Origin of the sequence: Bacillus sp. FSL K6-4563 (genome assembly GCF_038630405.1) — a bacterium.
Classification (GTDB): Bacteria; Bacillota; Bacilli; order Bacillales; family Bacillaceae; genus Bacillus; species Bacillus pumilus.
Genome location: NZ_CP152030.1, coordinates 633,966 through 749,308 on the forward strand (window position 1 = coordinate 633,966; position 115,343 = coordinate 749,308).

77 protein-coding genes, 2 pseudogenes, 2 riboswitches and 1 other annotated feature (2 of these 82 cut by a window edge) are annotated in these 115,343 nt (G+C 42.4%); of the genes and pseudogenes, 57 read left to right on the forward strand and 22 right to left on the reverse strand.

Annotated features, from left to right (window positions below; genetic code table 11):
* Positions 1 to 1,147, reverse strand: partial view of a multicopper oxidase family protein gene (locus MHH54_RS03175; RefSeq protein ID WP_342500664.1) — the 5' portion only. 386 nt of this gene lie to the left of the window's left edge; only the first 1,147 of its 1,533 coding nucleotides appear in the window; it begins with the start codon at positions 1,145 to 1,147; its stop codon lies off the left edge, out of view.
* Positions 1,148 to 1,244: 97 nt separating this feature from the next.
* Positions 1,245 to 2,633: a GABA permease gene (gene gabP / locus MHH54_RS03180; protein ID WP_342500665.1), complete on the reverse strand. Its 1,389-nt coding sequence runs from the start codon at positions 2,631 to 2,633 to the stop codon at positions 1,245 to 1,247.
* Positions 2,634 to 3,115: 482 nt separating this feature from the next.
* Between gabP and MHH54_RS03185 the strand changes: the two genes are divergently transcribed.
* From MHH54_RS03185 to guaA, 5 genes are all read left to right on the forward strand, one after another.
* The gene (locus MHH54_RS03185; RefSeq protein ID WP_111912096.1) at positions 3,116 to 4,015 is read left to right on the forward strand and encodes a cation diffusion facilitator family transporter; all 900 of its coding nucleotides are present in this window, start codon (positions 3,116 to 3,118) and stop codon (positions 4,013 to 4,015) included.
* Positions 4,016 to 4,118: 103 nt separating this feature from the next.
* Positions 4,119 to 5,081 (forward strand): MoxR family ATPase, encoded by a 963-nt coding sequence (locus MHH54_RS03190; RefSeq protein WP_003214081.1) that lies wholly within the window; start codon positions 4,119 to 4,121, stop codon positions 5,079 to 5,081.
* Positions 5,082 to 5,182: 101 nt separating this feature from the next.
* Positions 5,183 to 6,268: a DUF58 domain-containing protein gene (locus tag MHH54_RS03195; protein ID WP_342500666.1), complete on the forward strand. Its 1,086-nt coding sequence runs from the start codon at positions 5,183 to 5,185 to the stop codon at positions 6,266 to 6,268.
* 9 nt (positions 6,269 to 6,277) lie between these two features.
* Positions 6,278 to 8,479: a transglutaminaseTgpA domain-containing protein gene (locus MHH54_RS03200; protein ID WP_342500667.1), complete on the forward strand. Its 2,202-nt coding sequence runs from the start codon at positions 6,278 to 6,280 to the stop codon at positions 8,477 to 8,479.
* 185 nt (positions 8,480 to 8,664) lie between these two features.
* Complete coding sequence (gene guaA, locus MHH54_RS03205) at positions 8,665 to 10,206, forward strand: glutamine-hydrolyzing GMP synthase (protein WP_061418133.1); 1,542 nt, start codon at positions 8,665 to 8,667, stop codon at positions 10,204 to 10,206.
* A gap of 79 nt (positions 10,207 to 10,285) precedes the next feature.
* Here guaA and MHH54_RS03210 read toward each other — a convergent pair whose 3' ends face one another.
* From MHH54_RS03210 to MHH54_RS03225, 4 genes are all read right to left on the reverse strand, one after another.
* A complete protein-coding gene (locus MHH54_RS03210) occupies positions 10,286 to 10,771 on the reverse strand; it encodes a YbaK/EbsC family protein (RefSeq protein WP_044141491.1) in 486 nt (161 codons plus the stop codon).
* An 18-nt stretch (positions 10,772 to 10,789) separates the two neighbouring features.
* Positions 10,790 to 11,869, reverse strand: coding sequence for an AraC family transcriptional regulator (locus MHH54_RS03215; protein ID WP_342500668.1), 1,080 nt, complete (start codon positions 11,867 to 11,869; stop codon positions 10,790 to 10,792).
* Positions 11,870 to 13,531, reverse strand: a complete 1,662-nt coding sequence (locus MHH54_RS03220; protein WP_342500669.1) for a 2-isopropylmalate synthase — start codon at positions 13,529 to 13,531, stop codon at positions 11,870 to 11,872.
* A 55-nt stretch (positions 13,532 to 13,586) separates the two neighbouring features.
* Positions 13,587 to 13,851: a binding site (T-box leader), on the reverse strand.
* A gap of 263 nt (positions 13,852 to 14,114) precedes the next feature.
* Positions 14,115 to 15,002, reverse strand: coding sequence for an AraC family transcriptional regulator (locus MHH54_RS03225; RefSeq protein WP_342500670.1), 888 nt, complete (start codon positions 15,000 to 15,002; stop codon positions 14,115 to 14,117).
* Positions 15,003 to 15,128: 126 nt separating this feature from the next.
* Here MHH54_RS03225 and MHH54_RS03230 point away from each other — a divergent pair.
* From MHH54_RS03230 to MHH54_RS03240, 3 genes and pseudogenes are all read left to right on the forward strand, one after another.
* Positions 15,129 to 15,463 (forward strand): annotated as a pseudogene (locus tag MHH54_RS03230) (GMP synthase (glutamine-hydrolyzing)); the annotation flags it as partial.
* A gap of 62 nt (positions 15,464 to 15,525) precedes the next feature.
* Positions 15,526 to 16,527 carry a hypothetical protein gene (locus MHH54_RS03235; RefSeq protein ID WP_342500671.1) on the forward strand — a complete coding sequence of 334 codons (1,002 nt, stop codon included), beginning with the start codon at positions 15,526 to 15,528 and terminating at the stop codon, positions 16,525 to 16,527.
* Between the two features lie 723 nt (positions 16,528 to 17,250).
* Positions 17,251 to 19,764 (forward strand): ATP-binding protein, encoded by a 2,514-nt coding sequence (locus MHH54_RS03240; RefSeq protein ID WP_342500672.1) that lies wholly within the window; start codon positions 17,251 to 17,253, stop codon positions 19,762 to 19,764.
* 469 nt (positions 19,765 to 20,233) lie between these two features.
* On the opposite strand, the gene MHH54_RS03245 is transcribed toward MHH54_RS03240, so the two are convergent.
* The 6 genes from MHH54_RS03245 to MHH54_RS03270 all read right to left on the reverse strand — a co-directional run bounded on the left by MHH54_RS03245 (position 20,234) and on the right by MHH54_RS03270 (position 22,863).
* A complete protein-coding gene (locus tag MHH54_RS03245; protein ID WP_262982462.1) occupies positions 20,234 to 20,368 on the reverse strand; it encodes a hypothetical protein in 135 nt (44 codons plus the stop codon).
* Positions 20,369 to 20,408: 40 nt separating this feature from the next.
* On the reverse strand, positions 20,409 to 21,125 hold the full coding sequence (locus MHH54_RS03250; protein ID WP_342500673.1) for a CPBP family intramembrane glutamic endopeptidase: 717 nt from the start codon (positions 21,123 to 21,125) through the stop codon (positions 20,409 to 20,411).
* Between the two features lie 95 nt (positions 21,126 to 21,220).
* Positions 21,221 to 21,631, reverse strand: a complete 411-nt coding sequence (locus tag MHH54_RS03255) for a hypothetical protein (protein ID WP_342500674.1) — start codon at positions 21,629 to 21,631, stop codon at positions 21,221 to 21,223.
* Between the two features lie 5 nt (positions 21,632 to 21,636).
* Positions 21,637 to 22,089, reverse strand: coding sequence for a LytTR family DNA-binding domain-containing protein (locus tag MHH54_RS03260; protein WP_065099138.1), 453 nt, complete (start codon positions 22,087 to 22,089; stop codon positions 21,637 to 21,639).
* Positions 22,090 to 22,107: 18 nt separating this feature from the next.
* Entirely contained in the window at positions 22,108 to 22,674 is a 567-nt protein-coding gene (locus MHH54_RS03265) for a GNAT family N-acetyltransferase (protein ID WP_342500675.1), read from the reverse strand.
* 3 nt (positions 22,675 to 22,677) lie between these two features.
* On the reverse strand, positions 22,678 to 22,863 hold the full coding sequence (locus tag MHH54_RS03270; RefSeq protein ID WP_342500676.1) for a Fe3+ hydroxamate ABC transporter substrate-binding protein: 186 nt from the start codon (positions 22,861 to 22,863) through the stop codon (positions 22,678 to 22,680).
* 179 nt (positions 22,864 to 23,042) lie between these two features.
* On the opposite strand from MHH54_RS03270, the gene MHH54_RS03275 reads away from it, so the two are divergent.
* Both MHH54_RS03275 and MHH54_RS03280 read left to right on the forward strand, forming a co-directional pair.
* Positions 23,043 to 23,588 carry a sigma-70 family RNA polymerase sigma factor gene (locus MHH54_RS03275; protein ID WP_044141506.1) on the forward strand — a complete coding sequence of 182 codons (546 nt, stop codon included), beginning with the start codon at positions 23,043 to 23,045 and terminating at the stop codon, positions 23,586 to 23,588.
* Positions 23,557 to 25,002: a DUF4179 domain-containing protein gene (locus tag MHH54_RS03280; RefSeq protein WP_342500677.1), complete on the forward strand. Its 1,446-nt coding sequence runs from the start codon at positions 23,557 to 23,559 to the stop codon at positions 25,000 to 25,002. The genes MHH54_RS03275 and MHH54_RS03280 overlap by 32 nt, the downstream gene beginning before the upstream one ends.
* Positions 25,003 to 25,020: 18 nt before the next feature.
* Here MHH54_RS03280 and MHH54_RS03285 read toward each other — a convergent pair whose 3' ends face one another.
* Positions 25,021 to 26,208: an MFS transporter gene (locus MHH54_RS03285; protein ID WP_342500678.1), complete on the reverse strand. Its 1,188-nt coding sequence runs from the start codon at positions 26,206 to 26,208 to the stop codon at positions 25,021 to 25,023.
* Positions 26,209 to 26,309: 101 nt separating this feature from the next.
* Between MHH54_RS03285 and MHH54_RS03290 the strand changes: the two genes are divergently transcribed.
* The 17 genes from MHH54_RS03290 to purD all read left to right on the forward strand — a co-directional run bounded on the left by MHH54_RS03290 (position 26,310) and on the right by purD (position 44,021).
* Positions 26,310 to 27,206: a LysR family transcriptional regulator gene (locus MHH54_RS03290; RefSeq protein WP_342500679.1), complete on the forward strand. Its 897-nt coding sequence runs from the start codon at positions 26,310 to 26,312 to the stop codon at positions 27,204 to 27,206.
* A 115-nt stretch (positions 27,207 to 27,321) separates the two neighbouring features.
* Positions 27,322 to 27,423, forward strand: a riboswitch (purine riboswitch).
* Between the two features lie 144 nt (positions 27,424 to 27,567).
* Complete coding sequence (locus tag MHH54_RS03295; RefSeq protein ID WP_284907763.1) at positions 27,568 to 28,893, forward strand: NCS2 family permease; 1,326 nt, start codon at positions 27,568 to 27,570, stop codon at positions 28,891 to 28,893.
* A 218-nt stretch (positions 28,894 to 29,111) separates the two neighbouring features.
* Positions 29,112 to 29,912, forward strand: coding sequence for a hypothetical protein (locus MHH54_RS03300; protein WP_342500680.1), 801 nt, complete (start codon positions 29,112 to 29,114; stop codon positions 29,910 to 29,912).
* Positions 29,913 to 30,118: 206 nt separating this feature from the next.
* On the forward strand, positions 30,119 to 30,673 hold the full coding sequence (locus MHH54_RS03305; protein ID WP_024424505.1) for a DUF2179 domain-containing protein: 555 nt from the start codon (positions 30,119 to 30,121) through the stop codon (positions 30,671 to 30,673).
* Positions 30,670 to 30,870: an NETI motif-containing protein gene (locus MHH54_RS03310; protein ID WP_106030004.1), complete on the forward strand. Its 201-nt coding sequence runs from the start codon at positions 30,670 to 30,672 to the stop codon at positions 30,868 to 30,870. Before MHH54_RS03305 ends, MHH54_RS03310 begins: the two co-directional genes overlap by 4 nt.
* A 79-nt stretch (positions 30,871 to 30,949) precedes the next feature.
* Positions 30,950 to 31,050: riboswitch (purine riboswitch) on the forward strand.
* Positions 31,051 to 31,219: 169 nt separating this feature from the next.
* Positions 31,220 to 31,708 (forward strand): 5-(carboxyamino)imidazole ribonucleotide mutase, encoded by a 489-nt coding sequence (purE, locus tag MHH54_RS03315; protein ID WP_050945777.1) that lies wholly within the window; start codon positions 31,220 to 31,222, stop codon positions 31,706 to 31,708.
* Entirely contained in the window at positions 31,701 to 32,843 is a 1,143-nt protein-coding gene (gene purK / locus MHH54_RS03320) for a 5-(carboxyamino)imidazole ribonucleotide synthase (protein WP_342500681.1), read from the forward strand. Before purE ends, purK begins: the two co-directional genes overlap by 8 nt.
* Positions 32,840 to 34,135, forward strand: a complete 1,296-nt coding sequence (gene purB, locus MHH54_RS03325; RefSeq protein WP_340960436.1) for an adenylosuccinate lyase — start codon at positions 32,840 to 32,842, stop codon at positions 34,133 to 34,135. Before purK ends, purB begins: the two co-directional genes overlap by 4 nt.
* A gap of 72 nt (positions 34,136 to 34,207) precedes the next feature.
* Positions 34,208 to 34,930, forward strand: a complete 723-nt coding sequence (gene purC, locus MHH54_RS03330) for a phosphoribosylaminoimidazolesuccinocarboxamide synthase (RefSeq protein WP_003214271.1) — start codon at positions 34,208 to 34,210, stop codon at positions 34,928 to 34,930.
* Positions 34,923 to 35,177, forward strand: coding sequence for a phosphoribosylformylglycinamidine synthase subunit PurS (purS, locus tag MHH54_RS03335; RefSeq protein WP_003214349.1), 255 nt, complete (start codon positions 34,923 to 34,925; stop codon positions 35,175 to 35,177). The genes purC and purS overlap by 8 nt, the downstream gene beginning before the upstream one ends.
* On the forward strand, positions 35,174 to 35,857 hold the full coding sequence (gene purQ, locus MHH54_RS03340; RefSeq protein ID WP_003214213.1) for a phosphoribosylformylglycinamidine synthase subunit PurQ: 684 nt from the start codon (positions 35,174 to 35,176) through the stop codon (positions 35,855 to 35,857). Before purS ends, purQ begins: the two co-directional genes overlap by 4 nt.
* On the forward strand, positions 35,841 to 38,072 hold the full coding sequence (purL, locus tag MHH54_RS03345; protein ID WP_342500682.1) for a phosphoribosylformylglycinamidine synthase subunit PurL: 2,232 nt from the start codon (positions 35,841 to 35,843) through the stop codon (positions 38,070 to 38,072). Before purQ ends, purL begins: the two co-directional genes overlap by 17 nt.
* The gene (gene purF / locus MHH54_RS03350; protein WP_003213939.1) at positions 38,048 to 39,478 is read left to right on the forward strand and encodes an amidophosphoribosyltransferase; all 1,431 of its coding nucleotides are present in this window, start codon (positions 38,048 to 38,050) and stop codon (positions 39,476 to 39,478) included. Before purL ends, purF begins: the two co-directional genes overlap by 25 nt.
* A 95-nt stretch (positions 39,479 to 39,573) precedes the next feature.
* The gene (gene purM / locus MHH54_RS03355) at positions 39,574 to 40,614 is read left to right on the forward strand and encodes a phosphoribosylformylglycinamidine cyclo-ligase (RefSeq protein ID WP_034620207.1); all 1,041 of its coding nucleotides are present in this window, start codon (positions 39,574 to 39,576) and stop codon (positions 40,612 to 40,614) included.
* Entirely contained in the window at positions 40,611 to 41,180 is a 570-nt protein-coding gene (purN, locus tag MHH54_RS03360) for a phosphoribosylglycinamide formyltransferase (protein ID WP_342500683.1), read from the forward strand. The genes purM and purN overlap by 4 nt, the downstream gene beginning before the upstream one ends.
* A 15-nt stretch (positions 41,181 to 41,195) precedes the next feature.
* Positions 41,196 to 42,734, forward strand: a complete 1,539-nt coding sequence (purH, locus tag MHH54_RS03365) for a bifunctional phosphoribosylaminoimidazolecarboxamide formyltransferase/IMP cyclohydrolase (RefSeq protein WP_278178094.1) — start codon at positions 41,196 to 41,198, stop codon at positions 42,732 to 42,734.
* Between the two features lie 12 nt (positions 42,735 to 42,746).
* Entirely contained in the window at positions 42,747 to 44,021 is a 1,275-nt protein-coding gene (gene purD / locus MHH54_RS03370; RefSeq protein WP_342500684.1) for a phosphoribosylamine--glycine ligase, read from the forward strand.
* 97 nt (positions 44,022 to 44,118) lie between these two features.
* On the opposite strand, the gene MHH54_RS03375 is transcribed toward purD, so the two are convergent.
* Positions 44,119 to 45,213, reverse strand: a complete 1,095-nt coding sequence (locus MHH54_RS03375) for a serine hydrolase (RefSeq protein WP_223251392.1) — start codon at positions 45,211 to 45,213, stop codon at positions 44,119 to 44,121.
* A gap of 523 nt (positions 45,214 to 45,736) precedes the next feature.
* On the opposite strand from MHH54_RS03375, the gene ablB reads away from it, so the two are divergent.
* Positions 45,737 to 46,582, forward strand: a complete 846-nt coding sequence (ablB, locus tag MHH54_RS03380) for a putative beta-lysine N-acetyltransferase (protein ID WP_003214347.1) — start codon at positions 45,737 to 45,739, stop codon at positions 46,580 to 46,582.
* Here ablB and MHH54_RS03385 read toward each other — a convergent pair.
* On the reverse strand, positions 46,577 to 48,235 hold the full coding sequence (locus tag MHH54_RS03385) for a PucR family transcriptional regulator (protein WP_106030012.1): 1,659 nt from the start codon (positions 48,233 to 48,235) through the stop codon (positions 46,577 to 46,579). The genes ablB and MHH54_RS03385 overlap by 6 nt on opposite strands.
* Before the next feature lie 190 nt (positions 48,236 to 48,425).
* Here MHH54_RS03385 and MHH54_RS03390 point away from each other — a divergent pair, with 190 nt between their 5' ends.
* From MHH54_RS03390 to MHH54_RS03405, 4 genes are read left to right on the forward strand one after another with little or no spacing between them, the layout of a single operon-like run.
* Positions 48,426 to 49,790, forward strand: coding sequence for an aspartate aminotransferase family protein (locus tag MHH54_RS03390; RefSeq protein ID WP_050945718.1), 1,365 nt, complete (start codon positions 48,426 to 48,428; stop codon positions 49,788 to 49,790).
* Positions 49,791 to 49,802: 12 nt separating this feature from the next.
* Entirely contained in the window at positions 49,803 to 50,489 is a 687-nt protein-coding gene (locus tag MHH54_RS03395; RefSeq protein ID WP_034620204.1) for a CoA transferase subunit A, read from the forward strand.
* A complete protein-coding gene (locus tag MHH54_RS03400) occupies positions 50,465 to 51,130 on the forward strand; it encodes a 3-oxoacid CoA-transferase subunit B (protein WP_003213973.1) in 666 nt (221 codons plus the stop codon). The genes MHH54_RS03395 and MHH54_RS03400 overlap by 25 nt, the downstream gene beginning before the upstream one ends.
* A 14-nt stretch (positions 51,131 to 51,144) precedes the next feature.
* Positions 51,145 to 52,410, forward strand: coding sequence for a peptidase (locus tag MHH54_RS03405; protein WP_106032806.1), 1,266 nt, complete (start codon positions 51,145 to 51,147; stop codon positions 52,408 to 52,410).
* 32 nt (positions 52,411 to 52,442) lie between these two features.
* On the opposite strand, the gene MHH54_RS03410 is transcribed toward MHH54_RS03405, so the two are convergent.
* Positions 52,443 to 52,664, reverse strand: a complete 222-nt coding sequence (locus tag MHH54_RS03410) for a DUF2892 domain-containing protein (protein ID WP_034320223.1) — start codon at positions 52,662 to 52,664, stop codon at positions 52,443 to 52,445.
* Positions 52,665 to 52,788: 124 nt separating this feature from the next.
* Between MHH54_RS03410 and MHH54_RS03415 the strand changes: the two genes are divergently transcribed.
* Both MHH54_RS03415 and MHH54_RS03420 read left to right on the forward strand, forming a co-directional pair.
* The gene (locus MHH54_RS03415) at positions 52,789 to 54,531 is read left to right on the forward strand and encodes an adenine deaminase C-terminal domain-containing protein (RefSeq protein WP_003214450.1); all 1,743 of its coding nucleotides are present in this window, start codon (positions 52,789 to 52,791) and stop codon (positions 54,529 to 54,531) included.
* A gap of 549 nt (positions 54,532 to 55,080) precedes the next feature.
* Positions 55,081 to 55,395: a YerC/YecD family TrpR-related protein gene (locus MHH54_RS03420; protein WP_003214053.1), complete on the forward strand. Its 315-nt coding sequence runs from the start codon at positions 55,081 to 55,083 to the stop codon at positions 55,393 to 55,395.
* 181 nt (positions 55,396 to 55,576) lie between these two features.
* Here MHH54_RS03420 and MHH54_RS03425 read toward each other — a convergent pair.
* Both MHH54_RS03425 and MHH54_RS03430 read right to left on the reverse strand, forming a co-directional pair.
* A pseudogene (locus tag MHH54_RS03425) lies at positions 55,577 to 55,663 on the reverse strand (DUF3916 domain-containing protein); the annotation flags it as partial.
* A gap of 101 nt (positions 55,664 to 55,764) precedes the next feature.
* Positions 55,765 to 57,348, reverse strand: a complete 1,584-nt coding sequence (locus tag MHH54_RS03430; RefSeq protein ID WP_342500685.1) for an FMN-binding glutamate synthase family protein — start codon at positions 57,346 to 57,348, stop codon at positions 55,765 to 55,767.
* A 139-nt stretch (positions 57,349 to 57,487) separates the two neighbouring features.
* Here MHH54_RS03430 and MHH54_RS03435 point away from each other — a divergent pair, with 139 nt between their 5' ends.
* Positions 57,488 to 57,718: a hypothetical protein gene (locus MHH54_RS03435; protein WP_003214314.1), complete on the forward strand. Its 231-nt coding sequence runs from the start codon at positions 57,488 to 57,490 to the stop codon at positions 57,716 to 57,718.
* Here the strand turns inward: MHH54_RS03435 and MHH54_RS03440 are convergent.
* Positions 57,699 to 58,112 carry a DUF2283 domain-containing protein gene (locus MHH54_RS03440; RefSeq protein ID WP_342500686.1) on the reverse strand — a complete coding sequence of 138 codons (414 nt, stop codon included), beginning with the start codon at positions 58,110 to 58,112 and terminating at the stop codon, positions 57,699 to 57,701. The genes MHH54_RS03435 and MHH54_RS03440 overlap by 20 nt on opposite strands.
* 272 nt (positions 58,113 to 58,384) lie before the next feature.
* Here MHH54_RS03440 and MHH54_RS03445 point away from each other — a divergent pair, with 272 nt between their 5' ends.
* The 19 genes from MHH54_RS03445 (at position 58,385) to MHH54_RS03535 (ending at position 107,991) form a co-directional block, all read left to right on the forward strand.
* Complete coding sequence (locus MHH54_RS03445; RefSeq protein ID WP_003214362.1) at positions 58,385 to 59,077, forward strand: heptaprenylglyceryl phosphate synthase; 693 nt, start codon at positions 58,385 to 58,387, stop codon at positions 59,075 to 59,077.
* A 57-nt stretch (positions 59,078 to 59,134) separates the two neighbouring features.
* A complete protein-coding gene (gene pcrA, locus MHH54_RS03450) occupies positions 59,135 to 61,357 on the forward strand; it encodes a DNA helicase PcrA (RefSeq protein WP_342500687.1) in 2,223 nt (740 codons plus the stop codon).
* Positions 61,358 to 61,401: 44 nt separating this feature from the next.
* Positions 61,402 to 63,408, forward strand: coding sequence for an NAD-dependent DNA ligase LigA (gene ligA / locus MHH54_RS03455; protein WP_106032803.1), 2,007 nt, complete (start codon positions 61,402 to 61,404; stop codon positions 63,406 to 63,408).
* 42 nt (positions 63,409 to 63,450) lie between these two features.
* On the forward strand, positions 63,451 to 64,611 hold the full coding sequence (locus MHH54_RS03460) for a CamS family sex pheromone protein (RefSeq protein WP_342500908.1): 1,161 nt from the start codon (positions 63,451 to 63,453) through the stop codon (positions 64,609 to 64,611).
* Between the two features lie 133 nt (positions 64,612 to 64,744).
* Complete coding sequence (locus MHH54_RS03465; RefSeq protein ID WP_034620241.1) at positions 64,745 to 65,944, forward strand: MFS transporter; 1,200 nt, start codon at positions 64,745 to 64,747, stop codon at positions 65,942 to 65,944.
* A 91-nt stretch (positions 65,945 to 66,035) separates the two neighbouring features.
* Positions 66,036 to 70,502, forward strand: a complete 4,467-nt coding sequence (locus MHH54_RS03470) for an amino acid adenylation domain-containing protein (RefSeq protein WP_342500688.1) — start codon at positions 66,036 to 66,038, stop codon at positions 70,500 to 70,502.
* Positions 70,499 to 72,040, forward strand: coding sequence for a serine hydrolase domain-containing protein (locus MHH54_RS03475; RefSeq protein WP_342500689.1), 1,542 nt, complete (start codon positions 70,499 to 70,501; stop codon positions 72,038 to 72,040). The genes MHH54_RS03470 and MHH54_RS03475 overlap by 4 nt, the downstream gene beginning before the upstream one ends.
* Positions 72,003 to 72,983 carry a C39 family peptidase gene (locus MHH54_RS03480; protein WP_034620201.1) on the forward strand — a complete coding sequence of 327 codons (981 nt, stop codon included), beginning with the start codon at positions 72,003 to 72,005 and terminating at the stop codon, positions 72,981 to 72,983. The genes MHH54_RS03475 and MHH54_RS03480 overlap by 38 nt, the downstream gene beginning before the upstream one ends.
* Complete coding sequence (locus MHH54_RS03485; protein WP_003214044.1) at positions 72,980 to 73,690, forward strand: alpha/beta fold hydrolase; 711 nt, start codon at positions 72,980 to 72,982, stop codon at positions 73,688 to 73,690. The genes MHH54_RS03480 and MHH54_RS03485 overlap by 4 nt, the downstream gene beginning before the upstream one ends.
* Entirely contained in the window at positions 73,687 to 74,544 is an 858-nt protein-coding gene (locus tag MHH54_RS03490) for a 3-hydroxyacyl-CoA dehydrogenase family protein (protein WP_003214220.1), read from the forward strand. The genes MHH54_RS03485 and MHH54_RS03490 overlap by 4 nt, the downstream gene beginning before the upstream one ends.
* A 14-nt stretch (positions 74,545 to 74,558) precedes the next feature.
* Complete coding sequence (locus tag MHH54_RS03495) at positions 74,559 to 75,614, forward strand: HAD-IIIC family phosphatase (RefSeq protein ID WP_342500690.1); 1,056 nt, start codon at positions 74,559 to 74,561, stop codon at positions 75,612 to 75,614.
* A 27-nt stretch (positions 75,615 to 75,641) separates the two neighbouring features.
* Positions 75,642 to 75,911: an acyl carrier protein gene (locus MHH54_RS03500; RefSeq protein ID WP_003214412.1), complete on the forward strand. Its 270-nt coding sequence runs from the start codon at positions 75,642 to 75,644 to the stop codon at positions 75,909 to 75,911.
* Complete coding sequence (locus tag MHH54_RS03505) at positions 75,898 to 77,040, forward strand: acyl-CoA dehydrogenase family protein (RefSeq protein ID WP_003214249.1); 1,143 nt, start codon at positions 75,898 to 75,900, stop codon at positions 77,038 to 77,040. The genes MHH54_RS03500 and MHH54_RS03505 overlap by 14 nt, the downstream gene beginning before the upstream one ends.
* A 19-nt stretch (positions 77,041 to 77,059) precedes the next feature.
* On the forward strand, positions 77,060 to 86,149 hold the full coding sequence (locus MHH54_RS03510; protein ID WP_342500691.1) for an amino acid adenylation domain-containing protein: 9,090 nt from the start codon (positions 77,060 to 77,062) through the stop codon (positions 86,147 to 86,149).
* A gap of 20 nt (positions 86,150 to 86,169) precedes the next feature.
* Positions 86,170 to 88,839 (forward strand): non-ribosomal peptide synthetase, encoded by a 2,670-nt coding sequence (locus MHH54_RS03515; protein WP_342500692.1) that lies wholly within the window; start codon positions 86,170 to 86,172, stop codon positions 88,837 to 88,839.
* Positions 88,832 to 93,337, forward strand: a complete 4,506-nt coding sequence (locus MHH54_RS03520) for a type I polyketide synthase (RefSeq protein ID WP_342500693.1) — start codon at positions 88,832 to 88,834, stop codon at positions 93,335 to 93,337. The genes MHH54_RS03515 and MHH54_RS03520 overlap by 8 nt, the downstream gene beginning before the upstream one ends.
* An 18-nt stretch (positions 93,338 to 93,355) precedes the next feature.
* Positions 93,356 to 100,588, forward strand: a complete 7,233-nt coding sequence (locus MHH54_RS03525) for an SDR family NAD(P)-dependent oxidoreductase (RefSeq protein ID WP_342500694.1) — start codon at positions 93,356 to 93,358, stop codon at positions 100,586 to 100,588.
* Positions 100,581 to 106,991, forward strand: coding sequence for an HAD-IIIC family phosphatase (locus MHH54_RS03530; RefSeq protein WP_342500695.1), 6,411 nt, complete (start codon positions 100,581 to 100,583; stop codon positions 106,989 to 106,991). Before MHH54_RS03525 ends, MHH54_RS03530 begins: the two co-directional genes overlap by 8 nt.
* Entirely contained in the window at positions 106,984 to 107,991 is a 1,008-nt protein-coding gene (locus tag MHH54_RS03535; RefSeq protein WP_044141556.1) for a phosphotransferase enzyme family protein, read from the forward strand. The genes MHH54_RS03530 and MHH54_RS03535 overlap by 8 nt, the downstream gene beginning before the upstream one ends.
* Positions 107,992 to 108,033: 42 nt before the next feature.
* On the opposite strand, the gene MHH54_RS03540 is transcribed toward MHH54_RS03535, so the two are convergent.
* The 3 genes from MHH54_RS03540 to putP all read right to left on the reverse strand — a co-directional run bounded on the left by MHH54_RS03540 (position 108,034) and on the right by putP (position 111,891).
* Entirely contained in the window at positions 108,034 to 109,440 is a 1,407-nt protein-coding gene (locus MHH54_RS03540) for an alkaline phosphatase (protein WP_342500696.1), read from the reverse strand.
* Positions 109,441 to 109,553: 113 nt separating this feature from the next.
* Complete coding sequence (locus MHH54_RS03545) at positions 109,554 to 110,252, reverse strand: MgtC/SapB family protein (protein WP_170938431.1); 699 nt, start codon at positions 110,250 to 110,252, stop codon at positions 109,554 to 109,556.
* A 157-nt stretch (positions 110,253 to 110,409) separates the two neighbouring features.
* Positions 110,410 to 111,891, reverse strand: a complete 1,482-nt coding sequence (gene putP / locus MHH54_RS03550; RefSeq protein WP_126741168.1) for a sodium/proline symporter PutP — start codon at positions 111,889 to 111,891, stop codon at positions 110,410 to 110,412.
* A 423-nt stretch (positions 111,892 to 112,314) separates the two neighbouring features.
* Between putP and gatC the strand changes: the two genes are divergently transcribed.
* The 3 genes in view from gatC to gatB are tightly spaced (at most 14 nt apart) and all read left to right on the forward strand, a layout consistent with a single transcriptional unit that may run on beyond the window.
* A complete protein-coding gene (gatC, locus tag MHH54_RS03555; RefSeq protein ID WP_003213898.1) occupies positions 112,315 to 112,605 on the forward strand; it encodes an Asp-tRNA(Asn)/Glu-tRNA(Gln) amidotransferase subunit GatC in 291 nt (96 codons plus the stop codon).
* Between the two features lie 14 nt (positions 112,606 to 112,619).
* Positions 112,620 to 114,077 (forward strand): Asp-tRNA(Asn)/Glu-tRNA(Gln) amidotransferase subunit GatA, encoded by a 1,458-nt coding sequence (gene gatA / locus MHH54_RS03560; RefSeq protein WP_342500697.1) that lies wholly within the window; start codon positions 112,620 to 112,622, stop codon positions 114,075 to 114,077.
* A gap of 13 nt (positions 114,078 to 114,090) precedes the next feature.
* On the forward strand, positions 114,091 to 115,343 hold the 5' portion of the coding sequence (gene gatB, locus MHH54_RS03565; protein WP_003214292.1) for an Asp-tRNA(Asn)/Glu-tRNA(Gln) amidotransferase subunit GatB. The gene runs 178 nt beyond the window's last position; the window shows 1,253 of its 1,431 coding nt (coding positions 1-1,253); the start codon lies at positions 114,091 to 114,093; its stop codon lies off the right edge, out of view.

Consider the following 115,343-nt stretch of genomic DNA (forward strand, 5'->3'; position numbering starts at 1 on the left):
GGCCATATTTATCCTGTGTACCGGTAAGAGTGAGCGTACGCTCTTTATCAGCTCGACAAGGCCGAAGTGGTGGAAGCGGTTTGAAAATAGGCCGTAATGTTTTAGGTGCTCTCCCTTTTAGCGGTCGAGTGACTTTAAATTGCATGATGTTTGCATCTGTTTCAGGATTTACTTCCTGTCCGCAGCCGGCTTTATTTTTAAGGGTGATCGTTTTGTTTTCGTAAGCTGAAAAATCGATGATGACATCAAATCGTTCAGCAGGAGCAATGCTAAAGGATTGATGGTGAACAGGTCTTGGTAAAAAGCCGCCATCAGATCCAATTTGCAAAATCGTCGCATCGTTGTCTAGATGCAGCTCGTAAGTTCTTGTATTGGAAGCATTTAAAATACGAAAACGATATTTTCGCGGCTCTACTTCTAAATACGGCCATACTTTTCCATTGACCAAAATGGTTTCTCCGCAAAAGAAAGGCACGATAGACGGATCTGGTATGTCACTGTCTTCTGGTGTGTTGTTTGGCCTGCTTGGATAAAACAGTGCGCCATCCTCCTGAAACGTACGGTCCATGATCATTAGCGGAATATCATACTCACCCTTCGGTAATTCTAGCGACTTTTCAAACGCATCTGAGATCAAATAAAATCCAGCTAAGCCGGCATACACATTTAATCGTGTCAATGCCATCGCATGATCGTGATACCACAATGTGCAGGCTTGCTGATGATTTGGGTATTCGTACACCTCCCGTTCAAAGAAGGGGCCGGTTGCTTCAAAGTCTCGTGAAAACCAAGCCTCTGGATAGCCATCACTGCTTGCTGGTGTGACGCCACCATGTAAATGAACGACGGTTTTAACTTCTGGTTCATCATGATGGCCTTCGTGAATAGTGTGATCGACCGGTAGAAAATGCTTAAGTGGCAATTTGTTCATCCATTTCACTTTGACTTTTTCATTTCGATTCGCATGAATGGTTGGACCAGGCAAACTGCCATTATAGGTCCATAGCTTGGTTGGGGGCAGATCTCTATGAACTTTTAAAAATACCTCCTCCATAGCGATTTCATAATACGTTTGTTTTGGGTTCTTTTTGACGGGCTTCGCAACTTCTGGAATTGGCAGCTCGTCAACAAATTTTTCTAGGTTCATGTTATCTAATCCTCACTTAAAATCCAATTTGATACAGTATAAGTGCGGACATCAAAATAGGTGAATAAAATAAAAAACCCGCTTTTCAGCGGGAGCATTACGGATGTTTATTTTCAAGCGCTGCATTTGCAGGTACTTTTTTATTCGGTTTAAAGATGAAATAAGCGGCAAGTACACCGAAGGTAATGATACTCGTCAAAATGAGCTGCGGTCTCATTGATTCGATGAACAGCATTGATGCCAAGATGGCGCAAATGACCAAAATGGTAAAATACGTGAGGTATGGGAATAGCCACATTTTGATTTTGAGCTGTTCTGGATTGTCTTTTTCGATTTTACGGCGCATTCTTAATTGTGAAACAGCAATGACCAAGTACACAAGAAGGGCAATCGCGCCGGATGCATTGACTAAGAACAAAAAGATGGTTTCAGGATAAAAGTAGTTCATCATGACGGCGATATAGGAAAAGAAGGTGCCTGCAACTGTAGCCGCTACAGGAACGCCACGTTTGCTGATTTTCATAAAGCGTTTCGGTGCTTCGCCTCTTTCTGCCAATGAATAAAGCATTCTGGACGTTGTGTACAACCCAGAGTTTAAGCAAGATAGAACAGCTGTTAAAACAATGACGTTCATGACTTGAGCTGCTGATGGGACGCCGATGTATTCTAATACCGCAACGAACGGGCTTGTTAAAATACTCGCTGAATTCCACGGAAGCAAGGTCACAACGACAGCGATGGAACCGACATAAAACACGATGATACGCCATACAACAGAGCGGGTAGCTGTTGTCACAGACTTGACCGGGTCTGCTGATTCTCCGGCCGCTATTGCCACAATCTCGGTTCCCATGAAGGAAAAGATGACGACGACAATTCCGAGTAAAACAGAGCTGAATCCATTTGGAAGGAAACCCCCGTTCCCCGTTAAATTGGAAAGACCTACAGTATGATGACCACCAAAACCAAAGATAAATGCAAAACCGATGAGTAGAAAGAGAATGATGCTGACGACTTTTATTAATGAGAACCAATATTCAAATTCGCCAAAAGATTTAACAGAAAAGATATTTGTTAATGTTAAGAGGATAGTGAGGATAAGACTTGTGAGCCAAACAGGTGCATCTCCATACCAATACTGAATAATGGCAGCACCAGCAATGGCTTCGATGGCGATGACAATCACCCAGAAGAACCAATAAAGCCAGCCAATTGTAAAACCGGCCCATGGACCGATGGCATCGCTCGCATACTGTGAGAAGGAACCGCTTGTCGGATAGGCGCATGCCATTTCTCCAAGCATTCTCATAATAAAGATCACGAGAAGTCCGGCAAAAGAATAGGAAAGAATGGATCCAGGTCCTGCAGAATGAATGACAGCGCCGCTACCAACAAATAGCCCTGCGCCAATAACCCCAGCAATGGAGATCATTGAAATATGTCTTGTTTTCAGATTTTTTTGAAGACCGTTTGTCATGTTGGACATGTCTTTACCTCCAAACATTTCTCTTCATAGAGAATTTGTTTTTAGAATATTTTAAATTTTATCATAATGAATTGTCATTCAGCATTGGACAGGTTATCAAACTGACATTTCAAACCTCTTAACATGATGTTAAAAAGTATAAAGGATTTGAGAGATTATGTTCCCTCTTTTTCCGCTGTTCATTCTTAAAAATAGCATAAGATCGGATGGGGAGAAGTTGTGTCTCAAAATAAAATTATTCTGATAATTTACCAGAAAGAGTGATATTGCCAATATGATCATCACAGAGTGAATTGGAAAAAGGTTGATGGGAGTAGGTCTTGAGGTCAATTGACCTTATAAAAATAAGTTTACTTAGGTCAACACATTTCTATGTATCCTATTTTGCTGACACAAGCGAATCATGTTGCTGTAGACCCACACGGGCTTTGCTTTGTAAGATAAATAATAGAAAAGTGATGTGTGAGGAGGCGCGGTTCGACATGGAGCGCTATAACGAATTAAGACAAGGTGAAACAGGTGCTTGGGTCAGCATCATTGCCTATGTGATCTTATCTGCGGTGAAACTTCTAATTGGGTATACGTTTCATTCAGAGGCTCTTTCGGCAGATGGATTGAATAATACGACGGATATTATTGCATCCCTTGCAGTGTTGATTGGGTTGCGTATTTCTCAAAAGCCGCCTGATGAAGATCATCCATACGGTCATTTTAGAGCAGAGAATATTGCGTCTCTTGTGGCGTCCTTTATTATGATGCTTGTTGGACTTCAGGTTCTGCTGAGTGCAGGCCAGTCGCTCTTCTCATCTGAGCATCAAACGCCTGATATGATCGCAGCTTGGACGGCAGCAGGAAGTGCTGTGGTGATGTATGGTGTGTATATTTACAACCGCAATCTGTCCAAACGGATCAATAGCCAAGCTCTTCATGCAGCAGCAGCTGATAATAAATCAGATGCGTATGTGAGTATCGGAACATTTGTAGGGATTATCGCCTCTCAGTTTCAACTGGCATGGATTGATACGCTTGCAGCGTTTGTGATTGGGCTCATTATTTGTAAAACGGCGTGGGAGATTTTTAGAGATGCTTCTCATTCGTTAACGGACGGTTTTCATATAAAAGATATGTCCAAATATAAAGAGACCATTGAAGCAACACCTGGGGTGGGCGATTTGAAAGATATTAAGGCACGGTATCTCGGAAGTACGGTCCATGTGGATGTAGTAGTGGAGGTCGAGCCGCACTTGAACATTGCAGAAAGCCATGATATTGCAGATGAGATCGAACGTAGAATGAAGAAGGAACATGATATTTTACACTCTCATGTTCATATGGAGCCAGCAGGTGAGCCAAAAGAAGAGAAGAAGTCTTATCCATCGTGAGAAGGCTTCTTTTTTTCTACGTGTTGATGTTTTATGCTATTGCGCGTTGTATGGTAAAGTTAGACTATATGAAATTTAACGGAAACGTGATAGGAGGATCAGGATGGCATTTGATGAACCGATGCATTCAGATTTACAAAAAATCGTAGATAACATCAATAAAGTCATGGTTGGGAAGAAAGATATTGCGATATTAAGCCTTGTTGCGATTTTGGCGAAGGGGCATGTGCTACTAGAGGATGTGCCTGGCGTTGGGAAGACGATGATGGTTCGTGCTTTGGCAAAATCCATTGGCTGTGAGTTTAAGCGAATCCAATTCACTCCTGACCTTTTGCCTTCAGATGTGACAGGTGTGTCGATTTATAATAAAAAGACAAATGAATTTGAATTTAGGCAAGGACCCATTATGGGGCAGATTATTTTGGCTGATGAGATCAACCGGACCTCTCCCAAAACACAGTCTGCATTGCTCGAAGCGATGGAGGAAGGCAGTGTTACAGTGGACGGAGAAACAATGCTGCTTGCTGATCCTTTTTTCGTCATGGCTACGCAGAATCCTGTGGAATATGAAGGGACTTATCCGCTGCCAGAAGCACAAATGGACCGGTTTTTATTCAAGCTGCAAATGGGGTATCCGACCATGCTGGAGGAGCTGGAGGTGCTCAACTTGCAGGAAAAGCAGTCCCCGATTGATACGCTCCAAGCAGTCATGACCAAGGATCACATCCATGCGTTGCAGCAAGCGGTTCAGACCATTCATGTGGATGCATCCATTAAAGAATATATTGTGGAAATTGCACAAGCGACGCGGCAGCATCCATCTGTTTATCTAGGTGTGAGTCCAAGGGGATCGATCGCCCTCATGAAAGCGGCTCAGGCGTATGCACTGTTGAATCGGCGCGATTATGTGATTCCTGATGATGTACAGTATTTGGCGTCTTATACATTGCCGCATCGAATGATTTTGACTTCAGAAGCGACGTATGAAGGGAAGAAGGCGGAGACACTGCTGAGACAAATGCTTGAGCAAATTGGCGTGCCAGTTCAAAAGTCGATGACTCAATGAAATTAGGTCATCGTTTCGCTTTTTCATTATGGTTACGGGTGATGATGCTCATCATCCTCACTGCGACAGTCTTTTGTTATGCCATGTTTCAGGGAGGGTTTGTGAGCTGGTTCCTTTTTTATGCATTTTTACCATATACTTTGTATGCTTTGCTGTTTGCGCTCGTTCCGCTGCGCGCTACAGTCAAAAGGACATTACAACAAACCCGCTTGAAGGCGGGAGACGTACTGTCCGTTGACCTTGAAATCAAGCGGACAAATCCATTTCCATACGTTTACGTCTTGATTGAGGATGATCCACCAGACACCTTTCATTTAAAGGAACAAATTGAGATGAAGCAAATGCTGTTTCCTTGGTTTCGGAAAACGTGGCGTTTTTCCTATCAATTGAATGATGTCATGCGCGGGGAACATCATTTGTCAGCAGTTCGAATCAAAACGGGTGATATGTTTGGTTTTGTGGAGAAAGAAGTCATCATTCCGTTAGAAAAAAAGCTGCTTGTTTATCCGAAAATGCTCGATCTTCAGGTGGAGTCTGCTGAGTCATTGAATGAAAATGGAGGCAAAGCGGTTCACTCGTGGTTAAATGAACCGACCCATGTGACAACAGGCGTAAGGGAATATCAGCAAGGAGATCGTTTTGCTTGGGTGGACTGGAAGACGACGGCTAGAAGGGGGCAGCTGATGACGAAGGAATTTGAACAGAATCAAACAAAGGATCTTGTCGTGTTTGCTGATTTTACCGACGAAGCGGTATTTGAGACCGTCGTGTCTATTGCAGCGTCTGTCCTACAATCGGCAGTGAAAAAAGGATTGCCTTCAGGTCTTGTACCTCTAGGAGATCAGCATGCCTTTCGAGTGGATCAAGGAGAACTTCATTTAGAGGACATGCTTTATTATTTAACAAGAGTGCAGCCTCACCCTTCTCGCGTACAAGAGTATAAGGCGTTAGCAGCGAGTGAGTATCAGCATTCTGGAAAATATGTCATCACGGGTCAGCTGCAGGAGGGGCTTGCTGCGAGTCTCTTTGGAAATCGAAACAGAAAGAACATCACTGTTCTTTTAGTGAAGAAAGCCGTGGATCGATTCACGACAAAAGAAAAACAGCTTGTAGACCGGCTTAGGGCATCTGGAATACGCACGACCGTTTTATTTGAAGACCGGCTGTACGAAAGAACTGTGAGGTGACAAACATTTATGCTGCATACGCATCAGCGGCAAAGCCGTTTTGAGTTGTTCATCTATTATGCTGTAGCATTTCTGCTGCTTTGGGAGTGGCTTCGACCGCTTCAAGATTTTACAGAGACGAGTCATACGTCTTATTTCATCATTTTTATAGGGCTTACATGTTTGTTTACATTTTTTCGTTTGAAGTGGTATGTGACGTTTCCTATTTGTACTGGCTTGATTTTGCTCGCCTTATATTTGATCTTTTATCAAGCAGAGCCAAGCTATCCGGCTGCATTATTAGGTGATATTAAAGATAATATCACCTTCATGAGCACAGGCATGTGGAGTGACATGTACCCCTCCTTCCGCACATTATTGTTTTATATTTTGCTATGGCTGCTTGTCTACTTGCTTCATTATTGGGTGGTCTATCAGCAGCGTATCTTTTTCTTTTTACTCATGACGATTGTGTATGTCACGATTCTGGATACGTTTACGCCATATGATGCAACCTTTGCGATCGTTCGTATTATGGTATTTGGTTTTTGTCTGCTTGGGTTGCTGTATTTCGATCGACTGCGTTCGGCTGAAGGCATTCGGGTGACGCAGAAGGCGCGCCTAAAGTGGTTTTTGCCCATGCTGGCGCTCGTTCTTCTGTCAGCGACACTTGGCGCTTCTTTACCAAAGTCTGATCCGAAATGGCCTGATCCTGTCCCATTTTTTAAGGCGGTGACGAATCAAGATGGCTCTGCCGGACAGAATAAGGTGGGATATAGTACAGATGATTCGACGCTTGGCGGACCGTTTAGTGAGGACCGCACACCGGTCTTTAAATGGAGCGGAAAGGAGCCTTCCTACTTTCGTGTCGAAACAAAAAGTATCTACACCGGAAAGGGCTGGGAGGATGCCTCAAATGATACGAAGCCTACGCGGCTAAAAGAGAACAGTGTGCGGAATCGTTGGTTTACCGAGCGTGTAAAAACAGAGGTGCACGAAACGAGAGTCGATATGGAATCAAACTATCGATTTAATCATGCCGTCTATCCGATTGGGACGATCATGCTGATGCCAATGGAAAACATTCCACTGCAAATGATGGGTAAAACGGAGAAAATTGTCCCATCCATTCAAAATCCGCCGAAAAATTTAAGGAACTACCAAGTCACCTTCTTGTCTCCTACATTTATCCTCGAGGATTTGCAGAGAATCAAAGTACCGACAAAGAAGCAGGTCAATCAGGAGGTCGGCCGTGAATACTTGCAGCTTCCTTCCTCATTGCCAGAGCGAGTGAAAACATTGGCAAACAGCTTAACGGAAACGAAGGATAATATGTACGATAAGGCTAAAGCGATTGAGGATTACTTAGGGTCAGCGAAGTTTTCATATGAAACGCAAAATGTCGCTGTGCCTAGTCGTAATGAAGATTATGTGGATCAATTTTTGTTTGATACGATGATCGGCTACTGCGATAATTTTTCATCCTCTATGATTGTGATGCTCCGTTCGATCGGGATTCCGGCGAGATGGGTGAAAGGGTACACGTCAGGTCAATTATATGAAACACAGATGGATGGAAACAATGTGTATGAAGTAACCAATAACAATGCGCATTCATGGGTAGAGGTGTATTTTCCAAACAGAGGCTGGGTGACTTTCGAACCGACAAAAGGATTTACGAACCCAGAGACATTTACGAATGAAGCTGTTTCTAGCGATCAGACAGATGATGATCAAAAGAAAGAAGACCAGTCTAGCTCTGATGCAAGCGAAGATCAGCAGGCAGAACAGCCACAGCAGGAGACAGAGCAGCCGGCAGAACCAAAGAAACAAACAGCGCAAGCGAAGCCTAATATGGTGCATGTTGGTTCAATCCTGGGTTTTGCGGCAGGAGCTATGATCCTTCTAGGATTGATCAGCTGGCTGGTTTATCGATTCAGAGCAAGATGGCTGCCATTCTTTATTGTGAGAAAGGTGAAACGTCTGCCAGAGGAGGAAGCATTCTTCTATGCGTATGCTGCGCTATTAAAGCAGCTGAAGCGCAGGGGAATTGAGAAAAAACCTGGCATGACGCTAAGAGAATTTGCTTCTTTGATCGATGACAAGAATGGAGATCATCACATGTCAGAGCTGACGCAGCTCTATGAGCGGGCACTCTATCGTCGAGAGGATGCGTCGGGGCTTTGGCGGCAATCGGCAAAGTTATGGGAAAATTTAATAAACAGGAGATAGTCTTGACCCCGTACCTTCCTGTTGTTAGAATAGGTGAATATTAAAACCTTCTAAAATACATGAAATTGAAGCGTTCGGATGTGAGTCTGGGCGCTTCAAAAGCGTGATTCACACTGAGAGCAGGTTTTCTCCTCTCATTTTTTCTGTGCGTTTATAAAAACTATATTGGACATAGAGGTGACACCATGACAAATTTAGTAAATGAAATGATTTTGGTTCTAGATTTCGGCAGTCAGTACAATCAGCTGATCACTCGCCGTATTCGTGAATTTGGTGTGTACAGTGAGCTTCATCCGCACACTTTAACTGCTGAAGAAATTAAAGAAATGGCGCCGAAAGGAATCATCCTTTCTGGCGGTCCAAACAGTGTTTATGATGAAGGATCTTTCCGCTGTGACGAAAAGATTTTTGATCTAGGCATTCCGGTTCTAGGCATTTGCTACGGCATGCAGCTGATGACTCACTATTTAGGCGGGAAAGTAGAAGCGGCTAGCCAGCGTGAATATGGGAAAGCAGACATCCATATTAACGGAACACCTGCTTTATTCAAAGACCTTCCAACGGATCAAGTCGTATGGATGAGCCATGGTGACCTCGTTGTTGAAGTACCAGAAGGCTTTACAGTTGATGCAACAAGTGCACATTGTCCAAACTCAGCGATGAGCTTAGCTGAGAAGAATTTCTATGGTGTTCAGTTCCACCCAGAGGTTCGTCACTCTGAGTACGGAAATGACCTATTGAAAAACTTTGTCTTCGGCGTGTGTGACTGCGATGGCAAATGGTCAATGGAGAACTTCATTGAAATCGAAATGCAGAAAATCCGTCAAACAGTAGGCGACAAACAAGTATTGTGCGCACTAAGCGGCGGTGTAGATTCATCTGTTGTGGCTGTATTGATCCACAAAGCAATCGGCGATCAGCTGACATGTATTTTCGTTGACCACGGTCTTCTTCGCAAAGGCGAAGCAGAAGGGGTTATGAAGACATTTAGCGAAGGTTTCAACATGAACGTGATTAAAGTAGATGCAAAAGATCGTTTCTTAAACAAGCTAAAAGGTGTGTCTGATCCTGAGCAAAAACGTAAAATCATCGGTAACGAATTCATCTATGTATTCGATGATGAATCGGACAAGCTAAAAGGAATCGACTACTTAGCACAAGGAACACTTTACACAGATATCATTGAGAGCGGAACAGCAACGGCACAAACAATCAAATCTCACCACAACGTAGGCGGTCTTCCAGAAGACATGCAGTTCGAATTGATTGAGCCTTTGAATACGCTATTCAAGGATGAAGTCCGTGCCCTAGGTTCAGAGCTAGGCATTCCTGACGACATCGTCTGGAGACAGCCTTTCCCAGGTCCAGGACTAGGCATCCGTGTACTAGGTGAAATTTCTGAAGAAAAACTAGAAATCGTCCGTGAATCGGATGCGATTCTACGCGAAGAAATTGCTAACTTCGGCCTTGAGCGCGACATCTGGCAATACTTCACGGTTCTCCCAGACATCCGCAGCGTAGGTGTTATGGGTGACGCAAGAACATACGACTACACAATCGGCATCCGTGCTGTTACTTCGATTGATGGGATGACGAGTGACTGGGCAAGAATCCCTTGGGATGTACTTGAAAAGATCTCAACTCGTATCGTGAATGAAGTGAAGCATGTGAACCGCGTGGTGTATGATATTACGAGTAAGCCGCCTGCTACGATTGAGTGGGAATAGTTGTAATAGAGCTAGAAACCTTTGTGTATCAAGGGTTTTTAGCTCTTTTTTATTTTTAATTGCACTTTTTCCTTTTGTTTTAATGTGTGAATTCATCATTCCATCCCTTACCCACATCAATCCATTGTGAATAACCGGAGTATTTTTCTAATTGTTTGATTGTTAGTTCAATAGCACTGTTACTGCTCCCGCAGGCTGGATAGACTGTCTCAAAACGTTTTAGTGAAATATCTAAATAAACAGAAACGCCATTCTTTATAGCAAAAGGACATACTCCGCCAATTTCATGACCGACCAAGTCAACGACCTCATGAGGAGAAAGCATTTTAGCTTTTGTTTTAAAATATTCCTTGAATTTTTTGTTATCAACTTTTGCATCACCAGAGGTCACAACTAAAATAGCTTGCCCATTCACTAGAAAGGAGAGTGTTTTTGCGATTCTTTCAGGTTCGCAGCCCAATGCAGAAGCAGCCAAGTCTACGGTTGCACTAGATACTGAAAATTCTTGAATTCGAGTATCCATATCATATTGTTTAAAATAATCTTTTACTTTTTTGATTGACATGATGATTTCTCCTTTTTATTAGTATTGATTTGAAGTTTGCTCGACTTTATTATTTAAACGATATTGTTGTGGTGTTAGGTGATACTTTCTCTTAAATAAACGAATGAAATGCTCTACATTTTGATAACCAACGGTTGTCGCAATATGATCTACTTGCAAATTGCTCCCAGTGAGCATTTCACACGCTTTTTCCAATCTTATTTCTTGTCGAATCTCACTAAATGATTTGCCAAGCTTACGAGCTATATATTTTGACAGATAAGATTGTGAAAGGTTAAATTCCTCTGCCATCTCCTGGATTGTTATATGCTCACAACATTGCTGAATATATTGAAGCATTTGAATCATACGTTTATCACTATATTGTTTGACCTGATTTACGTTCATATGACTTGGTTTGAATCTTAATAAGAGGCATAATAATATCTCAAACAAATTATTCATAATCAACTGGTAACTAGGAAACCGATTATAATTTTCTGTAAATAGTTGAAGAGAGCAGTCTAGCAAATTTTTATCCAAGCGACTATGGAAAATAAGAATATTTTTATTTTCTTTTATATACATTGCATTCAAAAAGAACTCTGAAATGACATTATTTCCTTTTAACATTTTAAAAAACACTTTTTGAAAAGTACTTTTACGGATCATGATTTGCATTGCGATTGTATTCTCCATGACAATTGGCTTGTGTATTGTATCAGGTGGAATAAAGGCAATATCTCCTGATTTTAAAGTCATTTTTTTATCTTCCACTTCTAAATACATCTCATTTTCCAGAACATAGATCATCTCAAAGAAATCATGGATAGCCGACAATTGAGGCATAAAACGGCTATACTTTCTCACTTCGATATCATTCTCCTGACCTAACCACATGGTATCCTCTTTTTCAAATTCGTTCTGCCCTTTAAGCAAAAATTCTTCTATATATATTTGCTTATGCATTAAATTGTTTTTATCATAATCCTTCAAAAATAATTGCAATGATTGATTGTCATGCTTTTTCTGTTGGTATTGTTGATAAAAGATTTCTTGCTCGTTATATTCTCTTAAATATTGCATCGCTTCATGTTTTTCAAGTTTATTTTTTTTCATCTACATCCAAACCTCTAGTCTATTTACTGCAACCACCAGGGCTTTCACTGTTGCTTCAATAATATCTTTATCAATTCCAGCACCCCAATGCATTTTTTCTTGATATGAAATACCAATCTGTGCACAGGTTTTTGCTTGAGAATCCTTGCCCAAAGAATTCTGTTCATAGACTTCCAAAACATACTCGAGATGAAAATATGCTTTTAACGCATTACTGATTGCATCTAAACTTCCAGTGCCAGTTCCTTGTATTTCAATTTGTTGATGATCTCTCAGCAAAGTTAAGGTGACTTCCTGCTTCTCTCCTTTATGAAATTGATAATCAAGCAGCTGGAAATGAGGGTGAAAATCAACATACTGCTTTTCAAAAACATGATATATTTCTTCGACAGACAATTCCCTATTTGTCTGATCAGATACTTTCTTCGCTTCATATCCCATGGCTTCATTCATTTTATAAGGAAGTTGAATGCCATAATTTGTTTCTAGTATATAGCCTATGCCGCCTTTTCCAGACTGGCTATTGATTCGAATCACATCCGTTTGATAATTCCTTCCCAAGTCAACTGGATCTACTGGGATATACGGAACGTCCCATTTATCAACATGATTTTCCTTTCTATATTTCATACCTTTAGATATCGCATCTTGATGTGACCCAGAGAATGCGGTGAATACCATCTCGCCAGAATATGGCTGTCTCTCATGAACAGTAATTTTGGTTAGTTTTTCATATTTTTTACGAATAGCTTCTAGGTTATTGAAATTCAATTTTGGATCATAACCTTGTGAATACATATTCATCGCCAAGGTAATCAAGTCTACGTTCCCTGTACGTTCACCGATACCAAATAATGTACCTTCGACTCTTTCTGCGCCAGCTAGCACACCAAATTCTGCATCACTCACCCCAGAGCCACGGTCATTATGAGGATGAACAGATAATGTCACACTGTCTCGGTAAGACAGATTTTTGTGTATATACTCAATCTGACTTGCGAAGATATGAGGCATTGAATATTCAACTGTTGTCGGAATATTGATGATCGCTTTATGATTTGGTGTCGGTTTCCAAATATCTAAAACACTCTTACAAATATCTAAAGCATAATCCACTTCTGTTCCTGGAAAGCTTTCAGGACTATATTGAAAATAAATATCGCTTTCTGTTTTTTCGGCCAGTTCTTTTACTAAAATAGCTCCATCAATTGCAATTTGTTTAATTTCATCTTTTGTTTTCTTAAATACTTGTCTGCGCTGCGCTTCTGAAGTCGAATTATATAAATGAACAATCGCTTTCGGTACCCCCTTAATTGCTTCGAAGGTTCGGCGGATAATATGCTCTCTCGCTTGCGTGATCACCATAATCGTTACATCGTCTGGAATCATATGATGATCAATCAGTGTCCGTAATAGCCTAAACTCCGTATCGGAAGCAGCTGGAAATGCGATTTCAATTTCTTTAAAACCTATCTCTACTAGTAACTGAAACATTTCCAATTTTTCTTCTAAGTTCATAGGAATAGGTAATGCTTGATTTCCATCCCGTAAGTCCACACTGCACCATATAGGAGCACTTTCTAATGTTTCTTTCTTCACCCAATCATAAGTAAGGTTCGGTGGCAAAAAGTATTTCTTTTCGTATTTTTTGTAGTTAAACATCATCGATTCCTCCTGTAATTGGAATATAAAAAAGCCTATCATCTCCAAGATTGAACTTGGAGACGAAAGACTTCTTCTTACGCGGTACCACCCCTGTTTCATGATAACCATATATTATCATGCCCTTATTCGGATACAGATTGTTATATCTTATATCCTTCCCATATAACGGTGGGGTGCCGTCCTTAACTACATCAATACTTTTCATTTCACTAAGGCTACTCTAAGGTGAGTTCCTTGCCTTTTTGTTATTGCTTCTCATCAACCAGCAACTTTCTGAAAACATTTCGGCAAGTACTATTCCTTTTCATCGCATTCTAATTTTTCTGATTTTTTCTATTATACCAAGATGACAAAAAAGAGATAGTGGTAGGGATATCTTTTTCAATTGATTTTTTTTGTCCTATGGGTGCTTATCTTCATTTTAAATTTTATTTTCTTTATTTTACTTCTGTTTTAATGTGGTGTCCTCTTCACCAAATAAAAATCCAAGGCCACAAATAAAGGTGAGTGAATTCATAGCGAACAATAAAATCGCACCAATTTTTTTCATGGCAATCAATCTCCTCTTCACTTCAGTCTGCTAGCCCTCAAAATTTAAATTCACTGGTTCATTCTCTAAATGATCCACAGTATTTTGTTCTGTCACTGGCACACTTTCATCTACAATTTTAAAACTAAGTTCGTCCATCCAAATTTGACCTGGACCTTGTAGTAATATGCCAAACGCAATGACTTCACTTTTTACTGGAACATCTAGTACGACACTAAAATGATTCCATCCATTTGTTCCTGTAATAGGACGGTTCATCATATTGTCAAACGCAAGAACTTCACCTGAAGAATGGTCGATTCTCATCCATAAACCAGCTGAGCCTTTCACATCTTCGCTTTTAACAAAAGCAGAAAATTGAAGCCGTTCTCCGCGGTAACGATCAGACTTAATTTGTTGCATCAATGTTGCGAAACCTCCAGCTTTTTCATCTTTTGATTTTAAATAAGCGGAGTTAGTACCACTGTGTACAATTCTGTTATCCAAACCTGTTTCATAGTCAGAAGGGGTGTCCCCCGTCATAATCCAGCCAGTAGGTGTGTTCTTATTTGCAGCCATATTCTTTTCCTCCTTATCAATTACATTCCTTAGTAATCTCCGATAACGTGCTGGTGACATGTCATATATCTTCTTAAAGGCTCTAGTGAAGGATTCCTGTGAACTAAAACGATACTGCAATGCGATATCAATCGCCCGTTGATCCGTATGAATTAAATCCTTCGCCGCTTGGGTCATTCGACGTTCCCTAATATAATCAACAACTGACTTCTTAATCACTTTTTTGAACATACGGTGAAAGTGAAACCTAGAATAACCAGCGTGTTTCGCTAGAGTTTGAAGCGGTAAATCATCTTTCAGATGCTGTTCAATATAATTTAATGTTTCTTGAATCGTTTTTTCATGTTCTTGATAGGACAACCGTGCACCTCCTTGCCTTACGAGTTTAGTATAGCGGAAATGCTCTTTAGGAAACTTGACTGTTTGTGCTATGTTGCAATATTACCTACCTCAGGTTTTGAGCTGGCCATGCCTAGATTAAGGACAGGTATCCGTGAACTAGGTGAAATTTCTAAAGAAAAACTAGAAATTGTCCGTGAATCGGATGCGATTCTACGTGAAGAAATTGCCAACTTCGGCCTTGAGCGCGACATCGGTCATTACTTCACGGTTCTCCCAGACATCCTAGGTGTTACGGATGACGCAAGAACATATGACTACACAATCGGTATCCGTGCTGTTACTTCGATTGATGGGATGACGAGTGACTTGGCAAGAATCCCTTGGGGGAGCTTGAAAATCTCTCAACTTGTATCGTGAATGAATTGGTGGTGTATGATATTGTGAATAAGCTAGTTATAGGCTTTTTTATTCCGCGCTAATAATGTTCAAACTAAAATGATAATATTAAATTAATGTAAAATAAAAATTAAAGGAGTACAAAATGATTAAATATAAATTTATAGCACATGCTTATGATTTAGAAATTAAGGACACCATGAATAGAGATATTAAAGTTTTTGAGAATTTAAGAATTTCCAATAACTCTAATAAAGTATCTGAAATATTTCATCCTCTATTTAGAGAAGCAATTGGAAGCCTAGAATATGATTGTCTACTATCGGGTCCATATTATTATGCAGAAGGAGAAATAAAAGATGATTCTCTTTTTGATGAAAAATCAGAATGTGAAATTTTAGATAGTTTTATGAAAAATGCTCAACTTGTTAACAGCTTTCTTTGGTTAGTTAAAGATAATAGTGTACGTGTTGAAAAGGGATATATGCAATTGGAAACTGGTAGAGAAGTAAAATTCAGTTCAAATGGAAGAAGTGTAATGTTTTATAACTTGAAAGGTGATAGAGATTCATTACTTTTTAATATAGAAGAATTAAAATTGCCAGAGATGTTTTATAATAAATATTTTGGTCAGACTGTAAATATCTCAGGTTTGAATGATAAGGCTGATTCATTTAAGGAAATTCCAGTTTATGAATCTTCGAGAATCGAAAGAGCTTTATACCTTTTGCAAACTGCTAGAGCACAAAATTATTTGCCAGAAAGAATAGCGATATTTACTTCTTTATTAGAAACTTTAATTTCAACTAGTAACACTGATGTTACACATAAATTAAGAGAACGAATAGCTTGGTTACTGGGAGAGAGTTATGAAGAACGAGAAGATATATTTAATGATATGGGAGTAATTTATGGCATTCGGTCTCAGCATGTTCATAATAGTACAGTCCCTAAGGGTACTAGGACACCAGAAAAACTGATTTTAAATGCAGGGAAATTAGAAAACTATGCAAGGAGAGTATTAGTAAAGGTTTTAATTGAAGAAAAAATTGGTAATTTGTATCAAGAAAATGATAGAGGAAAATATGATGATGAAAGATTAGAAAAGTTCTTTAAAAGTCTTTGTTTAGGAAAAATATATAAATGAAAAAGAACTTCTAATGGAAATCTTTTATTAAGGCCCTATTTACTGATTTGAATTCAGCCTTCTTTTATTACGCTGGTGATATTCAACATTAATAATACTTTTAAACTTGTTAGTAACCTCATGATTCATATAAAGTTATAGATGCTCATAAATTCTAATGTTGTTTGAATGTATTCATGACTTAATCTATCTTAAACTAGAGCCATTTTCACCTAAGGAGTTGAGTAGTAAACTTGGTTTTCTTTTTATTAACTTTCCATAATTTTGAGTGCTCAACTTATTAGTTGGCAATCCATTATGAGATAAAACATATTTGGAGGGAAATACATCGAGTTATCTTTCTCTTGATTTTTTATAATTAGACTGTAATATCATAAAGAAATCCAAATATATTGAAATACTGAATAAATACAAGAGTCGTTGACGAAGATTTACTAATAGTGATTTAAAACGAAATATTAGTGATATTCATAAGGGCACCTATATTTCCCTTGTATCAGGAATACCGCAGTAAGATAGTTCATTCATACGTTTTCGTCTCAAGTTATACTGTGAAAAAGCTTAATAGTAGCGCTCCCTTTTTTTGCATTGATATGGTATGCTTACCCTAAATAAGCGATTTCAATTATAGGAAAATTAATCAAGTGAATTTTTAATATTGTAGTAGAAAGAGTAAAATATTGACTGAGATTATTTGAAAATTAAATTTAAGGTGTGCGAGAGATGAATTTAGAAAATACAAAACTAATGATGGAATTACATAGAAGGCAATCTTCCTTTTATTTTAAAATCCAAGAGGTTTATAAAGAAGTTGAAAGTGTATTAAACACTAGGATACCCCGCATATTTCCCTATTATACTCAGCATGATGTTGGGCATTCATTAAGAATTATGGATTTAATGTACGATTTAATTGAAGAAATAGATAATTTGAATGATTTAGAACTTGCACTAATAATTTATTCATCCCTTTTACATGACATAGGAATGGCTCCGGATGATAATGAGATACTTGATATTAAAAATGGGAGGTTAACATATGAAGGATTAAATTATGAAATATTATTAGAACAATTTCATAATGACCATACATTAGCCCTTCAAGAATTTATAAGAGAAGTACATGCATTTCGTTCATCAGAATATATAAAAAATAAACTATCGCATCACTTCTTTATACCAGATATGCCAGAAGTTTTATTTGTAAATGAGTTAGCAAAAATTTGCGAGGCCCATACAAAGGATTTTTATTGGTTAATAGAGGAGTTAGATGTAAATATTGTTAAAGGAACTTATAGTTGTAACTTGCAATATAGTGCAATGCTTTTAAGAATAGGAGATATATTAGATTTTGATAGCTCTAGAACTCCCACTCGGTTATTTGAAGCTGCTAGACCTTTAGGGTATAGTCTTGAAGAATGGAAGCAACATTTTGTAATTGAAAACAAACAGAAGGTAAATAATAATGATACAGGAATTAAAATTATAGAATTTTATGGAGAATGTGAAGAACCTAAGATACATAGGAAGATTTTAAATTATTTTAGCTGGGTGGAAACTGAGATAAATAACGCTTTAGAACTTTCGGGGAATTTTAATAATAAACATAAATTTAATTTGCATTACAGAATAAATAATTTTATTAGATCTAAAGATTATAAGATAGTAGATTTGAAGTTTGAATTTAATTACTTGCATATTATTGAGATCTTAATGGGAGAAGAGTTATATGGAAATAAAAAATATGGTCTTAGAGAAATTATTCAAAATTGCATAGATACCTGCAATCATAAGGGAATTATATACAAACAAATTAAAGAACCATGGGAAAATGATTATATAGGGACTATAGATATAATTCTTAAAAAAAGTAAAAATGAAGTGATTATTAAAGATAACGGAATAGGTATGGATTATTCAATAATAAAAAGATATTTTTTAGAGCTAGGTTCATCTTATTATAAATCAAAAGAATTCAAGCATTTAGATAGTGATTATAAGCCTATAGGTAATTACGGAATTGGTTTTTTAGCAGGTTTTATGATCTCGTCAAAAATTTTAGTGAGAACTAGACATTATAAAAGTAATTCCATTATTGAATTAGAAATAGAAAAAGATGAACAATATGTAGCGATGAAAGAGGTAGAAAGACCTAACTTTGTAGGAACGGAAATTATTTTGAATTTAAATGATTTTTTATCTATTTGGGACTCAAATATTGAGGATTTAGAAAATTATTTAATTGAACAATTTTTATTTAAGGATATTAATGTACATTTAAACATTGAAAATGAAGACGGAGGATATAAAAAAATAACAATAAATGATTTAGAACTTACTGAAAGTGTTGATTTAAGTCATTATTTAGAAGATGTAGAGTTAACATTAAAATATTTTAAAAATAGTATAATTTTCAAGAAATATCTATTAGATTTGCTAGATGGTAATGTTGTTTCTCTAGAAGATGAAGAAATAGTATATATTCCAGATACTGATGAAACAATTCTATTAAAAAACTATGTACAGAATAGTAAGTTAGAAACTATTGAGTTAATATTAGTTGACGATGAAAAATTACCGGCATTAGAAAGAGCTTTAGAATTAGATCTGGATGAAGATGAAATCATTAATTATGTTTGGGAATATTCTCCACCAACTTTAGAAGTAATAACTTTAGATGGAATTTTGAACAAGAATATGCCAACTCTTTATGAGAACTCAGAATACGTTATCAATTTCGATATTGAAAAATTAAATAAAATTGATGATATATACCATAACAATGAATTCGGAACTATCTATACTAAAAAAGAATATAATTTATTCGCAATAAATGGAATAGATAAGTATTTAGAATTGATAAATCATGATGATAGAGAAAATTTAATGTCTTGGAGGATAAATCCTAGGTATTATTATTATCGAAAAATGTTTGTTAGAGGAGTGTTCGTAAAAGAGTTAAGTAGTTTAAATGTAGAAAATGCAATAAAAAATATATCGATTCAGGATATAAAAATAAATGTACTTAATCCATCAATTATTCCTACTGTCAATAGAAATTCTTTTAAAGAAAGTGATGAAATAATTTTGATGAATTCCATATATATAGCAATCTGTTTGGATATTCTAGATAATACCGAAGACTTTTCAGAAAAAATGTTAATGCGTAAATATTTAGATATATTTATGAAGTCTTCAAATAGTTTAATAAAAGAGGAATTTCATCCTAAAAGTTAAATGCATGTTTTGTCTACTCGAGAAATTAAAATTAAAGGAAATTTCTCTACTCTAAAAGAAATTGACCGTAGCCCAAAGATTAGAAGAAAAATAAGCATATTAGTAGTTTATTAGATAGATCATACATCTGTATAAATTAGTGCGCTCGAATTTATATTAAGGCAATGATTGATGGGAGAGTAAATATATAAATAACTTGGAGTGTAACGATTATTTATAAGGATTTTTAATGTTTAAAGGTTATCAATTCTCACTAAAAACTCCACTAAGTGGAAAGCCAATCCCTTTAATAAGGAGTTGGCTTATTTGCGCAGTAATCAAATAAAAATAACTTGGCCACTCAGTCAAGCTGTTTTATGGTCTGGCAAAGGGGTTGTTGATTTAGAAATATATAGCATTCTGAAGGAGGATGACATGAATCAATAAGTTCGATAACATGATGCTGAGGATATCGGCTTTTTGTTATGATCTAATTTTTCTGTTTGTCGGAATTCCTTTTAGAAGATAAAAAAGCGAAGCACTGAGCTCGCTCATTTCTATTTATTTCATTGGAAAATTGAATTTGCATATCTTTCAGTTCTTCAATCCAAGTGTGCTGTTTCATTCCTTACCTCCTATTCTACTCATCTACCATTATTAAACATTCAATTTTTCATTCTTAATCTTCTCCACAACACCACCGCAAGAACAAGCAAAATGACACATTGAATGGATAGTAAAAGCATTTGCATTCCGACAGATGTATGTCCATTTGTTATTTGATCCACGATATTATGCACCGCATGCCATATGATCACCCATTGCAGGCTGCCAGTGAGCCCCACGATTTCAGCCGCAACAAATCCAAATAAAAAGGCGAATAAGATTTGTGCCACTGTTATGGTGATGCTTTTTCCGCTTAATAGATTAGCAGAATGACCGAGACCGAATAGTATGGCGGAGCCCCAAATGGCGGTGTTCAGGTTGATCTGTTTTAAGTATTGGAACAGAATGCCGCGAAAAATACCTTCTTCAAAAATACCGACACACACCATGAAGAAACAAAGTGCCATAAAGGATGACAGTGAGATGTCCTTGTTTAGTCCTGCGATAAATGGGACGGCTTCTATGAAAAGAAGTGGAAATATCCACAAGCCAAGAGTCCCTTTTCGAAACCCGATCTCTTTGAAGTGAAAGCGGCTTTTTTGAATGATCAATAGAAGAAAAAGACAGCCAGCTAGCATGGCACAGCCATTGATGAGATAGATGTTCGTTGGATCGGTTACTTCTTTGATGGATATATAGACACCTGCGCTTGTTGGAATGATTAAAGAAAACAGCATTAGAAGTACTGATTTTCGGATGATTGTGATTGGTTTCATGTTTTAATTCCTCCTCTAACGTCAGAGTAGTGGAATCAAGCAGAAGTCACAATTAAATCTTCCTAACATGTCAATATTTAGCCCTAAGATGCACTTTAAGATGTTGTTCGTTTCTTTCGCTGCTGTAAAAGTTCGTTGATTTCCTCAGCGGTTGCTTGGTCTTTTTTATACAATAGGTACTTCATCAAAAAGAATAATGCCATGACCACAAGGAAATTCACGATGAACGAAAGGAGACTGATTTCAGCGCTGACGATGATGATGGTGGTCATAATCATACACATCACAAGGACGATATATAGAATTTGTTGAAAAAAAATCCGTTTATGACTGTACGTTTGTTTTGGATATAGCAAGAAGGTCAGGGCGCTTGAAAAAAAGGAGCTGAACATGATTGCTTGTAAAATATAGATGGGCATCGTTCCAAACGTGAAACAGTAAATCAATACGAGTGCAGTAAAGATCAGACAAAATGTGATCAAAAGATTTGTGATATAACGTTTCATCCTGTTCACTTCCTCCGTAACCCAAGCTTCTCTTTTAATGCTTGAATATAAAAACGTGAAATCATTACCTTTTCTCCATTCATAAGGCTTGCTTCAAAACGGCCACTCGTTTTAGGAGAAATAGCGGCGATCTGATCAATATTAAGAATCATCGATTTAGATACCCTCAAATAATCATGCGCTTCAAGCCGTTCTTCAAGTTCAAATAACTTTTCCTTTATGAGAAACACCCCATCTGACGTATACAAGAACGATCTTTTATCGACGCTTTCTATATATAAAACCTCGTGATAATAGACCTTCTTCATTCTTTCTTTCGTGGGCTCTTGCGCTAGGAAATAGGGTGATGATTGCTTCACTTGTTGAACTAGCTTTTCAATAGTAGGATTTAGCTCATAAATGTGAAAAGAAACATACTCTGATTGCGGCTTTTGGATGAAATGAATATCCGTTTTCATTTGTTTCTCCTCTGTCTATTAGGATTTTTCGTAATCTCTCTTCAAAATCGAATACATATACACATCATCGAACCCCTTTTGACCCAATTCATACTCTCTCAATAATCCCTCTCCCACAAAATCAATCTTCTCCAATAATTGAACAGACGACGTATTTTTAGGATCAATGATGGCTTCAATCCGGTTCAAATTCATCTCCTGAAATCCATATCGCAACACCGCAGCAATCGCTTCGCTCATGATGCCTTTTCTCCAATGATCGTGATGTAATTCATAGCCGATTTCCGTGCGGCAGTGCTGTTTTGCTAGATTGAGAAATCCGCAGCTGCCAATGATGGCGGGGTCATCTTTTAAAGAAATGCCCCATCTAATCCCTGTTTGTTCTTTGAAGATATTGTCATACCACTTGATTTCTCCTCTTGTGTCTTCGATGGATTCATGTGCATCAATGCCCATGTAGCGGCACACGGTTTCATTGGATAAATAGATGTGCATATCCTTAGCGTCTGCGATCGTTGTTTGTTTTAAGATCAGTCTTTCGGTATGTATTGTTGGAAATGATTTTGGATAGGTGATTTTGTTCATTTTTTATCCTCCATGTGATGTCTTTTGTTCTGTACATGCCTGACAATAAAAAACCCCTTCATTCCTCAGCCAAGCCTTCACCTCTGTCATTCCTCGTCTCTTTGGATAGACCAGCTTGACGTACACTTCTTCGTTTCCTTCTATCTTTTTCTGACAGCTAGCACACGTAGGTTCTTCAAATAGAAACAATCGACATACTCCTTTTTGTAGATATTTCTTCCATTATATCAAATGTTCAACTTATTCTTTCGACTCTATTCTTCACTTTCTCTATTTTTATCCGACATATGCTAAGTAAAATAAATTTTCATTTGTTGAAACCGTTTGAGAGAAAGCTTGCTCTAACAGGTGTAGGAGGTGTGGATGAGATGAAGCAAGTGCGTCTAATTAAAAAAGCACAAAAAGGGAATGTCCCGGCATTTGAGAAATTAATGCTGATGTATCAGGAGCGTTTATATAAAACGGCTTTTCTCTACACAAGAAATAAAGAGGATTCGTTAGATGCTGTTCAGGAGACGGTATTTAAAGCGTTTAAGCATCTATCTGGCTTGAAAGAACCAGCTTATTTTTCTAGCTGGCTGACGCGGATTTTGATTCATACAATTTTTGCAATGAAGAAAAAGCAGCAAGATGTTGTTCCGTTTGAACAGCAGCACGAAAGCGTTGAGCGGAATGATTTTTTGGAAGACAAGCTAGATTTAAAACAAGCACTTGATGTGTTAGACGAGCAATACCAGATTGTGATTCAGCTATTTTATTTTCAAGATTATTCGATTTCAATGATTTCTCAGCAGATGGGTATGCCTGAAGGAACGGTTAAAACTCATTTGTATCGCGCAAGAAAGTTATTAAAGCAAACATTGGAAAAGGAGGAGAGTGTCGATGGAACGAAAAGAAATGAAAAAGCTTTATGATGAGATTGAAGTACCAATGGTAGAAGTAACTTCTGTGGTTCGCCAAGCAATAGGAGATGTGAAAGCGGAAAAGAAAAGACGTTGGTTCACATGGAATTGGAGAACGCCAATATATTCTGTCATCATACTAATCGTTCTTTATTTTTCATCAGGCTTCCTTTTTCCTTCTCTTAATACAGCGATGGCACGTGTCCCGATTATTGGACAGTTTTATATGATGTTTCACGATAAAGTAGGAATGTCTCTTTTTCAGAGTGATTTGGTGAAGCATGTCAATGAGGGGGCTGAATCAAGAGGGGTTACTGTGAAAGTAAACAGTGTGTACTATGATGCCGGTCGGCTTGTTTATACGTTTACTGTGGAGAATTTCCATACAAACGAAGATGTTGTATCGTTTAGAGTGAATCCAGAAAAAATCGATGGAAACTTCCAACTGAATTTTGATAAAACAGAGTTGAAAAAATTAAAAGATGGCCGCTATGTTGGACAGACGGAAGTCTATACAAATGGACAAACGATCAAACAAGGTCAGCAAGTGCCACTTGTTATTTCGAAGATTGGGGATATTGTAGGGAATTGGCGCTTCAAGTTACCTGTGGTCAAGCAAAAAACCACTTTATTAGCGGGACAAAAAGACGTGTCTATTTTAAATGGACGTTATCAAATAAGAAATGTAAAGGTTGAAAACGGAGTGAATGGCTCTGCTATTCAATATGCCATTGATTACAATGGTTTTGCCAAAGATGATAGAGTTAGTATTGATGGAATGAAGGATAATTTAGGGAATGAGTATGAGCTTGAGATTGGAACTGTTTTAAGGAAAAAACAACTGACTTCTGGTAAAAATAGAAAAGAACATTTGACGATTCTGAATCAGCCGATCAATCCAAAGGCGACCGAATTGACATTTGACACATCTGTGGATATCGAACGAGAATACAGCCACATTATTCCTCTTCAGACAAAGCTGCCTGTTCAGTTCAAAACAAAACACCATGGCATCGGAATCAAAATCAATAAGATAGAGCAAAAAGACCGTTCTGTGATTGTTGATTATCAATTTACTGGAGTAGATCAAAAAGAATTAGATCAGGATGTGATGGAGAATATAGGTGAATTCATTGGATTAGGCGATGTTGAAAAGATGAAATCATGGCCCAATCCACAAGCAGACTATGAAAGCGGATATTACTTGAAGGGGAACCATGCGAAGGTGACGAATGTAAAGACAGCTTCCATGCAATCCACCTTTGGATTTGATGATAAGAATCTAGAGACTTTATCATTAAACCATTTTTCTTTTAAAGATTATGGGCTTTATCTTGATTTGTCAGAACTGAATATGTTGGCACCACAGAAAGCGATAAAGGTAACCATTCCAGTCAAAAAAGAAACTTCAAAAGCTAGTCAATAAATAAGAGAGCGAACATGGTTATACATGTTCGCTTTTTGTCTGCTTTTGGACCAGTTGATTGCGATGGAACGAGTACCGAATCAACATGAATGCGACAAAACTGGCTAAACCGCCAATCCAGCTTAAGTTCGTGACATGTGTATATTGTATAATCACGCCGCCCATTGACGATCCAAGCATCATGCCGATATTCATAATCGCTGTATTAAAACTCAGCACGGTTTCTGATGCTTGAGGTTTTAGAGAAATGAGGTAAAACTGCTTCGCTGGCGTTGTCGTCCATGTTGCGATGCCCCATATGGCTAATGTGATCAATACGCTAATTGTAGAAAATTGTGTAAAAAATAGGGTGAATAGAGCGAGCATCTGGATCATGATGCTGATCGAGATGGTTCGGTTTGGTCCCCATTGATCAACGGCGAAGCCGCCAAATCGTGAGCCTATAAAAGCAGCGATTCCTAAAATGAGTAAGGCGATACTTGTCATTTCAAGAGAGAAGCCAGCGGTCTGTCGTAATAAAGGTGAGATATAAGTGAACACCATTGTGTAGCCTAAGATCCAAAAGACGGTCGTGGCTAAGCCGCTGATCACCCTGCTATCTTGAAGGAGATGTAATTGCTGCTTCAATGGCAGATGTGAATGTCCCTCCATGCGTGGCAGTAATTGATAAAGCAGTAATAAAAGACAAGCAGTACCTAGCGCAATAATGAGAAAAATATAGTGCCAATCCACATGACCTGATAGAAATGTGCCAATAGGGACACCAAGTACGAGTGAAACGGTAAAACCAGTAATGACCGTCGCCATTGCACTTCCCTTTTTTTCTGGAGGGGCGATCTGCGCTGCATAATTCGTGGCAACGACAATATATAAGCCGCCACTCATCGCCATGATGACTCGGGATAGCAGGAGTAGCACAAAGTGATGGCTAAAAAAGGCGACCACATTGCCTAAAATAAACACAAAAATAGCCGATAACAGAACCTTTTTTCGGTTCAATTTCGATGTTGCTATGACTAAAAAGAGAGCACCTACTGCATAAAAGAGAGAGTAAACGGTGATAAGCTGCCCGGCAGCAGGAATGGAGATATTTAAATCAACAGAAATAATATCTAGAATGCCTGACACGACGAATTCTGACGTGCCTGTGACGAATGAACCGACAGCTAAAAGGATAATCAATAGCTGATGTGATGTGTTTTTCATTTTTGAACCCTTCCTTCAATTTGATACGTTGTATTTAGTTTAAATTCCGTGCTAACATAAGTAAAATTGATGTTTTTCATGAAGGAGATGAGTGAATACTCATGAGCTTTGTTCGCTTTGACATTATCGCAAAAGTGGTGGAGCTTGGCAGTTTTACCGCAGCAGCTGAAGCATTAAATATGACGCAGTCCGCAGTGAGTCATGCGGTGGCGAGTTTAGAAACGGAGTGGGGTGTGTCTTTATTCATTCGTGATCGAAAAAAGGGCATCATGCTGACAGATATCGGTCAAACGCTTCTCCCGCATATTAGAGAAGTGTTAAATAGAGTGGAGAAGATCCAGCAGGAAATTGCGTTAACGAAAAATATCGAAACGGGCTTGATTCGTATCGGCACATTTGCCAGTGCATCTGCTTGTTTATTGCCTAAACTGCTTGTGAGCTATCAGAAAAAGCATCCGAAAATCGAATTTAAATTTTATGAGGGAACGTATGAAGAAATATTGGAGTGGCTAGATTCTGGCATCATTGATGTTGGATTTGTTGTGAAAGGTCATGCGGATGAAGCCTTTGACTTGCTTCCGCTGATCAAAGATGAGATGGTGGTCGCCTATCATCCGAATCATCGATTTCACCAGCAGTCCATTGTAGACATCACAGATTTGGCGGATGAACCATTTATTATGCCGACTGGCATGTATCAATCACATGTAGAGGATATTTTTGCTGAGGCTCAATTGAAGCCAGCTACTTTATTTGAAGTACACGATTGTACGACCATTGCTCGTATGGTTGGGGAAGGGCTTGGTGTCACGATAGGTCCTGAGCTGTTTTTAAAAACGCAGCAGCTTGTGCACATTCGAAAGTTGAATGTGTCTCATCACCGCAAGGTTGCGCTCGCCTGTCCGTCTCTCTCCCAAGCTTCTCCATCTGTGAAAGAGTTTTTCCATGTAGCCGAGGCAGTTTTTGCAAAAGAGAAGGATTTGGATAAGGGTGTATAAAGAACTACATGCGATTTTCCAAATTCGTGTAATAAGACGAATGAAGCGGACATTTCTTTGAAAAATGTTCGCTTTTCGTATTGTGTTTTAAAAATGAAGTTGGTACAATAGACACAGAAATCAAATAGATAGAAGTCGTATAATAGCGGGGATATGGCCCGCAAGTTTCTACCAAGCTACCGTAAATGGCTTGACTACGTCAATTCACACTCGTTTGATATAAATCATGCATTGTTCTTGTTTTATGTCACCGTCTGAATTCACATATGTAGTCAAGCGTCCCAAAATTGTTGGGGCGTTTTTTATTTGACTTGTGAATGGGGCAGACTAAAGCAAAAGGACATGAAGGGAGTCAGTTGGCTTGAAACAGTTTTTTCAGTTTGATGAGTTAGGAACGAATTACCGCAGAGAAATCATCGGTGGTTTAACCACATTTTTGTCGATGGCTTACATTCTGTTTGTCAATCCGATCACACTTGCTTTAGTAGCAGTACCGGATTTTCCAGATAAATTACGAATTGATCAGGGCGCTGTCTTTACTGCGACGGCGTTAGCCTCTGCCGCAGGGTGTATTCTGATGGGGCTAATTGCCAGGTATCCAATTGCGATTGCACCAGGTATGGGCTTGAATGCCTTTTTCGCCTTCTCGGTTGTTCTTGGCATGGGCATCACATGGGAAGCAGCACTTTCTGGTGTATTTGTTTCAGGATTGATTTTCGTTGCCCTTTCTTTAACAGGTTTCCGTGAAAAAATCATCAATGCCATTCCGGCTGAGCTAAAGCTAGCGGTTGGTGCGGGTATTGGTTTGTTCATTACGTTTGTCGGTCTGCAAGGCTCTGGCATTATTGCCAATAACGATAATACGCTCGTTTCAATTGGAAACATTCATAGTGGCCCTGTCTTATTAACCGTGTTTGGTATCGTGGTGACTGTCATTTTAATGGTTCTGCGAGTAAATGCAGGTGTCTTCATAGGGATGCTTGTGACAGCTATTGCAGGAATGATTGTTGGTCTTATCCCAGTACCGACACAAATTGTGGGAAGTATTCCAAGCTTATCTCCAACCTTTGGACAAGCCTTGATTCACTTGCCAGACATCTTCTCGATTCAAATGCTTGTCGTGATTTTAACGTTCTTATTCGTTGGGTTCTTTGATACAGCAGGAACGCTTGTGGCTGTTGCAACCCAAGCTGGTTTAATGAAAAATAATGAGCTGCCGCGTGCAGGAAGAGCACTTCTAGCGGATTCATCTTCAATCGTTGTAGGTTCTATTCTTGGAACATCGACGACAACATCTTATGTTGAATCTAGCTCAGGTGTTGCTGCTGGTGCACGTTCTGGATTTGCAGCTGTCGTGACAGGTATTTTCTTCTTGCTTGCGATGTTCTTCTCGCCGCTTTTATCCATCGTTACTTCGAATGTGACAGCACCTGCTTTAATCATTGTTGGTGCACTGATGGTCGCTCCGCTTGCGAAGATTGCATGGGATCGTTTTGAAATTGCCGTACCAGCGTTCTTAACGATGATTATGATGCCACTCACATACAGTATTGCAACAGGGATTGCGGTTGGCTTTATTTTCTACCCGATTACGATGATCTTTAAAGGGAAAGCCAAAGAAGTACATCCGATTATGTACGGATTGTTTGTGATCTTTATTCTCTACTTTGCTTTCTTAAATCATTAATAGTTCGCCTGAAGCAGCAGCTCATGGAAGCTGCTGTTTTTTTGTTTTGTCTTATTTTCTTGCCATTTTAAAACCTCTGCTGTCTTTTATCCGTCTATTCGTATGAACGTCAAGGAATCTTGACTGAACAGAGAGACTCCGCTACTTTAAGAGGAGTCATCCTTACAGGTCATTCGTATGAGCCTGTAAGGATTGTGCTGGATAGGAGTTGATATGAGATGTTAGAAAAAGATGAAGAGCAAAGTAAATCAGACTTAAAAAATGAAGAGCCATCAATAGATCAAGAAACGAGGCAATCCCGCCTTAGCAGAAGCGCCGCAAAACGTGGAAGAACGTCGAAAGTAAAAGTAGCAGCGGATGATGAGCGTTCTGCCATTCAGCGTATGCTGCAAGGTGTAGGAGGCGCGTTTAAGCGCTATGGCTCATATGGACTTGCGATGTTAAAATCACCGAGCCGGGCCATCAATCAAGCGGAAACATTACGGATGAAGTACGCCTGGATCTCGATTGTGTTATTCAGCGTGTTTTTTGCTTTAGGCAACTATGTTCAATTAAAGGCGTCAAAGACTCGTTTATTAGGCTTTGGCATTCATTACTCTTTTGGTGACGCCTTTTTGAGGGTAGCGGTCTTTACACTCATTCTGCTCACATTGATGATGCTGACCGTCTGGTTACTCGGTAAGTACATGCTAAAAGGAAACATATCACTGAAAGAAGTGATCATGAAGTTTGGTGCCGCACTTGTACCGGTCTTGGTTTTATCCATCCTTTGGCTTGTATTTGCCATGCTGAATATTCCATATGTGACGGTCATTTTATCTGTGATGATGTTTTTTGGTCTCCAGTTGATTGCGGTCGTACTGTTTCGCTCGGTTCAATCGGAGCATGAAGCGGTGCGCGGTGATTTGATGTATGCCAGCTGGATCTTTTTATTGGTGGAGCTTGTCATCATTGCACTGCTCTGGGGCATTGTCGGAGAGTACTTGATTCCTTCACTTGTGCCTGTTCGATTTGGATAATACACACACTGAAAACCTCCTTTTTTGAAAAAGGAGGTTTTCATGTTGAGACGAGGAAAAAACGGGTAAACTCTTGGTAACAAAGACCACCTTTCTTGTCGAAAGATATATGTGTTTTTCTCGCGCAAATTTGATTGTATCAAGGTATGTTCTCTAGTAGAATATGGGGTGCTTTATTTGATTTTTTAGTGCAGGGGGTTCGAATCGTGCTTCAACAACTTTTATCCAATGCGTTCACCATGGTTTTGATCATTTTAGTGATTAATATTGTCTATGTTTCATTTTCCACCATGCGTTTGATTTTAACAATGAAAGGCAGGCGGTACGCAGCAGCTTTTGCTGGTACGATTGAAATGCTGATTTATGTGATTGGATTAAGTATCGTACTTGATAACTTAGATCAAATCCAAAATGTCATTGCGTATGCGTTAGGTTATGGGATGGGGATCATTGTCGGGATGAAAATTGAAGAGAAGCTGGCACTTGGCTACACAACTGTTAACGTGATCACAAAAGAATTAGATGTCGATCTCCCAAGGCAATTGAGAGAAAAAGGATATGGTGTCACCAGCTGGGTAGCAGGCGGTCTTGAAGGAGACCGGACAGCATTGCAAATTTTAACACCGAGAAAATATGAACTGCAATTATATGAAACGATTAAAACGCTGGATTCAAAGGCATTTATCATTTCATATGAGCCCAAATCGATTCACGGCGGCTTCTGGGTGAAGGCTGTGAAGAAAAGGAGAATTAAAGAATGACCGCAAAACCAAAGAAGAAGAAATTCTATGTGGAAGACGACATGACGATCGATCAAGTGTTGTCCCAGATGGCAGCGGAAGGCTACTCGCCTGTCCGACGAATGGAGGAGCCCATTTTTCAGGAAAAGAAGGAAAATGGGTCGATTCAGATCATTCCGATTGGGAAAAAAATCGTATTTGAAGGAAAAACAGTCTAAATCCGAACATTAAAACGACGACTTCATAGATTGTTCGATAAATCCGTTGACATCATGAACATCCGTTGTTAAGATAAACATGAATTCAAAACACGAACCTCATATAATCTTGGGAATTGGCCCATAAGTTTCTACCCAGTTACCGTAAATGACTGGACTATGCAGGATAGTGAACAAAACTGACATGGCGTTTCAAAAGCGAACAGCGCTTACCATGGCCCGGTTTGTGTTGCTTCCTAACAATGCAATGCAAATCGGGCCTTTTTGTTCGGCGTTTGACAAGCTGCTTAGGTTTGGGAAGCGTGTCAAACGATACAAAATCGAATATCAGCTTAAAGGTGGGGACAAAATGAAGCCGCTTGTAGGTGTCATCATGGGAAGTACATCTGATTGGGAAACAATGAAGAATGCGTGCGATATCTTAGAGGAATTAGACATTCCGTATGAAAAACAGGTAGTATCCGCACACCGGACACCTGACTTGATGTTTGAATATGCGACAGAAGCAAGAGGTAAAGGACTAAAAGTCATCATTGCCGGTGCTGGAGGCGCAGCACATTTACCGGGGATGGTCGCAGCGAAAACGACACTGCCGGTCATTGGTGTGCCCGTACAATCAAAAGCACTAAATGGGCTGGATTCCTTATTATCCATCGTTCAAATGCCAGGCGGTGTACCAGTTGCGACAGTGGCGATTGGCAAAGCCGGTGCAACAAATGCAGGGCTTCTTGCTGCACAAATGATTTCAGCATTTGATGAAACAATCGCTGCTCGCCTTGAAGAAAGAAGAGAGCAAACAAAACAGACTGTACTAGAAAGCAGTGATCAGCTTGGCTAAGCAGACCATTTTTCCAAACGCAACCATCGGTATTATCGGCGGAGGACAGCTTGGCAGATATATGGCCGTCAGCGCAAAGCAAATGGGGTACCGGGCAGCTGTCTTAGACCCAGTCGCACAATCTCCTTGTGGACAGGTTGCTGATATAGAAATCACAGCTGCTTATAGTGACCTCGATGGGATTCGACAGCTGGCAGAAATCAGCGATGTCGTGACATATGAATTTGAAAATATTGATTATGATGCACTTAATCAATTGAAGGAAGAAGCCAATTTACCGCAAGGAAGTGAACTTCTTCTTTTAACTCAAAATCGTGAAACGGAGAAAAAAGGGATTGTAGATGCAGGCTGTGAAGTCGCGCCTTATCGCATCATTCATGATGAAAAAGAGCTGGAAGACGCAGTAACCGTACTTGGTTTGCCAGCCGTTCTGAAAACATGCAGAGGCGGCTACGATGGAAAAGGGCAGTATGTGATCAAGGAAATAGGACAGCTTCATGAAGCAGCTGCATTGCTTACACATGGGACATGTATTTTAGAAAGCTGGGTCCCATTTCAAATGGAGCTCTCGGTCATCGTCACTCGTTCTATTCATGGGGAGATTGCGGTATTCCCTGTCGCTGAGAACATTCATAAGCACAACATTTTGTTCCAAAGCATCGTGCCTGCAAGGGTAGATAAAAGCATTCAGGAGAAGGCAAAAGTGTTGGCAACGACACTGGCTGAAAAGCTGGGGCTAGTGGGTACACTTGCTGTAGAACTGTTCCTGACAAACGAAGGAGAGCTGCTCGTCAATGAACTGGCGCCTCGCCCGCATAATTCTGGTCATTATACGCTCGATTTATGTGAGACGAGTCAGTTTGAACAGCACGTTCGCGCGATATGCGGTTTACCGCTTGGTGGCACAGCCCTTTTATCAGAGGGTATGATGGTGAACTTATTAGGCGATGAAGTAGACATCCCAAAAGAGCATCCAGAGCTTCTCAAAGAAGCGAAGCTTTATCTATATGGAAAGCATGAAGTAAAAGCCGGCCGCAAAATGGGGCATATGACATTTATGAAACAGCTTGATGATGAATGGATGACAAACATCACAAAGATATGGACTGAAAGAGATGGAGGAAACGGGAAATGATCGAACGTTACGCACGACCAGAAATGTCAGCAATCTGGACAGAGGAAAACAAATTTAATGCATGGCTTGAAGTAGAAATTCTCGCTTGTGAAGCTTGGGCAGAGCTCGGCGTTATTCCAAAAGAAGACGTTGTGACCATGCGCAAGAATGCAAGCTTTGATATTGATCGTATTCTAGAGATTGAACAAGACACGCGCCATGACGTGGTTGCCTTTACGCGTGCTGTATCTGAATCTCTAGGAGAAGAAAGAAAGTGGGTTCATTACGGGTTAACCTCTACAGACGTAGTGGATACGGCGCTTTCATATCTATTAAAACAGGCGAACGATATCTTGCTCAAGGACATTGAGAGATTTGTTGACATCCTAAAAGAAAAAGCAAAAGAGCACAAATATACCGTCATGATGGGCCGTACACACGGTGTACACGCTGAACCGACAACATTTGGCCTGAAGCTTGGTCTTTGGTACGAAGAAATGAAGCGTAACCTAGAACGTTTTAAACAAGCAAAAGCTGGCATTGAATTCGGCAAAATGTCTGGAGCTGTTGGCACATATGCGAACATCGACCCGTTTGTTGAGCAATATGTATGTGAGAAGCTTGGCATCAAAGCTGCACCAATTTCAACCCAAACCTTGCAGCGTGATCGTCATGCCGATTACATGGCAACTCTTGCACTCGTCGCAACAAGCATTGAGAAATTTGCTGTTGAAATTCGTGGACTTCAAAAGAGTGAAACACGTGAAGTAGAAGAGTTCTTTGCAAAAGGACAAAAAGGATCATCAGCGATGCCGCATAAACGTAACCCAATCGGCTCTGAAAATATGACGGGAATTGCCCGCGTCATCCGTGGATATATGCTGACAGCTTATGAGAATGTACCACTTTGGCATGAGCGTGATATTTCTCATTCGTCTGCTGAGCGCATCATTTTACCAGACGCAACGATTGCACTGAACTATATGCTAAACCGTTTCTCAAACATTGTGAAAAACTTGACGGTCTTCCCTGAGAACATGAAACGCAACATGGACCGCACACTTGGCTTGATTTACTCACAGCGCGTTCTTCTTGCATTAATCGATACAGGCATGGCACGTGAAGAGGCATATGATACGGTTCAGCCGAAGGCAATGGAAGCGTGGGAAAAGCAAGTCCATTTCCGTTCATTAGTAGAAGCGGAAGAAAAAATCACATCACGCTTAACACCTGAACAAATCGCTGACTGCTTCGATTACAACTATCACTTGAAAAATGTCGATATGATTTTCGAACGTCTAGGTCTTGCGTAAGAAAAGGGCCACCTGCTTGTCAGGTGCCCAATCCTGAAAATTGCCAACATTCAAATTAGGAGGCCAACCTGAATGACTGTGAAACAAGAACTTCTCTACGAAGGCAAAGCGAAAAAAATCTATCAGACCGATGACGAGCAAATTTTATATGTCGAATATAAAGACTCAGCGACAGCATTTAACGGCGAAAAGAAAGCTGAAATCGAAGGCAAGGGCAGACTGAATAACGAAATTTCAAGCTTAATCTTTCAAATGCTACATGAGAAAGGGATCAACAATCACTTTGTGAAACGACTTTCTGAAACAGAACAGCTCATTCAAAAGGTGCAGATTGTGCCGCTTGAAGTCGTTGTACGAAATGTGGTGGCAGGCAGTATGTCAAAGCGCCTTGGCATTCCAGAGGGAACAAAACTGGATACACCATTGATCGAGTTTTACTACAAAGATGATGCACTCGGCGATCCGCTCATTACAGAAGATCATATTCGCATTTTAGATGCAGCGACACCAGAGCAGGTCGAGGAAATGAAGCAGATCACAAGACAAGTAAATGAAGAGTTAAAGCAAATCTTCTCAGACTGCCATGTGAATTTAATTGATTTCAAGCTTGAATTCGGAATAGATCACGAGAATCGTATTTTGCTAGCTGATGAGATTTCACCTGATACGTGCAGGCTTTGGGACAAAGATACAAACGAAAAGCTTGATAAAGACGTGTTCAGACGAAACCTGGGCGGCTTAACAAATGCATACGAAGAAATTTTCAAAAGACTTGGAGGCCATAAACATGTATAAAGTGAAAATTTTTGTCAGCTTAAAAGAGAGCGTTCTTGATCCACAGGGAAGTGCCGTGCAGCACGCCTTGCACAGCATGTCTTATCAGGAAGTAAAGGATGTCCGTATCGGGAAATACATGGAGCTTGTCATTGAAAAATCAGATCGTGATTTAGACACAGTCGTCAAAGAAATGTGTGAAAAATTACTGGCCAACACGGTGATTGAAGATTACCGCTATGAGGTGGAGGAGGTTGTCGCACAGTGAAGTTTGCAGTGATCGTCTTGCCTGGCTCTAACTGTGATATCGATATGTACCATGCGATTCAAGATGAGTTAGGTGAACAAGTTGAATATGTATGGCACGACGAAACAAATCTTGACCGATTTGACGGTGTACTCATACCAGGCGGTTTCTCTTATGGGGATTACTTAAGATGCGGTGCGATTGCTCGCTTTTCAAACATCATGCCGGCGGTGAAAAAAGCAGCTGCGGATGGAAAGCCTGTTCTCGGTGTTTGTAACGGGTTTCAAATTCTTCAGGAGCTTGGTATTCTTCCAGGTGCGATGAGACGAAATAAAGACTTAAAATTTATCTGTCGTCCAGTTGAACTCATTGTAGAGAACAACGAAACGCAATTTACAAGCGGCTATCAAAAAGGCGAATCCATTTCGGTTCCTGTAGCGCACGGTGAAGGCAACTTCTACTGTGATGAAGACACTTTAGCGAAGCTGATTGAAAATAACCAAATCGCTTTCACTTACGGAGACGATATTAACGGCAGTGTCAATCGAATTGCAGGTATAACGAATGAAGAGGGCAATGTACTCGGCATGATGCCGCACCCTGAGCGCGCGGTTGATACATTACTAGGCAGCGCAGACGGACTTAAATTGTTTCAATCTATCGTGAAAAATTGGAGGGACACTCATGTCACTACTGCTTGAACCAAGTCACAAGCAAATTAAAGAAGAGAAATTGTATCAGCAAATGGGATTGAGTGATGAAGAATTCGCTTTAATCGAATCCATTATTGGCAGGCTGCCAAACTACACAGAAATAGGCATTTTTTCTGTCATGTGGTCAGAGCATTGCAGTTATAAAAACTCAAAGCCTGTTTTAAGCAAATTCCCGACAAAAGGAGAGCATGTTCTTCAAGGTCCTGGGGAAGGCGCTGGAATCGTTGATATTGGAGACAACCAAGCGGTTGTATTTAAAATCGAATCACATAACCATCCATCTGCGATTGAACCGTATCAAGGAGCAGCTACTGGTGTCGGCGGAATTATCCGTGATGTATTCTCCATGGGTGCGCGTCCAATTGCTGTACTAAACTCTCTTCGTTTTGGTGAACTGACTTCACCGCGCGTGAAGTACTTGTTTGAAGAAGTAGTGGCAGGGATCGCAGGCTATGGAAACTGTATCGGTATTCCAACAGTCGGCGGAGAGGTTCATTTTGATCAAAGCTATGAAGGCAATCCGCTCGTGAATGCGATGTGTGTTGGATTAATCAACCATGAAGACATCAAAAAAGGGCAGGCAAAAGGTGTTGGCAACACGGTGATGTACGTTGGTGCTAAAACGGGACGTGACGGTATTCACGGTGCAACATTTGCGTCCGAAGAATTTTCCGATGAATCAGAAGAAAAACGTTCAGCGGTTCAAGTCGGCGATCCATTCATGGAAAAACTGCTGCTTGAAGCGTGCCTTGAAGTCATCAAAAACGATGCGCTCGTTGGGATTCAAGATATGGGAGCGGCTGGTTTAACAAGCTCAAGTGCGGAAATGGCGAGTAAAGCAGGTTCTGGTATTGAGATGAATTTAGACCTCATTCCGCAGCGTGAAACAGGCATGTCCGCATACGAAATGATGCTGTCTGAATCGCAAGAGAGAATGCTTCTGGTCATTGAAAAAGGCCGTGAGCAAGAAATCATTGATATTTTCGAAAAATACGATCTTGAAGCAGTATCAGTCGGTCATGTGACAGACGATAAAATGCTTCGTTTACTCCATCAAGGCGAAATGGTTTGTGAGCTTCCTGTTGATGCACTAGCGGAGGAAGCACCGGTTTATCACAAGCCGTCAAGTGAGCCTGCATACTATCGTGAGTTTTTAGAAACAAAAGTGGAAGCTCCAGCGATCACAGATGCAGCAGAGACATTAAAGCAGCTCCTTCAGCAACCAACGATTGCAAGTAAAGAATGGGTCTATGATCAATATGACTACATGGTTCGGACAAATACCGTCGTTGCACCGGGCTCTGATGCGGGTGTACTAAGAATCCGTGGAACGAAAAAAGCTCTAGCGATGACAACAGATTGTAACGCACGTTATCTCTACCTTGATCCAGAGGTCGGTGGGAAAATCGCCGTCGCAGAAGCAGCACGTAACATTGTCTGCTCAGGCGCTCGTCCACTTGCAGTGACAGATAACCTGAACTTCGGTAACCCGGAGAAACCAGAAATTTTCTGGCAAATTGAAAAGTCTGCTGACGGGATTAGCGAAGCATGCCGCACGCTAAGCACACCAGTTATCGGTGGGAACGTCTCTTTATATAACGAATCAAATGGAACAGCGATTTACCCAACACCAGTCATTGGGATGGTTGGTTTGGTCGAAGATACTGCTCATATTACGACTCAATCGTTCCAGCAGGCTGGCGATGTCATTTTCGTCATTGGTGAGACGAAGGAAGAATTTGCAGGCAGTGAGCTTCAAAAGATGACAGAAGGTCGTATTTACGGAAAAGCACCGGAAATTGATTTGAACGTAGAGCTTTCGCGTCAAGAAGCCCTGCTAGCCGCGATTCAAAACGGTCTCGTTCAATCAGCACACGATGTGTCTGAAGGCGGACTTGGTGTAGCACTTGCTGAAAGTACATTTGGAACTGACGGGCTTGGTGCAGATATCCAAATCGATTTAAACAGCGAAGCTTCATTATTCAGTGAAACACAGTCACGTTTTGTCGTCACAGTTAAACCGGAGCACCGCGAAGCGTTTGCTGCGGCTGTCAAAGATGCGAAAGAAGTCGGAACGGTTACAAATGATGGTGTGTTTACTGTCAAAAATCAAGAAGGACAACAATGGATTCATGCAGCGGTCAACGAGCTTGAACGTGCATGGAAAGGAGCGATCCCATGCTTGCTGAAATCAGAGGCTTAAATGAAGAGTGTGGTGTCTTTGGGGTTTGGGGACACGAAGAAGCCCCGCAAATCACATATTACGGATTGCATAGCCTTCAGCACCGAGGACAAGAAGGTGCGGGAATCATTGCAACAGATGGTGAGAACCTCACATCACACAAAGGCCTTGGACTGATTACGGAAGTCTTTCAAAACGGTGAGCTAAAGGATTTGAAAGGAAAAGGTGCGATCGGACACGTTCGATATGCGACAGCAGGCGGAGGCGGCTTTGAAAATGTGCAGCCCCTCTTCTTCCGTTCGCAAAACAATGGCAGTCTTGCCCTTGCTCATAATGGAAACTTAGTGAATGCAACGCAGTTAAAGCAGCAGCTAGAGAACCAAGGGAGCATTTTCCAGACCTCTTCTGATACCGAAGTGCTGGCACATTTAATTAAGCGCAGCGGGCATATGGAATTGAAGGAACAGATCAAAAATGCGCTGTCCATGCTTAAGGGAGCCTATGCTTTCTTAATCATGACGGAAACAGAAATGATCGTGGCGCTTGATCCAAACGGCTTACGCCCGCTTTCACTTGGTATGCTTGGGGATGCTTATGTTGTCGCTTCTGAAACATGTGCATTTGATGTTGTCGGTGCCACGTATTTACGTGATGTGGAGCCTGGCGAAATGCTGATCATTAATGATGAAGGCTTAAAATCTGAGCGCTTCTCGATGAATATTAACCGCAGCATGTGCAGCATGGAATACATTTATTTCTCAAGACCTGACAGCAATATCAACGGCATCAATGTGCATAGTGCGAGAAAGAGTCTTGGCAAAAAGCTTGCTGAGGAAGCGCATGTCGAAGCAGATGTTGTGACAGGTGTACCAGATTCCAGTATTTCTGCAGCGATTGGATATGCCGAAGCAACAGGTATTCCGTATGAGCTCGGTTTGATTAAAAACCGTTATGTTGGCCGGACGTTTATCCAGCCGTCTCAAGCATTGCGTGAGCAGGGCGTACGGATGAAGCTGTCTGCTGTACGCGGGGTTGTCGAAGGAAAGCGTGTTGTGATGGTGGATGATTCCATCGTACGCGGGACAACGAGCCGCAGAATTGTCACGATGCTAAGAGAAGCGGGTGCGACGGAAGTCCATGTACGCATTAGTTCACCGCCAATCGCACACCCATGTTTTTATGGAATTGATACATCCACACACGAAGAGCTGATTGCTTCTTCTCATTCAGTGGAAGAAATTAGACAGGAAATCGGTGCGGACACCATTGCATTTTTATCTGTAGACGGTTTAATGGACGGGATTGGCAGGAAGTATGATGATCCGCAGCGCGGTCAGTGTTTAGCATGCTTTACTGGGAAATACCCAACTGAAATATATGAAGATACGGTTCTTCCGCATGTGAAGGAAACGGTCTTGACGAAATAATCGAATAAAGGAGCAGCAGTCAAGATGAGTTGATATGCTGCTCTTTCATTCTGCCGAAAATACATGGAAAGCAGCAGCTAAAAGGAGTGAATGGGATGTCAGAAGCATATAAAAACGCCGGTGTCGACATCGAAGCAGGGTACGAAGCCGTCAAACGAATGAAAACACACGTAGAACGTACAAAACGAGCAGGTGTCATGGGCGCTCTAGGTGGATTTGGCGGTATGTTTGATCTATCTGAGCTGCCATACAAAAAGCCCGTTCTTGTTTCAGGAACAGATGGTGTCGGAACGAAATTAAAGCTTGCCTTTTTAATGGATAAACACGATACGATCGGCGTCGATGCCGTGGCCATGTGTGTCAACGATGTGCTTGCACAAGGGGCAGAACCGCTCTTTTTCTTAGATTACTTAGCCGTTGGAAAAGCAGATCCGGTAAAAATTGAATCCATTGTCAAAGGTGTGGCTGACGGATGTGAGCAGTCTGGTTCAGCACTTGTCGGCGGTGAGACAGCCGAAATGCCAGGTCTTTACACAGAAGAAGAATATGATATTGCTGGTTTTTCAGTAGGTGTAGTTGAAAAGGATGAAATCGTAACGGGAGAGGGCATCAAGGAAGGGCATTTGCTTATTGGACTCAGCTCAAGCGGAATTCATAGCAATGGATACTCTCTCGTTCGTAAAGTCTTGCTGGAAGACGCTGGTCTTGACCTGCATCAAACGTATGAACCTTTTACAAGACCGCTCGGAGAAGAGCTTCTTGAACCGACAAAAATTTATGTGAAGCCCGTACTCAAACAAGTGAAAGCCGGCAAGGTTGACGGCATGGCACATGTGACAGGCGGCGGTTTTATTGAGAATTTACCACGTATGCTGCCTGAAGGTCTTGGTGTTGAGGTAGATAACGGCTCATGGCCAGTTCCCCCTATTTTCTCCTTTATTCAAGAAAAGGGTCAGTTGAAGGCAGAAGAGATGTTCAACGTGTTTAATATGGGCATTGGCTTTGTCCTAGCTGTCAAAGAGGACGATCTTGTGGATGTGATTAGCGGACTTGAACAGGATGGAGAGAAAGCATTTCTCATCGGACGTGTTCAAAAAGGAGAAGGTGTCACATTCGGCGGTGGAAGCCTCTCATGAAGAAGTTTGCGATCTTCGCCTCTGGAAGCGGGACGAACTTTCAAGCCATTATAGATACGTTAAAAGAAGAAAAGTGGCAGGCAGAGGCCGCCATTGTGATTTGTGATAAACCGAGTGCAAAGGTGCTGGAGCGTGCTGAGAAAGAGGGCATTCCCTCCTTTGCTTTTACCCCGAAGGCTTTTCCGAATAAAGCCGCTTTTGAACAAACAATCATCGAACAACTGAGGCTTCATGAAGTAGAATGGGTTTTCCTTGCGGGGTATATGAGACTAATCGGCCCGACATTACTTGAAGCATACAAAGGGAAAATCGTGAATATCCACCCATCCTTGCTGCCAGCTTTCCCTGGTCTTGATGCCATCGGACAGGCGTATCAAGCAGGCGTCAAAGTGGCAGGCATCACCGTCCATTTTGTTGATGAAGGGATGGATACAGGTCCGATTATTGACCAAGCCGCGATCTATATTGAACAAGGCGAAGAGCTTGAATCAATTGAAAAAAGAATGCATGAACTAGAACACACACTATATCCAAAAGTGATCAAATCACTTTTAGAATTATCTTAATGAGGTGACGAAGGCATGACGATCAAACGCGCATTAATCAGTGTTTCTGATAAAACGAATCTTGTACCTTTTGTGAAAGAATTAACAGAACTTGGTGTTGAAGTCATTTCAACTGGAGGTACTCATAAGCTTCTTCAAGAGAATGGCATTGATGTCATTGGGATTTCTGAAGTCACTGGATTCCCTGAAATCATGGACGGACGACTCAAAACGCTTCACCCGAACATTCATGGTGGATTATTGGCTGTGAGAGAAAACGATGAGCATATGGCACAGATTGAAAAGCATGGCATTCAGCCGATTGATCTTGTTGTCGTGAATCTCTATCCATTCAAAGAGACGATCTCAAAAGACGATGTAACGTATGAAGAAGCAATTGAAAACATTGATATTGGCGGACCGGGAATGCTTCGTGCGGCATCGAAAAACCACCAAGACGTCACAGTGATTGTCGATCCTCGTGATTATGATACAGTCGTTCAGCAAATCAAAGAAGGCGGCGTGTCACTTGAGAAAAAACGTGAGCTTGCGGCGAAGGTATTCCGTCATACAGCTGCTTACGATGCCCTCATTGCAGATTATTTAACGAACTTTGTTGGCGAAACAGAGCCAGAGCAGTTCACCGTCACGTTTGAGAAAAAACAATCCCTTCGCTATGGAGAAAACCCGCACCAAGCGGCGACTTTCTATGAAAATGCTCTTCCAAGCAAAGGCTCTTTAGCTACTGCAACGCAATTACACGGAAAAGAGCTTTCCTACAACAACATCAAAGATGCAGATGCAGCTCTTCAAATCGTGCGTGAATTTACGGAGCCAGCGGCTGTGGCTGTAAAACATATGAACCCATGCGGCGTTGGTACTGGAGAAACGATTGCAGAAGCCTTTGACCGTGCATTCAAAGCAGATGAAACGTCTATTTTTGGCGGCATTGTGGCGCTTAACCGTGAAGTAGATAAACAAACGGCTGACGTGCTTCATACGATTTTCTTAGAAATTGTCATCGCCCCATCGTTCAGCCAAGAAGCACTTGACGTGTTAACAGCGAAAAAGAACCTTCGTCTCTTAACACTAGATGTTGAAGCTGATCTCGAAAAGAAAGAAAAGCAGCTAACTAGTGTACATGGTGGACTACTCGTTCAGGATATCGATACCTACGGCTTAGACGAAGCAACGATCTCCATTCCGACGAAAAGAGAACCAACAGAAGACGAATGGAAAGACATAAAGCTTGCATGGAAAGTGGTCAAGCATGTGAAATCAAATGCCATTGTCCTTGCGAAGGATCAAATGACAGCAGGTATCGGTGCTGGTCAAATGAACCGTGTCGGCTCAGCAAACATTGCGATTGAGCAAGCAGGTGAAAAAGCGAAAGGAAGTGCACTAGGCTCTGATGCGTTCTTCCCGATGGGCGATACAGTGGAAGCTGCTGCAAAGGCAGGCGTCACAGCGATCATCCAGCCAGGTGGTTCCATTCGTGATGAAGAATCAATTCAAAAAGCAGATGAATACGGCATCGCCATGGTCTTCACTGGCGTTAGACATTTCAAACATTAAGGGGATGACAGTGTGAACGTATTAATTATCGGCAGAGGCGGAAGAGAGCATACCATCGCATGGAAAGTGAACCAAAGTGAACTTGTCAGCCAAGTATTTGTCGCACCCGGCAATGATGGAATGACAGATGCTGCGAAGCTTGTACCGATCGACGAAGGTGATCATGAGGCGTTAATTCGTTTTGCAAAAGACAATAAAATCGGCTTAACGATTGTCGGTCCAGAGGTTCCTTTAATTGCAGGTGTCGTCGATGCATTTGAAGAGGCAGGTCTAAAGGTATTTGGACCAAATGCAAAAGCCGCAGTCATTGAAGGCTCAAAGGAATTTGCAAAAGACTTAATGAAAAACTACGATATCCCTACCGCCGCTTATGCCACTTTTACATCGTTTGAAGAAGCGAAGGCATATGTGGAAGAAAAGGGTGCGCCGATTGTCATTAAAGCAGATGGTCTCGCAGCAGGAAAAGGCGTGACCGTTGCGATGACACTTGAAGAGGCGATCGACTGTCTGCACGACTTTTTAGAGGATGAAAAGTTTGGCGATTCAAGTGCTTCTGTCGTCATCGAGGAATTTTTAACAGGCGAGGAATTTTCACTGATGGCCTTTGTTAATGGAGAAAAGGTGTACCCAATGGTGATCGCACAGGATCATAAACGGGCATTTGAAGATGACAAAGGACCGAATACCGGCGGAATGGGCGCTTATTCACCAGTTCCGCAAATTTCAGATGAAGTTGTCCAAAAAGCGGTGGAAGATGTCGTCAAACCGGCTGCTCGTGCCATGGTGCAGGAGGAGCGTCCGTTTACAGGCATTTTATATGCAGGCTTAATGCTAACACCAGAAGGCTCAAAGGTCATTGAATTCAATGCACGCTTTGGCGATCCCGAAACGCAGGTTGTTCTCCCTCGTCTTGAATCAGATCTAGTCCAAGTATTCCTCGATATTCTAGATGGAAAAGATGTGGACTTACAGTGGAAAGACACTGCGGCTGTCAGTGTGGTTCTTGCTTCAGAAGGATACCCGGAGGACTACGCAAAAGGCACACCGATCGGTGCTTTGCAAACAACTGTTTCTGATGTCGTGACCTTCCACGCAGGAACAAAAAAAGAAAACGATCAATTCGTCACAAATGGCGGCCGTGTAGCAAATGTGACGGCATTTGACGACACATTTGAAGCGGCAAGATCAAGAGTGTATGAAGCGGTTGAAGAAATCATTCAACCAGGTCTATTTTATCGCCGTGACATTGGTGCCCGTGCGCTGAAGGCTGCGGGGAAAGCTTTGTAAGCGAGCATTTTGCCATAAGTGTATAGAAAAAAACACCTTTAGTTTGTGTGTAGAGAAGTCATCTACTGCAACTCGAAGGTGTTTTTTCACTTTGTTTTTAAGGGTGTTCTTGCTTTTTGTGAGCTTTTTGCAGTTTATCGATTAATTGGAGCATGAACCTTATTCCTTTCGAACCGTATCCAAAATGATTAAAGGTTCCTATGAGATAGGCCTCTGTTGCAGGGTGATAAAACATAAATGAGCCGGTTGAACCTGCATTCCCCCAAGAATTTAATTTGGCTGGCATGAAGATTGGCACCGTTTTTATATTCATCACGCCATATCCATAATCGATTCCTAAAGTGAATTTCCCTGGATCACTTTTCATTTGGTCCATGGTCTCTTTCTTTAACAGTTGATGGTGGACAAGTGCTTTTAGGAATTTGAACAAATCACTTGTAGTAGAGACGATGCCGCCACCAGCAAATACAAAGCTCATGCTTGGATAATGCGTAATATCTGTATGACGAACAGACAATTTCGCTATGTCAAATGGATTTTTTTCTAATGGTTCCATCCGAATGTAATGTGAATGAACCATGCCTAATGGGTCAAAAATATGGCGTTTGAGCTGCTCATGATAGGGCATGTTCGTGATGTGTTCAAGGATGAGTCCTAAGAGATGGTATCCTGTATCGGAATAATGGAAGCCTTTTTCGGGAGGAAAATGAGAGTTCATATGTTCCTTCGCCCAATTGAGTACTTCGATTGGCGTCCATTTTTTTTCAGGATTTTCTAGTATCTGTTCAATCATAGACTTGCCATGTAACGGCTTATCCTCTAAGAAGTCATGTAAACCAGAGGTGTGATTTAATAAATGCTTGATTTTTATTTCGTTCGTATAATCTTTGTCTTTATATATGTGCAGATTTTCTAACACATCTGCTTGTATGTATCGCGAGATGGGATCATCGTATGAACATCGGTCCTGTTCAACTAACTGTCCGAAGAGAACAGCGGTAAACAATTTGCTCACACTTGCGATATAATAAGGCTGTTCGGGATGTATTGCATCATTGCCAGTAGCTAGACGGATGTCAGCATCAAGCTTTTCTGAATGAACAAGTAAATACGCATTATGAATGTTTGAATCTTTTTCTACTTTCTTCTTGAATAATTGTTCAATCTCTCTTTGGACATTTATCGAACCCATTCGACCATCTCCTTCTATTTTCAGCCTTTTTGTATCAAAGTGCAGCAGTACTCATATCTTTACCCATATGATGTAACGGTAGGAGCAGGTTGGGTACACCTGTCAACGAATGCCCTTGTTGAAGCGTTTACATATCGCTAGCGACTGTTGCCTACAAGATCCATATGTAAAAAGGATCACAACGGTGTGCTGTCTGAGAGCGCTACATATGATATTTCTTCTTCATTATAAAACAAAAGAAGTGATCACACTCTTTCAACAAAGTAAATAAAGGGATACAATGAGATAAAAGGAAATGAATGGTGGTTAAAACATGGTTATTAAAACATATATCATTGGTGTATTAGTCATACTTATTTTATTTCTCATAGCAATAAATAACATCATGTTGATTGCCATTAGGCAGAATAAATTGAAAAAAGGCTTAGCCATTAGTTATATGATCATTTCGATCTTTTCTGGCATTGCTATTTCTTTATTTTTAATTTGGAAGTTTTTCATTAGCTAAGAGAGGAATGAGTGTATGGTGCAATTGAAGAAACTTGCAAACGAGCGTTTTTCTGCCTTGATCTGTATTGATTCATTTAATGAGCGAATTCGTTTGGACGACTATAGTGGCAGGGTGCGGGATGTCATTCAGTCCGTTCTTCAGGAAGCGGCGGCCTGTAAGGCTTCTAAGGTCATTGTGAAAGTAAGACGTGAGCATGTGCCGCTTTTTTTAGAGAAAGGCTTTCGGCTTGAAGGCGTGTTTTCTCATTATTTTCTTGGAAGTGATGCGTACGGCATGTCTCTATTTCTCACTGAGGGGCGGATGAACAGTCCATATTGGCTGAAGGAAGATGAAATAGTTGCGTCTATACAAGAAAAGCCGATTAAAAAAGACCAAGGCACGTGGCAGGATGAGTATGTGATGAGGAAAGCCGATCTGAAGGATGTGCACAAGCTGGCAAAGCTCTATGATACGGTCTTTGAAACGTATCCTACGCCAATGAACGAGCCAGATTATATTCAAAAGGTAATGGAGGAAGGGACGGTCTTTTATGCTGTTGAACACAACGGACACATTGTGAGTGCAGCATCCGCTGAAATCAATGCGCCGTATGGTCATGCGGAATTAACAGATTGTGCGACCCTTCCTTCATATAGAAAACTAGGATTCATGCATCATTTAATTCTAGCACTTGAAAAAGAACTCCAGTCGATGCATATCTATGTCTTTTATTCACTTGCCCGTGCACTGTCCTATGGAATGAATCAAGTGTTTTATCAGCTTGGTTATACATATACCGGGCGCTTCCAAAACAACTGCTATATTTTTGACAAAATTGAAGATATGAATTTATGGGTCAAAACGCCAAATGAATCATGAAATGGTTCTCATCTGATCAAGCAAACCAGAAAGGCGGTACGCCATGATACTGAGCTGCAGCTTCATCCGATCATCTGTTGATTTGAGGCTGCAGCCTGTTCTCGTTTCAATTTGTTTCAGCCGGTAGCTTAAGGTATGTCTGTGAATAAACAATTCTCCCGCAGATTTTTGAATATTTTCATTGTGTGCCAAATACACTTCGAGTGTATGGATCAGGTCAGCCCCTTGTTTTTTCGTATAAAGCAAAGGGCTTAACAGCTCCACGTAAAAATCATGCAAATTCATACCCGCTTCATTCATTTCAAGAAGCATCCCATATAAGCCGAGCTTTTGATAATGAATGATGCTTTCGTCTGTTTTTAAAAGCGGAAGAAGCCTTGCTGCATACTGCGCTTCCTTTGCGCTTTTTGCAAAGAGACTGATCTGGTCATAGGCTCTCCCAATGCCAATGACAATCGGATGGACGGGGAAAAAATACGACCAAGTGCTCCGGCACTCCTCTGCTGCGCGATACCACTCCGCTTCTTGAAACACTTTTTTTCCGGCTGGTGTTAGGACAAAAATGGAATCGAGCCTTGTCTTTAGTAAAAAAGGAATATGTCTGCGTTCAAAGATCGAGGTGAGTAATTGCGATAGACGCTGCATCATTTGGTGATCGAGCTGTGTGTGCTGATGCTGGAATTGAAAGTAGATCACCACCTGCTCCTCGCTCATATCATATTGCAACTTTGTTGCTTGTTCGACCACGTAGCTTTCTTCTGTATATTGCTGCTGCAAAATATCATCTAACAAATGTCCCTGCATTTGGTTTTCTGTATCTTGAATGGCTTTTTGCTTCAGCCATTCAATCGCATACACGGCCCCGGCATGCTCGATTGCAATCGCGTCGAGATGATGCCACGTATCCTTTTTCTTTAAAGACACAATGAACCCGAAAATATCACCCATCGCAATCACCGGACATGCGGCGAGGACAAATGCTCCGCACGTGTCATAAACGAGCCGCCCTTTTTCTTCTGCCTGCTTGAGAAGGGGCGTGGTTTCAATTGGTTCATGATCTGTCAGAAAGCCAAAAGCAGGAGAGTACGTCACTTCATCTTTTATGAGATGAGCCGCTGTTTGATGTAAAAAGACATCAAGAACGACAATGTTTGCTGCAGTGAGATGTGCCAGTTCCTCTGTAATTTGCGTCACATTTTTATTCCTTACATTTAATTGGGTCAGTCTTTGATGAATCGCGGATGAATATTTAAGCTGATGAAGCTGGCTGCTCACGATTTGTTCTAAGACGGCTTTTGTAATGTCCGAGAAATTGATGTGCGGGGGAATCTCGATGAGCGGAATGCCGCTATTTTTCGCCGCTTGAATGAGTGATGCTGGAATGTCGCTTAAGTATACACCTTTATAAATAGCGATGGCTGATAGCCTTTTAGATTGAATCAATTCTTCAAGCCGGTCGCGTCTTTCTTGATTGTCTGCGAGTCCAAATCCGGTTGTGACGAGCAATTCTCCTTCGGAAAGCCTCGACGTGTCTTCGATGATTTCCACGATGGTCACCCATTGAATGAGTCGGTCCAGTCCATTTTCTCCAGCGAGCAGCTTTGTTCCCTTCATGATATCGAGCGAAAGTGCATCTTTGACGAGAATCGCCATAGACTCATGACCTCCTTTTGAACACTCTTATACACGATGTATAAAAAATGCGTCTGAAATTCGGGCATGTGGCGAATGGAGGATGACTGCCCTCTTGATTAAGCTAATCTTATAACAAGTATACAAAATTTTCTTGCGATTCATGAAAAAGAAAGAGGCAGCTGCTGACGAGAGAGGGAGGAATGGCAAAGTGGAGACCCGGGATTACTTAATCAAACCGATGTTGAATCAGCATTATCCTGTGGCTGTGAAAGGAGAGGGAATTTATTTATATGATCGGGACGGAAAAAAATATATAGACGGCTCATCGGGGGCTGTCACGGCAAGTATTGGACATGGCATACGTGAAATCGTTGATGCCATGACCGAGCAAGCGGAAAAAGTGAGCTTTACGTACAGATCACAATTCACAAATGAACCAGCAGAAGAACTTGCCTATGAATTGAGTACGCTTTGTCCAGGTAACCTGAACTGGTCTTTTTTTGTCGGAAGCGGATCAGAGGCAACAGAAACGGCTATGAAAATTGCTATTCAGCATTGGCAGGAGCAGGGAAAGGCGGAGAAGAATCACATTATCTCTCGATGGATGAGTTATCACGGCATCACCCTCGGTGCGCTGTCGATGTCCGGACATATTGCAAGGAGAGAGCGCTTTGAACCATTGCTCGAAAAGAACCCAGTGCTGTCTCCGCCATATAGCTATCGTTCATGGCTGCCGAAGGAAGAGGGCAAGCAGGTTGAATGGTATGTCCAGGAATTTAAAACCGTCATTCAGCGTATAGGAAAAGAGAGGATTGCCGCTTTTATTGCAGAGCCGATTATCGGAGCATCGGGAGCGGCTCTAGTACCGCCAGACGGATATTTTGAAGCAATGAAGCGTGTCTGTGAGGAAAACGATATTTTAATGATTGCAGACGAAGTCATGACAGGCTTTGGACGAACTGGGAAAATGTTTGCGATGGAGCATTGGGGCGTCGTACCAGATATTATGGTTCTCGGCAAAGGGATGAGTGCTGGCTATTCACCGATTGCGGCAGCCGTCTCAGCGGATCATGTCATCGCACCAATTCTGAGCGGTTCCGGCTCTGTGATGGCAGGTCACACCTATAGCGGCAACCCGCTTTCAGCAGCCGTCTCACTGGCTGTCATTCGATATATGAAAAAACATCAGCTTCCTGAACGAGCGGATCTGTCTGGCCGCTATTTAATGAATGCTTTAAAGGATGTGCAAACAAACCATTTCATCATAGGAGATGTGAGAGGAAAGGGACTGCTCATCGGCATTGAGTTTGTCGCAGACCGTTTATCGAAAACACCATTTCCTGCCCATGCTCAAATGACGCATTTAGTCGTTGAGACAGCGAAGCAAAATGGCTTGCTCGTTTACCCAGCAAGCGCTGGAGAGGATGGAGTGGGAGGTGCAGCGGTCATGATCGCTCCGCCGCTTTCTATCACGCAGCAGGAGATGGATGAACTCATTCAATTATTTGAGCAGACCATCACGCAGGTTGAACAAGAAGTCATCAACCGAGGGTTTTTCCCATCTGCGATGTAGGGAGGAAAGATGATGAACAAAACAGTGAATGTAGATGAAGTGATCACGCATTTTAGGGACGGCATGACCATCATGTTTGGCGGGTTTGGCGGCGTAGGGTCGCCGCCATCATTGATCGACGCCATCCTAGAAGCCAATATCAAAGATCTGACATTGATCGGAAACGATGCAGGCTTCCCGCAAATAGGTGTTGGCCGGCTGATCACAGAAGGAAGAGTCAAGAAGATCATTGCTTCTCATATTGGCTCAAATCCAATAGCCGGACAGAAAATGCAATCAGGTACACTAGATGTTCATTTTTACCCGCAGGGCATTCTAGCAGAAAAAATACGAGCTGGCGGGATGGGCTTGGCAGGCATTGTAACAGATGTCGGCATGGATAGCCTCAATCTTGATGAGAAGCAGCTCGTGCCGCTAAACGGAAAGACATATATCCTTGAGCCTGCGCTGACAGCGGATATTGCCATTGTGAATGCCTTCAAAGCAGATGAAGCAGGAAATCTGATATTTGATAAAAGTGCACGGAATACAAACCCGATTGTGGCGATGGCAGGAGACTGGACCATTGCGGAAGTGGAAGAGATCGTGCCTGTAGGCAGTCTTCATCCAGAGGAAATCGTGACACCAGGCGTATTTGTGAACCAGATCGTGCAATCAAAAGGAGTGAACTGGACATGGGCATGGGAGACATCGATTTAAGACACCGCATAGCCAAACGGGCGGCGCAGGAAATTGAAGATGGCATGATCGTCAATCTTGGGATCGGCATCCCAACCCTTGCGGCTGATTACATTCCAGCGCATTACAACGTATGGCTTCATGCAGAAAACGGCATTATGGGGGCAGGCGCCTCACCAGCACAAGGAGAAGAAGATCCGAATTTGTGCAATGCCGGTGGTTTTCCTATTACGTTAACAAAAGGCGGCTCATACATGGACAGCACGACCGCTTTTGGCATCATTCGAAAAGGCATGCTGGATATGACCATTTTAGGTGCACTTGAAGTAAGCAGTCAGGGTGATCTTGCGAATTGGATTGTGCCAGGCAAACGAGTACCCGGGATGGGCGGAGCGATTGAGCTTGCGCAAAAGGCGAAAAAGGTTGTGGTGGTGATGAGCCACCTCGATAAACATGGTGAGTCAAAGGTGAAATCTGCTTGCACACTGCCCTTAACTGCTAAGTCTTGTGTGGATCTAATTATTACGGATATGGCAGTCATTGAGGTCAAATCACAGTTGCTCATTTTACGTGAAGTCATGCCGCCGTATCAGCCGGAAGATGTCATAAGGGCGACAGAGGCACCTTTAATTTTAGCGCCTGATGTCAAATCTGTTGTGTAGAAAGGATGAATGACTTGCAGCCAATCACACGTATCAGAAGCTGGATGAGAGAGCACCAAGATGAAGCGATTGCGCTTCTTCAGCAAATGGTGCAATGTGAGAGCACCCAAGGGAATGAACAAGGTGTGCAGCAAATCGTAGCAAATAAGCTGTCTGCCATTGGTTTTGATGTAGATGTATGGGACATTGGCGGAGAAGACTTGCTAGAACACCCGTATTTCTATTCCCCGAGACGTTCCTTTAAAGGAAGTCCCAATGTCGCCGGACGATTGAAGGGAAAAGGGGGCGGCAAATCCATTTTATTAAATGGGCACGTCGATGTTGTGCCAGCAGGAGATACGAAACAATGGACATATCCGCCCTACAGCGGGCATATCATAAACGGGAGACTTTATGGACGCGGGGCAACAGATATGAAAGGCGGAAACGTTTCTTTACTCTTTGCACTAGAGGCACTGCATGCACTACAGATTCCGCTGAAAGGAGATGTCGTGTTTCATAGTGTCGTCGAAGAAGAGAGCGGCGGTGCAGGCACCCTTGCAGCCATACTGAGAGGGTATACAGCAGATGCGGCCATCATTCCAGAACCAAGTCATATGAAAATCTTTCCGATTCAGCAGGGATCTAAGTGGTTCAGACTGCATATTAAAGGAAGGGCAGCTCATGGCGGAACAAGATATCACGGCGTTTCCGCTATTGAAAAAAGTATGAGCGTTCTTTCACATATAGCAGCACTTGAAGAAGAACGAAATCAGCGCATCACCGAGCCGTTATTTCAGCATATCCCGATTCCAATCCCCATCAACATAGGGAAAATTCAAGGCGGTGATTGGCCGTCCTCTGTAGCAGATCTGGTCACAATGGAGGGAAGACTTGGTGTGATGCCAGTTGAGACGGTTGAGCAGGCAGAGAAGGAACTAGAAAATTGGATGATGGGACTTGGGGAAAAGGATGAATGGTTCAAAGAGCATCCTGTTGAGGTCGAATGGTTTGGTGCAAGATGGCTTCCAGGCTCAATTGATACGGACCATCTACTTTTAGGTCTATTGAAGGAACAATATGAAGCGGTCAAGAAGGAGCCGCCAAAGATCGAAGCCGCTCCTTGGGGAACAGACGGCGGATTACTGTCACAGGCGGCAGGTATCCCGATCATCGTATTCGGACCTGGAACAACGGAGCTTGCCCATTTCCCGAATGAATCCATCGACATTGAGCATGTGATTGAAGCAGCGGAAATTATCGCAGGTACGATGGTGGAATGGTGTGAAGCAGCGGAGTGATATGAAAACGATCACAAAAAAAGAAGGCTGTCTCACTCAGCCTTCTCTTTATGTGTGTCTTGCTGCTCACACATATACGTCACTGGACAAAAACGAAGAATGCCAGATGCCAGTTTCATTCCGCCGAACATGATGCTGAAAAGCAGCATTTTACTCCATGGTTTTCTAGCATATAAAGAACCAGCTACAGTACATATTGTCATTCCACAGGCAATTCGAATGAGCGCTTCCATTAAGCCGAGATTAGGTTTCATTGAAGGTAAATCTCCTTTTTTAAATATTTTAAGTGTGATTTCAAGAAATTGTAACGTTTCATTAATGCGTAACGTGGTTCGTTATGTTACGATAGGGCTAATACAAATGAAGGAGAGTATGTGAATGTCCGAACGTACTTTTAATTGGAGAAACAATGACATCCGCACACAAATCGATGTAGTCGACTCAAAAATAGTTCCAACACTCCTTTTAACGAATGGACTCGTGCTAAACCCGTTTTTAAAACAATGGGTGAAGGCAAATATTTGGATACATGATGATCGAATTGTTTATGTCGGAGCAGAGCTTCCTCAAAATAAATCAGCTAAACGTGTGATTGATTGTGAAGGGAAATACATTGTGCCTGGGTATATAGAGCCTCACGCGCACCCGTTCCATATTTATAATCCCCAATCACTTGCAGAATATGTGTCTCAATTTGGCACAACAACGATGGTTAGTGATAACTTATTTCTTCTTTTGCAGAGCAATGAAAAGAAAGCGCTTTCCACTCTGTGTGAATTAAAACAGCAGCCATTTCAGTATTTCTGGTGGTCTAGATATGATCTTCAAACTGAAGTCAGATATGAAGATGAAATGCTTCCTATCAACTACCGGAAGGAATGGATTGATCATCCTGATGTCCTTCAAGGCGGCGAATTAACAAGCTGGCCAAGATTGATGGACGGTGATGATCTCATTTTATATTGCATGCAAGAAACGAAGAAGCAGCGGAAACGAATTGAAGGGCATTTCCCCGGAGCATCTGAGAAAACGCTAACAAAAATGAAGCTGTTTGGCGCGGACAGCGATCATGAAGCGATGAATGCAGACGATGTGCTAAAGCGCTTGTCCCTTGGCTACCATGTCTCCCTTCGTCATTCTTCCATCCGCCCAGATTTAGTGAACATTTTAAGAGAGCTGCACGAGCGTGATTTTAGACACTATGATCACTTCTTCTATACAACAGATGGAGCAGCGCCTCATTTTTATGAGGAGGGTATGATTAATCGTTTGATTTCAATTGCCCTTGAAGAAGGCGTGCCTATCATCGATGCATACAATATGGCGACCTTTAACATTGCGAAATACTATCAAATTGATGACCTATTAGGTGTTGTCGGTCCAGGACGTCTGGCTTCATTGAATGTGTTAGATGATCCAATGAATCCAAATCCGGAAACGGTGATATCTAAAGGGGTTATCCTCAAATTAGATGGAGAGAACCAGCATCAATTTCAAGAAACTAAATGGGAAAATGGCGGGCTTGTTCCATTAGATTTAGGCTATGATCTGACGACGAGTGATTTGCAATTTTCCATGCCGCTAGGTGTCAAAATGAGAAATGCTGTCATCATGGAGCCTTATACAGTGGAGATTGATAACTCTGTGAACCAGCTGTCATGTGATCATGATCAAAGTTTCTTTAGCCTGATTGACCGAAAAGGCGAGTGGCGTGTGAATACGATGCTCAAAGGCTTTGCAAACAAAGTGCAAGGTTTTGTCAGCTCATTTTCGCTCACGGGTGACATTTTAGTGATCGGGAAAAATAAAGAAGATATGATGCTGGCACATAAGCGAATGAAAGAAATCGGCGGGGGGATCGTCCTCACAGAGAACGGGAAAATTTTGCACGAAATCCCGCTGCAATTATCAGGCTGTGCCTCTGCTGAACCGTTTGAGACAGTTCTTCAGCAAATACAAACCTTGCGTGAGCTGCTCATTGAGCGAGGCTATCCATTTGATTGCCCAATTGATACACTTGTCTTTTTCCAAAGTACCCATTTGCCGTATATTCGAGTGACACCAAGAGGAATATTTGATGTCATGAAAAAAACTGTACTCTTTCCGTCTATAATGCGTTAAAATATAACAGAGTGGAGCTGTATCATCTTTGCCACATTTCTGACAACTGTTATAGGGCAGACGTGAGCAATGGATCTCTTCACTGCCATGTAAGTGAAAATACTTATGTGGAGTTGTTGAAGCAGAGGGCTTTGACATGACGAGTGAAATGGCCTGATTGAAAAATGAATCTGTCGGTTACGCTGGCCGACCAACATATTTTGAATAATTGAGCGAGGCGGGGCGCATGTTTGTGGTCTCGCCGAGCTTTCCGCACAACCTGTATTTTTAGGGCAGACCTAATCAAGCAGAAGTGTTCTTGATATCGGAAGCAAACAAGTTTGTCAGATTGTCGAACAAGGAAAATGACAGAACTTGTCGATTTTGTATACGATAAAGAAGCTTCGGCTTACGAAAGAACTGACGGCATTTCCAGCGTATAACCAAACCTGTCATGATTCGTTCAAAGCTCATTGCTGAGGTTGAAAAAAAATAGTCAGGAAAGATACCGCTTTCTCCGCAGAATGTCGTGCGAAGCGGTGCCAATAGTAAAGGAGAAGATGTATAAAGATGCAAATTGATAAATTAAGGGGCAAAAGCTTAGATCAGTTATTCAACTCCATCTTATCCCTTAAAGACCTGGAAGAATGCTATCGATTCTTTGATGATTTGTGTACCATCAATGAAATCCAATCTTTATCACAGCGTCTTGAAGTAGCACGTATGCTTCGCGAGGGGAACACGTATCATAAAATTGAGACGGAAACAGGTGCGAGCACTGCAACCATCTCACGTGTCAAACGCTGCTTGAACTACGGAAATGATGCCTACACAATGGCACTTGACCGCGTAGCAGAACAGCAGGCAAATGACGAAACAAAATAAAGCAGACTTCACTGTAAACAATCCTTTTCAACAAGAATGGAGTTGTTTACAGTTTTTTTATGGAGAGCGCTGAAAAGGCAAGCAAGGACTGGCTGAATGAGGCGGGTCCTGTTTTTATTATAGCTCGCCTATAAACTATCTTTCGCCTTCGTAAGAGATGCCAATAACCTTGTTCAATATCTGCCGGGAACTCTTGTGTATTTTCCTCAATTCTTGTCACCATCTCATTCGTCTTCCGTTTCATCCCGCGAACCTTTTTCTCACGCATCCTCCATCTCTCCACTTCCTGGTCATTTGTCTAAGTTCTTTATACGTGATTGAGCCAAAATGTCAATTGAAAAAAAGGTGCAAAAACGCACCTTTCTCAAACTAGACGGATGGCTGTGTCCCTGTAAAAATAGGCACTTCACTTGTCTGACCATTTTCTTGTCTATAGACAATATGTTTCTCATTAAAATGAATGGGAGATTCAATACCAGCGGCTGCGGATAAGTTAAACAAGCCTTCTCTTAGAGAAAGGATATAATTGCAGACTCGGTATTTCTTTTCTTCAATTGATAAACCTTTTTGCAGTTTTGGATCAGTTGTGGCGACCCCGACTGGGCATTTATTCGTGTGGCACACTTGGGCGCGAATGCATCCGACTGAAAACATGAGTCCCCGTGCGATATTGACAAAGTCAGCACCCATGGAAAGGGCAATTGCAATTTTATCTGGTGAGAGAAGTTTGCCAGAGGCAAAGAGTTTGACCTGATCTCTGACACCGTATTCCTTCAATATTTGATGAACCATTGGGAGTGCCGTGAAAATCGGCAGCCCTGCGGAATCTGCCAATTCATGAAAAGATGCGCCAGTGCCGCCTTCTCCGCCATCCACTGTTATGAAATCAGGATGCTTTCCGCTTTTTTTCATGTACGCTGCAAGTTCTTCAATGTTTTCTTTATGTCCGACCACAAGCTTGATGCCGACAGGCTTTCCGCCTATACTTCGCAGCTGTTCAATGAAATCAAACATATCCGGAATGGAGTGGAACATCTCAAATCGGTTTGGGCTGTCAATAGATTGATGGGGCGGCAATTTACGGATGTTCGCAATTTCTTCGGTGACCTTTTCGCCGTCAATATGACCGCCGCGTGTTTTAGCTCCTTGTGCTAGCTTCAGCTCAAAGGCTTTGACTTCCTCATGCTCGCTTTTTTTCTTAAATTCTTCAAAGGAAAAAGCGCCATCTTCTGTTCTCACGCCGAATAGACCGGGCCCAATCTGGCATATGATATCGGCTCCGCCTTTGAGGTGATAGGGAGAAAGCCCGCCTTCACCTGTGTTCATCCACGTACCGCCAGCCATTTTTAATCCCGAGGATAGTGCTGTAATGGCCCTGTCGCCTAAAGAGCCGTAGCTCATGGCAGACTGCCCAATCAGGCCTTTTACACGGAATGGCTTTTGACATGTGTGCTCGCCAATCACTTGTATATCGTCTTGATGGAGATAGTAAGGTTTTGCTTCGACCTCTTTGGTATGTTCACTTCTTCGTAGTAAATTGTCTTGATCAATCTGATACACTTTTGTTTGGATTTTTTCAGATTGATCGATGCGTAACTCATCTCGCTGCTTTGGAAATAGGACGTTGCGAATGTAGTAACCAGGCTTGTCAAAATCACGTTTTGATCCAAAGCCCATCGTCCGGCTTTTGTACTTCCCAGACATGACAGCTTGCTCGTATTCTCTTCTTGAGAAAGGAAGCTCCTCACGATCATTCAGAAACAGATATTGACGAAGCTCAGGTCCTATTTTTTCAAAAATAAACCGCAGCTTTCCAATGACCGGATAATTTCGCAGGACAGAATGCTCTTCCTGTTTTTCATCTCTCATCCAAATCCAGATGAATAAAATGATTGGTATGATGAAACAAATCACTAATAGTGCGCCAACAATGACAATGAAAGTTGTTGTCACGAAGATCCCCTCTTTTCTCTATCATTGTTGTTGTTATTCCACTTTTCATTGAAAGAGAAACCACTTCAACATATTGTGACGTTTAGAAATGAAAAGCCGGGGTAACTTACAAATAAGATCATAAGGGGAGGGAACTTACATGAATAAGCGTCCGAATGCGTATGTACTTGCAGGATTAGGGGTTGGTGGTGCTGTGTTATTAGCAGTGAAAAATAAACAGCATCTCAAAAAATGGGCAAGCATGTTCCGCTCAGATGAAAAGATTCCTGAAAAAGCTGGACATCCTGATCCATTAGATATTCAAGACAACAAGATGGTCGATGAAGGGGCCATGACATCCGTCCATTATTTCAATGAAGTGAGACAATAGCTTGGAAAAACCGTTTTGACCATTCAAAACGGTTTTTTCTTGTCTTTCTTTTGACGTTATATCGATGAGGATCGACAATCGTAAAACCGATTAGCCCTTTGTGATCAGGCGTCGAGAAATGAAATTCAATGCCTGATAAATAATAGGTTGAGAGAACGTCCTGATCTGTAAAACGTAAAGAAAGCTCGTCCTCATACACGGGTGCATGCTTCAAAACTTCGGCTTCTTCTGCAAATAACTCCAGACCAGCTACTCGTCCCTCTTTGTCGATATCTGCGTTCATACATTCATTCACATCTAATTCAATGGTTTCTTTGATTGTCCCGATTCCCACAGGCAGGAGATAGATGTATCCGATGTCGATCGTTTGATCATATGTGATGGTTCTTTTCATGTGGGTCACCTGCTTTATGTATGGTTTTTTGATCAATAGTAAAATGTCCCTTTATTGTATAATAACATGTGGTGATACAAAGCTCTTCTATCAGTGAACGGTCAAAGATCATCCCTCTCAGCTCCTAGATGGTTTCAGCATTCTAACCTAAAGTCACGAACACCATTTTCAAAAGAATGAAACTTTTAGCTGAAGGAGGTTACCCATTTTTTGCGGTCACTGATTTTGTTATAATATTTAAATGGAATGAAACGAATGGAGGAACGTTTTTCATGTATGATGTTACCGAGTGGAAGCATGTCTTTAAACTCGATCCAAATAAAGAAATATCCGATGAACAGCTAGAGGCAATTTGCGAATCTGGTACGGATGCTATATTGATTGGAGGCAGTGACAATGTGACAGAGGACAACGTGCTTCAATTGATGTCAAAGGTCCGCCGGTTTCTTGTGCCATGTGTACTCGAAATCTCAACACATGAAATGATTGTGCCGGGCTTCGATCTGTATTTCATCCCGACCGTCTTAAACAGTTCTCATCCTGATTGGATTGTTGGGCTTCACAAGGATGCGATGAAGGAATTCGGTGATTTGATGTCGATGGAAGAGATCGTGCCTGAAGGCTATGTTATTTTAAATGAAGAGTGTAAAGCGGCCAAGCTCACAGAGGCAAATACAGCACTGGACATCGATGACGTAAGAGCATATGCAAGAGTGGCAGAGCATTTGATGAAGCTGCCCATTTTTTATCTAGAATACAGCGGAACGCTTGGAGATATAGAGCTTGTGAAAGAAACGAAAGCAGTGCTTTCTGATACGGTTCTTTTTTATGGTGGGGGCATTGAAAACGCAAAGCAGGCGGAAGGTTTTGCGCAGCATGCGGACGTGGTTGTTGTAGGAAACGTCATTTATGACAATTTCAAAGAAGCATTAAAGACAGTGAGCGCAGTCAAAAAGTCATTATAGTCAAACAAGACGAAACGAGTTAAAATAGAACATAAGTTCGAATTGGCGGTGAATGGAATGAATGAAATATCGAATCATCTATTAGAAGGGCTAAATGACGCGCAAAAAGAAGCGGTCAAAGCAACAGACGGTCCGCTACTCTTGATGGCAGGAGCAGGAAGCGGGAAAACGCGGGTGCTCACACACCGAATTGCCTACTTAATGGCAGAAAAGCATGTGGCTCCGTGGAACATTTTAGCGATTACGTTTACAAATAAAGCAGCACGTGAAATGCGTGAGCGTGTCCAAGCCATTTTAGGGCCTGGTGCGGATGACATTTGGATCTCTACGTTCCACAGCATGTGTGTGCGTATTTTACGACGCGATATTGACCGTATTGGTGTAAATCGCAACTTCTCTATATTAGACACATCTGATCAGCTTTCAGTCATTAAAAACATTTTAAAAGAACGAAATATCGATCCTAAAAAGTTCGATCCTCGCAGCATTTTAGGATCAATCAGCAGTGCAAAAAATGAACTCATTGACGCAGAGGAATACGCCAAAATAGCCAGTGATTTCTATGATCAAGTGGTTAGCGACGTCTACACAGATTACCAAAAGCGATTACTTAAGAACCAATCACTCGATTTTGATGATCTTATTATGATGACGATTCGTCTGTTTGAGCGCATCCCTGAAGTATTAGAACACTATCAGCGAAAATTTCAATACATTCATGTCGATGAGTATCAAGATACGAACAGAGCGCAGTACATGCTTGTGAAACTGCTTGCTCAGCGTTTTCAAAATATATGTGTGGTCGGTGACTCGGATCAGTCCATCTACCGCTGGCGCGGAGCGGATATTACAAACATTCTCTCCTTTGAAAAAGATTATCCATCCAGTGAAGTGATTCTGCTTGAGCAAAATTACAGATCGACGAAACGTATACTGAATGCCGCAAACACGGTGATTCAAAACAATTCAAACCGTAAGCCGAAAAACCTTTGGACAGAAAATGATGAAGGGGCGAAGATTGCCTATTACCGTGCAGATAATGAATTCGGCGAGGGACAATTTGTTGCTGGAAAGATTCATCAGCTTCATCAGAGCGGTAAGCGTAAATTATCCGATTTTGCGATTCTTTATCGGACCAATGCCCAGTCTCGTGTCATAGAGGAAACATTATTGAAGTCAAACATTCAATACAACATTGTCGGCGGCACGAAGTTCTATGACAGAAAAGAGATCAAGGACATTTTGGCGTACTTACGCCTAGTAGCTAACCCAGATGACGACATTAGCTTTGCACGAATTGTGAACGTACCAAAGCGCGGAATCGGTGCGACATCTGTTGATAAAATCGCAGCATACGCGGAGATGAATGACCTGTCTATGTTTGAAGCGCTTGGTCAGGTAGATTTCATTGGACTCAGTGCAAGGGCAGCCAATGCGCTTGATGAGTTCAAACAGCTCATCGATCAATTGACAAATATGCAGGATTATTTATCTGTCACAGAACTAACAGAAGAAATTTTAGAGAAAACAGGCTACCGAGAGGCACTAAAGGTTGAAAAAACGATTGAGGCACAAAGCCGTCTAGAAAATATTGATGAGTTTCTCTCTGTGACTAAGAACTTTGAAGAACAAAATGAAGACAAGTCCCTTGTGACCTTCCTGACAGATCTCGCTCTTGTCGCAGACATTGATAAGCTGGATGAGAATGAGGAAGAAGATCAAGATGCGGTCATTTTAATGACGCTTCACGCCGCAAAAGGTCTAGAGTTCCCGGTTGTCTTCTTAATGGGCATGGAGGAAGGTGTCTTCCCGCACAGCCGCTCATTAATGGAAGATGCAGAGATGGAAGAAGAGCGCCGCCTTGCTTATGTAGGCATCACACGGGCGGAAGAAGAGCTTTATTTATCTAGTGCCAAGATGAGAACACTCTTCGGCCGGACAAACATGAACCTTGAATCAAGATTCATTCGAGAAATACCAGCCGATTTATTGGACAACCTAAATGAGAAAAAAGAAACGAAAACACCATTTGGCCAAACTAGAGAAAGACCACAAAGACGGGGACCTGTCTCACGTCCGCAAACTCAAACCATTCAAAACACAGGCGGCGGAAGTATTGGCTGGGCTGTGGGCGATAAAGCGGCTCATAAAAAATGGGGCGTTGGAACGGTTGTGAGCGTAAAAGGTAGTGGAGACAGCACAGAGCTTGATATTGCCTTCCCAAGCCCTACAGGCATTAAGCGTCTTCTCGCAGCATTTGCGCCAATTGAGAAGCAATAAACCGATAGGACATATAAAACGGATGAATTGAAAGGAAGAAGCAGATGGATAAAGAAGCAGCGAAACGCCGGATCGAGGAACTGCACCAGATTTTGAACCAATACAACTACGAATATCATACACTGGATCGTCCAAGTGTTCCTGACGCTGAATATGATGCGCGGATGCGTGAGCTGATCTCTTTAGAGGAAGAGCACCCTGATTTAAAAGCAGCGGATTCTCCCTCACAAAGAGTCGGAGGCGCTGTGTTAGACGCCTTCCAAAAAGTGCGCCACGGCACCCCGATGCTCAGCCTCGGGAATGCGTTTAATGAACAGGACCTTCTTGATTTTGACCGCAGGGTTCGTCAAGCAGTCGGTGACGATATTGCATACAATGTCGAGCTGAAAATTGACGGACTCGCTGTTTCTCTCCGTTATGAAAATGGCCTGTTTGTCCGAGGTGCCACACGTGGAGATGGGACAACGGGTGAGGATATTACAGAAAACCTCAAAACCATTCGATCCATCCCGCTCAAAATCAAACGTCCTTTGTCAATTGAAGTGAGAGGCGAGGCATTTATGCCAAAACCTTCTTTTGAAGCATTAAACGAAAAAAGATTACAAAACGAAGAAGAGCCGTTTGCGAACCCGCGTAATGCGGCGGCAGGCTCGCTTCGTCAGCTTGATACGAAAATTGCGGCGAAACGAAACCTTGATATCTTCGTCTACAGTATAGCGGAGCTTGATGAAATTGGTGTTGAATCGCAAAGCGAAGGACTTGATCTTCTCGACGAACTTGGCTTTAAAACGAACAAAGAAAGACGGATGTGCCAAACGATTGAGGAAGTGATCGAGCTCATTGAAACACTAAAAACGAAGCGTGCTGACTTTTCATATGAAATCGATGGAATTGTGATCAAAGTCGATTCGTTAGCTCAGCAAGAAGAGCTCGGCTTTACAGCAAAAAGTCCCCGCTGGGCTGTTGCGTACAAGTTTCCAGCTGAAGAGGTCGTGACAAAGCTGCTTGATATTGAACTAAGTGTCGGGCGTACAGGTGTCATCACACCAACGGCGATCCTTGAGCCTGTCAAAGTAGCAGGAACGACAGTGCAGCGAGCTTCCCTTCATAATGAAGATTTGATCAAAGAAAAGGATATTCGCCTTTTTGATCAAGTGATTGTGAAAAAAGCAGGCGATATTATTCCGGAAGTCGCAGGTGTACTGATCGATCAGCGTACAGGAGAAGAAAAGCCGTTTCACATGCCGACTGAATGCCCAGAGTGTCATAGTGAGCTGGTGAGAATTGAAGGCGAAGTGGCTTTGCGTTGCATCAATCCAGAATGCCCTGCCCAAATACGTGAGGGACTCATTCACTTTGTTTCCCGCAATGCAATGAACATTGATGGGCTTGGCGAGCGGGTCATTACACAGCTTTTCCAAGAACAGCTTGTCTCTCGTGTGTCTGATCTTTACCGATTAACGAAAGAAGAGCTCATTCAGCTTGAGCGAATGGGCGAAAAATCTGTCGACAATTTACTGCGTTCGATTGAGCAATCGAAAGAAAACTCTCTAGAGCGTTTACTATTTGGACTCGGTATACGATTTATTGGCTCTAAAGCGGCAAAGACCTTGGCGATGCATTTCGGTGATATCGATCAATTAAAGCAAGCGACGAAAGATCAATTACTCGAAGTCGATGAAATCGGTGAAAAAATGGCTGATGCTGTCGTCACATACTTTGAGAAAGAAGAAATACTCAATCTGCTAAATGAACTAAAAGAGCTTGGGGTTAATATGACCTACACAGGACCAAAACCGGTGAAGGTTGAAGAAAGTGATTCCTATTTTGCAGGCAAAACCATTGTGCTGACAGGGAAATTAGAAGAAATGGCTCGAAACGATGCAAAAACAGCGATCGAAGCACTAGGCGGTAAACTGGCAGGTAGTGTGAGTAAGAAAACAGATTTAGTCATAGCCGGAGAAGCAGCGGGAAGTAAGCTGACAAAGGCAGAAGAACTCAATATTGAAATTTGGGACGAAGCTAAAATGCTCGAGGAGCTAAAGAAATAAGAGGAGTGTTTTCTATTGAAAAAGTTGTTATTGCTGCTGACAATGCACACACTGATATTGTCAGCGTGTGCACCTTTTGGGGGAAAGGAAGAGGAAGAGGTCACACAAAAAACGGATGAAACGAAGGAAACAGCCATCATCCCGATGTACAATATCTCTGACTCCTATTACAAAATGGTGCTGCCGTTTAAACAAGGGGCTGCGAGAGGATTAACAGCAGAGCGTCTCAACACACGCCTGGACATCGATGAATTTGAAACAGGACTCATGCGCCTTGCAACAGAGTCATTTAATACAAACGACTACCTTTTCCAAGAAGGACAGCATTTTGATGAGGACACCGTTCTTGGCTGGCTGGCGCGCAAAAAAACAGGCAGTGATCTGAAAAAGGCAGAAAAAGAAGATAAAGACTTTAAGAATCTAGGCTTAAACCCTGCTCTTCCGAACTCAGGTTCAACAAAGTCTAAAAATGAAAGTAGTCCAATTTACTTAGCTTCGATGCTAGAGCATAATTACTTAATTCGAAAAGATAAAAACAGCTTACAGCTTGGCGGAGTTGTCATTGGACTTGCGCTGAACTCTGTTTATTATTACCGTGAAAATATCGGTGACCCGCAGCAAGAAGTGACGATCGATTCTTCGAAAAATTCAAAGAAACTTTTGGCAGAAGGCGAAAAAATTGCTGAACAAGTGATCAAACGAATTCGTCAAATGGATGGGCTGCAAAAAGTGCCTGTCATGATTGCCCTTTATAAGCAAGCACCAAAATCATCTATCGTTCCAGGAAACTTTATCGCCAAAACGGATGTGAAAGCGGGCTCAGCTGATATCGGCAATTGGGATACGATCAAAGAGGAGAATGTCTTCTTCCCTTCAGATAATGCGAAAGGCAACTACAAAGATGATTCCGAGCGATTTGACCGCTTCAAAACAAAAGTCGAAGACTACTTCCCGAATTATACTGGTGTCGTAGGAAAAGGGTTTTACAAAGACGGCAACCTGCAAAAAATGAAAGTCGAAATTCCAATGCAGTTCTACGGAAAAACGGAAGTCGTAGCCTTCACGCAATATTTAACAGGTGAAGTCATGGATTACTATAAGAGTACCAATATCGAAATTAACATCACATCTTCAGATCAACAAGAAGCCTTGATCACGAAAAATGCTGAAGACAAAGAACCAACCGTCCATATATATGACTAAATAAAAACCGCCTTTTGGCGGTTTTTTAAATTAGTCATAATGTATCAAATTATGAAAATATTGTTATAAAAAGTAGAAGTGTAGAAAATAATGTATTATTATGGGTGATAATGAAGAGAAAATGGAGATCATTATGAAAAACAAATCATTTTACTTTTTATTAGGGGGACAATCCCTAGCTAATTTTGGGGATTCGCTATATGTCCTCGTTTTGACCATCCTGACATATCAATTAACAAATTCTACACTGATTGCTTCAATGGTGGCTGTCTCACAGTTTGTTGGACAAGCACTTGGAGCGGTACTCATTCCTTTCTTTATGTATCAATTTAAGCTAAAAAGACTCATTATCTATTTACAAATGTGTCAAATTGCTTTCTTCGGTTGCTTAATTTTCATTTATATTCTACAACTATCAACTTTTACTATTCCTCTCTTTTTTATCATTGTATTTTTCCTTTCTTTGATAGATGGAGGAACCATTCCTGTTCGAAATTCGATGATCCCACGTCTAGTAGAAAAGAACTTTTTACTAAAAGCAAATAGCTATATCTTAACTTCTGATCAAATGGTCCTTTTACTAGGCTGGCTGTTAGGAGGGCTGTTTATTGGCATTCTTGGACCACAGTTTCTCCTATTGACGACACTTGTTTTATACAGTTTGTCACTCATATCTATGCTCTTTATCATTGATACTGGGGCTGCAGCTAAACAAGAGCAACAGTCTGAATCATTTGCTACAAGGGTCTTTTCAGGGTGGAAGCTCATGTATGAAAAACCAACTATTCGAACATTAACGATTTTAGAAATGCTATCCATGAGCGGTAGAAGTATTTGGACTGGTGCCATTATCCTTGTGTATGTCACAGAAGTTTTACATCAGCCTGAAACATGGTGGGGCTTTATTAACGCAAGCTATTTTGGCGGAACCATTCTAGGCGGCCTGCTTGTGTTGCGGTTCGCAAAGCATGTGGAACAGCGTTTGTTTGATCACATTTTTTACAGTTCGGTGATCGTAGCTGTGCTAACCCTTTGCTTAGGATTGAATCATTCTGCATGGATGAGTTTGTTGTTTGTCTTTTTATTAGGACCAGCCTTTCAGCTTCGCAGTATTTCCATTCGAACCTATGTACAAGATACACTGAGTGAAATTGAATTGCCCAAAATACTATCAGCTCAACATACACTATCAACTTTTATATACGGAATGTCCATCCTCGTTATGAGCACCATGACCGATCTCTTTGGGGCAAGAGTCGTCTTTTTTATAAACGTTGCCCTGTTTACTGTATCGGCTTTCCTAGCGTCTAGATTAAAAAATGAACAAATTTAGACATTTTATCTCAATTATTTACAAAAATACCATTATGTGATTTAATATGTTGGTAGAAATGTTAACTATATGAAAAGTAGAGGTGGCGTAATTGACTAATAGTTTAGTATATTGGCCATTAACACATCCGCAGCGGCGCGTGATGAACATGGAAACATTTTATCCAGGAACACCGATCAATCATATTGGCGGTATCATTTTCGTCAATGGGCCATTGCAGCTCGATAAACTGAAGCAGGCCATTGCATCTTGTATCATGATGACAGAATCTCTTCGTCTCAAGCTAGTAGAGAAAGATGGTGAAACGCTTCAATACGTTGATCCAAACGCCGATAGCCCTATTCCTACCTATGAGTTTTCCACACATGAAGACATGCTAGAATGGGCCGAAAAAGCCTTTAAAACACCATTTCAATTAACAGAAACCTCTCTCGCCGAATTTGCGGTACTAAAAATCAGTGAACAACAATCCGGTTATTTCATCAAATGCCATCATACAGTAGCAGATGGATGGTCGATGAAAGTAATCATCGATAAAATTAGCCAGCTTTACACTGCTCTTACCCACAGCTCCTCTATCGAACAAGAAGCAGACAATCACTCTGTATTTATTGATAAAGAATCAAAATATATGAACTCCCCAAGATTTAAAAAAGATCAGCAATTTTGGAAAGAAGCATTATCTGATGTGTCTGATAGTTATTTGGTACAGGGAACTGACCAAATCAAAGGCCATCGGCAAAGCCATTATCTTGATCGACAACTCTCAGAACGAATCTATGAATTTATAGATGTCCATCATTGTTCAATCAACTCTTTATTTACTTTAGGACTCTTCGTCTACTTGCATAAAAGATACCAGCAAAAAGATTTTATTATTGGGACGCCAGTTCTCAATCGTTCCGGACAAAAGGAAAAAGCCACGTCCGGTATGACCGTAAGTACAATGCCATATCGAATGAAGATCGATCCTCATCTCTCTTTGTTAGAAAGCTTAACAGACGTTCAAAAAAGCTATAAGGCTTACTTCCTGCATCAGCGTTATCCCTATGATGCACTTGTCAAAGATTTAGAGCTTGCAAAAGCAGGGTATGATCAGCTTTTTCAAATCTATATCAACTCCTACAGCACAAATATGGTGCAGGAGATGGAAGGATACAAGGTTGAATACATAGAGCTTTACAATGGCTTCCAGCCATATGGCTTACAAGTTGCTGTGAAAGAATGGGATGAAAAAGGGCAAATCGAGCTTCAATATGATTACAAGATCTCAGATTACAGCAATGAAGATATCGACTTTCTACACGAAAGAATGCTTCTCTTTGTCGAAACGATACTCGCTCAGCCAAAGCAGCTGTTAAAAGACGTACTTCTCATGACAGAAGTCGAGACACATCGAGAGCTATATCACTGGAACGACACAGGCATGCTGTTTCCACAGAAACAAAAAATCCATGAATTGATCACAGACATGTCAACGTCTTCTCCTGATCGAATTGCACTTCAGGACGGATCTCATAGCATGACATACGGTGAACTTGAGAGAAAAACCAATCAAATGGCGCATTTTCTACAAACACATGGCTTACAAAGACATGACTTTGTTGCCGTATGTATGAATCATTCACCAGAACTGATTGTGCTGCTGCTGGGGATTTTAAAGGCTGGAGGCGCATATGTGCCGATTGATCCTGAGTATCCAGAGGAACGTATTCAGTTTATTTTGGATGACAGCCAGGCAAAGCTGTTTTTCACAGATGACGCATCTGCATACCATTTTAATGGCGATACGTACAATATCTACAACGTGTGGGATCAGTTGGCTCAGTATAATGCGGAACATCCATTCATTGGAGATGCTGAAGATGTCGCATATATGATTTATACGTCTGGCTCTACAGGACAGCCAAAGGGAGTCATGATTGAGCACCGAAGCTTAGTGAACTATATCATGTCTGCCAAAACACACTATACTGATTCATCAGATGATCATTTTGCCTTGTATTCATCCATTGCGTTTGATTTAACCGTGACATCCATTTATACGCCATTGGTCATTGGCAGTACCGTGATGATCTATCGTCAAGAGGATCAGCCAGGCTTTTTATTAGAACATATTTTGTTTGATCAAAAAGCGAAAGTCATCAAGCTGACACCAGCTCATATGGCACTGCTAACAGATGCTGCACTTTCTCAATCAGTTGTGAAACGGATGATTGTGGGCGGAGAACAATTATCGACCGCTTTGGCCAAAAGAATCACAGAGGCAAGTGATGGAAGGATATCTATCTTTAATGAATATGGACCAACTGAAGCAACCGTTGGCTGTATGATTCATCAATTCCATCAAGATGATGAAGGGGCATCTGTGTCAATTGGTGTGCCAATGCCCAATACAGAGATTTACCTTTTAGATGAGCATCAGCAAGCCGTGCTGCCTGGGACAGTAGGAGAAATCTATATTTCAGGTGCAGGTGTTGGCAGAGGGTATTGGCAAAGACCTGATTTGCAGGAATCACGCTTTCTGCCCAATCCATTTGTAAATGGTCGCCGCATGTATCGAACAGGTGATATCGCCAAACGAGCAAATGATGGAAAGATTGATTACATTGGCAGAATTGATCATCAAATCAAGCTGCGAGGCTACCGGATTGAGCTCGGTGAAATTGAACTTGCACTGATGGCACTTGAAGAAGTTGATAAAGCAGCGGTTATTGATCTAACCGATGAATCTGGAGAAAAACAGCTGGCAGCCTATATTGAATTGAAAGAAAAACAGATGACGTCCTTTTTACTTAGAAAGAAATTATCAGATCAGCTTCCAGCTTACATGGTACCTGCCTATTTTGTTGTACTAGACGAGCTCCCGCTCACTCAAAACGGAAAAATCAATCGGACGGCACTGCCTGATCCATTGCTGTCTCAAGAAACAGCTGTTGAGTGGTCCAAGGAAACAGCGGACATTGAAGAGATCATCGTAGATACAGCAAAAGGCATCTTAGGGCATGAAACAATCGAACCGGCTGATCATTTTTATCAGCTTGGCGGAGATTCCATTAAGGCGATTCAATTTATTGCGAAGTTAAAAGACAAAGGACTCTATTTAAAAACCAAGGATCTTTTTACTTATCCCATTTTTAGAGAAATGGCACAAGTCGTTCAGCAGGAACCTGTCATACATATCTCACAAGAGCAAGCTGTGGGTGATGTGAAATCGATTCCAATTATCGAATGGTTCTGGTCCCAGCGGTTAAAAGATGAACATTTCTGGCATCAATCCATCATTGTTCATTCAAAGAAAAAGATGGATGAAGCCATCGTGCAGGATGTTCTCAAAGAGGTCGTCATTCACCACGATGGACTAAGGTTAAAAGTACATGAGGCAACAAACACACTCTATTATGATGAAGACATTCAAGATATTCCGCTGATGATACACGATTTCACGGCATTATCAGAAGAGAATGTGGAAGAAGCGTTACAAGAAGTAGGATATCAGATCAAGCAAAGGACTCATCTTTATCAAGGACCATTGATTCAGGCTGCGCTTTGTCAAACTGATTCTCAATCACATCTCATCTTTGCCGCCCATCATCTATTAGCTGATGGTATGTCTTGGCAAATTCTTGTGGAGGACTTGATTCAATTATTGCATGCAGAGAAGATTACAGCAGAAGTACTTCCGTCTAAAACCCATTCCTATCAAACATTTGCCGAGCAGGTGAATCAGTATGCAGTATCAGAGGGTGTAAAAGAGTCGGTCAGCTATTGGCAAAAAGCGGTGCAAAATATACAGCCTCTGTATCCAGTTTCCTCAAATGAGGGATATGTCAGAGACGAAATCAAATTAACCAACGCATTATCAGTGGAACTCACGAATCAATTGCTCAATCAAGCGAATCAAGCGTATCAAACGCAGCCGCATGAACTGTTAATTTCAGCCTTGACGCAAGCCTGTTATGAGCAAACGAATCAAGAGCGGATTTCTTTGGAATTAGAAGGTCATGGCAGGGATGCAGTAGAGGATGAGATTGATGTATCTAGAACGTTCGGCTGGTTCACCACCATGTATCCTGTGAATGTTCATGTGTCTGAATCTCTCTCGGATCACATACGAACTGTCAAAGAAACGATACGTGAAGTGCCAAATAAAGGTGCAGACTATGGGCTGTTGTCACTCATCAATAAGCAGCTTCCTCCTCATTCAGCGCCGCAATTACGCTTTAACTATCTAGGTGAAATTGATCAAGTGCTGAAACAATCATCTGATTATGAGATGTCTTACTTTACATCGGGGATGGATTCGTCATTGGATAATCCATTAACAACCGTCATCGATATGGTCGCTACCATCAAGGGCGGTCAGCTGATTTTTCATCTTTCTTTCAGCGATAAACAGCTGTGTGAAACAGACATGATGCAGCTATTGCAAGCGGTAGAGCAGCAAATTGAGCATCTTGTACAGCATTGCTTAGAGAAAGAAGGAATCGAATTTACACCGTCTGATTTTGAAACAGTGGATATGTCTCTTGAAGAAATGGATTCATTATTTACATGACGAAAAATCAGCATGTTATCTACATTTCATTTTTATTAGCGGTCTTATGGATAAGCAGCTTTGCCGATTGGACACATGCAAAAGCAGTGATTTCATCTAAAGCCGTTGATCAAGTGATAGAGGAACAGATGGAGCTTGGACGCATTCCAGGCATGTCCGTTGTGGTTGTGAAAAAGGACGAAGTGGTGTACCAAAAAGGCTTTGGTTATGCGGATCGAAAGAAAAAGAAGCAAGTGACAGCTAGCACTTTCTTTGAAATTGGATCTACATCAAAGGCGTTTACCGCTCTTGCGATTGTGGAGTTAGAGAAGCAAGGGAAACTTCATTTAAAAGATCCGGTGAGTAGCTATATTCCAGGTTTTTTTCCAACATACAATGGAAAGCCTCAGCGTTTAACGGTGGAGCAATTAATGCATCACACAAGCGGCATTCCCTTTCAATCCATTGCGCTTATCCAGCCAGATACTACAAAGGATGCGTTGAAAAAAACAGTTGATCAGCTGAAATCAATCGAGCTTAATCGTAAGCCAGGCAGTTCCTTTGAATATGCGACCATCAACTATGATGTCCTTGGTCTCATCATTGAAAATGTAACAGGAACATCGTATGAGGCTTATATGAAAGGACTGTTTAAAAGGCATCATCTTGACCAAACGGAGGCTGGGCTAAAACGGATGAAATCCGGCGCTGTCTCAGAAGGGTTTAAATTGCAATTCCTTGCTCCGCATGCTTATGAAGCACCAGAATATCGAGGCAATACTCCGGCAGGATATATTGTGATGAATAGTCAGGATGTGGGGACTTGGCTGCAATATCAATTGACCGATTCAACTTGGTCTCGCTTTGTAAAAAATCCTGATCACTTAACTGTGAATGTCCTAGAAGAAGGGAAGCATGTCTATTACAATGCCGGCTGGTATATAGAAAAGGCACATGAGCAGGTAGACTCGCTTTTTCATGCAGGCTCTAACCCTAACTATTCATCATTTTTTCTGATCCAGCCAAAAGAAGAGATTGCGATCGGAGTGTTAGCAAATATGAATAGCAGCTACACAGAGCAAACGGTACGTCTTATTGCCAAAACGATCACGGGTACAAATGAAGAAGCAGAGTCATCAATGGATCCTTTTCAGCTCATTGATCAGTTGAGTCTTGGTGCCACATGTCTTTTCATTTTGCTGCAAATAGTGTCTATCGTTCGTTTTATCAAATGGAAAAAGCGTGTAAGAAACGGCGCTTTCGTTCGCAGGGACATGTCACTTCGCGTCTGGCTGAAAAGTAGCGGCTGGGTGCTGCTGCTAATTGGGATATTGCTCCTGCCAATCATTGTTGCGCAGCTAGCCTTTAATGGGCTGCCTTGGAAAATGACTTTTGTCTGGGGACCTTCCTCTCTCATTGAATTAGCGATTTCTTATTATTTGTTTTTCATTTGGTTTTGTACGATTGGTTTCATCAAAGGATTTATGGTGACATCTCCTGCTGGAAAGAGAGGAAAAAAAGATGACCGTCAAACAGATTTCGGGCATTCATCCTTATAATGATTTGTTTTATCGTAGCTGTTTTTTCAATTGCTTTTTTCCAATTGTGAAGCTGCATGATCAAGAAGTTTTTCCATACTTATTAAATGATCAATTTGCCTACGGGCTTACAGAGAATGGCTTGCTACAGATTGACTGGATGTCGGCACACGATCCAGAAAAGATTATGAATTTACAAGGCATTCAAGTGGAAAAAATGACGTATTGTCCCAACCTCATTGAAAAGGTCAAACAAGATGTGAGGCGTGACCGCCCGGTAATTGTATGGGTAGACCCCTACGTTCAGCGAGGCAGAAAAGAGTATTTGACAACCCATAGCCGTCATTCCATTTTAATGACTGGATTCGATGAAAATCAGCAAATCTTTCAAGTATTAGAGAATCGGCATTTAGATAATTTGTCTTATGAGCATCAAGTGCTGTCATTTAAAGATGTACAGAAAGGATATGACACCTTTCATGATCATTTTCAGCCGAATGATCAATTTCATTCCTATGCGGCCTTCTACTTTGATCCAGACAAACTCTCGACTGAGTTATTTGATCAAAAAACGACTTATTTCCTGAGAAATATGCATGGTCAGATTGACGTAATAGAAAAAGGAATCACAGCTCTTGAAACATTTTATGAGCAGTTTTCGCAATGGGATGATATCGAGAAGCTCGTGGCATCTTTCAATCAGATCATCAATACGAAGAAAATAGAGCTGTATCGGCTGAATCTCATCAAAGGCGATCTACCTGAGCTGGTGGGATGGATGGAACGTATTTTAGCAGAATGGGAGAAAGCAAGGCATCAGGCAGCAAAACTCCTTTTTTCAGGTGAGATGTCTAGTAGGTACCAAGCCAATATCAAAGCTTCTTTAGAACAGATCATCCATGATGAAAAACACTGGCTGGAAGCGTTGGCAATCAAATGCAAAAGGGAGTGTGGCGTGTCGTGAAGTTATTTTGCTTACCGTACGCAGGTGGAGCCAGTACCGTATTCAGTACGTGGAAATCTTATATAGACCGGTCGATAGAAATTCATGCCCTTGAACTCCCTGGGCACGGGACAAGAATGACAGAGCCTGTACTAACCGATTTACAGCAGGTCGCAGATGATCTTTATGTACAGGCGTCCTCCTCCTTAAAAGAAGGAGAGCCCTATGCCATTTTCGGTCATAGTATGGGAGCCGTCCTTGCATATGAATTACAAAAAAGAATGAAAACAAGGTTAAACAGAGAGCCTGTTCATGTCTTTTATTCTGGGCGCTTCCCGCCACATATTCCAGAAAAGAAAGTCTATCATCAGCTGTCAGATTCCAAATTAAAAGAAGCGATCATTGAGATGGGAGGCGTTCCTGAGGAACTTGCTGATAACCATGCAGTGCTTGATTTCTTTCTGCCGATTTTAAGAGCAGACTTTCAGCTTTTGGAGACCTATTTGTGTGATGAAGTCGTTCCAGCTGCTTGTCCAATTTCTATTTTTTATGGTACACGTGATTTGCCTTCTGTGCTGTTCGATTTAGACGATTGGGATCAATATACAAGCGAAGATTGTGCGTTTTTCGAATTCGATGGAGATCACTTTTTTATTCATTCATTCACAAATGAAGTCGTTGAAAAAATCAATGTCATTTTAAAGCGAATTGGAGTGTTGGAGAAATGAACACGAAGCACGTAGGCGTGATTGGAGCAGGTGTCATGGGGGCTGATATGGCATTAGACCTTTCAGCAAATGGCTATCAAGTCACATTAGTTGATGTCACAGAAGAAAAGTTAAACGAAGCGCTAGAAAAAATTAAGAAGACCTATCAATTGGTTCAATTTGTGAGAAAGAAGAAAATCTCATTGTCTTTAGAAGATGTATTGTCTCAAATCCAGCTGTCAACTTCACTTGAAGGATTACATGACGCGCATATCGTCATTGAAAATGTGACGGAAGATTGGGAGATTAAAAAACCTATTTATGAAGAGCTACGAGATATTTGTGCGAAAGAAACCATCTATTTTGTAAACACAAGCTGTATCTCCATCACAAAGGTAGGGTCTCTTATGCACCACCCTGAGAATGTCATTGGGGCGCACTTTATGAACCCTGTTCCTCTTAAAGCGCTAGTTGAAGTTATTAGAGGTAAAGCAACTTCTGATGACACAGTGGAAACGGCAAAAGATTTCTTGAAATCGTTTGATAAAACACCAGTTGTGGTGCATGATTTTCCGGGATTTGTTTCCAATCGTGTGCTGATGCTGACAATCAACGAAGCGATTTGGGCGGTGCAAGATCAAGTCGCTACGCCAGCGGATGTCGATAAAATTTTCCGCGGAGGTTTCGGTCATAAGATGGGACCACTTGCGACAGGAGACTTAATTGGGCTTGATACGATTTTGAATTCATTGCTTGTTTTATACGAGAGCTACAAAGATCCGAAGTTCCGTCCATGTCCTCTGCTTGTCAAAATGGTTGATGCAGGCGAGTACGGCAAAAAATCAGGCAAGGGCTTTTTCCAATATGACATGTGAGAGGAGAATAACCAATGGCTAAGCAAATTAAGTGTGTTGTCTGGGATTTAGATCATACATTATGGGATGGAATTTTACTTGAGTCAGATGAAGTGACGTTAAAACCATCGATGAAGGAAGTACTAACAGAGTTAGATGAGCGCGGCATCCTTCTTTCTATAGCAAGCCGGAACGATGAAGCAGCCGTGAAGGAAAAGCTTTCTGCCTTTGGAATCGAACATTTCTTTCTCTATCCAGAGATTCATTGGAATGCCAAATCTAGTTCATTAAAGAGAATTAGCGAGCGCCTAAATATTCATAAAGATACCATTCTCTTTATTGATGATCAGCCATTTGAACGAGAAGAAGTGAAGGCTGTTCATCCAGAGATTACGTGCTGGGATGCAGTGGATTATCTGTCATTACTCACTAATGATCGGCTGCGTCCAGTCTTTATCACAGAAGATGCTAGACGACGCAGAAGAATGTACTTAGAAGCGGACAAAAGGCAGCAGGAAGAAGAGAAATATGAAGGGCCGCCTGAGAAATTCTTGGCGTCTTTACATATGAAATTCGTGATATCAGAAGCAGGAGAACAAGACCTCCAGCGTGCTGAAGAATTGACCGTCCGTACCAATCAATTAAATGCGAGCGGGAAAACCTACGATTATGAGGAGCTTGATTTCTTCCGTCAATCAGATTCTCACTTGCTGCTTGTCTGTGAACTTGAAGATAAATTCGGTTCCTATGGAAAAATTGGACTCTCATTAATAGAAGAAACAGGTGACACATGGCATGTCAAACTGCTGCTTATGTCTTGCCGCGTCATGTCTCGTGGTGTCGGGACCATCTTACTTACAACGATTTTGCAAGAAGCGAAAAAGCGAGGAAAGCGGCTTGTCGCTGACTTTAAACAAACCGACCGAAACCGCATGATGTACATCACATATAAGTTTGCCAATTTCAAAGAAATCGAGAAGGGGGAGAACGGCTATATCTTGTTTGAGAATGATTTAAGCATGATTCAGCCTTTCCCAGAATACGTAGATGTCAATATTGAATTAAATCAGAAAGACCCGGCCAAACAATAAAAAAGCGAAAAGCGAGGAGATTAAATCATGAACCTACACGAACAAGTAAGAGCCTATATCGAGCAAAACCTAGTGGTATTTGATGAGGAAATTGAGCTTGGAAATGATGATCATATTTTTGAACAAGGCTTTGTGAATTCTCTATTTGCGATGAAACTAGTGAACTATATCGAACATGACTTTCAATTCCAATTAGATAACGAAGACCTCGACATTGCTCATTTTAGTACCGTCAATCGCATTGTCGCCTTAATTGAGAGAAAACAACAGGGGGCGGCTCTTCATGAAAACAGCTGAACAAACGATCAATGCCATTGAAGAAATACGACAGTATTGCGATGAACATATCCGTCCGTTTGCCAATGAATTCGATGAGACGGAACATTTGCCAGAGTCGCTGATTCGAGATATGGCGAAACGAGGCTACTTGGCAGCAGGTATCCCGTCTTCCTATCAAGGGCTGGGGCTTGATCCAATCGCATATGGACAGTTTACGGAACAAGTGGGAAAAGCTTGCTGTAATGTCCGGACATTATTGACAGTGAATTCACTTGTAGGAGAAGCCATTCTTCGTTATGGAACAGAAGATCAAAAACAAGGCTGGCTCGTTGAATTAGCTAAAGGAGAAAAAATCGGTGCCTTTGCTTTGTCAGAGCCGAATATTGGTTCAGATGCCAATCATGTTGAAACAAGCTATCAAAAGGAAGGACAATCCTATGTATTAAATGGGAAGAAAAAGTGGATTTCCTTTGGAGCGATTGCCGATTTCTTTATTGTGATTGCAAGAGACGGTGAACAAGTCACAGCATTCCTTGTCGATCGAGATCAGCCGGGTGTAGAGATTGAGAGAATTACAGGAATGATGGCCAACCGAGCGTCATATTTAGCGGAAATCACCCTCGATCATGTCCAGGTGCATGAAGACTGTGTCTTAGGACCAGTTGGGGGCGGATTTAACCATGTGGTGTCACTCGCATTAGACCATGGAAGATACAGTGTCGCTTGGGCAGGGCTTGCCATTGCACAAGAAGCCGTTGATTCTCTTGTTACGTATTCACGTAAAAGAACACAATTTAATGAGAAATTGTACAAGCATCAAATGATCAAAGGCATGATCGGAGATGCGGTGACTCAGCTCCATGCAGCGAGAGCCTTATGCCTAAAGGCTGGGGAAATGAGAGAAGCGAATCATCCTGATGCAATCACAGAAACATCCATTGCAAAATATTTCACCTCTAAAATCGCTGTGGACATTACAAATACAAATGTCCAAATTCATGGCGGGAGTGGATTTAGCCGGGAAAACTCAGCTTCAAGACTATATCGTGAAGCGAAGGTGCTTGAAATTATTGAAGGAACTTCGCAAATTCAGCAACAGGTTATTGCTAACTATGGTTTACGCCATTATTTCGTGAAACATTCTTAGAGAGAAAGGAGATGATCCCATGGCTTTACAGCCGCAGAAGCTGGATAAACAGAACATTGAAAATATGTTAGCTATCACTACGATCCAAGAAGGACTGCTGTTTCATCATTTAATGGAACCGAACGGAACAGCTTATTTTGAACAACTGCTGATCGAAATAGACGGACCAATAGATCGAGACATTTTTGAACAATCATGGACGAATGTCACCAAACAGCATGAAATGCTTAGAACATTGTTCAGATGGCAGGAACTCGCAAAACCAGTACAAATTGTGCTGAAGGAGCATCAGCCAGACATTCGATATCGTGATTTCACGCAAGCGAAGGAGCCTCTTCATGTGCTGAAAGAAGAGGTGACGGCACAGAACCGAGAAGAACGCTTTGATCTGCATGAAGTCCCATTCCGCCTGACGTTATGTGAAGTGAATGATGAAGTCAGCTGGGTTCTCATTAGCTTCCATCACATTTTATTGGACGGCTGGAGCCTAGGGATTGTATTAAGCGATTGGATGAGTGCATATGAGCGCTTATCGAATGGGGACAAACCTCTTCTGGAACAAAGACCGTCCTACCAATCCTTTGTTAAATGGCAGCAGAAAAACCTTCAACAGACAGAAGCACAAGCCGCCTATTGGAAAAATGTTTTCAACGGATGGAGTTATGCAGAACTGCTTCCGAAGTCAAGCGGCGCATATGAACCTTCAGAAGTGTTTCATCAATATGAACATCAAGTGGATACTTCCATTGCGGAGAGCTTGAGCAAATTCACAAATCAATATGACGTGACGCTGGCATCTGTGATGTATACGCTGTGGGGAGTTTTGCTATCTAAGTATGCGAACCAAGATGATATTGTCTTTGGGACAACAGTATCAGGGAGAAATGCGGATGTCCCTCATATTGAAAAGATGACTGGATTGTTCATTAACACATTACCGCTGCGGGTCTCATTCGAACAAGAGCGGCCAATTCTTGAACAGATGCAGGAAGTGAGCCGTGAGATCGCTGTAAGAAATGAATATGAACATACCCCGCTATCTGACTTAAAGAAATATGCGGGAATGACTGCAGAGCAATCATTATTTGATTCAATCGTCGTCATTGAAAACTATCCACTAGATCAAATGCTCACGAAAAACGATCAGCCAATTCGTATTCGTGGATTTGAGATGACTGAGCAGACAGAATTCGATCTCACGCTTAGTGTTCAGGCGTTTGATGATCAGCTGCACTTTTCATTGGTGTATAACCCCGTCACCTTTTCAGCTGAACAAATCGAAAAGTGGTGTCAGCATTTTCTTCATCTCCTGTCTGATGCATGTGCACATCCGCATAAATCTGCTGCTCAACTACAGCTGCTATCAGAAAAAGAGAAAGAAAAGCAGTTAGCGGTCTTCAAGCAATATGGCGGAGCAACATCTAGCAATGAGCCAACCGTGATTGACCTATTTGAAGAACAAGTAGAGCGAACGCCAGCGGCAGCCGCAGTTGAGTTTGGCGATACGACGGTTACATATGAACAACTCAATAAGAGAGTGAACCAGCTCGCACATTATTTACAAAACAAAGGGGTCAAACAGGAGCAGCGTGTCGGCATTTTAGTAGAGCATTCCATTGAAATGGTGATAGCATGCTTAGCGATCTTAAAAGCTGGCGGTGCTTACGTGCCGATTGATCCTGAATATCCGCAGGAACGAATAGAATATCTATTAGAAGACAGCGGAGTAGAATGGCTCTTAACCCATCCAATGAAAGGGCTCACCTATGCCTATCATGGAGAAAAAATTGATATCACACAGCCGGATCTATACACCGGACCATCAGACAACTTGGCAGAAGCCATCACCTCAGACCAAACAGCCTACTGCATTTATACATCAGGAACGACCGGAAGACCAAAGGGTGTACTCATTCATCATCTTGGCTTAGCCAACTATATTGATTGGGCAAAGCAAGTATATGTTCGAGGAGAAACAAGGCATTTTGCTTTGTATACTTCACTGTCCTTTGACCTGACGGTTACTTCTATTTTCACGCCGCTCATTTCAGGAAATACCATCATGATTTATCACCATGAAAACCGGCAGCTGCTTGTCGAAGACATCATAAAAGACAATCGCGTACATGTGATGAAACTGACACCATCTCATTTACAGTTTATTAAGCATTTGTCTTTCCCAGACAGCCAAATGAAATGTTTCATTTTAGGCGGAGAACAGCTGGAAACATCTTTAGCGAAATCTATTCAGCAGTCCTTCCCGCAGCCAATTGAAATTGTGAATGAATATGGACCAACTGAAACGGTCGTTGGCTGCATGATTCATCGATATGACCAGGACCTTGATCAGGACGTGTATGTACCGATTGGAAAGCCTGCACAGCATACAGATATTCTTCTGTTTGACAGACATATGAATCTCATGCCGGAAGGAGCCGTCGGTGAATTATATATTGGCGGAAAAGGTGTCGCAAAAGGCTATTTGAATCGCCCAGAACTGACCGAAGAAAGGTTTGTCGACCATCCTTTCCAGCCGGGTGAAAAAATTTATAAAACAGGTGATGCAGCCCGCATTCTCCCTAATGGGCTCATTCAATTTTTAGGTCGAAATGATGATCAAGTGAAGCTGAGAGGCTACCGGATTGAAACTGGTGAGATTGAATTTTGGTTGAATGAACAGCCAGGAATAAAAGCAGCAGCTGTTGTTGTAAAGCCAGATGTTTCTGGTACACCATGTTTGGCCGCATATGTTGTCACGACAGCCATACTTGATCAAGCGGCAATAAAACAAGCGTTGGCTGATCAGCTGCCGGATTATATGATCCCAACTCACTTTGTTCAATTGGACGATATGCCGCTGACTGCCAATGGCAAACTAGATAAACGAGCTTTACCTGCTTTGAAACAGGCGCAGCAAACGAAAAAACAGGCGGGCTCTGACCATCTTTCTGATACGGAGAAAGTCATTCAAGACATTTGGAAAAAAGTCCTCGGCTTAGATGAGGTAAGTGTCCATGACAAATTCTTTGACATTGGCGGGCATTCACTCAATTTGATCCACGTCAATCAACAGCTCGCTAAGCAATTGAATCAAAGCATTCCAATGGTCGAAATGTTCCGGCGTCCAACGATTAGAGAGCTTGCCGCATATTTAAGCGGCGATTCAGAGCAGGCAGCGGCAGGCGCGCAGCCTGTAAAACAAAAGACAAGAAAAGCCAATGAGCCGATTGCCATTATTGGAATGGCTGGTAAATTCCCAGGTGCGAAAAATGTTGAGGCATTTTGGCGAAATTTGAAGAATGGAGAAGAATCAATTTCCTTCTTTTCCGATGAAGAACTGCTTGAAGCTGGTATTGACCGCCAAACCTTCGAGCGATCCGATTATGTGAGGGCAAAGGGTGTCATTGATGGACCTGATTTATTTGATGCATCCTTCTTCGGCTATTCGCCAGGTCAGGCAGAAATGATGGATCCTCAAATACGTCTCCTGCATGAATACGCCTATAAGGCGCTGGAAGATGCGGGGTATGTACAAGAAGATTATACGGGGAAGGTCGGGTTGTTTACTGGGTCCACTTCGAACTTCCAATGGATTCAGCGTTTTGCCGCTTCCCTTGATAGCAGCATGTCAGAGCTGTTTGAAGTGGGTTCACTCAATGATACGTATACCGTCAGTACAAGAATTGCCCATAAATTGAATTTGAAAGGACCGGCGCTTACGCTGCAAACCGCTTGTTCAACTTCCTTGGTCGCCTTGCATTTGGCCTGTCAATCCATTGCAAATGGTGATTCAGATGTAGCTCTTGCGGGAGGTGTGTCGATCCTGCACCCAGTGAAATCAGGCTACGTTTATCAACAGAACATGGTGAAATCAAGCGATGGCCACTGCCGCGCCTTTGATGATCAAGCAGATGGAACTGTTGGCGGAGATGGTGTTGGTCTTGTTGCTTTAAAAGCACTTAGTGAAGCCATAGAAGATGGTGACCATATTTATGCGGTTATTAAGGGCTCTGCCATCAACAATGATGGTGATCAAAAGGTTGGTTTCAATGCTCCGAGCGTCGAAGGACAGACACGTGTCATTCAGGATGCCCTGCATCAAGCAGATGTTTCACCAGATACGATTGAATATGTGGAAACACATGGAACTGGCACATCACTTGGTGATCCGATTGAAATAGAGGCGCTCACAAAGGCTTTCGACACAGAGAAAAAACAATTTTGCCGCATTGGGTCTGTGAAAACAAATATTGGACATTTAGATGCAGCGGCAGGAGCAGCTGGCTTGATCAAAGCTGTGCTTTCGCTTCAGCATCACACGTTTGTACCTAGTCTACACTTCAAAAAAGCCAATGAAAACATTGCATTTGAACATAGCCCTTTCTTTGTCAACACTGACCTGACCGACTGGAAGCAGCCAGCTTCCCATTTGCGGCGGGCTGGGGTGAGCTCATTTGGAATGGGTGGAACGAATGCACATGTCATTTTAGAAGAAGCACCACAAAGAGATCGTCAGCAAATACCTCGTTCTGCTGAGCTGCTTGTTCTTTCAGCAAAGAGCAAAACGAGCTTGGAACGAATGAAAGACAAACTCGCAAGCCAAATAGAAAACACGCCTTCTATCAATTTGGCAGACGCAGCTTATACCCTGCAAACAGGAAGACAATCCTTTGGTTTCCGTCAGACATTTGTTGCGGCAAGCAGAGAAGATGCTTTGCGCGTATTAACAGAAAAGCAAGGCAAGGGAATTGGAAAGCTCATGCATTCGCATGTGGAAAAACAAAAGATTATTTTTATGTTTTCTGGACAAGGCAATCAATATCTCAATATGGGATTAGATTTGTACCGGGAAGAGCCTTACTTTAAGAAGCAAATGGATGCTTGTTTTCAAGCATATGAAGAAGCAACGGGGCGAAGTCTTGCCCGTATTCTGTACCCACTAGCGGCTGAAACAGAAAAGGCACGTGAACAATTGGCAAGTACTCAATATGCACAGCCAGCCATTTTTGCCATTGAATATGCCTTATCCATGCTTTTCATTGAATGGGGCATTCGCCCTGATGCAATGATCGGCTATAGCTTTGGCGAATTAACGGCAGCTGCTATATCAGGGCTATTCAGCTTAAAGGACGCAATGTCCATGGTTGCCTATCGTGCGAATGCGATGCAGTCGTCACCAGCTGGTGTCATGATGAGTGTTCCATTACCTGAGGCAGAGCTAAAACCGATGCTTCCAAACGATATTTCTCTCGCAGTTGTCAATGATTCATCATGTATCGTGTCAGGTCTAGAAGAGGCGATAAGTGAATTTGAACAAGAGCTGAAAAGCAACAGATTGATGTGTATGCGGTTAGGTGGAACCATTGCCGCCCACTCACATGTCATGAAGGAGGCAGCGGAGCAATTCGGAGAAAAATTAACGCATATTAACGCCAAGTCGCTTCGTATTCCATTCATTTCGAATCTGTCAGGAGATTGGATGACAGATACGAGTGCGAAGGATATGTCTTATTGGAAAAGGCATATGACCGATACAGTTCGCTTTGCTGAAGGCATCACAAATATTTTACAAGAGGACAATATTCAATTAATTGAGATTGGTCCAGGACAAGATTTAAGCGTGATGGTCAACCGGTCGCTGAACGGCCTGAACCAGCATGTATGTCATGTGTTAAGACATGCAAAACAAGATGTGACGGATACTGAATTTTTACTTGGTCAAATCGGACGTTTATGGACAAACGGATTATCCATTGATTGGGACAGGTTCCATCTAAACCGTCAGCCGCGGAAAATGCCGCTGCCAACGTATGCATTTGATCAAACTTCCTATTGGTATGATGCAGCAGATCGTGTGAAACAAGAAAAACCAAAGCAGTCTGGACGAAAGCAGCAAATGGATGAATGGTTCTATACCCCTCATTGGGAAGCGGATCTTTTACCTTGCGTGCCATCAGAAGATACGTCTGGCGGAGCCTTGCTTTTGTTTGCAGATCCATCTGCTTTTGGAGAGAAGATTGCGGCTGAGCTCCTGACGAAACGGAACGAGTCCGTAGTGGTTCGTAAAGGAAATGAATTTACGAAGCATGACAAAAAAAGCTATACCATTCGGTCTCATGAGCCATCTGATTATGAAAGGCTCATGTCAAATCTGGCAGATGATGAAATCAACGTGTCGAAAGTATGTCATCTATGGGGGCTTTCAGAACGACAGCTATCTCACACGGAAGAAGAATGGGTGAAGCAAACGCAGCAAGATGCTTATTACTCCTTGCTTTATATCGGCCAGGCACTGAAAAAATATGTGTTGGACCAAAAGGTATCGATTACAGTTCTTTCCTCATTGACGTATGCCGTTGGCGGTGAGCCTGTACTTTATCCTGAAAAAGCGATCCATCTAGGACCTGCGATGGTGATTTCACAGGAAACACCGAACTTACGCTACCGCATTCTTGATATTGATCGCCCAGTGGAAAATGGGGTTCAAGAAAAGAGATTGCTAAAGCAAATAAGCGATGAGCTAGATCGAGCGTATGGACAGCTTCTCACGGTCTATCGACGAAATAAGCGATATGTGAAAAAGTATGCGAATAGTTCAGTTCCTGAAACAGGACAGGCTCATTTGGCTAAAAAAGATGGTGTATACATTTTAATTGGCGGACTTGGGTTTATTGGATTGAATATCGCCCAGACTTTGGCCGAGCAAACGAAGGGAACATTGATCTTAACGAGCAGATCTGGACTCCCTGATAGAAGCAAGTGGCAAGAATGGCTGTCTGCGCATGATGAACAGGATCCAACAAAGAAAAAAATCCAAAGGGTAATGGCGCTGGAAGAGACAGGTGCAGATGTTCTCATTCAGAAAGTAGACGTTCGTCACAAGGAAGATATCCAGCAATTGTTCAACACAGTGGATGCATCATATGGGCAGATCGATGGCGTGATCTATGCAGCTGGAGTGACAGGCGACCAATCTTTCCAGGTGATGGAGCAAACAGATGTCACTTTTTCGGAGCCGCATTTTGAAGCGAAGATGAATGGTGTGCTTCATCTTGATGCTGCCTTAAGTGATCGATCCCTTGATTTCTGTTTTGTCCTGTCATCTTTGTCACCGATCTTGGGCGGACTCGGTTTTACAGCCTATACAGCTGTGAATCATTTCATCGATGCGTACGTGTATGAACGCAATCTACGTTCAGAAACACAGTGGTCTGTCATTAGCTTTGACGGCTGGGAATTTGAGCAAGGGAAGCAGCTTGATCTTCCAATCGGAGATGATGTCACCGAAACGTTAATTACAGAAAAAGAAGGAAGAATGATCTTTGAACGATTGCTTTCGCTGGATCAAGTGGAACAAATGGTTATTTCAACAACATCTTTACATGATCGTATTCACCGATATGTAGACCGTTTATCCCTTAAGGAAGAGAGCGGCGGAGAGCATGAACAAGATGGCAACCTGTATTCTCGACCAGCGCTTTCCACGAATTATGCGGCACCAGAAACGGAGCTGGAGAAGGCATTAAGTCAACATTGGCAAGCATTCTTTAAGATTGATGGAATTGGCATAGATGATCATTTCTTTGAAATGGGTGGAGATTCTCTAAAGGCGATTACCTTCATTGGTATCATTCATCGTGCATTTAGTGTAGAGCTGACGCTGCCACAATTTTTCCAAATCCCTACGATACGATTAATGGCAGCATATATCGATCAAGCAGATACTGCTGCTTATCATGCGATTGAAAAAGCCGAAGTGAAGGAGCATTATCCTCTGTCGTCTGCGCAAAAACGGTTGTATCTCATGCAGCAAATGGATGTAAACAGCACAGGATACAACGAGTTTAAAGCGGGACGAATCAAAGGGAAACTCGATATTAGCAGGTTGGAATGGGCATTTCAGCAGCTCATTAAGAGACACGAAAGTTTGCGGACAGCGTTTGTACTAGAGAATGGCGTCCCTTATCAAAAGATTGAAGAAGAGGTACCTTTTGCAGTCACATTGTTTGACCTCACTAACGGATCAACACAAGGATCTGAGGAAGAGCAAAAACAAGTGATTGAACAATTTTTGACTGCCTTTACGTTAAGTGAAGCTCCATTGATGAGAGTCGGTGTGATGAAGCTGGCAGATGAGGAATTCGTACTCATGCTGGACATGCACCACATTATCTCAGACGGTCTTTCTCAAGATATTTTGGTCAATGACTTTATGCAGTTATATGACGGCAGGACGCTCGAGCCTCTTGCTCTGCAATATAAAGATTTTTCAGAATGGCAAAATGACATGCTTGCATCAGAAGCAATGAAAGAATCGAGTGATTACTGGAAAAACCGGTTAGAAAGTGCCCCGCTACTTGATCTGCCAACAGATTTCGATCGGCCAGAAGTGAGACAATTCCGCGGCGGACATTATACGTTCCGTATAGAAGAAGCGGAGCTGAACGCGTTTAAGCAGGTGATTTTAAAGGAAGACGCCACACTGTTTATGGGCTTGTTAAGTGTATATCAGATTTTACTTCATAAATTAAGCGGACAATCAGATATCACGGTCGGGGTTCCGGTAGCAGGGAGAAAACAAGAGGAGCTGCAGCAAGTGATCGGTATTTTTGTCAATATGCTGCCACTTCGTTTATATCCTAAAGCAGAACTGACGTACCAGCAATTCCTGCAGGATGTGAAAGCACATGTCATCGATGATTTCGGACATCAAGACTATCAATATGAACAAATGGTTCAAGACCTCCAGTTAAGCCGGAGTGTCAGCCGGAATCTATTGTTTGATGCTGTGTTCGCCTTGCAAAATATGAATCAGCCAGAACTGAAGGTAGGCGGTTTAACCTTTAGTGATTATCCGTATGAGACAGGAACGTCACGCTTTGATTTACTCTGGATTGCGTATGAGCAGGAAGACGGTCTTTCTTCAACGATTGAATATAATACTGAGCTTTTCACAGAGGAAACCATCGAGCAGATTGCGGGCTTGCTGAAAGACATCATGAGGGCTGTTTCAGTAGATGCTGTAAGAATAGAGGAGATCGAACTGACTTCTTCATTCAAGCAATTAGATGACGTATCTCTTTTCGAATTAGATGACTTGAAAATATAAGTAAAGAGGTGAATGGAAGAGTGATTGAACATGATGATTTTCAACTGAAAGCAGCGGCGAAGGAAAGGGCGTTAGAAAGAGCCTACTGGACATCGATCTTATCAGGTGTCCAGCTTGATGGCCGCATTCCTCATACGGTTTCACATGCCAAGCCTGCTGCAATGAACCGATCGCTTCATTCGTCCTTCCCTGTGGCTATGAATCATTCGTTAAAGCAATTATGTGGAGATTCTGATTTGCGCCTGTTTATCGTGCTAACCACAGCAGCTTTTGGCTTGCTTCAACGTTATAGCGGAAAAACTGAGTTGATGGTGACTGTTCCTACAATGGAACAGTCTGCTAATCAATCCGCCATCAATCATATGCTGCCGCTGAAGGCAGAGATTGAGCCTCATATGAGCTTTAGCGCAGGGCTAGAGGCAGTGAAACAATCGTTTCAGGAGGCAGTGCGTCATCAAAACTATCCTGTTTATATTTTAATGGATGAGCTTTGGCATTCAGCAGGAGAAGACAAGAAGCGTGTCAATCTGGCATGTGCATTTGAGACATTGCATGGGCAAGCTGACAGAGAGCAGCTGCATGCGGATGTGCTTATTGTTTGGAAGAAAGAACAAGATCACCTTCATGCTGTAGTTCACTGGGATGCTTCCATTTATGATGACCACATGATGGAGCAGTTTTCCAATCATTTCATGGGATTCACAGAGCAATGTCTCGAAACGCCTGAGCAAACGATGAGCACACACTCATTTTTATCTGATCTAGAGAAAAGTCAGCTGTTTGATTCGTTTCAAGGGGAGTCGCTCGCTTATCCAGTGGATCGTGATATTGTGTCGTTATTTCAACAACAAGTTCAATTGCATCCAGCACGAACGGCTGTTGTGTTTGGCACCACCTCCTATACATATGAAGAGGTTGATCAATTATCTGATCGCATTGCGCTTAGACTGTCTCAAAGTCAGATAACACGTGAGGCTCCTGTTGGACTCAGAATGTATCGATCTGCTGAACTTGTCATTGCCATTCTTGGCATCTTAAAGGCTGGCTATGCTTATTTACCGATTGATGTTCATCTGCCGATTGAAAGAATTCGGTATATGCTCAAAAACAGCGGCGCTACAGCTATTGTCTCGGATGCAGAAGGACACGAAGGATTGGAGGTCGAGGTCCATGTGATTCAAGACATGCTTCAAGAACCATCAATAAAAGAGAATATGACTTGGTCTATCTCGCCTTCGGATATGGCGTATGTCCTGTATACATCAGGTACGACAGGGCATCCGAAAGGTGTCGTTATCGAACATCGTCATGTCATTAATTTGGTATATGGAATGAAAACGCGCTTTTTTGATCTGCTCCCTAATCCTTTGCAAGTAGGGATGCTGGCTTCACACATTTTTGATGCGTCTGTTCAAACATTGTTCCCGGCATTGCTCCTCGGGCATACGCTGCATATTGCCAAAGATGAAGTCCGTATGGATGGGCATGCGTTATGGTCGTTTTACCAAGAACATCACATTCAGCTGTCTGATGTGACCCCCTCTCACTTGAAGCTGATGAACAAGGCAGCAGCGCAATCGAAACAAGACCTGCCTGCTTTGAACATGTTGCTGGTGGGCGGAGAGGTGTTCACAAAAGAGCTGATGGATCAATTTTTACAGCATATATCAGGTAAAAAACCAATCATGATAAATGCGTATGGGCCGACTGAATGTACGGTTCAGTCATCATCCTTTTTGATTCCCCAAGACTGGGACGAACAAGTCATTCCTATTGGGCAGCCGATGCCGAATGAGCATATTTTCATATGTGACGCGCAAGGAGAGCCAGTTCCGATTGGCGTCTTTGGAGAGTTATATATAGCAGGCGATGGTGTAGGTCGTGGGTACATCAATCACCCTGATCTGAGCAAGGAGAAATTTATCAAAAAACCAGAGCTGAGCAGCGGGATGTTATACGGTACGGGAGATCTTGCAAGATGGCGGTTTGATGGTTTATTAGAATTTGCCAAGAGAAACGACGGTCAAGTGAAAATTAGGGGATATCGAATTGAGCTAGAGGAAATCCGTAGAGCGATTCTTGATGACCCGCATATGCAAGGACTGATTCAAGATGTCATTGTCATTCCTAAGGAAACGCAGGATCAGGATCAATACATTTGCGCATACATGATGGCAAAACAAGTGATAGATCAGCGTGCGCTTCGTCAGTCTTTAAGTGAAAGATTACCAGGTTATATGGTGCCGAGACATGTCATCCAAATAGAGCAATTTCCTTTGAATCTATCAGGGAAATTGGATATCCAAGCACTACCGAATCCAGAAGATCAGCTGTCAAACAATCAAGAGCCAGTGACCATTCAAGCACATAATGAAACAGAGCAGAAACTTGTTCGCATTTTCGCCTCTATTTTACAAGTCCCTGCTTCGCAGATTCGTATAGATGAACCGTTTTTTGACTTAGGCGGGAACTCTTTTAATATCGTTGAGCTGTCCAATAAAGTGAAAGAGGAATTTCAGCAGGAGCTGACAGTAATGGAACTGTTCCAATATACAACTGTTTCGCAAATAGCTGCTCAATTAAAAAACAAAGCATCAGGGCAAGAGAAACAGATCGAAGATGATGGAGAAAATGAAGCGGATGACTTAGAAAGTGCCGCTCAACTGTTAGGCGGGATGATAGATGAGTAAGTTCACAGGATTAGAGGTTGCAGTGGTTGGGATGGCCTGCCGTTTTCCCGGAGCAAAGAATATTCATCACTTTTGGGACAACCTTGCAAATGGAAGAGAGTCCATTACGTTCTTTTCGAAGGAAGAGCTGCTTGAGGCAGGGGTTGAGAAAGAGGCATTAGATCATGAGCAATATGTACGTGCCAAAGGAGCAGTGGATCAGCATGATCATTTTGATGCAGATTTCTTTGGTTATTCACAGCGTGAAGCAGAAGTAATGGACCCGCAAATCCGCATGTTTCATGAGGTGGCGTGGGAATCACTTGAAGATGCAGGCTATAACCCTGAAACCTATCAGGAACCAATTGGTTTATTTGGAGCCGCTTCTGCTAATTTATATTGGCAAGCTGCTTCCATGCTGATGAGAACGAATCACTCATCTGAACAATTTGCGGCTGTTCAGTTAACAGATAAAGATTTCATGAACACAAAAGTATCCTACAAATTGAATTTGAAGGGGCCGAGCGTAGCTGTTGATACAGCTTGTTCTTCCTCTTTGACTGCCATTCATATGGCGGCGCGCGCCCTAATTACCGGGGAATGTAAAATGGCTCTCGCAGGCGGCGTCACCATTACGACCCCTCACAAAAAAGGATACATGTATCAAGAGGGGATGATCATGTCGCCGGATGGGCACTGCCGGGCTTTTGATGAACAGGCAGAAGGCACTGTTGGTGGTGAGGGCTGTGGTGTTGTTGTGCTCAAATCTTTAAAGCAGGCACTAAAAGATAAGGACCATATCTATGGCGTGATTAAAGGTTCAGCCTATAACAATGACGGCGGGCGGAAGGTTGGCTATACAGCACCAAGTATAGAAGGACAAAGCGAAGTGATTAAAAAGGCACTTAACATCAGTCGTGTAGAAGCTGAGAGTATTTCTTATATTGAAGCACATGGCACAGGTACAACTCTTGGGGATCCGGTTGAAATTGAGTCACTAAAGAAAGCCTTTCAAACGGATAAAAAACAGTTTTGTGCGATTGGGTCTGTGAAAACCAATATTGGTCATCTTGACTCAGCCGCAGGGATTGCAGGTTTTATCAAGACAACGCTTAGTCTGTACCATCAGACGCTGCCGCCTAGCCTTCATTATAAAAAACCGAATCCGAAAATTGATTTTGAATCAAGTCCATTTTATGTCAATACAACACCCGTACCATGGATGAAAACAGGGCAGCCGCTGCGTGCTGGAGTTAGTTCGTTTGGAGTCGGTGGAACGAATGTACACCTGATCATGGAAGAGGCACCCGCCGCCGACAAACCGTCAGTAGAAAGAGATCATGAACTAATGGTGATTTCTGCAAGATCGAAGCAGGCGGTTCAAAAATCGGCTGAACAAATGACATCTTATTTAAAAGAACAAAAGCGTGTCACACTATCCGAGGCTGCCTTTACACTGCAAGAGGGACGAAAGCATTTTCCTTATCGACAAGCTTTTCTTGCAGGGCCTGACCGCACATTCCAGTCAGCTGGACAGCCGCAAAAGGCCTTTCAACAGCCGGCAGTTGTCTGGATGTTTTCTGGACAAGGTGCTCAGTATGTGAATATGGGCAAGGATTTATATGAGAAAGATCCTGAATTTAAACAAACGCTTCAGAAATGTTTTGCCATCATTTTATCTTTATCAGGTGTTGAGATCGAGAACGTGTTATATCCAACAACCGAAGAAGAGTTCATAAAAGCAGAACAACTCATGCAGCAAACATCATATACACAAATCATCTTGTTTAGTTTTGAGTATGCGCTCGCATCGAAGCTGATGGGACTAGGCATACGTCCGCATTATTTCATTGGTCATAGTATTGGAGAAATAACAGCTGCCTGCGTGGCCGGTATCATACACCTTGAAGATGCAATCCGTATCGTTTTAAAAAGAGGCAGTTTGATGCAAAAAATGCCTCGGGGTGAAATGGCCGGAGTGTCACTCTCTGCCGAAGAGATTGAACATGATCTTCCTGAGGGTGTCGAGCTTTCTGCGGTGAATAGCTCACAATTATCTGTTGTTTCCGGTCCTCCAGAACGGTTACAGATCTATCTCGAACAAGCTGAAAAAAGAGGAGCTTCTGTCCAAACATTGAAAACCTCTCACGCCTTTCATACGAGTATGATGGCTGAAGCGTCCGTACAGTTTAAGAACGCTCTCTCAGAGATCACCTATCAGCAGGGCGAGGTTCCGATCCTTTCGAATGTGACAGGAAGCTGGTTAACAAATGAGCAAGCCTCATCGCCTGATTACTGGGCATCTCATATCAGGCAGCCTGTTTTATTTAGTCAAGGATTAGAGACGTTACTTGGACTTGGTGAAGTGGTTTTCATTGAAGTGGGACCAGGTCATACGTTGACTCAATTTGTGAGACGACATGATGACTATGATGTGAACAAAGCAGCGGCTGTTTCATTGGTGAGACATCCAAAAGAACAAGCTGCTGATGATGAATATATGAAAAAGGCTATAGGGAAGCTGTGGAGTTTTGGAGTGGAACCGAACTGGAGCGCTGTCAGAAAAGAAAAGACCCCATATCGAGTGTCACTGCCAACATATCCATTTGAGCATCAAATATTCCCCTCTCCGCAGTTTAAAGCGGATCAGCTGATGAGCAATTTAGCACCATCAGAAATGGGGGAGACACTCTCCGCTGATTTTCAAGACTGGTTTTACATTCCGGTATGGGAGCGCTCTGCACCTGTACTAAAAGAGCATCATCATCAAGGGAAGCGTATCTTGGTTTTTGAGAAAAATGGTCATATTGCCGCTTATTTGAAAGAGCGGCATGCAGAGGTTGTCAGCGTCTGTCAAAGTGATCATACGATCAAAGAAAATGACCAGGTGATGAAGGCTGACGTTCATATGCTGTCACACTTAGAGTGGGTGATGGCTGAACTGCAGCAATCTGGATTTATACCGGAAGAGATCATCTGGATGCATGATGAACTAACAGAAGATACAGGTGATCAGCCGAACTACTTATCTGTACTTGATCTCGTCAGGCTGATCAGTCAGCATCATAACACAACCATCCGTCTTCACCTTGTGACAAACCAAGCGCATGATGTTATCGGGATGGAGAAGGTCAATCCTATTCAAGCAACATGTACTGGATTAGCTCTGACCATTCCTCAAGAATATCAGCATATTGCGTGTCAGCACATTGATTTATGTCAGGAAACAAAGGCGGACTGGCCGCTATTTCTTTCATATGAGGTTGCAATGCACGATCAAGAGGCAGTCGTGGCGTATCGGGGGAACAGTAGGTGGGTTCGAAAAGCTTCAAGTACACCTTTAAGCAAAGAGGAATCGTCCACACAGCCTATCAGGACTCATGGTGTTTACCTCCTGACCGGCGGTATGGGAGGCATTGGTTTCACACTAGCTCAACATTTAGCAGAAACGTATCAAGCAAAACTTGTGTTCCTCAGCCGATCACAAATACGTGAACGCTCTGCATGGCATGAGCTGCGTGATGCGGATGGGAAAGAAGCTGAAACCGTGAAAAAACTGATGACTCTTGAAGAGTTAGGAGCTGATGTACAAACTGTACACGGTGATGTGTCAGATAAAGACGCTGTGCAGAAAGCGGTCGAGCTGGCTCATACATCATTTGGTGATTTACATGGTGTCATCCATGCGGCAGGAGAGGCAGATGGGAAGATCATCCAAGCAAGAACAGCAGACGATGAAATTCGCATGTGTCAGGCAAAAATCAACGGGACCTATGTGCTGGATGAAGCACTCAAGGATGAAACGCTCGACTTCTTTTTACTTTGTTCATCCCTAGTGTCCTTTCTTGGAGCGGCTGGACAAGTGGCTTATGCCGCTTCCAATGCTTTTATGGACAGCTTTGCTCATGAGAAGAGGCAGGAAGGAAAGCCAGTGATTTCTTTAAACTGGGATCGATGGGAAAAAGTCGGTATGGCACACAACTCAGCATTAGCGGCCAAAGTCAATGACATGATGACGCTCGAGGAGCAGGCGGGAATTTCACCAGATGAAGGAATCAAGGCCTTTCAGGAAGTGCTGCGTCTAGATTATCCGCAAATTCTTGTTTCTGTTCGAGACATGGGTGAGAGAATAAAACACCGCTTAACTCTTATGCAGCAGGAAGAAGAGCCGTCTCAACAAATATCGCAGGTCATAGATGATCGTCTAGAAGGATCATTGAGTGATGTACTCAGCTCCTTTTTTCCTCATGAACCGGATGTAAATGAGAACTTCTTTGAAATGGGTGCGACATCCCTTGATTTACTGCAGATGAGCGGTCATATTAAATCAATTTATGGTATAGAGGTTCCAGTGGTCATGATGTATAGTCATCCAACGATTGCGTCATTGGCTGCAGAACTGAAGAAGATACATGGAGTGAAGGAAGAAAAGCAAGCTGTCAATGAGTCATCTAATCTCCGCAAACAGGCGATGGCAGATGGGAAGAACCGCCGTAAACAGAGATTAAAACGAAAATAGATGGGAGAAATGCAGCGTATGTCTGATCAAGAGCAATGGAGCGAATCTGGACTTGAAATTGCAGTTGTAGGATTAGCAGGTACGTTTCCCGAGGCACCGAATGTGCAAGCGTTTTGGGAAAATGTATCGCAAGGGAAAGAATCCGTTACGTTTTTCACTGATGAAGAATTAAAGGCAGCGGGTGTAGATGAAACGCTGCTAAAACGTTCTGATTATGTCAAGGCAAAGCCATATTTAAAACATGCATCATCATTTGATGCAGACTTTTTTGGCTACTCTCCGCGAGAGGCATCTATTATGGACCCGCAAATTCGATTGATGCATGAATGCACATGGCATGCGCTAGAGGATGCAGGCTATGAGCCCGAGCAATACGAAGGATTAATTGGACTTTATGCCGGCGCATCTAGCAATCTATCGTGGATGGGGCAGCATATGTCGTCACTTGCAAAGAACGAAGATGTGTTTCAAATCATGCATCTCAATGACCCATCCTTTGCTTCTCGGATTGCCTATAAATTAAATCTAAAAGGTCCAAGCGTATCGGTGCAAACGGCTTGCTCCACATCGCTTGTTGCTATCCATATGGCCTGCCAAGGATTAATCGGCGGTGAATGTGACCTTGCGTTAGCAGGAGGTGTCACACTCCATCAGCCGCAAATCACAGGCTATCAATACCAAGAAGGAATGATTTATTCTCCTGATGGTCATTGCCGTCCGTTTGATGAAAAAGCAAAAGGAACCATTTTTGGTGAAGGTGCAGGCGTTGTTGCGCTAAAACGATTAAAAGATGCGATAGAAGACGGAGATTTTATTTATGCTGTCGTAAAAGGATCTGCAACGAACAATGATGGGAGCAATAAAGTCGGTTATACAGCCCCAAGTGTGAGTGGACAGGCAAGTGTCATTGAATCTGCGTTAGAAATGGCTGAGACAGAACCAGAGACGATTTCTTATATCGAAGCGCATGGAACGGGGACGCCTGTTGGAGATCCGATTGAGATTGAGGCGCTTACCCGTGCTTTTCAAACAGATCAACAAGGCTATTGCCGAATTGGATCAGTCAAAGCCAATATTGGGCATTTAGATGCCGCAAGCGGTGTAGCTGGTTTTATCAAAACAGTCATGATGCTACATCATCGTCAATTTGCCCCGATGCCGCACTTTGAGAAACCGAATCACCGCATTTCTTTTGATCAAACCCCATTTTATGTTGGGACAGACAAAGAGGAGTGGAAGACATCTCAATTGCCAAGGAGAGCGGGAGTCAGTGCCTTTGGTATAGGGGGAGCAAATGCTCATGTCATCTTAGAAGAGGCAAAGCCGAGAAAAGCAAACAGCAACGCCTCGTCCAAAGAATTAATCGTGCTGTCAGCTAGATCAACGCATGATCTGAAGAACGTGACAAAAAACTTAAAGAAATATGTCTCCTCACATCCTGATCTCTCACTTGGTGAAGCAGCTTATACCTTACAAAGTGGAAGAAAGGCTTTCAAATATCGAAAAGCGTTTGTCTGTTCCACGCGGGAAGAGTTATTAGCGGAGCTGCAATTGCTGAATGAAGAGACAGCAGGCAGAGAAAGTCATTTTTATAAACGGATCAGCATGAAGCTGACGGGGTATCATGAGTCAGGTTTACGTGATTACATCAAGCTGTATGAGAAAGATTCTTCTTTCAAAATAGAAGTGGATCGAATCATAAGCCTCGTTCAATCCGCGGTACCTATCAAAAAAGATGAGCTGTTCCATCCTAAACAAAGCAGTCAATCAGAAGTGGCGATGCTGATCATGACATCGGCTTTTGCCAACATGGTAAGATCACTCGGAATTGAACTAGATGGATGGGTTGGAGAAGGTAGCGGCGTCTGGACAGCTTTATATGCAGCAGGCGGCCTTGAGCTAAACGATGCGGCATCTATTGTGTACCATCTTCATGATACCGAGACGGTTAATCAAAGGCTGGCTTCCCTGCCTCAGAGGACACTCCAAGAGCCTGTTTACTTGCAGCAAACTGGGGAGGAACTAACCACTTTCGATCCATCGTCTGTAAAGGGTCTTCTTACTATGGATCAGCCTGTAAAATCACCAATAGTTGAGCAAGAATCACCAGCTTTGATCATTGACCTTTCAACGAAACAAGGGATTGTAGTTGAAAAGGGAGCAGAAAAAACAACCGAACCACTTGATGGAGACATGCTTCAAATCGCAGGTGTTCTTTGGGAAATGGGGGTCGGCTTAGCTTTCCCAATAACAGATGAGAAGAACAGACAGCGTATTCCGCTACCTGGGTACCCATTTCATAAAACTGATTTCTCTGCACAAACAAATACGATGGCAGCCATTGAACCACAAAAGCCGCAGAATGAACAGCGTGTCTTTGCTTCACTCGCTTCTTTACAAAAAGACATTCACGACATTGTGCAAACTCATTTTGGGTTTGATCAAATAGATGATGAATCGCCATTTTTCGAATTTGGTGCGACATCCCTTGATATTTCTCAGCTTGCAGCGAAAATATCTGAGCATGTGGACAAGCAAATTGACACTGTGCAATTGTATCGGTTTGCGACAGTGGCAAGTCTTGCTGAATATTTGTTTGAAGAACAGTCAGAACAGATTCAAACGCCTGCTTCTCGCCCAGTAAAAAACACGTCCCATGAGCAAACGGATATTGCGATTGTCGGAATGGCTGGAAGATTCCCGGGAGCTTCATCGCTAGAAGACTTTTGGCAGCGTCTTGTGAATGGCGAGGAAATGATTCACTTTTTCACAGAAGAAGAGCTCAAGAAAGCAGGGCTGGATGCGTCTGTCTACCAGCATCCGAATTTCATTGGAGCAAAAGGTCGTTTACAAGAAATCGAAGGCTTTGATGCAGACTTCTTCAACTATTCTGCTAGAGAGGCAGAGCTAATGGATCCGCAGTTCAGGCTCTTGCATGAATGTGCTTGGGAAGCGCTGGAGGATGCTGGCTGTGACCCTGATCGAATGGCAGGGAAAATTGGCGTTTATACAGGAACGAGTCCAAACCATGAGTGGCTGACGCGCTTTGCCCATCAAATGGAAGCAACTGAGCAATTCAGCGCCATGCTGTTAAATGATCGTGAGTTCTTTAGTACACAGCTTTCTTATAAATTGAATTTACACGGGCCTAGTGTGACCATGCAAACAGCTTGTTCGACCTCACTTGTCAATATTGGCATGGCCTGTCAAGCATTATTGAATCAAGAATGTGATGCAGCACTGGCAGGCGGTGTGACGGTTAGTTCTCCAGAAAATATCGGCTACATCTATCAAGATGGGATGATTCAATCAAAGGATGGACATTGCCGACCGTTTGACCAAGAGGCGAGCGGAACCATTTTCGGAGATGGAGCGGGGATTGTTCTGCTAAAACGTTATGAAGATGCGATGAGAGACGGTAACCCGATTCATGCGGTCATCAAAGGGGTTGGTGTGAACAATGATGGCAGCCGAAAAGCTGGTTTTACCGCTCCGAGTGTGGAAGGACAGGCAGAGGTTTTAAAAGAAACGTATGAAAAATCAGGTATCGACCCCGCGTCCATTGGTTATGTAGAAGCTCATGGTACGGGGACAAACATGGGAGATCCAATTGAGGTATCTGCTCTTAGTCAAGTGTTCAAAGGGACAGATCCGCTGACGATTCCGATCGGTTCTGTGAAAAGTAATGTCGGACACTTAAATAGTGCGGCAGGGATTGCAGGTCTGTTTAAAGCCATTTTGGCTCTACAGCATAAAACGATTCCGCCAACCATTCATTATGAAAAACCCAATCAGGAGATTCCTTTCAAAGATACACCGTTTTATGTGAATCAAAAGGCGTTGTATTGGAAGGAAGCAGATGGTCCGAGAAGAGCGGGAGTTAGCTCTTTCGGTATTGGCGGAACGAATGCCCATATGATCATAGAAGAGGGCATACAGGCGAAGCAGAAGCCAGCTTCTAACCAAAAGCAGCTGCTCGTCTTATCTGCAAAAACAGATACTGCTTTGGCGGAAATGACAGAGCGATTAAAGCAGTATGTGATCCAGCATCCTCAAGTCCCGCTTGAAGATATTGCTTATACATTACGGTATGGCAGAAAGCAATTTCCATACCGAAAAGCGATCGTACTCGCGTCTGCTGATGAATGGATGCAGCAGAAACAGCTTGAAACGAGTGTGTTCCGAAGCAAAAAATGGCGTAAAGCGACCTTTATGTTTTCGGGTCAAGGCGCTCAGTATGCTGGTATGATGCGCGGATTATATGATGCAGAGCCAGTGTTCAAATGGGAAGTAGATAGATGCTTTAAATATGTAATGGAAACGGAGCAAGTGGATTTAAAGAGCATTGTTTTTTCCGAGGATGAAACGAACGAAGACATCACAAAAACGTCAAATGCCCAGCCGCTTCTCTTTATATTTGAGTATGCATTAGCCAAATTGCTTCAGCATAGCGGTGTTGAGCCAGAATCAATGATTGGACACAGTATCGGCGAGTACGTTGCCGCTTGTTTGTCAGGGGTCTTTTCTCTCGAGTCTGCATTAACACTCGTGATGGCAAGAGGAAGATTGATGCAAGACATGGAAAAAGGCGCGATGCTTAGTGTGCAATTACCCGAGGCGGAGCTCATCTCAATGATCGATGAATCGCTTTCTGTTGCTGCTGTCAATGCAAAAGACCTTTGTGTCGTTTCTGGAAGAGAAGAGCATATCGCTGCATTTGAAATGAAACTGCAAGACAAAGGAATTGTCACAAGACAGCTCCATACTTCTCATGCCTTTCATTCCTACATGATGGAGCCGATGCTTGAGGCGTTTCAACAATTCGTAGAGAAAGTAGAATTGCACGAGCCGGCGATTCCGTTTATATCGAATGTGACAGGCACCTGGGCGACAAGCGAAGAGGTGATGACAGCATCTTATTGGACGAACCACCTGCGTGGAACCGTTCGTTTTCATGAAGGTCTATCTCAGCTGTTAACGGATGAAGTACGAGCACTCATTGAAGTTGGACCTGGAAACAGCTTGACGGCATTAGCGAAACGTCATGAAAACAAGGAGTCTCATCATGATGTCCTGAATATGGTGAGGCATACGAGAGAACAAGCGGATGACCATGCATATTTCTTAAAGAGAATAGGAGAGCTATGGGCAGGGGGCTACGAGGTCAAAGCGCAGCAACATCCAACTCAAGAGGAACGTCAGCTCGTATCGCTACCGACCTATCCATTTGAGCGGAAACGATATTGGATTGAAGCAGGAAAGCCCGCGTCTCCGCAGCTATCCGCTCCTAAAGAAACGAAGAAAAAAGAGATGGAAGAATGGTTCTACCTGCCTTCTTGGGAGCAGCAGCCGCTAAAACCAGTTTTCAAAAAAGAAACAGAAGAACAAACGTGGCTCATTTTCAAGGAACAGGATGCTTTTCATGAACTGTTTACCCATTCATTTACGCAACAAGGTATCAAGGTCATTTCTGTCACAAAGGGTGAAGCTTATCAAGAGCAAGATGAGTCGTTTACGATCAATCCGGCAGAAGGCCAGCACTACCGAAACATGCTAGATTCATTGTCTAATAGAGGCATCAATATTCATCGGATTCTTCATTTATGGGAAGCTGCGAAAGAAGATGACAACTCGAATCGTCAAGCCGCTTTTCAGGCGCACATTGAAAAAGGCTATTACAGCTTAATTTTCTTATCTCAAGCGATTGCTGCCCAAAAAAATATTCGAGAATGCCGTCTGTTTACGATCACTAGCGGAATTCAGCCAGTTACAGGCAATGAGACGATATGTGCAGAGAAAAGTGCAATGCTTGGACCGTGTAAAGTGATTTCACAGGAATACCATCATATTAAGTGCTGGAATATCGATGTGGAAGACGTGCCAGAAGTCATGTCTTGGAAGGAACAAGTCCTTGTCGATCTTATTGTGCAGGAAATCATGCAGCCTGGAAAGGACCAGCTTGTGGCGTATCGTCATCGAAAGCGCTGGGTGCAAAGCTACAAGCATTTGCCGCTGCAAAAAGAAGATGGACTTCCGAAGATGATCAGGCCAAATGGTGTTTATTTGATCACAGGAGGTTTAGGCGGTATCGGATTTGTTCTATCAAAGATGCTGGCGAAGGAAGGAAATGTACATCTTTATTTAACTGGCAGAACGGCATTGCCGCCAAGAAATGAATGGGCGTCATATGTTCAACAAGCAAATGCCGATGAAGCGCAGCGCACGAGAATTGAGAAGGTGCTTGAGCTCGAACGATTAGGTGCAACAGTAGAAGCGGTGCAGGCGAATGCAGGAGATCTGGATCAGATGAAACATGTATTTGATGCCATTCGCAAAAAGCATGGCGGCGTTCATGGTGTATTCCATGCAGCAGGATTACCAGGAAGTACATCCTTCCGTGCAATCAAAGATATCCCTTCTACACTGGCGCAGGGAGAGGATCAATTCCAATCAAAGGTGAAAGGGCTCGATGTGCTAGAGCAGCTGCTGGAACAAGAACAAGCAGACTTTTGTCTTCTCTTTTCTTCCATTAGTGCATTGCTTGGGGGCTTAGGATTCTCTGCTTACTCAGCGGCTAACTTATATATGGATGCATTTGCAGCTAGACTTAATCAACATAGTCAAACCCCGTGGATGTGTGTGAACTGGGATGCGTGGAATTTCTGGGGTGAGCTAGAATCCACAATAGGTGAATCGATCAATGAGCTTGCGATTTTACCAGAAGAGGGTGCTGAGCTGTTCCAGTATGTTCTGTCTAGCCGGCAGAATCGACACATGCTCGTGTCCACAGGAAATCTTGATGAACGGATAGATCAATGGCTGTCACTAGAGCCTAAGACTGTAGCGGATGAGGATTCGTATGAAGTGTCTAAGCACGAAAGACCAGAGCTGGGCAATCCATATGTGGCGCCTCGAAATGAAACTGAAAAAGCGATCTGCCAAGTATGGCAGGATTTTATGGGCATGGAACAAGTGGGCATTCACGACAATTTCTTCGATCTCGGCGCAAGCTCACTGGATATTGTCCAAGTCACCAATCGGTTAAATCAAGCACTTCAAACAAATGAAGCGGTTGTGACGTTGTTTACGTACCCTTCTGTTGCAGAGCTTGCGAAATATATCCAGCCTTCTGAGGACTCGAAGGAAGAAGTGATGGAAGAAGAACTAGCCGTCGTCACTTCCGGTGATCGAAGAGCTCGTTTTAAACAGCAACGGAATAAAAGATTGAGAGGCGGAATCGAGAATGAATGATACAACGAATCACTATCATGGCGCAGAAATTGCTGTTATCGGTCTTGCAGGTCGTTTTCCAGGGGCCAAAAATGTAGATGAGTACTGGGAGAATCTGAAAAAGGGAAAAGAAACAATCTCCTTTTTTACAGAAGAAGAGTTACGGCGTGAAGGTACAGATGAAGCTTTATTAAAAAATCCCCGTTTTGTTAAAGCAAAAGGGATGCTAGATGATGTTGAATTATTTGATGCAGATTTCTTTGACTATACACCAAAGGAAGCGGCCATGATGGACCCGCAGTTTAGACTGTTTCATGAATGTGTGTGGACAGCGCTTGAAGACGCTGGGTACGATCCGTTTGAATATAAAGGGCAAATCGGTCTTTATACAGGTGCAGGGATCAATACAGAATGGGTCATGAGAGCACTTCAAGGGGCGGCTCAAGGTGAGGATTCGAAAACACTGGAAGCTGCCGTTCTGAATATGCGTGATTATTTAGCGACGATGATTTCATATAAATTAAATCTGAAGGGACCGAGTATGGTGGTGCAAACCGCCTGCTCGACCTCGATGGTGTCGATTCATTTAGCCGTTCAGGCTTTATTAAGCGGCGACTGTCATATGGCTGTTGCAGGTGGCGTGTCCATTCGTCTGCCGCAAAAATCGGGCTATCTGTATCAAGAAGGCATGATCCATTCATCTGACGGGCATTGCCGCGTCTTTGATAACAAAGCCGATGGAACCGTTTTTGGTGATGGTGCAGGAGCCGTTATTTTAAAAAATTTAGAGGATGCCATTGAAGACGGCGATCACATTTATGCTGTCATCAAAGGGTCATCTATTAATAATGATGGAAATAGAAAAGTAGGATATACAGCGCCGAGTACGAAAGGTCAAGTTTCAGCGATTAAGACAGCACTTCGAATGGCTGAGGTGGAACCTGAAACCATTTCGTACATTGAAGCACATGGAACCGGGACAACCCTCGGAGATCCGATCGAAATTGAAGCGCTCAAGCAAGCATTTGATACAGATAAAAAAGGCTTTTGCCGCATTGGCTCTGTCAAATCAAATGTTGGTCATCTGAATGATGCATCAGGTGTCGCGGGCTTTATTAAAACCGTTTTAAGCTTAAAGCATCAAGTGATTCCGCCGACCATTCATTTTGAAACACCAAATGAAAAAATTGAATTTACCAATTCGCCTTTCGTTGTAAACACAGACTTGACGCCATGGAGCACGCAAGAATCTCCTCGCCGAGCAGGTGTAAGCTCATTTGGGATAGGTGGAACAAATGCTCATGTCATTTTAGAAGAAGCACCTGCTACACGTGTTGCCGCTGATAGCCCTGAGGATAGTGAACTTCTTTTATTATCTGCCAAAACACCAGCAGCTCTTGAAAAAATGACGGATCGCCTTGCGGACTACTTACTTCAGCATCAGCAGCATGTTCGTCTAAGTGACGTTGCCTATACGCTGCAAACAGGGCGCCATCATTTCCCGCATAAACGTGTCATTCTTGGAAGTAACACGGCGGATATGTTACAGGCGCTGAATCAAAGGTCAAAAGAGGTGGTCAAGACGGCCAGCTCCCAAACATCGAGCCGTCCAGTCGTCTTTCTTTTCCCAGGCCAAGGATCTCAGTATGTAGACATGGGGCGTCAGCTTTATGACAAATATCCAGTCTTTAAAGAAGCGCTGGATCAATGCTTGAATCAATTCAAACAGCATGTCACAGTTGACCCATTTCGTCTTTTATTTTCAACAGAAGCAAGTGATGATCGTCAGCTGATCAATCAAACAGAATATACGCAGCCGCTTCTGTTTAGTGTGGAATACGCTTTGGCTAAATTGCTGATTCATTTTGGCGTCAAACCGCAGGCACTGATCGGTCACAGTATTGGAGAATATACGGCTGCTGCCGTATCTGGTTTACTATCTGTTGAAGATGCCGTAGATCTTGTGGCTTATCGCGGACAGCTCATTAGCCAGCTTCCAAAAGGCTCTATGCTGAGTGTTCCTTTGAGTGAACAGAACGTGCTGCCATATTTAACAGATGATCTTTCACTTGCAGCAGTAAATGGTCCTGAATTGTGCGTAGTGTCAGGTGAGACCGTAGCCATTGATGCACTTGCTGAGAAGCTGGAGGCTGCTGGACATGGGTGCAGGAAGCTTCACACCTCTCATGCCTTCCATTCTAAAATGGTGGATGACATCCTGCCATCATTTAAAGAAAAGGTAGTCGAGTATCAATTGAATGCGCCGTCTATCCCGTATATTTCTAACGTCACAGGTACGTGGATTGACCATGAAGCAGTGCAAGACCCGGCATATTGGGCTAATCATTTGCGGCAAGCGGTTCGTTTCCGTGATGGAGCAGAGACATTATTAACGGAGATTGATCCTATTTTCGTTGAAGTCGGGCCGGGGAATACGTTAAGTGCCTTTATTCGCCAAGCTTCAAAGGAACATCATCAGCAGCCGATTCCATTGATGCGTCATCCAAAAGAAGAGGCAGCCGACGACCGCTACCTGCTGGGAAGATTGGGTGACATCTGGCTTCAAGGGGTGCCGGTTGACTGGACAAAATTGCGAAATCAGACATCAAATCAAAAAGTATCCTTGCCGACCTATCCGTTTGAACGACAACGATATTGGATTGAAAAGGTAGATACATCTGCATTATCTTCATCCTCAGGTGTGCAAATGGTGGTTCCAAAGGATAACAAAGGGCAGGAAATAGAAGAAAACAATCAAGTCCATGCCGCCGCATCGAATGACATTGAGGCAACGTTACAGCGGATGTGGAAAGACATTTTAGGAATTGAAAAGGTGGAAAGAGACGACCATTTCTTTGAGCTTGGCGGACATTCGTTAAATGCCACCGGTCTGATTTCTCAAATTCACAAAGAGTTTGGTGTAGAGCTAACGCTCACAGACATGTTTAACAATCCGACAATTGAAAAGCTCCAAGCATTCATCGAAAAGGCAGAGAAGCATCAATATTTCAAGATTGAACCAGTCGAAAAGAAAGACACATATCCATTATCTGCTGCTCAAAGACGGACATTCCTTATTCATCAGCGTATTGGTCAAGTGACCTCTTACAACATGCCGATGGCACTGAGATGTAAAGGGGAAATTGTCGTCGAGCGCTTTGAGCAGACCTTCAAGCAATTAATTGATCGTCATGAAACCTTGCGAACGACCTTTGAATTAAAAGATGGTGAACCAGTTCAGCGTGTCCATGATGACTTCCAATTTGCTGTTGAAATGACAGAGGCTGATGAAGAAGGATTAGAAGCACAAATCGATGAATTCATTCGTCCATTTGATTTAAAGGCTGCACCATTGATCCGTGTGCGTTTTGTGAAAATCGCAGCTCACGATCACCTCTTATTAGTCGATATGCATAATATTGTGGCGGATGGAGCGAGCATGAACATCTTTATTAAAGAATTTACTGAGCTCTATCGAGGGGAAACCTTGCCGGAACTCACTGTTCAATATAAAGATTATGCAGAATGGCAAGACAAATATTTCCGTAGCGAAATGTTTCAAAAGCAGCAGGATTATTGGAAGCAGCAAATTGGCTCAAATGTGCCAACTTTGACAATGCCATATGATTTTGAACGGAAGGAACAATCCTTCTTAGGAAGAGCGATCAAATTCAATATTGAACCGCACATCGTTGAGAAAATTGAACAGCTTGCTGAACAGTATCAGCTGACAAATAACGTCATCTTGTTCCAGCTCTATGGGCTGCTGCTCTCACGTTATGCAGATCAAGAGGAGCTGATTGTCGGTTCACTTGTGGCTGGACGGCGTCATGCAGATATCGAGCATACAATTGGCATGTTTACAAACTTCCTGCCAATTAAACTAGACATGGTACAAGAATCAACCTTTACAGAGCAACTGGCGCAGACAAAGCAAGTATTGCTGGATGCGTATGACCATCAAGAGTACCCATTTGACCAAATGGTTGAGCATCTGAATCCAAAAACAAGACCGCATCGCAATCCATTCTTTGATACAATGCTCATCTACCATAATGAGTACGATCCGAATATTAAAATCGAAGCCGATGGACTAACATTCGAAACACATGAGTTTGCAAAGGGAATATCCAAACTCGATATGAAAATGGATGTTGTCAGAGAAGTAACAGGTGAGTTAAAGTGCGTCCTTCAATACAATCTTGCGCTGTTTAAACATGAGACAATGCAAGCGTTCGTCAAGCACTTCGAGCACTTGGTCGAACAGGCTGTTCAAACACCTGATCAACTGCTCAAGGATTTCGATGTGCTTACAGAGGAAGAAGAACAGGCAGCAAAAGAGAAAAGGGAGCGTGCAGAGGAAAAAGCACCGCTCGTACTTACAGTTAGCTCGACATTTACAGCAGATCCAATCGCACCTTACATTCAGTACTGGACCAAGCAGTTTGATGTGCAGCTTGATGTTCAATTTGCACCGTATGGGCAGGTATATCAGGAATTACTAAATGAGTGCAGCCTTATCTCACAGAAGAAAAACGGTGCGAACCTTCTGCTCATTCGTTTAGAGGATATCACAGGTCCAGCTCACCTCTCACTGGAAGAAAAGAAAAAACTGGCTGCAGAGCATGCTGAAGAACTTGCAAACGTTCTGAAATCAAAAACGAAACATAACTTATATTTTGTTGGGATTCTGCCGATAAGTGCTGCTCTTAAAGACACGCTGCAAGATGTGGAACGAGAGTGGATTGCTCAATTATCTGAGATAGACGGTGTTCAATTAATCGACTGCCGTCAGCTTGCGAAGCACTATCAGATAGATGACATCTTTGATGCAAAAGGAGAGCAAGCCGCACATCTCCCATTCACAGAAGTCTTTTGTGGAGCCATCGGTACAAAAGTCGCACGCGAGTTCATTGCATGGCAAGGTGCACCATTTAAGGTAGCGGCCATTGATTGTGATCACACGCTTTGGAGAGGTGTCGTTTCAGAAGACGGTATAGAAGGCATCGATATTACGCCAGAACATCAAATGCTTCAGCGCTTTTTAAAACAAAAGCAAAAAGAAGGTCTCTTGCTTGTCTTAAGCAGCAGGAATAATGAAGAAGATGTGTGGCGCGTGTTTGAAAACCACCCAGATATGATCTTGCAAAAAGACGATATTGTCGACTGGCGGATCAACTGGGAAAGTAAACCGGCACATCTCAAAGAGATGGCAGATTCACTGAATCTTTCATTATCTCAGTTTATTTTCTTAGACGATGATCCTGCTCAGTGCTTGCGTATGAATGAAGAGCTGCCTGAAGTGATGACACTGCTACTACCTGCCAATGAAAAAGCGATCCCATTATTCGCTCAGCATGCTTGGGCATTTGACCGCTATGATGTCACAGAAGAAGATAGAGGGCGAACAACGAGCTACAAGGCTGAAAAAGCTCGTCAAAAAGAGAAAGCAGAATCGCCGTCAATGGAGCAATTTTTACAAGATTTGAATTTGAACATGAGTGTAACAGAGTGGGGAGAAAAGCACCTTGCCCGCGTGGCGCAAATGAGCAGTCGCATTAACCAATTCCGCTTAAATGATCAGCGCTTTGATGAACAGCAGCTGAGAGAGCGGATGGAAAATGAGCATGTTCAGGGCTGGATTATCGAGGCAGCGGATCGCTTCAGTCATGAAGGAATTGTAGGGGCGATCTTGGCTCATCATGCAGGCGAAACCTTGATCATTGATGCATGGATGCTAAGCTGCCGTGCTCTAGGGAAAGGGATTGAGCAAAAATGTCTGACATGGCTCGCTGAATATAGCCGTCAGCACCAGCTTTCTTCTATTGAATTCACATTTGCATCGACTGGACGTAATGAGCTATTCAAGTCATTTATGAAAGAGCACCAGATGCAGGAGATGGAGGAGCAGCAAACATACTGTATACAAGTGGAAGAAATCGGTTCACTGAGCGATCACATTCAGATCGTTGAACACCTGTCACCTCGTCAGCACCCGGCTGAAGAAATAGAGGGTCAAAGGGTGGAGACAGCAAGTCATTCAGCTTCTGAAGGTTACACATGGGAATCGATTCAAACAGATCAAACGCTGCACAGCGGGTATGTAAAAGCCCTTAAGGTACATGATCAAGAAGGTCTGCGTTCATTATTAAAGACGGAACTAACGCAGGATCAGGGACTTTACGCACAGCCAACCAATGAACGCGAGGCATTGCTTCTTGAGATTTGGTGTGACATTCTTCATGTGGAAAAAGTAGGAATTGACAACGACTTTTTCGATTTAGGAGGAAATTCTTTACTTGCTGTCAAAATGGAAGTAGAGATTGAAAAGAAGGGTTGGTATGTTGATGATTTGAATTTTGCTGAAAAACACACCATTCGAGAATTAGCAAAATATATGAAGAGGGAGAATCAGCATGCATAAAGATGTAAAAGCCATATATGAAGAATCAAAAATTTTAGATGAGGCCACTCATTTATACGGAGTCCAGCGAAGTGACATCCACTTTATCGCAGATGCAGAAAACTATGTGTATGAACTTAAAAAAGACGGAGAGTCTTTCATTTTAAAAATTACCCATACCATCCGCAGATCACCTGATTATATTTTAGGTGAAATGGAATGGCTCCATCACTTAGCGAAGGGCGGACTTTCGGTTGCAAAACCAATTGCTTCATTAAATGGCCGTGATATCGAGCAAGTAGACGATGGGCAAGGCGGTTCATTTTTACTGCGGGTCTATGAAAAAGCACCAGGCCATAAAGTCGAAGAGGCAGACTGGAACGATGAATTATTTTATGCCCTTGGACAGTACACAGGCCGCATGCATAAACTGACAAAAAGCTATCAGCTGTCAGATCCGCGATATAAAAGACAAGAGTGGGATGAAGAGGAGCAGCTTAAATTACGTAAGTATGTCCCAGCCGATCAGACGCTTGTATTCGAACAAGCGGATCGGTTGATGGAAAAGCTGGCAAAGCTTCCGAAAAATCAGGATACGTACGGATTGGTTCATGCGGATCTTCATCACGGAAACTTCCACTGGGATCAAGGCAAAATTACGACCTTTGATTTCGATGATATCGGGTACAACTGGTTTATGAACGACATTAGCATTTTGCTATACAATGTGTTGTGGTACCCAGTCATTCCATACGAAGACAAAGCAGCTTTTGCAGGAAACTTTATGAAGCAATTCCTTAAAGGCTATCGTGAAGAGAATGAGCTTGGGGATGAGTGGCTTGCCTACATTCCTGACTTCCTTCGCTTACGTCACGTGCTAATCTATGGCTTGCTGCATCAAGCATTTGATTTGGCTACCATCGGAGATGAAGAGAAGGCCATGCTCGCTAGCTTCCGCTCCGACATAGAGCAAGCAGCACCGATTACGACGTTTGACTTTACAAAGCTAAGTCAATCTTAAAAATGAAAATCCCCGCCTATGTGATGAGGCGGGGATTGTTTTTTATGGGCGATAGGTGGACGGTGATTCAATGATATGAAACAGGTTCTTTCCTTGCTTTGTATTATCGATCCAGCCTTGAAATGCTGCTTTCCCAGGTCCATATGCATAGACAGGGACATCCTCACCTGTATGAGCAAAGGTTGTCCAGCCTGAGAAAGAACGTTGATCAAAGATGTGTTGAATGCTGAGTTGAATCGTACCGGCTTTCCCTGATTGTGCCGCTTTCTCCACCTGTGAGATTTCCCCTTTTGTGAGCGAGAAATCAATATAGGTGTGAAGGACATCACGTACCGATTGTCCGCCTGCGATTTTCTTTGCCATATACACTGGTGTTTTCTTAGCAGCTAAAATGGGTGCTGGGTCCCATTTATAGCCGGTTTCACTTGTCATGCCGTCTGCACCAAACGAAAAGCCGCCAGTCGCATGATCTGCTGTGATGACAACGAGGGTTTCTTGATCCTTTTTAGCGAATTGAAGAGCCGCTTGGACTGCTTTCTCAAAATCCTCCATCTCACTCATTGCGCCGACCACATCATTTTCATGTCCAGCAGAATCAATGGTACTGCCTTCAAGCAGCATGAAAAACCCATGCGAATTGTCTTGATTTAATTGGGTCAATGCTGACTGCGTCATGTCTTTTAAAGTAGGCACATGCTTTGGACGATCGATGGCTCGATCCAGCTCGTCCTCCTGGAATAAGCCGAGCATTTTTGAAGATGATTGGGAGGTTAAATCATCTTTTGACCTTAGAATGGAATACCCGCTCTTCTCAAATTCTTTCACAAGATCACGGTCTTTTCGGTCAAAATATTGCATGCCGCCACCTAGAAGGATATCAACTTTGTGCTCTCCACCTATTTTCTCATCAAAAAAGTGGTCTGCAATTTGTTTTTTGTTTTTTCGGGAGACGTTATGTGTGCCAAAAGCGGCAGGTGTAGCATCGGTGATGTCAGATGAGACAACAAAGGCTGTTTTCATTTGTGCTTCCTTTGCTGCTTCAACGACACTTCTAAGAGGTTCTTTTTCTTGGTTGACGGCGATGGCATCATTGTATGTCTTTTTTCCAGTCGCCATGGCCGTGGCTGCGGCAGCTGAGTCGGTAATATTATCTCGAGGATCATCTGGGTGTGTGGTCTGCATCCCGACTAAATACGGGTCCCAGACGGTTTGTGCTTTTGGAGAACCAAGCTTTTCCTGCTTGAATGTGCGGTAGGCTTTGATCACGGGCATCCCCATTCCATCGCCAACGATAAAAATAACATTTTTTGGTGTTTTCGTTTGTTTCTTGTCTGCTGCATTTGTTGAGACGGGAGTGACATAATGTGAGGTCAATAAAGCAGCGAATACGAGTACCGCTAGAATCCCACTCATAAGAAAAATACGTTTTTTACGATCCATATAGCCCATGAAAAATCCCCTTTTATCATTTATTTCATAATTTGTATTTTATTTGAATGAAGGCAATGGTTCAACCCCTTTTCCCATAAAAAAAGGTGATGAGACTTTTGCCTCATCACCTTTTATACCGTATCACACTTGACGCCAACGACGCCTTCTAGATCTTTAATATCAAAATACACATCAGTTGTATAGCGATCTTTATGCACGCGTACGCGTACTTCCATAATCGGATAGTTCTTTTCTGTTAAATCATCAATACGAACAGAATGAATGCGAATGTTGAGGGCTTTCATTTCTTTTAAAATATCCGTCATGCGGTTTCGATCAGAAAGAGACATTCTGATGCGGATTTCTTTTTCCTGTAAGCGAATCGGCCCGATCCGCTGGAAGAGCCACGGTAGAAATTCGACACTAATCAGAATAAAGAAAAGACTGAGGAAGGCTTCTTTATAAAATCCTGCACCTGTAGCAACCCCAAGTCCTGCTGCTCCCCAGATCATCGCAGAAGTCGTGAGACCTGAGATGACATCATTGCTTTTTCGCAGAATTACACCTGCTCCAATAAAGCCAACACCAGATATAATTTGCGCCGGTAACCTGAGTGGGTCCATTTGAAGCCTAGAGACTCGAGGGAAATTGTAGGCTGCATCAATGCTGATGATGGTTAACACGCAGGAGCTGACAGCAATGACAATACACGTTTTTAAGCCGAGCGGCTTTTTCTTCAGCTCGCGTTCAAGCCCAATAATCAAACCGATTAAGGTGGCCACGGCTAATTTTAAGACTGTATCCCATTCAATTGTCCAAAACATGCGTATCGCTCCTTCACTTCATGTACGTTTCACATCATGTATATGATCTTCTCACAGCCCATATGGCTGCACAACTTCTATTTTATTCAGAAATGGGAGAAAGAAAAGCATTTTATTTAAAAAAGAGAGTCATCCGCTTAAGGCAGATGACCCCTCATGTTCTTTATTTTGTTTCTTCTTCAAGATGATTTTCCATTTTGTTAAATAGCTGTTTTGATGCTTTTGACGGCTTACTTGTCAATAAGCTCACAATAATGGCAGCTAATCCACTTAACGTAAAGCCAGGAATCATTTCATAAATACCTGTTGCATGGTTAAGACCTGTCGTGATCCATGTGAGAACGACTATCGCACCAACAATCATCCCAACAAGGGCACCATGATGATTCATTCGCTTCCAGTATAGGCAAAGTAAGATGACTGGACCGAATGAAGAACCAAATCCAGCCCACGCATAACCGACAAGATCAAGAATGGTATCACTTGGATTAAGTGAAAGGCAAAGGGCAATCACAGCGACAACGAGTACAGACATACGGCCAATCATCACGAGCTCTTTATCAGATGCTTTTTTTCTAAAGAACGTTCTGTATAAATCCTCTGTCATCGCACTTGCCGTGACAAGCAGCTGAGACGAAATTGAACTCATAATCGCCGCTAAAATGGCAGAAAGTAAAAATCCAGTGATATATGGGTGGAACAATACTTTAGAAAAGACGATAAAGATGGTTTCTGGGTCAGCAAGGTTCATACCCGTTTCATGAACATAGGCAACACCAACTAAACCGACAGATAGTGAACCAATCACTGAAATAATCATCCAGCTCATTCCGATGCGGCGTGCTGGTTTTAAGTCTTTGACGGACGTAATCGCCATAAAGCGCACGATAATATGCGGCTGTCCAAAGTAACCTAGTCCCCAAGCGAGGAAGGATATAATGCCAATGACGCTCGTTCCTCTAAAAATATCAAGCAATTTAGGATCAATCTGTTGAATATCTTGGAATGTGGCAACAGGTCCACCTAATTGTGTAAAGGCAACGATCGGCACGAGCACTAATGCTAAAAACATGATAGCTCCTTGGACAAAGTCCGTTAAGCTCACTGCCAGGAATCCACCAAACAATGTATACAAAATAACAATACTTGACGTCAAAATCAGTCCAAACATGTAGTGTGCACCAAATGCTGACTCAAATAAACGTCCGCCTGATACCATCCCAGACGATGTATACAGCGTAAAGAAAATTAAAATGATGACAGCTGATACAGCTTTTAATAAAGAAGATGATCCTTTGAATCGTTTATCAAAGAAATCAGGAATCGTAATGGCATCATCAGCAATTTCTGTATAAGAACGTAAACGGGGTGCAAGAATGAGATAGTTTAAGTAAGCACCGACGATGAGACCAATCGCAAGCCAGGTAGTCGATAAACCTGTTTTATACATTTCACCTGGTACACCCATCAGCATCCAGCCGCTCATATCCGCAGCACCTGCTGAAAGAGCTGTAACGAATGGACCAAGCCCACGTCCACCAAGCATATAATCATTTAAATCATGTGTTTTCCTGAATGCATACCAACCGATGGCAAGCATCCCGATAAAATAAATAGATAAGGAAATTGTAACTTCAATACTCATTTTGTGTTCTCACCTTTTTCGTATTAATTTGACATCACCTCAATCAAAATATACAGAAGTGCCAGGGCTAGTTTTTTGATTGAATGCCCTTCTCACTGCTATGGTTACTTAACCTAACAGAGTATTCCCAAGTGATCAACCTTCTTAAACCTCCCTATTTTGAAGAAAAAATGGACAGATCGGTGATACGAATCAGTTTGTATACGCTTACAAAAGTAAATAAAAGTAAAAATTTTCTGAAAATAAAAGGTGGTCTGCATGACTATTTTCTTTATCTGTTGGATCACTATGATGCTTCGAGAGAAAAGGGCTCTTGCTGCGCCTGTGTAAAGTTGCTTTAGAACAGTAAAATTTGATATGATAAAGTGTATATGACTTATGATCATGACCACGAACACGTATCATTTTTGGAGGTGAACCTGCATGTCTAGAATTTCAATAGAAGAAGTAAAGCACGTGGCGCATTTGGCACGGCTTGCAATTACAGAAGAAGAAGCTGAGATGTTTACAGAACAGCTTGATAGCATCATTTCATTTGCAGAGCAGTTAAACGAGGTAGATACGGAAAACGTTGAACCTACAACACACGTATTAAAAATGAAAAACGTCATGAGAGAAGATGTTCCGAATAAAGGTCTTTCCATTGAGGCAGTCATCAAAAACGCGCCTGATCATAAAGACGGCTATATTCGTGTGCCATCAATTTTGGACTAAAGGAGGCCTGAGGCATGTCACTGTTTGATCACAAAATTTCTGAATTAAAAGAGCTTTTACATAAAAAGGAACTGTCTGTTTCTGATTTAGTGGACGAGTCTTATAAACGAATCAATGAAGTAGACGGGAAAGTACAAGCATTCCTTGCACTGGACGAAGAGAAAGCTCGTGCGTATGCAAAGGAATTGGACGAGGCAGTTGGAGAAAAGGAAGAGCTTGGTCTATTGTTCGGTATGCCAATTGGTGTGAAAGATAACATCGTCACAAAGGATTTACGTACAACAGCATCTAGTAAAATTCTGCAAAACTTTGATCCTATTTATGATGCAACGGTTGTCAATCGTCTAAGAGATGCGGAAGCAGTCACAATCGGTAAATTAAATATGGACGAATTTGCAATGGGATCTTCTACAGAGAACTCAGGCTACAAAGCAACGAAAAACCCTTGGAATTTAAACACTGTTCCAGGTGGATCAAGTGGTGGCTCAGCAGCTTCTGTTGCAGCAGGTGAAGTACCATTCTCACTTGGATCAGATACGGGCGGTTCGATTCGCCAGCCGGCATCATTCTGCGGCGTTGTGGGTCTGAAGCCGACGTATGGCCGTGTATCTAGATACGGCTTAATCGCATTTGCTTCTTCATTAGATCAAATCGGGCCGATTACGCGTAACGTAGAGGACAACGCATACGTTCTTCAAGTGATTGCTGGTGTGGATCAAATGGACGCAACGAGTGCAAATGTCGACGTCCCAGATTTTCTTTCTTCATTAACTGGCGACATCAAAGGCATGAAAATTGCAGTGCCAAAAGAATACCTTGGAGAAGGTGTTGGCGAGGAAGCAAAAGAGTCTGTTCTTCAGGCGTTAAAAGTATTAGAAGGACTTGGTGCCACATGGGAAGAAGTGTCTCTTCCGCATTCTAAATATGCGCTTGCGACTTACTACTTACTTTCTTCTTCAGAAGCATCTGCAAACCTTGCGCGTTTTGACGGCATCCGTTATGGCTACCGTACAGATCATGCAGAAAACCTGATTGATTTATATAAAAATACTCGTTCTGAAGGCTTTGGAAACGAAGTGAAACGCCGCATCATGCTTGGCACATTCGCTCTTAGCTCAGGATATTATGATGCATACTATAAAAAGGCGCAAAAAGTCCGTACATTGATCAAAAAAGACTTTGAAGATGTTTTTGAAAAGTATGATGTCATTGTAGGGCCAACAACGCCAACTCCTGCATTTAACATTGGTGAAAAGACAAGCGATCCACTGACGATGTACGCGAACGATATTTTAACAATCCCTGTGAACCTTGCAGGCGTTCCTGGAATCAGTGTGCCTTGTGGATTTGCAAATGGTCTTCCGTTAGGACTGCAAATCATTGGCAAGCACTTTGATGAAGGAACGGTTTACCGCGTGGCTCACGCTTTCGAGCAAGCAACAGATCATCATAAAGCAAAACCTGAACTGTAAGGGGTGAATCAGAATGAACTTTGAAACGGTAATTGGACTTGAAGTCCACGTTGAGCTAAAAACACAATCAAAAATTTTCTCCAGCTCGCCGACACCTTTTGGTGCAGCTGCCAACACGCAAACAAGTGTCATCGACCTTGGATATCCTGGCGTACTGCCTGTATTGAACAAAGAAGCGGTGAACTTTGCAATGAAAGCAGCAATGGCGCTAAACTGCGAGATCGCAACAGATACAAAATTTGACCGTAAAAACTACTTCTATCCTGATAACCCAAAGGCGTATCAAATTTCTCAATTTGATAAACCGATCGGTGAAAACGGCTGGATTGAAATTGAAGTAGAAGGCAAAACGAAACGAATCGGTATTACGCGTCTCCATTTGGAAGAGGATGCAGGTAAACTGACGCACACAGGCGACGGATATTCACTTGTCGACTTCAACCGTCAAGGCACACCGCTTGTTGAAATCGTATCTGAGCCAGACATTCGCACACCAGAAGAAGCGTATGCTTACTTAGAAAAACTAAAATCTATTATTCAATATACAGGCGTATCTGATTGTAAGATGGAAGAAGGCTCACTTCGCTGTGATGCCAACATTTCACTTCGTCCGATCGGCCGTGAAGAGTTTGGAACGAAAACAGAGCTCAAGAACTTGAACTCATTTGCTTTCGTACAAAAAGGTCTTGAATTCGAAGAGAAACGTCAAGAGCAAGTATTGCTTTCTGGCGGCTTGATCGAACAAGAAACTCGCCGCTATGACGAAGCGTCTAAAAAGACGATCCTCATGCGTGTCAAAGAGGGGTCAGATGATTACCGCTACTTCCCAGAACCAGATTTGGTGGAGCTGTACATTGATGACGAGTGGAAAGAACGCGTAAGAGCATCGATTCCAGAGCTTCCAGACGAGCGCCGCAAACGCTACATCGATGAGCTTGGCCTTCCTGCATATGATGCGATGGTGCTGACGCTGACAAAAGAAATGTCTGATTTCTTTGAAGCAACCATTTCAGAAGGTGCAGAAGCAAAGCAAGCTTCAAACTGGCTGATGGGTGAAGTATCTGCCTACTTAAATTCAGCTCAAAAAGAGCTGGAAGATACAAAGCTAACGCCGCAAGGCCTGGCTGGCATGATCAATCTCATCGAAAAAGGAACGATTTCTTCTAAGATTGCCAAAAAGGTATTCAAAGAGCTGATTGAAAATGGGGGAGACGCAGAAACAATCGTCAAAGAAAAAGGACTTGTCCAAATTTCTGACGAAGGTGC

Bases quoted from the DNA above. Each gene is read 5' to 3' on its own strand.
- purS (WP_003214349.1), top strand. From the start codon at position 34,923: ATGTATAAAGTGAAAATTTTTGTCAGCTTAAAAGAGAGCGTTCTTGAT.
- purE (WP_050945777.1), top strand. From the start codon at position 31,220: ATGAAGCCGCTTGTAGGTGTCATCATGGGAAGTACATCTGATTGGGAA.
- MHH54_RS03200 (WP_342500667.1), top strand. From the start codon at position 6,278: ATGCTGCATACGCATCAGCGGCAAAGCCGTTTTGAGTTGTTCATCTAT.
- MHH54_RS03465 (WP_034620241.1), top strand. From the start codon at position 64,745: ATGAAAAACAAATCATTTTACTTTTTATTAGGGGGACAATCCCTAGCT.
- MHH54_RS03505 (WP_003214249.1), top strand. From the start codon at position 75,898: ATGAAAACAGCTGAACAAACGATCAATGCCATTGAAGAAATACGACAG.
- MHH54_RS03540 (WP_342500696.1), bottom strand. From the start codon at position 109,440: ATGGGCTATATGGATCGTAAAAAACGTATTTTTCTTATGAGTGGGATT.
- MHH54_RS03310 (WP_106030004.1), top strand. From the start codon at position 30,670: ATGACCGCAAAACCAAAGAAGAAGAAATTCTATGTGGAAGACGACATG.
- purC (WP_003214271.1), top strand. From the start codon at position 34,208: ATGACTGTGAAACAAGAACTTCTCTACGAAGGCAAAGCGAAAAAAATC.
- purM (WP_034620207.1), top strand. From the start codon at position 39,574: ATGTCAGAAGCATATAAAAACGCCGGTGTCGACATCGAAGCAGGGTAC.
- MHH54_RS03500 (WP_003214412.1), top strand. From the start codon at position 75,642: ATGAACCTACACGAACAAGTAAGAGCCTATATCGAGCAAAACCTAGTG.
- MHH54_RS03255 (WP_342500674.1), bottom strand. From the start codon at position 21,631: ATGAAACGTTATATCACAAATCTTTTGATCACATTTTGTCTGATCTTT.
- guaA (WP_061418133.1), top strand. From the start codon at position 8,665: ATGACAAATTTAGTAAATGAAATGATTTTGGTTCTAGATTTCGGCAGT.
- MHH54_RS03265 (WP_342500675.1), bottom strand. From the start codon at position 22,674: ATGAACAAAATCACCTATCCAAAATCATTTCCAACAATACATACCGAA.
- MHH54_RS03395 (WP_034620204.1), top strand. From the start codon at position 49,803: ATGAACAAAACAGTGAATGTAGATGAAGTGATCACGCATTTTAGGGAC.
- gatC (WP_003213898.1), top strand. From the start codon at position 112,315: ATGTCTAGAATTTCAATAGAAGAAGTAAAGCACGTGGCGCATTTGGCA.
- MHH54_RS03300 (WP_342500680.1), top strand. From the start codon at position 29,112: ATGTTAGAAAAAGATGAAGAGCAAAGTAAATCAGACTTAAAAAATGAA.
- putP (WP_126741168.1), bottom strand. From the start codon at position 111,891: ATGAGTATTGAAGTTACAATTTCCTTATCTATTTATTTTATCGGGATG.
- MHH54_RS03420 (WP_003214053.1), top strand. From the start codon at position 55,081: ATGCAAATTGATAAATTAAGGGGCAAAAGCTTAGATCAGTTATTCAAC.
- MHH54_RS03490 (WP_003214220.1), top strand. From the start codon at position 73,687: ATGAACACGAAGCACGTAGGCGTGATTGGAGCAGGTGTCATGGGGGCT.
- ablB (WP_003214347.1), top strand. From the start codon at position 45,737: ATGGTGCAATTGAAGAAACTTGCAAACGAGCGTTTTTCTGCCTTGATC.
- purF (WP_003213939.1), top strand. From the start codon at position 38,048: ATGCTTGCTGAAATCAGAGGCTTAAATGAAGAGTGTGGTGTCTTTGGG.
- purL (WP_342500682.1), top strand. From the start codon at position 35,841: ATGTCACTACTGCTTGAACCAAGTCACAAGCAAATTAAAGAAGAGAAA.
- MHH54_RS03290 (WP_342500679.1), top strand. From the start codon at position 26,310: ATGAGCTTTGTTCGCTTTGACATTATCGCAAAAGTGGTGGAGCTTGGC.
- MHH54_RS03475 (WP_342500689.1), top strand. From the start codon at position 70,499: ATGACGAAAAATCAGCATGTTATCTACATTTCATTTTTATTAGCGGTC.
- ligA (WP_106032803.1), top strand. From the start codon at position 61,402: ATGGATAAAGAAGCAGCGAAACGCCGGATCGAGGAACTGCACCAGATT.
- MHH54_RS03190 (WP_003214081.1), top strand. From the start codon at position 4,119: ATGGCATTTGATGAACCGATGCATTCAGATTTACAAAAAATCGTAGAT.
- MHH54_RS03460 (WP_342500908.1), top strand. From the start codon at position 63,451: ATGCACACACTGATATTGTCAGCGTGTGCACCTTTTGGGGGAAAGGAA.
- purB (WP_340960436.1), top strand. From the start codon at position 32,840: ATGATCGAACGTTACGCACGACCAGAAATGTCAGCAATCTGGACAGAG.
- MHH54_RS03235 (WP_342500671.1), top strand. From the start codon at position 15,526: ATGATTAAATATAAATTTATAGCACATGCTTATGATTTAGAAATTAAG.
- MHH54_RS03495 (WP_342500690.1), top strand. From the start codon at position 74,559: ATGGCTAAGCAAATTAAGTGTGTTGTCTGGGATTTAGATCATACATTA.
- MHH54_RS03525 (WP_342500694.1), top strand. From the start codon at position 93,356: ATGTCTGATCAAGAGCAATGGAGCGAATCTGGACTTGAAATTGCAGTT.
- MHH54_RS03285 (WP_342500678.1), bottom strand. From the start codon at position 26,208: ATGAAAAACACATCACATCAGCTATTGATTATCCTTTTAGCTGTCGGT.
- MHH54_RS03385 (WP_106030012.1), bottom strand. From the start codon at position 48,235: ATGGCGATTCTCGTCAAAGATGCACTTTCGCTCGATATCATGAAGGGA.
- MHH54_RS03275 (WP_044141506.1), top strand. From the start codon at position 23,043: ATGAAGCAAGTGCGTCTAATTAAAAAAGCACAAAAAGGGAATGTCCCG.
- MHH54_RS03480 (WP_034620201.1), top strand. From the start codon at position 72,003: ATGACCGTCAAACAGATTTCGGGCATTCATCCTTATAATGATTTGTTT.
- MHH54_RS03535 (WP_044141556.1), top strand. From the start codon at position 106,984: ATGCATAAAGATGTAAAAGCCATATATGAAGAATCAAAAATTTTAGAT.
- gatA (WP_342500697.1), top strand. From the start codon at position 112,620: ATGTCACTGTTTGATCACAAAATTTCTGAATTAAAAGAGCTTTTACAT.
- MHH54_RS03260 (WP_065099138.1), bottom strand. From the start codon at position 22,089: ATGAAAACGGATATTCATTTCATCCAAAAGCCGCAATCAGAGTATGTT.
- gabP (WP_342500665.1), bottom strand. From the start codon at position 2,633: ATGTCCAACATGACAAACGGTCTTCAAAAAAATCTGAAAACAAGACAT.
- purN (WP_342500683.1), top strand. From the start codon at position 40,611: ATGAAGAAGTTTGCGATCTTCGCCTCTGGAAGCGGGACGAACTTTCAA.
- MHH54_RS03520 (WP_342500693.1), top strand. From the start codon at position 88,832: ATGAGTAAGTTCACAGGATTAGAGGTTGCAGTGGTTGGGATGGCCTGC.
- MHH54_RS03410 (WP_034320223.1), bottom strand. From the start codon at position 52,664: ATGAAACCTAATCTCGGCTTAATGGAAGCGCTCATTCGAATTGCCTGT.
- MHH54_RS03250 (WP_342500673.1), bottom strand. From the start codon at position 21,125: ATGAAACCAATCACAATCATCCGAAAATCAGTACTTCTAATGCTGTTT.
- purH (WP_278178094.1), top strand. From the start codon at position 41,196: ATGACGATCAAACGCGCATTAATCAGTGTTTCTGATAAAACGAATCTT.
- MHH54_RS03220 (WP_342500669.1), bottom strand. From the start codon at position 13,531: ATGTTTAACTACAAAAAATACGAAAAGAAATACTTTTTGCCACCGAAC.
- MHH54_RS03215 (WP_342500668.1), bottom strand. From the start codon at position 11,869: ATGAAAAAAAATAAACTTGAAAAACATGAAGCGATGCAATATTTAAGA.
- MHH54_RS03435 (WP_003214314.1), top strand. From the start codon at position 57,488: ATGAATAAGCGTCCGAATGCGTATGTACTTGCAGGATTAGGGGTTGGT.
- MHH54_RS03510 (WP_342500691.1), top strand. From the start codon at position 77,060: ATGGCTTTACAGCCGCAGAAGCTGGATAAACAGAACATTGAAAATATG.
- MHH54_RS03185 (WP_111912096.1), top strand. From the start codon at position 3,116: ATGGAGCGCTATAACGAATTAAGACAAGGTGAAACAGGTGCTTGGGTC.
- MHH54_RS03280 (WP_342500677.1), top strand. From the start codon at position 23,557: ATGGAACGAAAAGAAATGAAAAAGCTTTATGATGAGATTGAAGTACCA.
- MHH54_RS03445 (WP_003214362.1), top strand. From the start codon at position 58,385: ATGTATGATGTTACCGAGTGGAAGCATGTCTTTAAACTCGATCCAAAT.
- pcrA (WP_342500687.1), top strand. From the start codon at position 59,135: ATGAATGAAATATCGAATCATCTATTAGAAGGGCTAAATGACGCGCAA.
- MHH54_RS03210 (WP_044141491.1), bottom strand. From the start codon at position 10,771: ATGTCAATCAAAAAAGTAAAAGATTATTTTAAACAATATGATATGGAT.
- MHH54_RS03530 (WP_342500695.1), top strand. From the start codon at position 100,581: ATGAATGATACAACGAATCACTATCATGGCGCAGAAATTGCTGTTATC.
- MHH54_RS03400 (WP_003213973.1), top strand. From the start codon at position 50,465: ATGGGCATGGGAGACATCGATTTAAGACACCGCATAGCCAAACGGGCG.
- MHH54_RS03440 (WP_342500686.1), bottom strand. From the start codon at position 58,112: ATGAAAAGAACCATCACATATGATCAAACGATCGACATCGGATACATC.
- MHH54_RS03375 (WP_223251392.1), bottom strand. From the start codon at position 45,213: ATGGGTTCGATAAATGTCCAAAGAGAGATTGAACAATTATTCAAGAAG.
- MHH54_RS03415 (WP_003214450.1), top strand. From the start codon at position 52,789: ATGTCCGAACGTACTTTTAATTGGAGAAACAATGACATCCGCACACAA.
- MHH54_RS03245 (WP_262982462.1), bottom strand. From the start codon at position 20,368: ATGAAACAGCACACTTGGATTGAAGAACTGAAAGATATGCAAATTCAA.
- MHH54_RS03240 (WP_342500672.1), top strand. From the start codon at position 17,251: ATGAATTTAGAAAATACAAAACTAATGATGGAATTACATAGAAGGCAA.